104 protein-coding genes and 1 pseudogene (2 of these 105 only partly in view) are annotated in these 111,420 nt (G+C 65.4%); 57 read left to right on the plus strand and 48 right to left on the minus strand.

Annotation, left to right across the window (positions count from 1 at the left end; all coding sequences use genetic code 11):
* Positions 1–183, plus strand: the end of a protein-coding gene (locus PVV74_RS15355; RefSeq protein ID WP_274593814.1) for a c-type cytochrome. Its footprint begins 216 nt before the window's first position; only the last 183 of its 399 coding nucleotides appear in the window; its start codon lies beyond the left edge, outside the window; it ends in the stop codon at positions 181–183.
* Here the strand turns inward: PVV74_RS15355 and PVV74_RS15360 are convergent.
* The 5 genes from PVV74_RS15360 to PVV74_RS15380 all read right to left on the minus strand — a co-directional run bounded on the left by PVV74_RS15360 (position 180) and on the right by PVV74_RS15380 (position 5,881).
* A complete protein-coding gene (locus tag PVV74_RS15360; RefSeq protein ID WP_274593815.1) occupies positions 180–863 on the minus strand; it encodes a hypothetical protein in 684 nt (227 codons plus the stop codon). The genes PVV74_RS15355 and PVV74_RS15360 overlap by 4 nt on opposite strands.
* Before the next feature lie 463 nt (positions 864–1,326).
* Positions 1,327–2,172: a hypothetical protein gene (locus tag PVV74_RS15365; protein WP_274593816.1), complete on the minus strand. Its 846-nt coding sequence runs from the start codon at positions 2,170–2,172 to the stop codon at positions 1,327–1,329.
* A complete protein-coding gene (gene parE, locus PVV74_RS15370) occupies positions 2,169–4,127 on the minus strand; it encodes a DNA topoisomerase IV subunit B (RefSeq protein ID WP_274593817.1) in 1,959 nt (652 codons plus the stop codon). The genes PVV74_RS15365 and parE overlap by 4 nt, the downstream gene beginning before the upstream one ends.
* A 75-nt stretch (positions 4,128–4,202) precedes the next feature.
* Positions 4,203–5,114, minus strand: coding sequence for a glucokinase (locus PVV74_RS15375; protein WP_274593818.1), 912 nt, complete (start codon positions 5,112–5,114; stop codon positions 4,203–4,205).
* Positions 5,114–5,881 (minus strand): HpcH/HpaI aldolase family protein, encoded by a 768-nt coding sequence (locus PVV74_RS15380; protein ID WP_274593819.1) that lies wholly within the window; start codon positions 5,879–5,881, stop codon positions 5,114–5,116. The genes PVV74_RS15375 and PVV74_RS15380 overlap by 1 nt, the downstream gene beginning before the upstream one ends.
* Before the next feature lie 136 nt (positions 5,882–6,017).
* Between PVV74_RS15380 and PVV74_RS15385 the strand changes: the two genes are divergently transcribed.
* Together PVV74_RS15385 and PVV74_RS15390 are read left to right on the plus strand one after the other, a co-directional pair.
* The gene (locus PVV74_RS15385) at positions 6,018–6,617 is read left to right on the plus strand and encodes an HdeD family acid-resistance protein (protein ID WP_274593820.1); all 600 of its coding nucleotides are present in this window, start codon (positions 6,018–6,020) and stop codon (positions 6,615–6,617) included.
* Between the two features lie 139 nt (positions 6,618–6,756).
* Complete coding sequence (locus PVV74_RS15390; RefSeq protein ID WP_274593821.1) at positions 6,757–7,314, plus strand: DUF2585 family protein; 558 nt, start codon at positions 6,757–6,759, stop codon at positions 7,312–7,314.
* Positions 7,315–7,664: 350 nt separating this feature from the next.
* Here the strand turns inward: PVV74_RS15390 and PVV74_RS15395 are convergent, their stop codons facing one another.
* Entirely contained in the window at positions 7,665–8,585 is a 921-nt protein-coding gene (locus PVV74_RS15395) for a manganese-dependent inorganic pyrophosphatase (protein ID WP_274593822.1), read from the minus strand.
* A gap of 25 nt (positions 8,586–8,610) precedes the next feature.
* Here PVV74_RS15395 and PVV74_RS15400 point away from each other — a divergent pair, with 25 nt between their 5' ends.
* From PVV74_RS15400 to PVV74_RS15410, 3 genes are read left to right on the plus strand one after another with little or no spacing between them, the layout of a single operon-like run.
* Positions 8,611–9,351, plus strand: coding sequence for a DUF2161 domain-containing phosphodiesterase (locus tag PVV74_RS15400; protein WP_338020429.1), 741 nt, complete (start codon positions 8,611–8,613; stop codon positions 9,349–9,351).
* Positions 9,344–10,042: an SGNH/GDSL hydrolase family protein gene (locus tag PVV74_RS15405; RefSeq protein ID WP_274593823.1), complete on the plus strand. Its 699-nt coding sequence runs from the start codon at positions 9,344–9,346 to the stop codon at positions 10,040–10,042. Before PVV74_RS15400 ends, PVV74_RS15405 begins: the two co-directional genes overlap by 8 nt.
* 5 nt (positions 10,043–10,047) lie before the next feature.
* Positions 10,048–10,899: an MBL fold metallo-hydrolase gene (locus PVV74_RS15410; RefSeq protein WP_274593824.1), complete on the plus strand. Its 852-nt coding sequence runs from the start codon at positions 10,048–10,050 to the stop codon at positions 10,897–10,899.
* A gap of 187 nt (positions 10,900–11,086) precedes the next feature.
* On the opposite strand, the gene deoD is transcribed toward PVV74_RS15410, so the two are convergent.
* The gene (deoD, locus tag PVV74_RS15415) at positions 11,087–11,791 is read right to left on the minus strand and encodes a purine-nucleoside phosphorylase (RefSeq protein ID WP_274593825.1); all 705 of its coding nucleotides are present in this window, start codon (positions 11,789–11,791) and stop codon (positions 11,087–11,089) included.
* Between the two features lie 73 nt (positions 11,792–11,864).
* On the opposite strand from deoD, the gene PVV74_RS15420 reads away from it, so the two are divergent.
* Entirely contained in the window at positions 11,865–12,392 is a 528-nt protein-coding gene (locus PVV74_RS15420) for a DUF4329 domain-containing protein (RefSeq protein ID WP_274593826.1), read from the plus strand.
* 15 nt (positions 12,393–12,407) lie between these two features.
* Here the strand turns inward: PVV74_RS15420 and PVV74_RS15425 are convergent, their stop codons facing one another.
* On the minus strand, positions 12,408–12,848 hold the full coding sequence (locus PVV74_RS15425) for a GNAT family N-acetyltransferase (protein WP_274593827.1): 441 nt from the start codon (positions 12,846–12,848) through the stop codon (positions 12,408–12,410).
* A gap of 148 nt (positions 12,849–12,996) precedes the next feature.
* On the opposite strand from PVV74_RS15425, the gene PVV74_RS15430 reads away from it, so the two are divergent.
* Complete coding sequence (locus tag PVV74_RS15430; RefSeq protein WP_274593828.1) at positions 12,997–13,533, plus strand: DUF4168 domain-containing protein; 537 nt, start codon at positions 12,997–12,999, stop codon at positions 13,531–13,533.
* Between the two features lie 75 nt (positions 13,534–13,608).
* Here PVV74_RS15430 and PVV74_RS15435 read toward each other — a convergent pair whose 3' ends face one another.
* Positions 13,609–13,995 carry a nuclear transport factor 2 family protein gene (locus PVV74_RS15435; RefSeq protein ID WP_274593829.1) on the minus strand — a complete coding sequence of 129 codons (387 nt, stop codon included), beginning with the start codon at positions 13,993–13,995 and terminating at the stop codon, positions 13,609–13,611.
* Positions 13,992–15,971 (minus strand): protein meaA, encoded by a 1,980-nt coding sequence (locus tag PVV74_RS15440; protein WP_274593830.1) that lies wholly within the window; start codon positions 15,969–15,971, stop codon positions 13,992–13,994. The genes PVV74_RS15435 and PVV74_RS15440 overlap by 4 nt, the downstream gene beginning before the upstream one ends.
* Before the next feature lie 425 nt (positions 15,972–16,396).
* Between PVV74_RS15440 and PVV74_RS15445 the strand changes: the two genes are divergently transcribed.
* From PVV74_RS15445 to PVV74_RS15480, 8 genes are all read left to right on the plus strand, one after another.
* Positions 16,397–17,773: a 1-acyl-sn-glycerol-3-phosphate acyltransferase gene (locus PVV74_RS15445; protein ID WP_274593831.1), complete on the plus strand. Its 1,377-nt coding sequence runs from the start codon at positions 16,397–16,399 to the stop codon at positions 17,771–17,773.
* Between the two features lie 133 nt (positions 17,774–17,906).
* On the plus strand, positions 17,907–19,199 hold the full coding sequence (ccrA, locus tag PVV74_RS15450) for a crotonyl-CoA carboxylase/reductase (RefSeq protein WP_103763881.1): 1,293 nt from the start codon (positions 17,907–17,909) through the stop codon (positions 19,197–19,199).
* Positions 19,200–19,581: 382 nt separating this feature from the next.
* Complete coding sequence (locus PVV74_RS15455; protein WP_103763785.1) at positions 19,582–20,307, plus strand: helix-turn-helix transcriptional regulator; 726 nt, start codon at positions 19,582–19,584, stop codon at positions 20,305–20,307.
* 95 nt (positions 20,308–20,402) lie between these two features.
* Positions 20,403–21,038 carry an acyl-homoserine-lactone synthase gene (locus PVV74_RS15460; protein ID WP_103763784.1) on the plus strand — a complete coding sequence of 212 codons (636 nt, stop codon included), beginning with the start codon at positions 20,403–20,405 and terminating at the stop codon, positions 21,036–21,038.
* A gap of 122 nt (positions 21,039–21,160) precedes the next feature.
* On the plus strand, positions 21,161–22,696 hold the full coding sequence (locus PVV74_RS15465; protein ID WP_274593832.1) for an AAA family ATPase: 1,536 nt from the start codon (positions 21,161–21,163) through the stop codon (positions 22,694–22,696).
* Positions 22,693–23,403 carry an SDR family oxidoreductase gene (locus tag PVV74_RS15470; protein WP_274593833.1) on the plus strand — a complete coding sequence of 237 codons (711 nt, stop codon included), beginning with the start codon at positions 22,693–22,695 and terminating at the stop codon, positions 23,401–23,403. Before PVV74_RS15465 ends, PVV74_RS15470 begins: the two co-directional genes overlap by 4 nt.
* A 254-nt stretch (positions 23,404–23,657) precedes the next feature.
* Positions 23,658–24,002, plus strand: a complete 345-nt coding sequence (locus PVV74_RS15475) for a DUF2794 domain-containing protein (RefSeq protein WP_103763781.1) — start codon at positions 23,658–23,660, stop codon at positions 24,000–24,002.
* A gap of 16 nt (positions 24,003–24,018) precedes the next feature.
* Entirely contained in the window at positions 24,019–25,152 is a 1,134-nt protein-coding gene (locus PVV74_RS15480; RefSeq protein ID WP_274593834.1) for a pyridoxal phosphate-dependent aminotransferase, read from the plus strand.
* 37 nt (positions 25,153–25,189) lie between these two features.
* Here PVV74_RS15480 and PVV74_RS15485 read toward each other — a convergent pair whose 3' ends face one another.
* The 8 genes from PVV74_RS15485 to PVV74_RS15520 all read right to left on the minus strand — a co-directional run bounded on the left by PVV74_RS15485 (position 25,190) and on the right by PVV74_RS15520 (position 33,048).
* Complete coding sequence (locus tag PVV74_RS15485) at positions 25,190–25,645, minus strand: GNAT family N-acetyltransferase (protein WP_274593835.1); 456 nt, start codon at positions 25,643–25,645, stop codon at positions 25,190–25,192.
* Positions 25,646–25,712: 67 nt separating this feature from the next.
* Positions 25,713–27,059, minus strand: coding sequence for a S41 family peptidase (locus tag PVV74_RS15490; protein WP_274593836.1), 1,347 nt, complete (start codon positions 27,057–27,059; stop codon positions 25,713–25,715).
* A gap of 8 nt (positions 27,060–27,067) precedes the next feature.
* A complete protein-coding gene (locus tag PVV74_RS15495) occupies positions 27,068–28,195 on the minus strand; it encodes a murein hydrolase activator EnvC family protein (protein ID WP_274593837.1) in 1,128 nt (375 codons plus the stop codon).
* Positions 28,192–29,709: a 2,3-bisphosphoglycerate-independent phosphoglycerate mutase gene (gene gpmI, locus PVV74_RS15500; RefSeq protein ID WP_274593838.1), complete on the minus strand. Its 1,518-nt coding sequence runs from the start codon at positions 29,707–29,709 to the stop codon at positions 28,192–28,194. The genes PVV74_RS15495 and gpmI overlap by 4 nt, the downstream gene beginning before the upstream one ends.
* 155 nt (positions 29,710–29,864) lie before the next feature.
* Entirely contained in the window at positions 29,865–30,335 is a 471-nt protein-coding gene (gene rlmH, locus PVV74_RS15505; RefSeq protein ID WP_274593839.1) for a 23S rRNA (pseudouridine(1915)-N(3))-methyltransferase RlmH, read from the minus strand.
* Complete coding sequence (gene rsfS / locus PVV74_RS15510) at positions 30,336–30,707, minus strand: ribosome silencing factor (protein WP_338020430.1); 372 nt, start codon at positions 30,705–30,707, stop codon at positions 30,336–30,338.
* A gap of 229 nt (positions 30,708–30,936) precedes the next feature.
* Positions 30,937–31,605, minus strand: a complete 669-nt coding sequence (locus PVV74_RS15515) for an FAD-binding oxidoreductase (RefSeq protein ID WP_274593840.1) — start codon at positions 31,603–31,605, stop codon at positions 30,937–30,939.
* 33 nt (positions 31,606–31,638) lie between these two features.
* Positions 31,639–33,048 carry a mechanosensitive ion channel family protein gene (locus PVV74_RS15520; RefSeq protein WP_274593841.1) on the minus strand — a complete coding sequence of 470 codons (1,410 nt, stop codon included), beginning with the start codon at positions 33,046–33,048 and terminating at the stop codon, positions 31,639–31,641.
* 181 nt (positions 33,049–33,229) lie between these two features.
* On the opposite strand from PVV74_RS15520, the gene PVV74_RS15525 reads away from it, so the two are divergent.
* Both PVV74_RS15525 and PVV74_RS15530 read left to right on the plus strand, forming a co-directional pair.
* Positions 33,230–34,156 (plus strand): histone deacetylase family protein, encoded by a 927-nt coding sequence (locus PVV74_RS15525; RefSeq protein WP_103763773.1) that lies wholly within the window; start codon positions 33,230–33,232, stop codon positions 34,154–34,156.
* Between the two features lie 135 nt (positions 34,157–34,291).
* Positions 34,292–34,864: a GNAT family N-acetyltransferase gene (locus PVV74_RS15530; RefSeq protein ID WP_170067218.1), complete on the plus strand. Its 573-nt coding sequence runs from the start codon at positions 34,292–34,294 to the stop codon at positions 34,862–34,864.
* Positions 34,865–34,948: 84 nt separating this feature from the next.
* On the opposite strand, the gene PVV74_RS15535 is transcribed toward PVV74_RS15530, so the two are convergent.
* On the minus strand, positions 34,949–35,878 hold the full coding sequence (locus PVV74_RS15535; protein ID WP_103763771.1) for a LysR substrate-binding domain-containing protein: 930 nt from the start codon (positions 35,876–35,878) through the stop codon (positions 34,949–34,951).
* Positions 35,879–36,081: 203 nt separating this feature from the next.
* Between PVV74_RS15535 and PVV74_RS15540 the strand changes: the two genes are divergently transcribed.
* The 4 genes from PVV74_RS15540 (at position 36,082) to PVV74_RS15555 (ending at position 42,557) form a co-directional block, all read left to right on the plus strand.
* Positions 36,082–37,023: an ABC transporter substrate-binding protein gene (locus PVV74_RS15540; RefSeq protein WP_425061941.1), complete on the plus strand. Its 942-nt coding sequence runs from the start codon at positions 36,082–36,084 to the stop codon at positions 37,021–37,023.
* A gap of 91 nt (positions 37,024–37,114) precedes the next feature.
* Positions 37,115–38,152, plus strand: coding sequence for a quaternary amine ABC transporter ATP-binding protein (locus PVV74_RS15545; RefSeq protein ID WP_103763769.1), 1,038 nt, complete (start codon positions 37,115–37,117; stop codon positions 38,150–38,152).
* A complete protein-coding gene (locus PVV74_RS15550; RefSeq protein WP_274593843.1) occupies positions 38,145–40,151 on the plus strand; it encodes an ABC transporter permease in 2,007 nt (668 codons plus the stop codon). Before PVV74_RS15545 ends, PVV74_RS15550 begins: the two co-directional genes overlap by 8 nt.
* Before the next feature lie 33 nt (positions 40,152–40,184).
* Entirely contained in the window at positions 40,185–42,557 is a 2,373-nt protein-coding gene (locus PVV74_RS15555) for a DUF1989 domain-containing protein (RefSeq protein WP_274593844.1), read from the plus strand.
* Positions 42,558–43,027: 470 nt separating this feature from the next.
* Here the strand turns inward: PVV74_RS15555 and PVV74_RS15560 are convergent, their stop codons facing one another.
* On the minus strand, positions 43,028–44,689 hold the full coding sequence (locus tag PVV74_RS15560; protein ID WP_274593845.1) for a Y-family DNA polymerase: 1,662 nt from the start codon (positions 44,687–44,689) through the stop codon (positions 43,028–43,030).
* A 145-nt stretch (positions 44,690–44,834) separates the two neighbouring features.
* Here PVV74_RS15560 and PVV74_RS15565 point away from each other — a divergent pair, with 145 nt between their 5' ends.
* From PVV74_RS15565 to PVV74_RS15575, 3 genes are read left to right on the plus strand one after another with little or no spacing between them, the layout of a single operon-like run.
* On the plus strand, positions 44,835–45,164 hold the full coding sequence (locus tag PVV74_RS15565) for an ArsR/SmtB family transcription factor (RefSeq protein ID WP_057793175.1): 330 nt from the start codon (positions 44,835–44,837) through the stop codon (positions 45,162–45,164).
* Positions 45,154–46,146 (plus strand): glycosyltransferase family 61 protein, encoded by a 993-nt coding sequence (locus PVV74_RS15570; protein WP_274593846.1) that lies wholly within the window; start codon positions 45,154–45,156, stop codon positions 46,144–46,146. The genes PVV74_RS15565 and PVV74_RS15570 overlap by 11 nt, the downstream gene beginning before the upstream one ends.
* 20 nt (positions 46,147–46,166) lie before the next feature.
* The gene (locus PVV74_RS15575) at positions 46,167–46,802 is read left to right on the plus strand and encodes a hypothetical protein (protein ID WP_274593847.1); all 636 of its coding nucleotides are present in this window, start codon (positions 46,167–46,169) and stop codon (positions 46,800–46,802) included.
* On the opposite strand, the gene PVV74_RS15580 is transcribed toward PVV74_RS15575, so the two are convergent.
* The 3 genes from PVV74_RS15580 to PVV74_RS15590 form a co-directional block, all read right to left on the minus strand.
* Positions 46,803–47,681, minus strand: coding sequence for a DMT family transporter (locus tag PVV74_RS15580; RefSeq protein WP_274593848.1), 879 nt, complete (start codon positions 47,679–47,681; stop codon positions 46,803–46,805).
* A complete protein-coding gene (locus PVV74_RS15585) occupies positions 47,678–48,559 on the minus strand; it encodes a LysR family transcriptional regulator (RefSeq protein WP_274593849.1) in 882 nt (293 codons plus the stop codon). Before PVV74_RS15585 ends, PVV74_RS15580 begins: the two co-directional genes overlap by 4 nt.
* 132 nt (positions 48,560–48,691) lie before the next feature.
* The gene (locus PVV74_RS15590) at positions 48,692–48,982 is read right to left on the minus strand and encodes an I78 family peptidase inhibitor (RefSeq protein ID WP_103763761.1); all 291 of its coding nucleotides are present in this window, start codon (positions 48,980–48,982) and stop codon (positions 48,692–48,694) included.
* 199 nt (positions 48,983–49,181) lie between these two features.
* Here PVV74_RS15590 and yghU point away from each other — a divergent pair, with 199 nt between their 5' ends.
* Both yghU and PVV74_RS15600 read left to right on the plus strand, forming a co-directional pair.
* Positions 49,182–50,051 carry a glutathione-dependent disulfide-bond oxidoreductase gene (gene yghU, locus PVV74_RS15595; protein ID WP_274593850.1) on the plus strand — a complete coding sequence of 290 codons (870 nt, stop codon included), beginning with the start codon at positions 49,182–49,184 and terminating at the stop codon, positions 50,049–50,051.
* A gap of 65 nt (positions 50,052–50,116) precedes the next feature.
* Positions 50,117–50,833 (plus strand): NYN domain-containing protein, encoded by a 717-nt coding sequence (locus tag PVV74_RS15600; RefSeq protein ID WP_103763759.1) that lies wholly within the window; start codon positions 50,117–50,119, stop codon positions 50,831–50,833.
* Between the two features lies 1 nt (position 50,834).
* On the opposite strand, the gene PVV74_RS15605 is transcribed toward PVV74_RS15600, so the two are convergent.
* Together PVV74_RS15605 and dapA are read right to left on the minus strand one after the other, a co-directional pair.
* Positions 50,835–51,320, minus strand: coding sequence for a flavodoxin family protein (locus PVV74_RS15605; protein WP_103763758.1), 486 nt, complete (start codon positions 51,318–51,320; stop codon positions 50,835–50,837).
* 10 nt (positions 51,321–51,330) lie between these two features.
* A complete protein-coding gene (gene dapA, locus PVV74_RS15610; protein ID WP_103763757.1) occupies positions 51,331–52,206 on the minus strand; it encodes a 4-hydroxy-tetrahydrodipicolinate synthase in 876 nt (291 codons plus the stop codon).
* 192 nt (positions 52,207–52,398) lie between these two features.
* Here dapA and PVV74_RS15615 point away from each other — a divergent pair, with 192 nt between their 5' ends.
* Positions 52,399–54,423: a lytic transglycosylase domain-containing protein gene (locus PVV74_RS15615; protein ID WP_274593851.1), complete on the plus strand. Its 2,025-nt coding sequence runs from the start codon at positions 52,399–52,401 to the stop codon at positions 54,421–54,423.
* 62 nt (positions 54,424–54,485) lie between these two features.
* Here the strand turns inward: PVV74_RS15615 and PVV74_RS15620 are convergent, their stop codons facing one another.
* From PVV74_RS15620 to mnmD, 4 genes are all read right to left on the minus strand, one after another.
* The gene (locus PVV74_RS15620) at positions 54,486–54,956 is read right to left on the minus strand and encodes a copper chaperone PCu(A)C (protein ID WP_274593852.1); all 471 of its coding nucleotides are present in this window, start codon (positions 54,954–54,956) and stop codon (positions 54,486–54,488) included.
* 132 nt (positions 54,957–55,088) lie between these two features.
* Positions 55,089–55,472, minus strand: a complete 384-nt coding sequence (locus tag PVV74_RS15625; RefSeq protein WP_274593853.1) for a hypothetical protein — start codon at positions 55,470–55,472, stop codon at positions 55,089–55,091.
* 164 nt (positions 55,473–55,636) lie between these two features.
* Positions 55,637–56,503: a DMT family transporter gene (locus PVV74_RS15630; RefSeq protein WP_274593854.1), complete on the minus strand. Its 867-nt coding sequence runs from the start codon at positions 56,501–56,503 to the stop codon at positions 55,637–55,639.
* Between the two features lie 2 nt (positions 56,504–56,505).
* The gene (gene mnmD / locus PVV74_RS15635) at positions 56,506–57,174 is read right to left on the minus strand and encodes a tRNA (5-methylaminomethyl-2-thiouridine)(34)-methyltransferase MnmD (protein ID WP_274593855.1); all 669 of its coding nucleotides are present in this window, start codon (positions 57,172–57,174) and stop codon (positions 56,506–56,508) included.
* Between the two features lie 61 nt (positions 57,175–57,235).
* Between mnmD and PVV74_RS15640 the strand changes: the two genes are divergently transcribed.
* On the plus strand, positions 57,236–58,279 hold the full coding sequence (locus PVV74_RS15640) for an NAD(P)/FAD-dependent oxidoreductase (RefSeq protein WP_274593856.1): 1,044 nt from the start codon (positions 57,236–57,238) through the stop codon (positions 58,277–58,279).
* Here PVV74_RS15640 and PVV74_RS15645 read toward each other — a convergent pair whose 3' ends face one another.
* Complete coding sequence (locus PVV74_RS15645) at positions 58,280–59,068, minus strand: FAS1-like dehydratase domain-containing protein (protein ID WP_274593857.1); 789 nt, start codon at positions 59,066–59,068, stop codon at positions 58,280–58,282.
* An 80-nt stretch (positions 59,069–59,148) separates the two neighbouring features.
* On the opposite strand from PVV74_RS15645, the gene PVV74_RS15650 reads away from it, so the two are divergent.
* Positions 59,149–59,547 (plus strand): VOC family protein, encoded by a 399-nt coding sequence (locus tag PVV74_RS15650; RefSeq protein ID WP_274593858.1) that lies wholly within the window; start codon positions 59,149–59,151, stop codon positions 59,545–59,547.
* Between the two features lie 4 nt (positions 59,548–59,551).
* Here PVV74_RS15650 and amrB read toward each other — a convergent pair whose 3' ends face one another.
* Entirely contained in the window at positions 59,552–60,934 is a 1,383-nt protein-coding gene (gene amrB, locus PVV74_RS15655; RefSeq protein ID WP_274593859.1) for an AmmeMemoRadiSam system protein B, read from the minus strand.
* Positions 60,935–60,988: 54 nt separating this feature from the next.
* On the opposite strand from amrB, the gene amrS reads away from it, so the two are divergent.
* Entirely contained in the window at positions 60,989–62,050 is a 1,062-nt protein-coding gene (gene amrS / locus PVV74_RS15660; protein WP_103763749.1) for an AmmeMemoRadiSam system radical SAM enzyme, read from the plus strand.
* Positions 62,051–62,116: 66 nt separating this feature from the next.
* Here the strand turns inward: amrS and PVV74_RS15665 are convergent, their stop codons facing one another.
* Positions 62,117–63,022 carry a LysR family transcriptional regulator gene (locus PVV74_RS15665; protein WP_103763748.1) on the minus strand — a complete coding sequence of 302 codons (906 nt, stop codon included), beginning with the start codon at positions 63,020–63,022 and terminating at the stop codon, positions 62,117–62,119.
* A gap of 242 nt (positions 63,023–63,264) precedes the next feature.
* Here PVV74_RS15665 and PVV74_RS15670 point away from each other — a divergent pair, with 242 nt between their 5' ends.
* Positions 63,265–63,705 (plus strand): DUF4399 domain-containing protein, encoded by a 441-nt coding sequence (locus PVV74_RS15670; RefSeq protein WP_274593860.1) that lies wholly within the window; start codon positions 63,265–63,267, stop codon positions 63,703–63,705.
* A 6-nt stretch (positions 63,706–63,711) separates the two neighbouring features.
* Here the strand turns inward: PVV74_RS15670 and PVV74_RS15675 are convergent, their stop codons facing one another.
* Complete coding sequence (locus PVV74_RS15675) at positions 63,712–64,647, minus strand: zinc transporter ZntB (protein ID WP_274593861.1); 936 nt, start codon at positions 64,645–64,647, stop codon at positions 63,712–63,714.
* A 38-nt stretch (positions 64,648–64,685) separates the two neighbouring features.
* Positions 64,686–66,713, minus strand: a complete 2,028-nt coding sequence (locus PVV74_RS15680) for an NADPH-dependent 2,4-dienoyl-CoA reductase (protein WP_274593862.1) — start codon at positions 66,711–66,713, stop codon at positions 64,686–64,688.
* Between the two features lie 204 nt (positions 66,714–66,917).
* On the opposite strand from PVV74_RS15680, the gene PVV74_RS15685 reads away from it, so the two are divergent.
* Entirely contained in the window at positions 66,918–67,385 is a 468-nt protein-coding gene (locus tag PVV74_RS15685; RefSeq protein WP_274593863.1) for a DUF411 domain-containing protein, read from the plus strand.
* Positions 67,386–67,391: 6 nt separating this feature from the next.
* Here the strand turns inward: PVV74_RS15685 and PVV74_RS15690 are convergent, their stop codons facing one another.
* The 3 genes from PVV74_RS15690 to trpS all read right to left on the minus strand — a co-directional run bounded on the left by PVV74_RS15690 (position 67,392) and on the right by trpS (position 69,999).
* Positions 67,392–68,255 carry a branched-chain amino acid aminotransferase gene (locus PVV74_RS15690; RefSeq protein WP_103763743.1) on the minus strand — a complete coding sequence of 288 codons (864 nt, stop codon included), beginning with the start codon at positions 68,253–68,255 and terminating at the stop codon, positions 67,392–67,394.
* Between the two features lie 56 nt (positions 68,256–68,311).
* On the minus strand, positions 68,312–68,797 hold the full coding sequence (locus PVV74_RS15695; protein ID WP_103763876.1) for a VOC family protein: 486 nt from the start codon (positions 68,795–68,797) through the stop codon (positions 68,312–68,314).
* A 182-nt stretch (positions 68,798–68,979) separates the two neighbouring features.
* Positions 68,980–69,999 carry a tryptophan--tRNA ligase gene (gene trpS / locus PVV74_RS15700; protein WP_274593864.1) on the minus strand — a complete coding sequence of 340 codons (1,020 nt, stop codon included), beginning with the start codon at positions 69,997–69,999 and terminating at the stop codon, positions 68,980–68,982.
* Positions 70,000–70,073: 74 nt separating this feature from the next.
* Between trpS and PVV74_RS15705 the strand changes: the two genes are divergently transcribed.
* Positions 70,074–70,772: a rhomboid family intramembrane serine protease gene (locus tag PVV74_RS15705; RefSeq protein ID WP_274593865.1), complete on the plus strand. Its 699-nt coding sequence runs from the start codon at positions 70,074–70,076 to the stop codon at positions 70,770–70,772.
* On the opposite strand, the gene murJ is transcribed toward PVV74_RS15705, so the two are convergent.
* Positions 70,769–72,307: a murein biosynthesis integral membrane protein MurJ gene (gene murJ / locus PVV74_RS15710; RefSeq protein ID WP_274593866.1), complete on the minus strand. Its 1,539-nt coding sequence runs from the start codon at positions 72,305–72,307 to the stop codon at positions 70,769–70,771. The two genes, PVV74_RS15705 and murJ, sit on opposite strands and share 4 nt — an antisense overlap.
* Positions 72,308–72,605: 298 nt before the next feature.
* Between murJ and PVV74_RS15715 the strand changes: the two genes are divergently transcribed.
* Complete coding sequence (locus tag PVV74_RS15715; protein ID WP_274593867.1) at positions 72,606–74,684, plus strand: oxidoreductase; 2,079 nt, start codon at positions 72,606–72,608, stop codon at positions 74,682–74,684.
* A gap of 163 nt (positions 74,685–74,847) precedes the next feature.
* Here PVV74_RS15715 and PVV74_RS15720 read toward each other — a convergent pair whose 3' ends face one another.
* From PVV74_RS15720 to PVV74_RS15735, 4 genes are all read right to left on the minus strand, one after another.
* Positions 74,848–75,012 (minus strand): hypothetical protein, encoded by a 165-nt coding sequence (locus PVV74_RS15720; protein WP_274593868.1) that lies wholly within the window; start codon positions 75,010–75,012, stop codon positions 74,848–74,850.
* 87 nt (positions 75,013–75,099) lie between these two features.
* Positions 75,100–75,603: a phage tail protein gene (locus tag PVV74_RS15725; RefSeq protein ID WP_274593869.1), complete on the minus strand. Its 504-nt coding sequence runs from the start codon at positions 75,601–75,603 to the stop codon at positions 75,100–75,102.
* Positions 75,604–75,831: 228 nt separating this feature from the next.
* Entirely contained in the window at positions 75,832–78,597 is a 2,766-nt protein-coding gene (locus PVV74_RS15730) for a [protein-PII] uridylyltransferase (protein WP_274593870.1), read from the minus strand.
* Positions 78,598–78,619: 22 nt separating this feature from the next.
* On the minus strand, positions 78,620–79,804 hold the full coding sequence (locus PVV74_RS15735; RefSeq protein ID WP_103763736.1) for a penicillin-binding protein activator: 1,185 nt from the start codon (positions 79,802–79,804) through the stop codon (positions 78,620–78,622).
* A gap of 86 nt (positions 79,805–79,890) precedes the next feature.
* Here PVV74_RS15735 and rsmI point away from each other — a divergent pair, with 86 nt between their 5' ends.
* Genes rsmI through PVV74_RS15755 form a run of 4 tightly spaced genes read left to right on the plus strand, consistent with a single transcriptional unit; the run spans position 79,891 to position 83,080 of the window.
* Entirely contained in the window at positions 79,891–80,745 is an 855-nt protein-coding gene (gene rsmI / locus PVV74_RS15740) for a 16S rRNA (cytidine(1402)-2'-O)-methyltransferase (protein WP_274593871.1), read from the plus strand.
* Positions 80,746–80,804: 59 nt separating this feature from the next.
* The gene (locus PVV74_RS15745; protein WP_103763735.1) at positions 80,805–81,194 is read left to right on the plus strand and encodes a YraN family protein; all 390 of its coding nucleotides are present in this window, start codon (positions 80,805–80,807) and stop codon (positions 81,192–81,194) included.
* A 57-nt stretch (positions 81,195–81,251) separates the two neighbouring features.
* Positions 81,252–82,187, plus strand: a complete 936-nt coding sequence (gshB, locus tag PVV74_RS15750) for a glutathione synthase (RefSeq protein ID WP_103763734.1) — start codon at positions 81,252–81,254, stop codon at positions 82,185–82,187.
* Positions 82,184–83,080: an alpha/beta hydrolase gene (locus tag PVV74_RS15755; RefSeq protein WP_274593872.1), complete on the plus strand. Its 897-nt coding sequence runs from the start codon at positions 82,184–82,186 to the stop codon at positions 83,078–83,080. Before gshB ends, PVV74_RS15755 begins: the two co-directional genes overlap by 4 nt.
* Here PVV74_RS15755 and PVV74_RS15760 read toward each other — a convergent pair.
* From PVV74_RS15760 to PVV74_RS15775, 4 genes are all read right to left on the minus strand, one after another.
* Positions 83,058–84,572: a YifB family Mg chelatase-like AAA ATPase gene (locus PVV74_RS15760; RefSeq protein WP_274593873.1), complete on the minus strand. Its 1,515-nt coding sequence runs from the start codon at positions 84,570–84,572 to the stop codon at positions 83,058–83,060. The genes PVV74_RS15755 and PVV74_RS15760 overlap by 23 nt on opposite strands.
* A gap of 132 nt (positions 84,573–84,704) precedes the next feature.
* Entirely contained in the window at positions 84,705–85,583 is an 879-nt protein-coding gene (locus tag PVV74_RS15765; RefSeq protein WP_274593874.1) for a glutathione S-transferase, read from the minus strand.
* Between the two features lie 58 nt (positions 85,584–85,641).
* The gene (locus PVV74_RS15770; RefSeq protein WP_274593875.1) at positions 85,642–86,217 is read right to left on the minus strand and encodes a histidine phosphatase family protein; all 576 of its coding nucleotides are present in this window, start codon (positions 86,215–86,217) and stop codon (positions 85,642–85,644) included.
* On the minus strand, positions 86,214–86,705 hold the full coding sequence (locus tag PVV74_RS15775) for a bifunctional adenosylcobinamide kinase/adenosylcobinamide-phosphate guanylyltransferase (protein WP_274593876.1): 492 nt from the start codon (positions 86,703–86,705) through the stop codon (positions 86,214–86,216). Before PVV74_RS15775 ends, PVV74_RS15770 begins: the two co-directional genes overlap by 4 nt.
* 102 nt (positions 86,706–86,807) lie before the next feature.
* Between PVV74_RS15775 and PVV74_RS15780 the strand changes: the two genes are divergently transcribed.
* From PVV74_RS15780 to PVV74_RS15815, 8 genes are all read left to right on the plus strand, one after another.
* Positions 86,808–87,686, plus strand: a complete 879-nt coding sequence (locus PVV74_RS15780) for an RNA polymerase factor sigma-32 (protein ID WP_103763728.1) — start codon at positions 86,808–86,810, stop codon at positions 87,684–87,686.
* 133 nt (positions 87,687–87,819) lie between these two features.
* Positions 87,820–89,013: a bifunctional phosphopantothenoylcysteine decarboxylase/phosphopantothenate--cysteine ligase CoaBC gene (coaBC, locus tag PVV74_RS15785; RefSeq protein WP_274593877.1), complete on the plus strand. Its 1,194-nt coding sequence runs from the start codon at positions 87,820–87,822 to the stop codon at positions 89,011–89,013.
* 82 nt (positions 89,014–89,095) lie between these two features.
* Positions 89,096–89,551 carry a dUTP diphosphatase gene (gene dut / locus PVV74_RS15790; RefSeq protein WP_274593878.1) on the plus strand — a complete coding sequence of 152 codons (456 nt, stop codon included), beginning with the start codon at positions 89,096–89,098 and terminating at the stop codon, positions 89,549–89,551.
* A complete protein-coding gene (locus PVV74_RS15795) occupies positions 89,551–90,615 on the plus strand; it encodes a HesA/MoeB/ThiF family protein (RefSeq protein WP_274593879.1) in 1,065 nt (354 codons plus the stop codon). Before dut ends, PVV74_RS15795 begins: the two co-directional genes overlap by 1 nt.
* Positions 90,593–92,605 carry a M3 family metallopeptidase gene (locus PVV74_RS15800; RefSeq protein WP_274593880.1) on the plus strand — a complete coding sequence of 671 codons (2,013 nt, stop codon included), beginning with the start codon at positions 90,593–90,595 and terminating at the stop codon, positions 92,603–92,605. The genes PVV74_RS15795 and PVV74_RS15800 overlap by 23 nt, the downstream gene beginning before the upstream one ends.
* A complete protein-coding gene (locus PVV74_RS15805) occupies positions 92,602–93,084 on the plus strand; it encodes an RNA pyrophosphohydrolase (RefSeq protein WP_103763724.1) in 483 nt (160 codons plus the stop codon). The genes PVV74_RS15800 and PVV74_RS15805 overlap by 4 nt, the downstream gene beginning before the upstream one ends.
* On the plus strand, positions 93,081–93,560 hold the full coding sequence (locus PVV74_RS15810; protein WP_103763723.1) for a hypothetical protein: 480 nt from the start codon (positions 93,081–93,083) through the stop codon (positions 93,558–93,560). The genes PVV74_RS15805 and PVV74_RS15810 overlap by 4 nt, the downstream gene beginning before the upstream one ends.
* A gap of 143 nt (positions 93,561–93,703) precedes the next feature.
* On the plus strand, positions 93,704–96,625 hold the full coding sequence (locus PVV74_RS15815; RefSeq protein WP_274593881.1) for an error-prone DNA polymerase: 2,922 nt from the start codon (positions 93,704–93,706) through the stop codon (positions 96,623–96,625).
* A gap of 361 nt (positions 96,626–96,986) precedes the next feature.
* Here PVV74_RS15815 and PVV74_RS15820 read toward each other — a convergent pair whose 3' ends face one another.
* Entirely contained in the window at positions 96,987–98,441 is a 1,455-nt protein-coding gene (locus tag PVV74_RS15820; RefSeq protein ID WP_103763721.1) for an aldehyde dehydrogenase family protein, read from the minus strand.
* 173 nt (positions 98,442–98,614) lie between these two features.
* Here PVV74_RS15820 and PVV74_RS15825 point away from each other — a divergent pair, with 173 nt between their 5' ends.
* The 7 genes from PVV74_RS15825 (at position 98,615) to PVV74_RS15855 (ending at position 106,826) form a co-directional block, all read left to right on the plus strand.
* Entirely contained in the window at positions 98,615–99,685 is a 1,071-nt protein-coding gene (locus PVV74_RS15825) for a substrate-binding domain-containing protein (RefSeq protein ID WP_274593882.1), read from the plus strand.
* Between the two features lie 137 nt (positions 99,686–99,822).
* Entirely contained in the window at positions 99,823–100,761 is a 939-nt protein-coding gene (locus PVV74_RS15830; RefSeq protein WP_274593883.1) for an iron-siderophore ABC transporter substrate-binding protein, read from the plus strand.
* Positions 100,758–101,750, plus strand: coding sequence for a FecCD family ABC transporter permease (locus PVV74_RS15835; protein ID WP_274593884.1), 993 nt, complete (start codon positions 100,758–100,760; stop codon positions 101,748–101,750). The genes PVV74_RS15830 and PVV74_RS15835 overlap by 4 nt, the downstream gene beginning before the upstream one ends.
* Positions 101,747–102,721, plus strand: a complete 975-nt coding sequence (locus PVV74_RS15840) for a FecCD family ABC transporter permease (RefSeq protein ID WP_274593885.1) — start codon at positions 101,747–101,749, stop codon at positions 102,719–102,721. The genes PVV74_RS15835 and PVV74_RS15840 overlap by 4 nt, the downstream gene beginning before the upstream one ends.
* Positions 102,711–103,523, plus strand: a complete 813-nt coding sequence (locus PVV74_RS15845) for an ABC transporter ATP-binding protein (protein ID WP_274593886.1) — start codon at positions 102,711–102,713, stop codon at positions 103,521–103,523. The genes PVV74_RS15840 and PVV74_RS15845 overlap by 11 nt, the downstream gene beginning before the upstream one ends.
* 137 nt (positions 103,524–103,660) lie before the next feature.
* A complete protein-coding gene (locus tag PVV74_RS15850) occupies positions 103,661–105,814 on the plus strand; it encodes a TonB-dependent receptor (RefSeq protein WP_274593887.1) in 2,154 nt (717 codons plus the stop codon).
* Between the two features lie 7 nt (positions 105,815–105,821).
* On the plus strand, positions 105,822–106,826 hold the full coding sequence (locus PVV74_RS15855) for a siderophore-interacting protein (RefSeq protein WP_274593888.1): 1,005 nt from the start codon (positions 105,822–105,824) through the stop codon (positions 106,824–106,826).
* 86 nt (positions 106,827–106,912) lie between these two features.
* Here the strand turns inward: PVV74_RS15855 and PVV74_RS15860 are convergent.
* Positions 106,913–107,619 (minus strand): annotated as a pseudogene (locus PVV74_RS15860) (IS6 family transposase).
* 347 nt (positions 107,620–107,966) lie between these two features.
* Here PVV74_RS15860 and PVV74_RS15865 point away from each other — a divergent pair.
* The 3 genes in view from PVV74_RS15865 to PVV74_RS15875 are tightly spaced (at most 60 nt apart) and all read left to right on the plus strand, a layout consistent with a single transcriptional unit that may run on beyond the window.
* Positions 107,967–110,093: an acetate--CoA ligase family protein gene (locus tag PVV74_RS15865; RefSeq protein ID WP_274593889.1), complete on the plus strand. Its 2,127-nt coding sequence runs from the start codon at positions 107,967–107,969 to the stop codon at positions 110,091–110,093.
* 16 nt (positions 110,094–110,109) lie between these two features.
* Complete coding sequence (locus PVV74_RS15870; RefSeq protein ID WP_274593890.1) at positions 110,110–110,847, plus strand: enoyl-CoA hydratase/isomerase family protein; 738 nt, start codon at positions 110,110–110,112, stop codon at positions 110,845–110,847.
* A gap of 60 nt (positions 110,848–110,907) precedes the next feature.
* Positions 110,908–111,420 carry the 5' portion of a Bug family tripartite tricarboxylate transporter substrate binding protein gene (locus tag PVV74_RS15875; protein WP_103763711.1) on the plus strand. The gene runs 468 nt beyond the window's last position, so 513 of the gene's 981 nt are visible here — the first part of the coding sequence; the start codon lies at positions 110,908–110,910; its stop codon lies beyond the right edge, outside the window.

The raw sequence follows: 111,420 nt of genomic DNA on the forward strand, positions 1-111,420 counted from the left end.
ACACGGGTCCTGTCGGTGATCGACGGCTATGACCGCACCGGCCTGCCGGGGCACGAGATGCCGGAGTTCGGCCTGTTGCTGCAGGGCGACACGGTGCCGGTGGACGTGGGCGACGGGGTGATGACGCCGACGCCGCGCCCGCTGGCGGCGCTCTTGATCTATATCGAGAGCATTCAGGACTAGACCCGGCAGATCCCGTTCAGCTCGACCCCGTCCCACGGCAGCACGACCTTGTCGGGGATGGTCAGCTTGCCCAGCGGGAACGCGCCTTCGAGCAATGATTTCAACCGCTTGGTGCGCGGCGCCCTGGGGTCCAGCGTGGCGCAGCAGACATATTCCTCGACGATGGACGCCTGCTGTTCATAGCCGAAGTCGAGGAACCGCGTCTGCGTGTCGATGTCGAAAAGGTAGGGATCGTCGCTGACCTGATGCTCGCGCACGGCCTTGAGCGGGCTATAGCCCGTCTGGCGGCGGTTCTGCCATTGCCAGACATGGGTCATCTCGTGGGCAAAGAGCATCGCCTCGACCAGGTAGAACCGTTCGTCATAGTCGGGCAGGTAATCCTTCAGGTACCAGTCTTTCGAATAGAAAACCTTGCTGAACAGCACGAAGGCGGCGGGGCTGACGGTGACCTCCTTGGTCTCCTCGGCCTGGGGCGGAAAGATCCGCTCGCGACAGGCAAGGCGGGGGCGTTTCTTGCGGGTATAGGTGGTCTTGCCGATCAGGGCGCCCTCGACCAGCCGGATACGGCCCGTGTCGATGGAGGACCCGTGGATCTGCTTGGTGAAGGCTTTCTCGGTGTCCGTCAGGGGACGGCCACAGGAGATCAGGACGGCGAGAGAGAGCAGGAAAAGCCAGCGCATGTCCGGCAGGTTAACGGGGGATGAATGGACCGGATAGAGGGAATGTTAACCACGGCCCGAATCGCGCCCGTTCGTCTTGGTTAACAAGGGGATTGGGGGCAATTTGGAACGTCGGTATCGCGTCGGTATCCGAGTGGTATTGCGACGGTGCGGGTTTCGGGATTTGCCGGGGTTAACGGGGCGTGCGGTGGTTTTGGTGGCGGGGAGGTCCCGGATCAAGTCCGGGACGGGCGGTTTGGGGTGGAGAGGCCGCGCGATGGCCAGACCGCGGGGTGGCGATCCGAGGGGTGTTCAGGGCACTTTATGGTTGCGGTGTCCGCAGAACCTCTGATCGGAGTGCCTGCGTCAGCCAATCGCCAGCCCGGGGGGCGGTCTGGCGATCGCGCGGCGGCGCAGCAGGCTGCGCCTTGATTCCGCGCGCCTTGGTGGGCTCTGTTAGTGACCCGAGTGCATCATAGCTTCGCTATGCGTCATTATTGGCGTCATTTTGAATCCGCTCACTGGGCGAATGAGTTTCTTCCTCTTTGAGCCAATAAGAAGATTGAGGATGTCTCGTTTCGAAATGCTTCATTCTTAGCCTGTGCAAAAAAACCCATCTGATAAGGCCTATTTGCTTTGTCGTTTTGAATGGAATGAACGCTGACAAAAGGTACATCGTTGAAGTCGCAGTGAGCACGATTGAAGCTATCGCGAGGCTCTTATGCAGGGGTACGCTATCAACTGCTCGGACGATCGAAAGAGAATAAGTGCTAGCGTAATACTGGCCTGCCGCTACCGGCAACAGCCCCGCGCAGATGAGCACGAGATATATCAACGAACGAATTGAAAAAGCAGTTCCAGAAGGCTTCAGAAAGCTGTCGTGATACGGGGGCGCCATAAAGTCTTCTATCTCAACGTCTTCGAGAAAAACGAGCATCTCATAGTCTTTTTTGTATCGACCAAAATAGGATTTAAAGGCATCAGAAAACGCAATGAATTGAAAAACGGTTATCAGCGAAAATGTAAAGCCTACCCAAATTAAAGCAGACACAAACAACAAATAAACCGACGGGATAGAGAAAGAGAAAAACGACGTAGTTACAGTAAGCTGACCGGTTTCGATAGAAAAAATCAAAGCCACTGCTGCAACTACAAACCAACCAGCAGTCTTCGCACACTTCATATTGGAAACCGCTGACTGCTTTTTAAGTTTTGCGTACGCTTCAACAGGATCTTGATCACGTTCGCCAAATAACTGCAGCGCTTTCTTGAAGCGATGTTTGTAGAAGGTAATCGAAGAAATTCGTGGTGCCGTCTTACCTTTCCTCAAACATCCAACTCCTCCACGAACCGCGCGTTCTCCTGGATGTACTGGAACCGCAGTTCGGGCTTCTTGCCCATCAGGCGCTCCACCAGGTCTCCGGTCTCGCCCGGTTCGTCCTCGTCGATGGTCACGCGGATCAGCTTGCGCGTCGCGGGGTCCATCGTGGTTTCTTTCAGGTCCTTGGCGTCCATCTCGCCCAGGCCCTTGAAGCGGCTGACGTCGATCTTGCCCTTGCCGCCAAGGCCCTTTTCCAGCCACAGGTCGCGCTCGGCCTCGTCGAGGCAGTAGGTCCGCTTGGTGCCCTGGGTCAGGCGATAGAGCGGCGGGCAGGCGAGGTAGAGGTGGCCCGCGTCGATCATGGGCCGCATCTGGGTGAAGAAGAACGTCATCAGGAGCGAGGCGATATGGGCGCCGTCCACGTCCGCGTCCGTCATGATGATGATCTTGTCATAGCGCAGGTCGTCGATGTTGAACCGCGATCCCAGCCCCACGCCAAGTGCCTGCGTCAGGTCGTTGATCTCGGCGTTCGAGCCCAGTTTCGAGCTGGCCGCGCCCAGCACGTTCAGGATCTTGCCGCGCAGGGGCAGCAGGGCCTGGGTCTTGCGGTCCCGGCCCATTTTCGCCGACCCGCCGGCGGAATCGCCCTCGACAATGAACAATTCGGTGCCGTCGCGGGTTGACGACGAGCAATCCACCAATTTGCCGGGGAGGCGAAGTTTTTTCGTGGCGGATTTGCGTTGTGTCTCCTTCTCGGCGCGCCTGCGCAGGCGTTCCTCGGCCCGCAGGACGAGGAAGTCGAGGATGGCCCCCGCCGACTTGGTGTCGGCCGCCAGCCAGTTGTCGAAATGGTCGCGGACGGCGTTTTCCACCAGACGCTGCGCCTCGGTCGTGGCGAGGCGGTCCTTGGTCTGGCCGACGAATTCCGGCTCGCGGATGAAGCACGAGACCAGCGCGCAGCCGCCGGTCATCAGGTCGTCGCGGGTGATGTTGGCGGCCTTCTTGTTGTTGACCAGCTCGCCATAGGCCTTGATGCCCTTGACGATCGCGGCCCAGAAGCCGGCGACGTGCGTGCCGCCCTCGGGCGTGGGGACGGTGTTACAGTAGCTTTGCAGGAAGCCGTCGCGGCTGGGCGTCCAGTTGATCGCCCACTCCACCTTGCCCGGCGTGCCGAAGCGTTCCTGGAAATCGACGGTGCCGGCAAAGGGATTCTCGGCATAGGTCGAGGCTGTGCCCATCGTCTCGCGCAAGTAATCGGCCAGACCGCCGGGGAAGTGGAACGTGGCCTCCTGCGGGGTGTCGCCGTCGGCAATGGCGGATTTCCAGCGGATCTCGACCCCCGAAAAGAGGTAGGCCTTGGAGCGGATCGAGCTGAAGAGCCGGGCGGGCTTGAAGCGATGCGAGCCGAAGATCTCCTCGTCGGCGTGGAAGGTGACGGTGGTGCCGCGGCGGTTGGGGGCGGCGCCGACCTCCTGCACCGGGCCGAGCGGCTTGCCGCGGGAGAAGCGCTGTTCGTGGAGTTTGCGGTCGCGGGCCACCTGGACGACCATCGAATCCGACAGTGCGTTCACGACCGAGGCGCCCACGCCGTGCAGGCCGCCCGATGTCTGGTAGGCCTTGCCCGAGAACTTGCCGCCCGCGTGCAGGGTGCAGAGGATCACCTCGAGCGCGGATTTGCCGGGGAACTTTGGATGTTCGTCCACCGGCATGCCGCGGCCGTTGTCGCGGATGGTGATGGAATAATCCTCGTGCAGCTCGACCTCGATCCGGTTGGCATGGCCGGCCACGGCCTCGTCCATGGAGTTGTCGAGGATCTCGGCCACCAGGTGATGCAGCGCCCGTTCATCCGTGCCGCCGATATACATGCCGGGGCGTTTGCGGACAGGCTCCAGCCCCTCCAGCACCTCGATCGAGGAGGCGTCGTAATCGCCGGAGTCAGTCGGTGAGAGAAGGTCGTCGGCCATGTGCGCTGCTCTTTGTTTTATGAGTTGGGGCGCAGTATGGCAGAGGGCAGGCGGTGGGGGAAGTGGGATCGGGCCTTATTCCGAGGGGTATTTTGCGAGGTATCGGGCGCAGCCGCGCAGGGCGGCGTTGTCGTCGGCGATGAGGGTCACGCGAATGGCGCGCAGGATATCTGTGTAGGGTCCGCGCGGATGGAACGTGTCGGTGAATCCCAGCGGCACAAGATACGGCGCGACGGCCCGGGCGGTGCCGCCAATGAGGTAAAGCCCCCCGGTGGCCATGTGCGACAGGCACAGGTTCGAGGCGGCGAGCCCCAGCAGTGAGACGAAGGCTTGCAGGGTCTTGCGGGGCTCCTGCGCGATGATCTCGGTCGGGGTCAGTGTCTCGCCCGTATAGAAGGCGTGCAGGCGGCTGAGGCCGGGGCCGGAGAGGGCGGTCTCGATGGGTAGGTGTGATGCCTCGCCGCGCAGGTGATCGTAGAGCGCGCGAAAGCCCGGCGCGTCGGGCAGGGTGGTGTGGCCGGATTCGGACGGCGGCACGAAGAGGTCGTCGCCCACGCGGTGCGCGACCGCGATGTTGCAGCCGGTTCCCAGCCCAAGCACCATGCGCGGACCTTCGGGATCGGGCGTGCCGGGGATCAGCGGCGTGAGGCTGTCCGCGTCCAGATCGTCGAGCGCATAGGCCTGCGCCTGAAGGTCGTTCATCAGGTGCACTTGGTCGGCGCCGGTGGCGCGGGCCAGCGCGTCGGCCTCGATGTGCCAGGCGTGATTGGTGAGCTGCGCCGCGCCGCGCCGCACCGGCCCGGCGACCCCCGCGCAAATCGCACTGACCGCGCCGGGGCGCATCGCATGCAGATAGGCGGCCAGCAGGTCGGCGAGGCTGGTATGATCGGCATTGGCAAAGCTGTGGGCGGTGTCGGGCAACAGGCCCGCCCCAGTCGCCAGCCCGACGCGGCAGGAGGTGCCGCCCAGATCGACCAGAAGGCGCATCACGCCTGCCAATTGCGCGCCAGCGCGCGGGCGGCATTGGCAAAGAGCAGGACGTCGATGCCGACGCCCAGCATCTGCGCACCCCAGTCGCGGTAGGTGCGCGTCGTCTGCGCGTCGATCCCAAGGATGCCGGGCGCCTTGCCCGCCGCGCGAATGCGGGCCAGCGCGTCCTGCATGGCGGCGCGCACCTCGGGGTGGTTCGCGTCGCCGCGATATCCCATGTCGTTGGCCAGGTCCGACGGCCCGATAAAGGCCGCGTCGACGCCGTCGACCGCGCAGATCGCATCGAGATTGTCCAGCGCGGCCACGCTTTCGATCTGGACCACGAGGCACATCTGGTCATTGGCCGTGGCAATATAGTCGGGCACCGCGCCAAAGCCCGAGGCCCGCCCCAGCGCCGCGCCGGAGCCGCGCACGCCCTCGGGCGGGTAGCGCATGGCGCGCACGATCCGCTCGGCGTCGGCCGCGGTGTCGACCATCGGCGCCAGCAGCGTCTGTGCGCCCGCGTCCAGCACCTGCTTGATGATCCAGTCCTCGGCCACGGGCACGCGCACGATGGCCTCGCTGCTGGAGGCTTGCAGGATGCCGATCTGGGCCGACAGGGTCTGGAGCGTGTTGGGCGCATGTTCGCCGTCGAGGATCAGCCAGTCGAACCCGGCCGTGCCAAGAATCTCGGTGGCATAGGCGTCGGCGAACCCGGCCCAGCAGCCGACAAGGGGCTGGCCGGCGGCAAGGGCGGTCTTGAAACGGTTGACGGGGGCGGACATGGGCGGGCCTCGTGTGTCTTGGTGTCGAGGGCCAGTTAAACGCGGCGATGGGGAGACGTCCAGCGACGCAGGGCGGGAACCGTCGGTGCGGGTTGCGCGTTGTCCGCGTGAAACCACCCCGAAGGTGACACACGCAATGACATTCACCGAAGCCGTAGACCGCACCGCGCGGCACAGATCGACCGGGCGGACCAAACGCGAACCGGGCCGCATCGGGCTGACGGTTCTCGGGATTGTCATGCTGGTGGGCGGGATGCTGGCGTTTTTCAACCCGTTTGCCGCATCGCTGACCGTCACCGCCGTCGCGGGTGCCGCGTTCCTGCTGGCCGGTCTGACGCAGCTTTGGCTGGCCTTCAGTGATCACGGCGACGCGCTGGGCGGCCGGGTGATCGGAGGGCTGATCGGGCTGGCCTTCGTGCTTTTCGCGGTATCGCTTTTGCTGAACCCGGTTGCCGGGCTGATTACGCTGACGCTGGCGGTCGCGGGGCTGTTTGCCGTGCTGGGACTGTTGCGTCTGGTCTATGCCGTCCGGATGCGCCCGCGGCACGGCTGGGGCTGGATCGCCGGGGCCGGGCTGATGTCGCTGGCGCTGGCCGGGATGATCGTGCTGGGCCTGCCGGGCGCCGCCGCCGACGTGCTTGGATTGTTCCTCGGCGTCGACCTGACGCTGTCGGGGATCGCGACGCTGGCGCTGGCGTGGCACAAGCCCAAGGCATCCGGCCAGGACGCTTCATAAACGGTAGACTTTCCCAACGTGCAGAGGGGCGCGTTCCATCCGAGGCGCGCCCGATTTCTGCGCGAATGGTCGATGCGCGCACTGATTTCCGGAACGCTTTGCGATGGACAGGATCGTGGCGCTGTGATTCCGTGGCCAGATGACGGACAGGCGCATTCCCATTCGCATTGCGGCCATGCTGGGCCTTGCCACGCTGGTGGTGCTGCTTCTGATGGGGCGCAATCCGACATGCCCCTGTGGCTGGGTGGACCTGTGGGGCACCGTGGGCACCAGCGAGGGCAGCCAGCAGGTGTTCGACTGGTACTGGCCCAGCCACCTGTTGCACGGGTTCCTGTTCTACGCGCTTTTGTGGCTGGTGGCGCGCCGGGTCGATCTGGGCTGGCGGCTGGTGATCGCGACGGCGGTGGAATGCGCGTGGGAGATCGTGGAGAACACCAACGCGGTGATCGAGCGCTACCGCGAGGTGACGATCTCGCTGGATTATTACGGCGACAGCGTGCTGAACTCGGCCTCGGATATCGTGGCGATGTGGCTTGGCTTCTGGCTGGCGCGGCGGTTGCCGGTCTGGGCCAGCGTGGCCGTGGTGGTGGGGTTCGAGCTGCTGACGCTGTGGGTCATCCAGGATAACCTGACGCTGAACGTGGTGATGCTGCTATACCCCGTCGAGGCGATTGCCGACTGGCAGGCGGGCGGCTGAGGCCGCTTAGTCGTCGTCGCGCCGGTCCTTGCCGCGCCGCGTGCCGCGGCCGATGCCGATGAAGGATATCACGACAATGGCGACAAGAAGGAGGACGACAAGGCCCATGCGGTGCGACTCCGGCGAATGTTTCCATTGTCAGGCCTACAATTTGCGGCGCGGGGTCACAAGGCGCACCCCGTCCCGGGCTTGACCCGGGACCTCCTGCGGCGGGAGATCCCGGGTCAAGTCCGGGATGGGAGCGAGAAAATACCGGCGAGCGGCGTCATCGTCACGGGGCGGGCGGGGTACGAAAAACGCCCCCGCAAATCTTGCGGAGGCGTTCGGAATGCAAGAGATAGCGAAGGGCGTCAGATCGCCAGGTTGGGAATGATCTGCTTCTTGCGGCTCACCACGCCGGGCAGGACCACGGTATCGCCCGACACGGACGCGCCAAAGCTTTTCTCGGCCACGCCTTTCACCAGGTCGTTGGGCACCAGCAGGGTCGCTTCCTCGTTCAGGATGTCCACGACGAAGAGCAGTACCTGGTCGACGTCGTCTTCCTTGGCTACATCGGCCATGGAGGCCATCAGGCTGTCCTTGCGCTCCAGCACCGAGGCGGGCGCGGTGGTTTCCAGAACCGAGACGCGGAACTTGGTGCCGCCGACCTCGTATTCCTTGCTGTCCATGCGGAGGAGTTCGGCGTCAGAGAATGCCGAGACGTCGGACTTGGCCGCGAACATCTCGGCGGCGTAATCCGAAATGCTGACGCCGAGGCCGCTGGCCAGTTTCTCGGCCGTGGCGCGATCATGGTCGGTGGTGGTGGGGCTGCGGAATTCCAGCGTGTCAGACAAGATGCAGGTCAGGGCCGCGCCCTTGGCCCAGTCGGGCATCTTTTCGGCGTCCTCGCCCATCAGGTCGATCATGATCGTGGCGGTGCAGGCCAGCGGGCGCACGGTGATGTCGATCGGACCGGCGGTTTCCAGCCCGCCCACCAGCTTGTGGTGGTCGATGATGCCCTGCACGTCGGCGCCGTTGATGTTGGTCGGCAGCTCGGCGGGGTTGTTGGTGTCCACCACGATGCAGGGCTGGCCGTCATCCACGTTGGAGATGATGCGCGGCTTGGGCAGGTCCCACTTTTCCAGCATGAAGGCGGCCTCGGTGTTGGGCTCGCCCAGAAGGACGGCCTCGGCGTCGCCGCCTTTCACTTCGTTCAGGTACCACGCCCAGAGGATGGGCGAGCCGGTGCTGTCGGTGTCGGGGGATTTATGGCCAAATACGAGCGTGGTCATCGGATATGTCGTCCTCGGGGCTGAAATGAGTTTGTTCGCGCGCCTTATAGGGCTGTGCGAAGGGCTTGTCACCCATGCAACCTGCGGCCAAATTGCCGGGATGCATGATGCCCGCGAAACCCTGTTATACGCCCCGGTCAAGACCTGGCTGGAGGCGCTGGGCTATGCCGTGAAATCCGAGGTCGGGCCGGCGGACGTGGTGGGCCTGCGCGCGGATGCCGAGCCGGTGGTGGTGGAGCTGAAGACCGGGTTTTCGTTGACCCTTCTGCAACAGGCGGTGGCGCGGCAGGCGGTGACCGAGCAGGTCTACGTGGCCGTGCCGCGCTGGAAGGGCAAGGCGGGGTGGCGCGCGTTCAAGGGCAACATCGGCCTTTGCAAGCGGCTGGGGCTGGGCGTGTTGAGCGTCGCGCTGGACGAGGGCACGGTGCAGGTGCACTGCGATCCCGCGCCGTTCCAGCCGCGCCGGTCCAAGGTCAAGCGCGCGCGGCTGTTGAAGGAGTTCAACGCCCGGCGGGGCGATCCGAACGAGGGCGGCACACGCGGTCAGATCGAAACGTCCTACAAGCAGGATGTGCGGGCCTGCGTGGCCTACCTGTCCGAGCATGGGCCGTCCTCTGGCGCGGTGATCGCCAGGGCCACCGGCGTGGCGCGGGCGACGCGGATCATGGCGGATAATCATTCCGGCTGGTTCTACCGGGTCGAGCGCGGGGTCTATGCCCTGAGCGACACCGGCATGGCGTTCGGTGAAAGCGAGACCGATGCGTGATGCGCTCCGCGCGGCGCTGATGGCGCCGGTGCTGGTGCCACAGGTGGCCTGGGTCGTGCTGCGGACGGCACACCTGCCCGAGGCGGCGGGCCCGCGCGACGGCGTGGCGGGCGCAGGCCCGGACCTGCGGTTGCTGATCGTCGGCGACAGTTCCGGCGCGGGCGTGGGCGTCGAGACGCAGGAGGACGCGCTGGCCGGGCGACTTGTGGCGCATCTTGCGCCGCATTTCCGCGTGCACTGGCGGCTGGAGGCGCGGGGCGGCGCGACCACGGCAACCGCCTTGGCCGATCTGGCGCAGATGCCGGAGCAGCCCTTCGACGTGGCGGTGATCGCGCTGGGCGTGAATGACGCCAAGAACGGGATGCGCCGGGTGCGGTGGCGGCGCAACTACCGCGACCTCGCGGCCCGTCTGCAAGAGCGGTTCGGCGTGACCCGGATCGTCGCCTCGGGCGTGCCGCCGCTGGGGGTGTTCCCGCTGCTGCCGCGCCCCTTGCGCGGGGTTCTCGGGCGGCGCGCGGCGGCCTTGGATGGCGAGCTACGCAACCTTGTGGCGCAAAACCCCGCGCTGCGCTACGTTTCGATGGATTTCCCGATGGACCGGGGCCTGATGGCCGCAGACGGGTTTCATCCTGCCGCCCCGCTTTATGACATGTGGGCGGGCCGGGTGGCGGAGCGGATCAGGGAGGGCTGAGCGCCATGTTGTGTCGGATCGGTGAGGTGGAGGTGTGGCGCATCCTGGAGATCGACGCGCCGTTTCTTGTACCCGAAGAGATGTTCCCGGGCGCCGGCCCGGATGTGGGCCGCATCATCGCCGAAAAAGTGCCGGGCGGGCTGTGCCCCCGGACGGGCCGCGTGATGCTGCCGATCCAGGGCTTTCTGCTGAAGACGCCCGATCACGTGATCCTCGTCGATACTTGTGTCGGCAACCACAAGACCGCGCCGAGCTTTCCGGACTGGCACCAGCGCGACACGCCGCGTTTTCTCGATGCGCTTAGCGGGGCAGGCGTGGGCGTGGAGGATATCGACTACGTGCTGTGCACCCATCTGCACGTGGATCACATCGGCTGGAACACGCGGCTGCTGGACGGGCGCTGGGTGCCGACGTTCCCCAACGCGCGCTACCTGCTGCCGAAGGCGGACGAGGCGTTCTATGCCGAGAAGGCGAAGGGCATGTATGACGAGAGCCTCCTGCCGGTGATCGAGGCCGGGCAGGCGGAACTGGTCGAGGGCGCGCACGGGATCGGTGATCATGTGACGCTGATGCCGACGCCGGGGCATACCGGGGGGCATGTGTCGGTCGTGGTGCGCTGTGGCGAAGCCGAGGCGATGATTACGGGGGATGCCATCCACAGCGCGGCGCAATGCTGGCACCCCGAGTGGCACTTTACCTTCGATCAGGACGCCGAGCGGGCCGTGCTGTCGCGCCGGGCGTTGTTGGAGCATGCGGTGGATCGGGATGCGCGGGTGCTGGGCACGCATTTCCGGCTGCCGTCGCTGGGCCGGGCGCGTGTCGAGGGGGATGCGTTCGCGTTTCTGGAGGACATGTAGGGTGCGCCATCGCCGCCCCCCTCGGTGGGGGTCGTCGATGGCGCGGCGGCCTACGGCCTTGATTCCGCGCGCAAATGTGTCACGGGTGAGACGTATGCGTTTCCGGAGATTGCGTAGGGTGCGTTTTCAACGCACCACGCGCCCATGCCAGGTGTCCAGCCCGGGAAAGGTGCGTTGAAAACGCACCTTACGCAAACGCCGCCTCTAGCGCGATGTCCACCATGTCGCCGAAGCTGGCCTCGCGGTCTTCGCTGGGCAGGGCCTCGCCGGTTTGCAGATGGTCGGACACGGTCAGCACCGACAGCGTCCGCGCGCCGTGCCGTGCGGCCAGCGTGTACATCTCGGCGGTCTCCATTTCGACGGCGAGGATGCCGTGGCGGGTCATCTGCTCGTTGAGGTCGGGCCGCTCGTCATAGAACGTGTCGGACGAATAGATCCCCCCCACATGATGCGGCACGCCCCGCGCCTCGGTCGCGGCAACGGCGGCCCGCAACAGGCCCCAATCGGCGCAGGGGGCATAATTCAGTTCGCGGAAGATGGTCGAGGAGGGCGTGCCGACGCTGCTGGCGGTCATGGCGATTATCACGTCGCGCAGGCCCACATGCGGCTGCATCGCGCCGGTGGAGCCGATGCGGATCAGCGTCCTTGCCCCAAAGTCGCGCAAAAGCTCGTTGGCATAGATCGACAGGCTCGCCATGCCCATCCCGCTGCCGTGGATCGTCACCGGATGCCCGCGCCACGTGCCGGTAAAGCCCAGCATCCCGCGCACCGCGTTGACCTGGCGCGGCGCATCGAGGAACCGCTCGGCGGCCCACTTGGCGCGCATCGGGTCGCCGGGCATCAGGACGGTTTCGGCAATGTCGCCGGGTGCGGCGCCGATATGGATTGTCATGGGGCTCCCCTCTGTTGCTCGATCGCGTTACGGTAACGTCTGGACCCGCTGCTGCAAGAGAGGACACACGCCGATGCGGATCATTGCGCTACTGGCCCTGCTGGGGACGGCGCCCGCCGCCGCGCCCGCGCAGAGCGCGGACGAGATCGGCGTCGCAAGGCATGTTCTGTCGCAGGCGCAGGCCCGGTCGGTGGCCGAGAACCGGGAATATTGCGGCTATATCGGCTATACCGCCTCGGGCCAGCTGGCCACGACGCGGCCCCGGCGCGGGTACCTGAACTATTGCCAGCCCAGTTGGCCCGAGAGGTTGCGCGTTGTGGCGTCCTGGCACACGCACGGGGCGTATGACGAGGACGCCTGGTCCGAGGTGCCCACCGTCAACGACCTCCGCGCTGACAAGGGCGAAGGCATCAACGGCTATGTCGGCACGCCCGCCGGGCGGCTGTGGTTTCTCGACACGCGCCGCATGGAGGTGCGTCAGGTCTGTGGTCCGGGCTGCATCCCGGCCGATCCGCGCCACGTGATGGGAGCGGAAGGGCCGATCGCGCGATCCTATACCCTGCGCGCGTTGATGCGGCGCGAGGCGGCGCAGTTTCCCTGAACGGAACGCCTCCTATCAGCGGGTATACTTGATGAACGGCGTCAGCTGGCCGATCCGGTCGTAAAGCTGCCGTGCCCGGCTGTTGAAATCCTGCGTCATCCAGTAGACCGAAGGTGTGCCGTTGGCATCGGCGGCGGCATAGACCGCCTCGATCAGCTTTCGGCCCACGCCGGTGCCGCGCACCGATGGATCGGCGTAGAGGTCCTGTAGATAGCAGGTCTTCTCGACCCGCCAGTTATGCGGGTGAAAGATGTAGTGCACCAACCCCACCGGCGTCTCGCCGTCGAGCGCCAGCAGGCCGTTCTGGTCGGTCACCTCGGGGGCGCAGATCCGGGCGAAGGTGGTCTGGTAGACCTCCTCGCTGACGCTGCTTTCGTAGAACTCCAGGTAGGCGGTCCAGAGTCTGCGCCAGTCGGCTTCGTCCTGGGGGGCGATGGGGCGGATGGAAAGGGTCATGCGGCGTGTCCTTCTGGCGCATTCGGCAGTCTGTCGCGTCTGTCCTGCCGATTCCAGCGTTTTTTCGCCGAACGGATTGCAAGACGGCAGGGGACTGGCCATGTGTCACTCAACCGCAAACCAAGACAATCCCGTCGAGGAGACCATAATGATTTCACGTATCGCAATCGCCACCGCATCCGCACTGGCGCTGGGCACTGCCGGCTTCGCACAGGAAGCCACGCAAGACACCCAGACCGAAGGCGCGGCCACCGAGACGACCAAGCAGGAGCCGACCAAGTCGCTGGCAAAGATCGAGCCGGCCGAAGGCATCAGCAACGATACGCTGAGCGACGAGAAAGTCGCGTCCTTCGTGCAGGCGCTGGCGGCGGTCAACACCGTGGCCCAGCACTTCGTGCCCCGGATCGAGGCCGAGTCGGATGGCGAGAAGCGCGCCGAGCTGATGGCCTATGCCAACGACTCGATCGTCAACTCGATCGAAGTGATTGCCGACATCACCCCGGCAGAGTTCAAGGCGATCGACATCGCGGCGCAGGAAGATCAGGAACTCAACGACCGGATCATGGCCCAGCTCAAGACCGCCGCTGCTGAAGGCAAGGCGGCGCAGGAAAACGCGGACGATGCCGGTGCCGTGGCCGAAGGCGCCGAGGGTGCTGCCGATACCGAAGAAGAGACCACCGAGTAAGCGCGCCGGTCATCCGGCACGCCGCATGCGTTCCGGGGTCGCGCTCAATCCCTCCGCGGACGACCCCGGGACGCGTCAGAACAGTCCGTTATCGTTGGCTGACTGGCCGGTGATGACCTGCAGGACATCCCAGTGTTCGACGATCTTGCCGTTCTCGTCGAAGCGGAAAATGTCCATCCCCGCGTAATCGTCGCTGCCCGGCCATGTCTGGTGGCAATGCAGCACCACCAGGTCGGCCTCCGCCACGGCGCGGACAAAGCGCACCTGCTTGCCCGGATAGTCCCGTGCCATGCGTTCGAAATAGTCGACAAAGGCGTCCTTGCCGTCGGCGACATGCGGATTGTGCTGTATATAGACGTCGCCCGCAAAACGCGCGATGGCGTCGCGCGGGCGGCATTGATTGAACATCAGATCGTAAAAGGCCATCGCGTTGGCCTTGTTGCGATCCGTCTGATCGGTCATTCCGCCGCGACGGCCTTGGGATCGGCCAGCGTGACGATATCCATCATGATCGTGTTCAGCTCGAAATCCTTCGGCGTATAGACCCGCGCCACGCCCATCTCCAGCAGGCGCTTGGCGTCCTCTTCGGGGATGATTCCGCCGACGATCAGCGGCACGTGACCCAGCCCCGCCTCGCGCATCCGATTCAGCAGGTCCTCGACCAGCGGCATGTGGCTGCCCGACAGGATCGACAGGCCGATCACGTGCGCCTCGTCGTCCAGCGCGGCGGTGACGATTTCCTCGGGCGTCAGGCGGATCCCCTCATACGCGATATCCATGCCGCAGTCGCGGGCGCGGAAGGCGATCTGCTCGGCGCCGTTGGAATGCCCGTCAAGGCCCGGCTTGCCCATCAGGAATTTCAGGCGGCGGCCCAGCTTGTCGCTGACCGCATCGACCGCGTCGCGGATGTCGTCAAGGCCCTCGGTGCGGTTCGACGGGCTGCCGGACACGCCGGTCGGGCCGCGATACTGGCCATGGATCTGGCGCATCTGTTCGGCCCATTCGCCTGTCGTGACACCCGCCTTGGCCGCAGCGATGGAGGCGGGCATGATGTTCTCGTTCTTCGAGGCGGCCTCTCGCAGGGCCGCCAGCGCGGTTTTCACCGCGTCGTCATCGCGTTCCTCGCGCCAAGCGTTCAGGCGGTCGATCTGTTCGGCCTCGGTCGCCGGGTCGACGCGCATGATGCCGCCATCCTCGGATTGCAGCGGGCTCGGCTCGGAGGTGGTGAACTTGTTGACGCCCACCACGGTCGTCTCGCCCGCCTCGATCCGGCCAAGTCGGTCAGCGTTGCTGTCGACCAGCCGCGCCTTCATGTGTTCGATCGCCCCGATGGCGCCGCCCATGCTGTCCAGCGTCTCAAGCTCTTGCCGGGCGCTTTCCTTCAACTGCTCGACGCGGGCGTCGACGGCGGGGTTGCCTTCGAACAGGTCCTCGTATTCCAGAAGGTCCGTCTCGTAGGCCAGGATCTGCTGCATCCGCATCGACCATTGCTGATCCCATGGGCGGGGCAGACCAAGCGCCTCGTTCCACGCGGGCAGCTGCACCGCGCGGGCGCGGGCCTTTTTCGACAGCGTCACCGCCAGCATTTCGATCAGGATACGGTAGACGTTGTTTTCCGGCTGCTGCTCGGTCAGGCCCAGCGAGTTGACCTGAACGCCATAGCGGAAGCGGCGGAACTTGGGGTTCTCGACGCCATAGCGGGTTTGCAGGATCTCGTCCCACAGGTCGACGAAGGCACGCATCTTGCACATCTCGGTGACGAAGCGGATGCCCGCGTTGACGAAAAAGCTGATGCGCCCCGCCAGCGCCGGGAAATCCTCTTCGGGCACGCGCGGTTTCAACTCGTCCAGCACGGCACAGGCGGTGGCCAGCGCAAAGGCCAGCTCCTGCTGCGGTGTCGCGCCGGCCTCCTGCAGGTGATAGGAACACACGTTCATCGGGTTCCACTTGGGGATATGGGTGTAGCAGTATTCGGCCACGTCCCCGATCATCTTGAGGCTGGGCTTGGGCGGGCAGATATAGGTGCCGCGGCTGAGGTATTCCTTGATCAGGTCGTTCTGCACCGTGCCTTGCAGGGCGCTGACATCCGCGCCCTGTTCCTCGGCCACGGCGATATAGAGCGCCAGAAGCCACGGCGCGGTGGCGTTGATCGTCATCGAAGTGTTCATCTGATCCAGCGGGATCTGGTCGAAAAGCGTGCGCATGTCGCCCAGGTGACAGACCGGCACGCCAACCTTGCCGACCTCGCCCTTGCTGAGGACGTGATCGCTGTCATAGCCCGTCTGGGTGGGCAGGTCGAACGCCACGCTGAGGCCCGTCTGCCCCTTGGCGAGGTTGCCGCGATAGAGCGCGTTCGAGGCCTTGGCGGTGGAGTGGCCGGCATAGGTGCGGATCAACCACGGACGATCCTTGGGGGTGTCATTCTGCATCTGCGACATCAGGCGGCCTCTTGAATCGGTTTGCGCAACTTTCTTTCAACAGGGGCAAACTATTCGGAATTATGTGACGCTGTCAATTCGCTGCGTTGCGGCAATTCGGGGCGGGAAGGGTTTCCATGACCAAATCGCCGTACCTTTTCGAGTATTCAACGGTGTCGGTCATCTTATACCGCGCGGAATCAAGGCCGAAGGCCGCCGCGCGATCGGCCGCTGACCGAAAGGCGATTGCTGCAATCGCCGAAAGGGGGGCCGCCCGGACGGGCTGGCGATTGGGTGACGTTCGCGCTTCGGTCGGAGGTTAGTCGGACGCGGCAACCATAAAGTGCCATGAACCAACGATGGTTCGCCAGCCCGCGGTCTGGCGATCGCGCGGCTTGCGGCGTTTTCCTTTGTACCCCCTCACGCGGGCTGGCATGGTGCGCTGGATGACGCAAACGGTTGAACTTCCCATCTGGCTGCTGGTGCTGATCCTGCTGTTTGCGGCGGTCACCTTTGCCTCGCATTTCCTGTTCCCCTCGGTGCGCTGGTTTTTCCGCCGCCGGATGGAGCGGGTGGTGAACCGCCTGAACCAGCGGCTGGAACGCAAGATCGAGCCGTTCAAGCTGGCGCGCCGCTATGACATGATCCAGCGGCTGATCTACGACCCCGAGGTCAGCAAGGCCATCGCCGAACACGCGCACGAAAACGGCATCCCCGAGAACGTCGCCTTCGAGAAGGCCAAGCGCTACGCGCGGGAGATCGTGCCCAGCTTTTCCGCGACCGCCTATTTCGGCATCGCGATCCGGCTGGCCAAGTTCTTGAGCACGGCGCTTTACCGCGTGCGCATGGGCCGGTTCGACGAAGAGGGGATCGGCAAGATCAACCCCGACGCCACCGTGATCTTCGTGATGAACCATCGGTCGAACATGGATTACGTGCTGGTCACATGGCTGGCCGCCGAGCAGTCGGCGCTCAGCTATGCCGTGGGCGAGTGGGCGCGGGTCTGGCCGCTCAGCCGGCTCATTCGGACGATGGGCGCCTATTTCATCCGGCGCCGGTCGCTCAATGCGCTCTATCGCCGGGTACTGGCGCGCTATGTCGGAATGGCCACCGATGGCGGGGTGACTCAGGCGGTCTTCCCCGAGGGCGGGCTGAGCCTTGACGGGGCGCTGGCCAGGCCCAAGCTTGGCATCCTGAAATACATCATCGAGGAGCGCGAGCCGGACGGGCGCGACGTGGTCTTCGTGCCGGTCGCCGTGAATTATGACCGGGTGTTCGAGGACCGCATCCTGGTGGCCGCGAACAAGGCGGGCAAGCGCCGCTTTGGCGCGCGGATCAGCGTGGTGGGGGGCTTCGTTCTGAAGCAGTTCTGGCTGTGGATCACGCGGCGCTATCACCGTCACGGCTATGCCGCGGTCAGTTTCGGCGCGCCGGTGTCCCTGTCGGCGTTTCAGCGCGAACATCCCGATGCCCCGGTCGAAACCCTGGGCGAGCGCCTGATGGCGCGGATCGGGGAAGAGGTGCCGGTGCTGCCGGTGCCGATGGTCGCCCACGCCCTGCTGGAGGCCGGAACGCCGCTGCCCGAGGCGGAGCTGAAAGAGGTGCTGGCCAAGATGACCGACAGCCTGGGCCAGGCGCATATTCACATCCCGCGCGAGGATCTTGGCTATTCGCTCGAGGCGGGGCTGCGCATCCTGCGCAAGAGGGGGCTCGTCCGCGACACCGCGCAGGGTATCGAGATCGTCCCCGAAGAGTGCGACCTGCTGGTCTATTACGCCAATTCCATCCGACAGTTTTTCGCAGATGCGGCGCAAAAACCCTGATCTTTCTGCACCTGCTGGGTTATAAAATTTCAAAAATACACAAGTCGGCATTGCATTGTTGCGCGATGAAAGTTATTTCAGTGCGGACAGGCGCGATTCTGCATCGCGGCAAACGCATATGAAGGAGGCCCCGATGGCTCTGGACACCGAAACCGGAATTGCGCCCTACGACGCGCCCGAGAAAGACCTCTACGAGATCGGCGAACTGCCGCCCCTGGGGTACGTGCCCAAGCAGATGTACGCCTGGGCCATTCGGCGAGAGCGGCATGGCGAGCCCGACAAGTCCTTCCAGGTCGAGGTGGTGGACACGCCGACGCTGGACAGCAACGAGGTGCTGGTGCTGGTGATGGCCGCGGGCGTGAACTACAACGGCATCTGGGCCGGCCTGGGCGAGCCGATCAGCCCCTTTGACGGGCATGGCGCGGATTACCACATCGCCGGCTCCGACGCCTCGGGTGTCGTGTGGGCCGTGGGCGACAAGGTAAAGAACTGGAAAGTGGGCGACGAGGTCGTAATCCACTGCAACCAGGACGACGGCAACGACATCCACTGCAACGGCGGCGACCCGATGTTCTCGCCCACGCAGCGGATCTGGGGCTACGAGACGCCCGACGGCTCCTTCGCGCAGTTCACCAACGTGCAGGCGCAACAGCTGATGCCGCGCCCCAAGCACCTCAGCTGGGAGGAAAGCGCCTGCTACACGCTGACGCTGGCCACCGCCTACCGGATGCTGTTCGGCCACCACCCGCACGAGCTGAAGCCCGGTCAGAACGTGCTTGTCTGGGGCGCTTCGGGGGGCCTGGGGTCCTTCGCGATCCAGTTGGCCAACACCGTGGGCGCCAACGCGATCGGCGTGATCTCGGATGAGGACAAGCGCGATTTCGTCATGTCGCTGGGGGCCAAGGGCGTCATCAACCGCAAGGATTTCAATTGCTGGGGCGAACTGCCCAAGGTGAACAGCCCCGAATACAAGGAATGGTTTACCGAGGCGCGCAAGTTCGGCAAGGCGATCTGGGACATCACCGGCAAGGGCAACAATGTCGACGTGGTGTTCGAGCACCCCGGCCAGGCGACCTTTCCGGTCTCGACCCTGGTCTGCAAGAAGGGCGGCATGGTCGTGATCTGCGCCGGCACGACCGGGTTCAACTGTACGTTCGACGTGCGGTACATGTGGATGCACCAGAAGCGCCTGCAGGGCAGCCACTTTGCCCACCTGCAACAGGCCTCGTCGGCCAACCAGCTGGTGGTCGAGCGCCGTATCGACCCCTGCATGTCCGAGGTCTTCCCCTGGGACGAGATCCCGGGCGCGCACATGAAGATGCTGCGCAACGAGCACAAGCCGGGCAACATGGCGGTGCTGGTGCAATCCCCGCGGACGGGTCTGCGCACGGTCGAGGACGTGCTGGACGCCGGCAAGAAAGGTTAACGATTTCTCCCTGACGGGCCGGTTCGGCCCGCATCTGGCCTGCGAATCGGTGCCCCGGTTCGCAGGCTTTTTTCTGCCCCGGAAGCGGAGTTAACGATTCCAGGCGCTTGAAGATCGTGACCTCGCTACATTCGGGGAGGGAAAAAGCGCGAATTCGGCGAAAAAGTTCAACATGCTAAGGTTGAGTTAACCTTTCGTTAACTACTCCCGAAGGAGGCTATTATGCAGAACGAGTGGATACTGGATGTCCTGGCGGATCTCAGAACCTTCGCTCGGCAAAATGGCCTTGGGGTTCTTGCCGAACAGATCGACGACACGAGACTCGTCGCGGCGGCGGAACTGACGTCGAAGGGGACGTCGCCGCGGGAGGGAATGACTGGGTATGAACGTGCAACCGCCACGGCGGCTCGAACCGATTCTCGAAGATCTTGAACATGCCCGCGAACCGGCGGACCTTCAGCAAGTCGCCATGCGCCTGCGCGATCACTTCCGGATCGATCATCTTGTCTATCACTGGGTCAGCGCCGCGGGCGACCAGTATGGGTGCGGCACTTATGATCCGGCCTGGGTCGAGCGCTATGTCGAAAAGGATTACCTGCGCGTCGATCCGGTCATAAAGGGCTGTTACCAGCGGTTTCACCCCGTCGAGTGGAAGCGGCTGGACTGGTCCGGCAAGCCCGCGCAGGCTTTCCTCAAGGAAGCGCAGGATCACGGCCTGGGCAACCAGGGCTACTCGATCCCGTTGCGGGGACCGAACGGGCAATTCGCGCTCTTCACCGTGAACCACCGATGTGACGACGACGCCTGGGCGGAATTCACCGAGGCGCATCGTCGGGAGTTGATCCTGTGCGCGCATACCTTCAACCAGAAGGCGCTGGAATTCGAGCCTGACCGCGCGCCCGCGCCCGCCCGCCAGCTTTCCCCGCGCGAGGTCGATGCGCTGACGCTGCTGGCGCTGGGCTATGGCCGGGCGCAGGTGGCCGACACGCTGTCGATTTCCGAACACACGCTGCGGGTCTATATCGAATCCGCGCGGTTCAAGCTGGGGGCGATCAACACGGTTCACGCGGTCGCCCGCGCCATCAGCCAGGGTTTGATCGTGATCTGACCTTGCCGGTGTGCGCAACGCGCGGTGCTCCTACAGGCGTTTAAAGATTTGGCGAGAATTTTCCTCTTGTCGTACTGACAGAGGGGAATTCGACCATGCTACGCTATGTTTACGCCGACCAACTTCACCGTTTCACCAAGCTGGCCGACGGTATGTTCCGCGACCGGGCCGACCAGTTCAAGACCCGGCTCGGCTGGGACGTGGCGGTCGATGACAAGGGGTTGGAGCGGGATCAATATGACGACCTCAACCCGCTCTACGTGATCTGGGAAGGGTCTGACGGGCGCCACAAGGGCTCGATGCGGTTCCTGCCCACCACCGGGCGGACGATGATCAACGAGCATTTCACCGATATCCTTGGCGGCAGTACGATCCAAAGCCCGCATATCTGGGAATGCACGCGGTTCTGCCTGGCGCGCGGCGCCGAAAGCCGGGTCGCCGCTGCGCTGATGCTGGGCGGCGGCGAGTTGATGCGCCACTTCGGGGTGCAGCATTTCGCCGGCGTGTTCGACGCGCGGATGGTGCGGATCTATCGCACGATCGGCTCGTCGCCCGAGGTGCTGGGCAGCATGGGCGCAGGCCGCGACCGGATCAGCGTGGGCCTGTGGGAGTTCACCGACGCCGCCCGCGCCCAAGTGGCCCGCCGCGCCGGTGTCACCCCGCAACTGAGCGAGCAATGGTTCCGCCGCAGCTTCGGTGACGAGCGCCAGCCTTTCGCACAATCGGCCTGAGCGGGGCGCACCGGAATTTTCGAAAATTCCGGGCCGGAAAATTGCAATTTTCCGATCCGATTTCTTGCAAGAAATCGGCTCCCGCGCTGGTGCAGGCCAAGGCGCGGCTGTAGGGTCGCGCCATGTCCCAGACCGCGCTTACATACTCTGACGACCAGGCCGAGGCCCATGACCGCATCGCCGCCGCGCTGCGCGAGGCTGGCGTGGACCTTGACGAGGGGATGCTGACCCCGCCGCGCGAAGGAAAGTCCGGCGTGATGGCCGTTGTCGGCAAGGCCGGGTCGGGCAAGACTCTGCTGCTGGCCGCACTCTACCGCGCTCTGGAAGAGGCCGGCGTCGACGTGGTGTCGGGCGACTGGGAAGGCCGCCGCCGCAAGGATCGGCGCACGCTGGCTATCCTTGCCCCCACCAACAAGGCCGCCAGCGTATTGCGAATACGCGGCGTGCCCGCCACCACCATTCACCGCATCCTTTATACCCCCGTCTACGACCCCGAATACGAGCGCATCGCCGAGTGGCTGGCCGGCAACGGCGAGAAGCCCGAGATCGAGGGCCTGACCGAGGAGGCGCTGGAACGTGCGCGGCTGTTCTATGGCACGCACAAGTCCATCCCCGGCGCGCTGGCCGCCGCGGGGCTGCGCGGCAGTGATTTCATCACCGGCTGGAAGCGCCGCGAGGAGCCTTTGGATATAGGCTTCATCGACGAGGCCTCGATGCTGGATGAAAAGCAGTACGAGGACCTGCAGGAGATCTTTCCGACGCTGCTGCTTTTCGGCGATCCCGCGCAGCTTGCCCCCGTGAACCAGTCCGGCTCGATGGTCTTCGACGGGCTGCCCGCGCCCGCCAAGCTGACGCTGAACCGCATCCACCGGCAGGACGCCGACAACCCGATCCTCGACCTGGCGCACGCCTTGGGCGACCCCAAGGTCGGGTTTCAGGATTTCGAGCGGCTGGTCGAACAGAAGGCGGCGCAGGACGACCGCGTGCAATGGGCGCAAAGGGTCGAGGTGGACCTGATGGCGCGCTCGCCCGTCCTTGTCTGGCGCAACGCCACCCGCATCCGCCTGATCAACGCCTTCCGCGCCGTGCATGGCGCGCCCGAGACCGAGTTGCTGGAAGGGGAACCGCTCATTTGCGACGGGCTGGAACTGCCGCTCAAGCACCGCAAGAAACGGCTGGACCTCGAGGCGCGGGGCCTGATCAAGGGAGCGCAGGTGATCTATCTGGGCGCGGGCCGCAAGCCGGGCTTTTCCCGGCTGCACGTCATGGGCGCCGAGGACCCGCGCGTCAGTGCCGCCAGCATCGTCAAGATCGAGAAGCCGGACGAGGAAGAGCCCTTCATCCCCTTCGCCGCCCGCATGGGCGCCACGTTTCTGCATGGCGCGGCGGTGACGATCCACAAGGCGCAGGGCAGCCAATGGCCCGACGTGCAGGTCTTTGCCCCCGACATCTACGCCGCCGCCCGCATGGGCCGCACCGAGGCGGGGCAGCCCTTGTGGAAACGGCTGGCCTACGTCGCCATCACCCGCGCGGAGGAGCGTCTGCACTGGGTGGTGCGCAACCGGCTGTCGAAACCCACCGGCGCCCTGCGCATCGACGACCTGCGGGCGGCGCCCGCGCCGCTGGAACTGGAAATGGAGGCAGAGACAGAGCTATGAAATCCATCCTGATCACCGGCGCCAGCTCCGGCATTGGCCGTGCGACGGCGGAGGCGTTCCTCGACGCCGGGTGGCGCGTGGGGCTGGTGGCCCGCCGCGCCGACCGGCTGAACGAACTGGCGCAGGGGCGCGAGGCGGTGGTTCTGCCAGCAGACGTGATCGATGCGCAGGCCATGGAACGCGCCTTCGAGGCATTTCTGGGAGAGGCAGGGCGTCTGGATGCGGTGTTCAACAACGCCGGCACGTTCGGCCCCTCGACAACGCCGGACGCGGTGACCGTCGAAGAGTTCGACGAGGTCATCGCCGTCAACCTGCGCGGCATGTTCATCACGGCAAGGCTGGCCTTTGCAGCGATGCGCGCGCAGGACCCGCAGGGCGGGCGGATCATCAACAACGGCTCGCTGTCGGCTTATGTGCCGCGGCCCGGTTCGATCTGCTACACCACGTCCAAGCATGCGATCACCGGCATGACCCGCTCACTGTCGCTGGATGGCCGGCCCTTCGATATCGCCTGCGGGCAGATCGACATCGGTAATGCCGAAAGCGAGCTCGTGGCCGGGCTGAAACAGGCCAACCCCGAAATGCACACGATGGACGTGGACAACGCGGCGCGGTCGGTGTTGCACATGGCCGAGATGCCGCCCGAGGCGAACGTGCAGTTCATGACGGTGATGGCGACGAAGATGCCCTACATCGGCCGGGGTTAGGGGGCCACCTTGTTGATCGAGGGCCTATCGCCCCGCGAGATCCCGGATCGGGTTCGGGATGACATGGTTCTTGCAGTTCGACGCCGCGCGTCCGGCCTTTCCCGTGCGCCGTCATCCTCGGGCCGGACCCGAGGATCTCTCGCCCCCCAAGACCCCGGCTCACCTCCGGGATGACAGCGGCACCGCACAGCCGTCACACCCCGCCCCGTCACAAATTCCTTGCCTCGCCACCCTTTTACCGCAACTCTGGTGGCATGACATTCCAACCCACCTCTCCGTTCCCGCCGCAAGGCAGCGCGCAACAGGTGGCCTTCCACCGCACCGAGCTTGCCGCGATCCTGTCGGTCTATGGCCGCATGGTGGCTGCGGGCGAATGGCGCGACTACGGGATTTCCAGCCTGCGCGACGTGGCGATCTTCTCGGTCTTTCGGCGCACCGCCGAAAACCCGCTCTACCGGATCGAGAAACGCCCCAAGCTGCGCGCACGGCAGGGGCAGTACGCGGTGATCGGCATGGACGGGCAGGTGCTGAAACGCGGCCATGATCTGCGCACGGTCTTGCGCGTGCTGGAACGCAAGCTTATCCGCGCGGTGGATTGAGCTTACAGGACACCCCATGACGACCCTGCCCGATTTCCGGCTGGAAACCCATTTCGCCAAGTGGGAGTTCAAGGCCCGGCACCACATGACCGCCTCGGACGCCGAGAGCATGTCCCTTCCAGAGCTTCTGGCCATGGCCAGCCCCGAAGACCGGGACGGTTTCGAGCAGATGTGGCTGGGCTATACCGAGACCTACGGCGCGCCCGACCTGCGCGCGGCCATCGCGGCGACCTATGCGGGGCGGTCCGCCGACGAAGTGCTCTGTTTTGCGGGGGCCAGCGAAGGCATTTTCGCGGCCAACAATGTGCTGCTGGACAAGGACAGTCACGCCATCGTGGTGACGCCCAACTACCAGTCGCACGAAAGCCTCCCCCTGGCGATCTGCGAAGCGACGGGCGTGCCGCTCGACCCCGACGACAACTGGTCGCTGGATATCGACCGGGTGCGCGACGCGATCCGCCCCAATACCCGCCTGCTGACGATCAACTTTCCGCATAATCCCACGGGCGCAATCCTGCCGCATGACCGGTACGAAGCACTGATTGAGCTTTGCCGCCACCACGGCATCTGGATTTTGCATGACGAGATCTTCAACGGTCTTGGCCCCTCGGATGCCGAACACCTGCCGTTCATCGCAGATGTCTACGAACGCGGGCTGTCGCTGGGCGTGATGTCGAAATCCTATGGCCTGCCGGGGCTGCGGGTGGGGTGGATCGCGTGCCAGGACCGCGACGTGCTGTCCAAGATGGAGCGGATGAAGCACTACCTGTCGATCTGCAATTCCGGCCCCAGCGAGCGGCTGGCGCTGATCGCCTTGAAGAACCGCGCGAAAATCCTGGCGCGCAACTGCGCCATCGTGGACGAGAACCTGCCGAAATGGGATGCCTTCTTTGCCCGTCATCCCGACCTCTTCGAGTGGCAGCGGCCCGATGGTGCCTGCATGGGCTTTCCGCGGTATCTGGGTGCCGACGGGGTCGAGGAATTCGCCCGCAAGCTGGTGGAAGAGGCGGGCGTTCTGCTGTTGCCCAGCACGATCTACCGCTCCGACCTTGGGTCGACGCCCACCGACCGCTTCCGGCTTGGGTTCGGGCGGCGCGGGCTGGACGCCGGGCTGGCGGCGATGGAGGCGCACCTGGCGCGCACCGGCTGATCGGCGCCCCACAAAGTTCGTACGAATTTTGTGGGGCCTACCGCAAATCGTACACCAGGCGTGGCAGCATCCGGTCCGGCATCGCCTCGGACGGGGCGTTGCCTGCCGCGCGGCAGCCCATGGCGGAAAAGAACGGCACCGCGCCGGGATCCGACTCGATGATCATTTCCGTGGCCCCCATGTCGCGGGCCTTTTGGACCGCCCATGTGAACAGCCGCCGCCCCGTGCCCTTACCCATATGCGCGGGGTCGACGAAGAGCTTTTGCAGGTAACAGCCTTCTCGCCTGTTCGAAACCTGTACCATGCCCAGAAGTGTTCCACCCTCGACCTCGGTGATCGTCGAAGTGCCCTGCAAATCCGCCGCGGTCAGCGTCAGGACGGGAACGCAGGCGGCGAGGAACTCCGAGTCATACCCCCAATAGGCCTTGGACCGCAGACAAAGCACCGTCAGGTCGTCGAGGTCTCGCGAGGAAGGGCGGCGCAATTCAAGCATGATGCAGTATATACCAAAAACGGGCGGGAACCATCCCGCCCGTTCATCAAAGTCATGCCCAACCGGCTCACTCGTATTGCGGACCCAGCGCCGTCAGGCCCTTGAGGATGTCGATGGCATAGGCCAGCTGGTAGTCTTCCTCGCGCAGCTTGGCGGCTTCCTCGGCCTTCTCGCGGTCTTCCTCGATCTGGCGGATCTCGTCCTCGCTCAGGCTGTCATTGTCCAGCCGGCCGCGCAAATCGGCCTCGGAGCGGTCGAAGCGGTTGGCCGCGCCATCCTCTTCTTCCTCTTCGGTCTCCTCGGCACGGCGGGGCTGTTCCACCACGATGTCCGGACTGACGCCGAGCGCTTGGATCGAGCGGCCCGACGGCGTGTAGTACCGCGCCGTGGTCAGGCGCATCGCGCCGTCGCCGCGCAGGGGCATCACGGTCTGAACCGAGCCCTTGCCGAAGCTCTTGGTGCCGACGACGATGGCGCGGCGATGGTCCTGCAGCGCGCCGGCAACGATTTCCGACGCCGAGGCCGAACCGCCGTTGATCAGCACCACGATGGGCTTGCCCTCGGCCAGATCGCCCGGTTTGGCATTGAACCGCTCGCCATCCTCGGGCGCGCGGCCACGGGTGCTGACGATCTCGCCCTTCTCCAGGAACGCGTCCGATACCTGGATCGCCTGGTTCAGCAGGCCGCCGGGGTTGTTGCGCAGGTCCAGAACGATGCCGCTGATATTGTCGATGCCGCCGGCTTCCTCGATCTGTTCGGCCAGCCCGCTTTCAAGGTTGCGGAAGGTCTGATCGTTGAAGGTGGTGACCCGCAGAACGACGCTCTGCTGCTCGGTCCGCACCCGCACGGCGGTCAGCTTGATCGTGTCGCGCACGATGGACACGTCGAACGGTTCCGCCTCGCCCTCGCGCACCACGGTAATCACGATCTCGCTGCCCACCGGGCCGCGCATCATTTCCACGGCTTCGTCCAGGGTCAGGCCCAGCACGCTTTCGCTGTCCACATGCGTGATGAAATCGCCGGCCTCGATACCGGCGGTTTCCGCCGGGGTGCCGTCGATGGGTGACACCACCTTCACGAATCCGTCTTCCTGGGTCACCTCGATGCCAAGCCCGCCGAACTCGCCGCGGGTCTGGACGCGCATGTCGGCGGCATCATCGGGGCTGAGGTAGCTGGAATGCGGGTCGAGCGAGGTCAGCATGCCGTTGATGGCCGCCTCGATCAGCTCGCTTTCGTCCACTTCCTCGACATATTGCGAGCGGATGCGCTCGAAAATATCGCCAAAGAGATCAAGCTGTTCGTAGACATTCGTGGTCTTGGCCGCTTCCTGCGCCAGCAGGGGTGCCGCGACTTGCGTCGTCACCACGGCGCCGGTCAGGCTGCCGACGAGGGCGGCGATCAGAAACTTCTTCATCGGGTTGCTCATCCTTCGCTTGTCTGGAACCAGGTCTCCGGATCGACGGGTTCGTTGTCTTCTCGCACTTCTATATAAAGTGTTTGGGTTCGGGACGCACCCGCATCTTTGCCATTCTCGATCAACAGCGCGTTAGTGTCACGCCCGTCGCCGCCCATCATCCCGACAGGGCTGTTTCCCGGTAGAACCTCGCCGATGTCACCGTAGACCACGTCGAGCCCCGCGATGACAAGCAAAAGGCCCGCCTGAGGCTCGAGGATCACCACGTTGCCGTAATCGAGAAGTTCCCCGCGATAGCGCAGCGTGGCGGGCACGGGCGTCGTCACCAGCGCGCGGGGCTGGGTGGCCATGACGATGCCGGGCCGGACGATCCCGGCGGCGTCGGCCTCTCCGGCGCGGCGCAGGATGCGGCCCTCGACCGGCAGGCGCAGGCTGCCCTTGCGCGCGTCGATCCCGGGCAGCGATCCGGCCACTTCGTCCACCGCGATCTGGCTCAGCCCGCTGGCAAACCCCTCCAGCGTTTCGGTCGAGGCCACCAGCAGCGCGGTCCTGACCGGATCCTCGGTAAAGCGGCGGGGCAGGTCGGTGCGGTCGGCAATCGCCTGGCTCAGCGCGGTGCGGGCGTCCTGTGCGCCCTTCAGCCCGTCGCGCAGGGTATCGAGCGCGCTTTCCTGCAAGGTGCGCAGAACGGTGACTTCCTCCAGTTCCGCCCGCAGCGCGGCGGCGCGGGTTTCCAGCGCCGGTGTCACGTCGGATATGATCATGCCGGACCGCGCCGTGCCGATCGGGCCGGAGGGATGCAACAGCAGAACCGGCCCCTCTGACTGCGCCATGCTCTGCAACACGCCCAGCAGGCTGGCGATCTCGTCCTCGCGCGATTGCAGGCGGCGCGTCAGGGTCTCCTCCTGGATGGCGGCGCGGCGCAGGCCCTCGCGCATCGTTTCGAGCCCGTCCTCGTAGGCGCCCACCACCTCGGTCAGCGCCTTCACGCGGTTGGCCGCGCCCTCGGCCGCTTCCATCAAGGCGGCGGCGCGGTTCAGGCGGTCCGACGCGGCCCGCGCCTCGGCGCCGGGGTCCTGTGCCGTGGCGGGCGCGGCGGCGACAAGTGCCAGTGAAAGAAGCGCCGCGCGGATCATTTCAGCAGGCTCTTGCCGGTCATCTCGTCCGGTTGCGACAGCTCCATCAGCTCCAGCACCGTCGGCGCGAGATCGGCCAGCCGCCCGTCGCGCAGGCGCGCGCCCTCGGGCCCACCCTTGAGGATCACCGGCACCGGATTGGTGGTGTGCGCGGTATGCGGCCCGCCGGTCACCGGGTCCACCATGGTTTCGCAGTTGCCGTGATCGGCGGTGACGATGATGGCGCCGCCCGCATCGTCCAGCGCCTCCAGCACACGGCCCAGCCCCGCATCGACCGCCTCGCAGGCGCGGATCGCGGCGCCCAGATCGCCGGTGTGGCCGACCATGTCGGGATTGGCGTAGTTCACCACGATGAAATCATACTCTTCGGCAATGGCATCCACCAGGTGATCGGTCACCTCCTCCGCCGACATCTCGGGTTGCAGGTCATATGTGGCCACCTTGGGCGAGGCGGCCATGTACCGCGCCTCGCCGTCCTCGGGCGTCTCGCGCCCGCCGGCCAGGAAGAAGGTGACGTGCGGGTATTTCTCGGTCTCGGCGGTGTGGAACTGTCGTTTGCCATGCTGTGCCAGCCACGCGCTCAGCGTGTTGACCGGCTGCTCGTCGGGAAAGATGGAATCCATGTAGGCGCTGTGGCGGCGCGAATACTCGGTAAAGCCGCTCACGGCCGAAAAGGCCGGGCGCTGGCCGGTCTCGAAATCGTCGAACTCCGGGTCGGCGAAGGCGGCCAGGATCTCGCGCGCCCGGTCGGCGCGGAAGTTCAGGCACAAAAGGCCGTCGCCGTCCTTCATGCCCTGGTAATCGCCCAGCACGCGCGGCTTGATGAACTCGTCGGTACGGCCCTTGGCATAGGCGTCGTCGATGCCGGTTGCGGCGGTCTCGGCGGTGTAGCCTTCGCCACGTGCCAGCGCCTCGTAGGCCAGTTGCACACGGTCCCAGCGATTGTCGCGGTCCATCGCGTAATACCGGCCCGAAACGGTGGCGATGACCGCGCCCATGGGCAGCGCCGCGCGCAGGGCTTCGAGATACACCTTGGCCGAGGTCGGTGCCACGTCGCGCCCGTCGGTAAAGGCGTGAATGGCGACCGGCACGCCGCGCGCGGTCAGCGCGTTGGCGGCGGCGATCATGTGCCCGATATGGCTGTGCACGCCGCCATCCGACAGCACGCCCAGCAGGTGCGCGGTACCGCCCGCCGCCTCGACCTTGTCGGCAAAACGAACGAAGCCGGGCAGCACACCGAAGGTGCCGGTCTCGATCGCACGGTCGATGCGCCGCAGATCCATCTCGATCACGCGACCGGCCCCGATATTCAGGTGCCCGACCTCGGAATTGCCCATCTGCCCCTCGGGCAGGCCGACATCATGGCCATGCGTGATCAGCGTGGCATTCGGACAGGTTTCCATCAGCCGGTCGAAATGCGGCGTCGCGGCCAGCGCGGGCGCGTTCGCCTCGCGCTCCTCGCTCAGCCCCCAACCGTCGAGAATACACAGAACTACCGGTCTTGGCGCGCTCAATCCTGCCTCCTGAATCCTTGGCCGCTTCTAACCCGTCTGAACCGGGTCGTGAACCGCTTTCTTGCCCGCTTCCTCTGCCCGGAAATATCCCGGGGAGTTTGAGGAGCAGCGCCCCTCATCGAACCAACAGAGCGTGGCGCAGCCACTCCGTCGGATCACGCCCGATGATAGGGCGCGCCCGCCAGGATCGAGGCGGCGCGGTAAAGCTGTTCGGACAGCATCACCCGGGCCAGCATGTGCGGCCAGACCATCTTGCCGAAGGACAGCGTGAAATCCGCCCGGTCCCGCAGCGCGGGCGCGATCCCGTCGGCGCCGCCGATCACGAAAGCCACGTCGCCGCGCCCCGTGTCGCGCCAGCCGGCCAGCTTGTCGGAAAAGTCGGGGGAAGAGAGCAGCTTGCCACGCTCGTCCAGTGCCACGATGACGGCCCCCTTGGGCAAGGCGCGGTCAAGCAATTGCGCCTCGGCGTCCATCCCGCCGCCCTTGCGGTCCTCGACCTCGTGCATCTGCGCCGGGCCAAGCCCAAGGGCGCGCCCGGTCCGGTCGAAGCGGGACATGTAATCATCGAGCAAAGCGCGTTCCGGGCCGGGTTTCATCCGGCCCACCGCGCAGATATGGACACGCATTCAGCTCTTGGCGGCCTGGGTAGCCTCGTGGCCTTGCAGCCACATCTTCTCAAGCTGATAGAACTCGCGCACTTCGGGGCGGAACACATGGACGATCACGTCGCCGGTGTCGATCAGCACCCAGTCGCCCGCGTCCTTGCCCTCGACCTTGGTCAGCACGCCCATCTCGGATTTCAGCCGCTCCGAAAGCTTTTCGGCAATGGCCGTCACCTGGCGCGAGGACCGGCCCGAGCAGATCACCATGTAATCGCCGATCGCGGATTTGCCGCGAAGGTCGATCTGCACGATCTCTTCGGCCTTGTCTTCTTCGAGTGCGGAAAGGATGCGCGCAAGCTGTGCGTCACTGCTTGTCGCCATGTCGGACGCGCTCAAGGCTGCGCCCCGTTCAGCGGCAGGAGCCGCGTCGATTGTAAGAGACAGGACATTGTCCTCCTTCTACTACGCACCGATCCGCCCCGGTGCCGGGCATGGTTCCAAAATAGCAACCCGTCTGTCACAATTCAATGAAGGCTTTCGCCAATCGGCGGCTCTTGTCCGCTGGTGCCTCGAAAAGCGCCGCTATTCCGGCGCGGCCTGTGTCTGACCGCACCGGAAAGACCGCTTACCAGCCGTCCTCGGTATGAATGCGGTCGCCCGGAACGCCCAGTGCCTTCACCGCGTCGCGCATCGCGTCGACATAGCCTTGCGGCCCGCAGATATAGACCTGCCCGGACAGCTTCGCGTGGCGTTCGAGGAACGTCTTGTCGACCTTGCCGTAATGCAGGTCCGGCACGTCTTCCTCGGACAGGACATGATCGACCTTCAGGCCCTGCATCCGCGCCCATTCCTCGCGCAGGATGATGTCGCCCTCGGTCTCGTTGGAAAAGATCAACTGGCAGCCGTCCAGGTCGCCCTCTTTCGCCCGCTTGCGCAGGATCGCGATGAAGGGCGTGACCCCGGCGCCCGCGGCCAGGAACAGGCCCGCACCTTCGTCGGTGATCGCACCAAAGGGACCGTCCAGCGTGACCTCCTCGCCCGGCTTCAGCCCGGGCAACTGCTCGGTCACGCCGTCATGCGACGGATAGCTCTTGATCGTGAACTCCAGGTGTTTGTCCGCGGGCAGCGAGGTGAAGGTGAAAGGACGCCCCTCGTCCTTCCAGCCGTCGCGGCACATCGCCAGTTCGGCGGCCTGCCCGGGCTTGAAATCAAAGCCTTCGGGACGGTCGAACACGTAGCGATGCGTGTCGTGGGTGACGCTCTCCTGTGATTGCAGGGTCAGTGTATGGGCCATGCGAATACTCCTTTTCGCCAGCCAACGCCGCGATCAGGGGCCGTGTTCCTCTGCCGCCCCGCCCTGCGGCGCTTTGCCCGGGTCGCCCCGGTCCAGCGCCCGCGTACCCAGCTCCGAGCCTTCCAGCACGGTGACCTCGCGCTGCGGGAAGGGAATGGAAATGCCGTGTTCCTGGAATGCGTCCCACAGCGCCAGGTAGACATTGCCGCGGATGTTCGTCAGGCCCGCGGTCGGGTCGCTGATCCAGAAGCGCAGGATGTAATCCACGCTGCTGTCGCCGAAGCCCACGATGTGGCAGACCGGCGCCTTGAAGGCCAGCACGCGCTCCACCGCCTTGGCGGCGTCGATGGCCACCTTGCGCACCAGGTGCGGGTCATCGCCATAGGCGGTGCCGAAATAGATATCCAGCCGCACGAATTCGTTGGAATGCGACCAGTTCACCACCTGGCCGGTGATCAGGTCCTCGTTCGGGATGAGGTACTCCTTGCCGTCCCGGGTGGTGATCGAGATATAGCGGGCGCCCAGCGAATTGATCCAGCCGAAGGTCTCGCCCAGGCTGATCACGTCACCCGGCTTGATCGACTTGTCCAGCAGGATGATCACCCCCGACACAAGGTTCGACACCACCTTCTGCAGACCAAAACCAAGACCGACACCGATCGCGCCCGACAGCACCGCGAGGCCGGTCAGGTCCACCCCGACGGCCCGCAGCCCGATGAAGAACGCCGCACCGTAGAGCAGGATCTGGATGACCTTCACCGCCAGCACCTGCATCGACGGTGAGATGTCCTTGTTCGACCGGATGCGCGAAGCCGAGGTGGTCGACACGAACCGCGCCAGGAACATCAGGAGCGCGATCATCGCGATGGCCTGAAGCACCAGCCAGACCGACAGGCGCATCTCGCCCACGTTGACCGCCGCACTGTCCAGAACCTGGATCGTCTCGTCGGTCAGCCCGATGATCGACAGGGTGACCCATGTCCAGGCGGCATAGCGCACCATGCCGCGCAGAAAGGCGTTGCCGATCAGGCGCGTGATGATCGCAATGAACAGCCACGCCGTGGCAAGGCTCGCCATCACGCCGATCAGGTAGGACCGACTGGGCCAGGTCACCTCCTGCATGATCCAGTAGACCGGCCAGATCAGCAGAACCATGAAGATAAGCCGCAGCCGCCTGTGCATCATCACCAGAAAGCGCATGCGCCACTTGGGCCAGCCTTCGCGCGTGCGCATCCAGTTGTGCAAATGCGGGCTGAATATCCGCGCCAGGATCGTCGCGGCAACCCACAGCCCGATGATGATGCCGACCTGGTAAAGGCTCCATGGCCTCAGCAGACCCGTCACGAACAACTGCGCCTGTTCCCACAGCCCGATGGCGATGGTCTGCGCCTGTTCGATGGCGTCGTTCGTCGGATCCGGCGTCGCCTCGGCGGGCGAGCTCATCCCGGCCTCCTCGCCGGTCGGGGCGCTTGTGGCATCCTCTTCCATAAGCTCAAGTTTACACGCCCGCTGCTTGTGGACAAGTCGCGCTGGACAGTCGGCGCATGGTCTTTAAGTTGTGGCACCTGCGCGGTGGCGACCCTTCGCCGCCGTGACAAGGCATTGCACAGGAGGAGCCGCGCCCATGTCCACCCTACTAGTCACCCACGAGGATGGCCTGAACCACGTTACGCCCGACGGTCATCCTGAACGCGTGGCACGGCTGGAACACCTGTGGCCCGCGCTCGAGGGCAAGGACGTTGTGCGCGCCGAGGCGCCGCTGGCCGAGGACGCCGACCTGACGCTGTGTCATCCGCAGGATTACGTGACGATGATCCGCGAGGCGATCCCGGCGCAGGGGTTCAACCAGCTGGATGGCGACACCTGGCTGTCCCCCGGGTCGTATAACTGCGCGTCGCGGGCCGTGGGCGGCGCGATGCTGGCCGTGGACAAGGTGATGGCGGGCGAGGTCGGCAATGCCTTCGTCGCCATGCGCCCGCCGGGCCACCACGCCGAGACGGCGACGCCAATGGGCTTTTGCCTCTTTGGCACGGTGGCGATTGCCGCCAAACACGCGCTGGAACGGCACGGATTGTCCCGCGTCGCGGTGGTGGATTTCGACGTGCATCACGGCAACGGCTCGCAGGACCTTCTGCGCGGTGAGGCGCGCGCGCTTTTCATCTCATCCCACCAGATGCCGCTCTGGCCCGGCTCGGGCGGGGCGCACGAAACCGGCGATCACAACAACGTGCTGAACGTGCCGCTGGCACCGGGCACGGCCGGGCAGGGGTTCCGGCAGGAATACGAAGGCCAGGTCTTTCCCCGGCTGGAAGAGTTCAAGCCGGAACTGATCCTGATCTCGGCGGGGTTCGATGCCCATGCCGACGACCCGCTGGCCAACCTGAACCTGCGCGAGGACGATTTCGCCTGGGTCACCCGCCGCCTGTGCGAAATAGCGGCGGAGCAGTGCGACGGGCGCGTGGTCTCAAGCCTCGAAGGCGGCTATGACCTGCGCGCGCTGGCCGCCAGCGGGGCGGTGCATCTGGATGAGCTGATCCGCGCCGGTGGCTGAGCGGGACGGCGCCCTGCCGTAACGTAAGTTAACCGTTTCATCGAAAACTCATGGAAAATGCCGCGCTGCGGCATTATCTTGGCGTCAGGGAGGGCACCTCTGCGCGGAATGGCCCGCGCCAAGGAGTCCATGACCATGAATGCCGATATCAATCGTGACAAGATCCTGATAAGACCGGACATTCGCCGCCTCTGGCCGGCGGACAAGGCTGCTTTGCTGGCCCATTTTGCCCGGCTCGACCCGGAAATGCGGCGCCTGCGCTTCGGCGCCAGTGTGACCGAAGACTACGTCACCGACTACGCCGACTCCATCCTGAGCCTCGACAGTGTCGTTCACGGCGCCTTCGTCGATGGGGATCTGCACGGCGTGGGCGAGCTGCGGATGTTGCTGAACAGTTGGCCGGTGCGGGCCGAGATCGCGCTCAGCGTCGACCCCGACTGGCAGCACGAGGGCATTGGCGATGCGCTTTTCGTGCGAATGCTGGCCGCGGCGCAAAACCGGGGCGTGCGCTCACTTTACATGATGTGCCTGCCCGAGAACGAGCGGATGCAGCGCCTGGCCCGCCGGCACGAGGCCACGCTGACCTTCGATATCGGCGAGGTCGAGGCCACGCTCGACCCGCCCTGGCCCACGGCCCTGTCGCTGGCCGAAGAGATGATGGGCGAAACCCGCACCTACCTGCACGCGGTCCTGCGCCCGCCTTTCTGAGAAATGGGTACAGCCCCAGAAAATTCGTACGAATTTTCTGGGGCGCAGATTATTCGCAGAATAATCTGCAAGACGCCCCGTGTTTCACTCCGCCGCGTATCTCTGGCGTGCGGCACTTTCCTGCAGCAGCCAATGCGCCACGATGGCGCTTTCGTTGCGCGGCTCGACCCCCTGCCGTCGCAACAGGTAATAGCCCGAGCGCGTGCGCACATGCTCGCCCCCCATGGGCCGGATCAGGTCGCCTGATTGCAGGTGGTGATCCACCAGATGCCCCCAGCCCAGCGCGACGCCCAGGCCATCCCGCGCCGCCTGGATCGCCAGCGGATAGGTATTGACCGACGCCGACGGGCGCACCGAGTCCGGGTCCGCGCCTTTCCGGTCCAGCCAGGTGCGCCAGTTCAGCCATTCGGTGTGGTTGTTGCTGACCTCGATCAGGTCGTGCTGGCGCAGCGCCTCGATACTGTCGATCCGCGCCTGCCCCTGCAGGTAGCCCGGCGCACAGACCGGAAACACCGTCTCGCCGAAAAGCTGTGTCGCCTCGAACCCGGGCCAGTCGCCCTCGCCGCGCAGGATCGCAAGGTCCATGCCCTCGGCCAGGCACTCTTCGTCCACGTCCGATGACGTGAGTGCGATGGTGATGTTGCAATTCGCCTCGTGAAAGGCCCGCAGCCGCGGCATCAGCCACAGCGACGAGACCGAGTTGGTCGCCGCCAGCCGCACCGTGCTTTTCTCGAGGTCCGCGCACATGTCCTCGGACACCCGCACCAGCGTCTTCAGCGCCGGCGTGATCCCCGAAAGCAGCTTGCGCCCCATATCCGTCAGCTGCACCGAGCGGTGCCCCCGCACGAAGAGCGCGCATTGGTAATGCTGCTCCAGCAGCCGGATCTTGCGGCTGATGGCGGTTTCCGAGACGTTCAGTTCCTTGCCCGCCGCGGCAAAGCTTTCCAGGTCCGCCGCCACCTCGAAGGCCAGCAGGTACTCAAGGCGCGGCAACACGGCGCGATTGCGCAGCATCCTTCTCACTCCTCAAACTCGGGACAATGACCCGAGCCTAGCCACGCCCACCTCTCATTGCCAAACATTTTTAGAGGCATGGCACAAAAAGTTTATAATCAGAATTTTGTCGCACCTGCGCGATACTTCCCACTCCAACAAAGGGCCGGCACTCAGAATCAGGCCCATGCAACCGACTGGGAGTTAACATGAAAATCCATTCAATGATGTCCGTGGCAGCCGTCGCGCTGGCCTCCGCATCGGCCGGTTTCGCCGCCGAGGACAGTTCCGAACCGATCGTCATCCCGATTCACAACTGGTCCAGCCAGATCGTGATGAGCCACGTCGTGGGCCAGATCTACGAGGAAATGGGCAACAACGTCGAATTCGTCACCACCGACAGCCAAGCCGTGTACGAATCGGTCCGCCTGGGCGACGTGACGCTGGAACTGGAAGTCTGGGAAGGTGCCTTCGGCGCGTCCTTCCGCGAGGCGCTGGAAAAGGGCGGCCTGCATGACGCGGGCGATCACGACGCCGTCACGCGCGAGGATTGGTGGTACCCGATGTGGACCAAGGACGCCTGCCCGGGCCTGCCCGACTGGAAGGCGCTGAACGACTGTGCCGAGCTGTTCGCCACGCCCGAAACCGGCGACAAGGGCCTGTTCCTCGACGGTCCGGTCGACTGGCTCAAGCACGGCAAGGAACGGGCCGAGGCGCTGGACCTGAACTATGTCGTGAAAAACGCGGGCTCCGCCGCGGCGCTCTGGGCGCATATCGCCTCCGCCGAGGAAGACAAGACACCGATCCTGGTCTTCAACTGGACCCCCAACTTTGCCGAGGCCGTCTGGCCCGGTGAATTCGTCGAGTTCCCGGCCTGGGAAGACGGCTGCGACACCGATCCTGCGGTCGGCCCGAACCCCGACGCGCTCTACGATTGCGGCAACCCCGCCGACGGCTACCTGAAAAAGGCCGCTTGGGACGGCATGGAGGAAAAATGGCCAAATGCCTACGAGGTGCTCACCAAGATCTCCTTCACCAACGCGCAGATCGCCGAAATGGCCAAGCTGGTGGATGTCGAGGATTACGAGCCCGAGGAAGCCGCCGAGATCTGGCTGGAAGACAACGAGGACGTCTGGAAGGGCTGGCTGCCCGGCGGCGACACCTGATCTCTTCGCCTTTCCCTGTCCGGTGACGCACCGGGCAGGGCCTTGCCGGCGGCTCGTACCGCCGGCGTTTCATCAAGGACCTGCGCCCCTCATGACCTCGGACAGCCCCGTCATTTCCTGCCGCAACGCGTGGAAGCTTTTCGGCCCCAACCCGCGCCAATACCTCAAATCCATGCCCGCCGGGCACAGTTACGAGGATATCCGCGCCGATGGTTATATCGCCGGGGTCAAGGATGTGTCGGTCGAGGTCGCCAAGGGCGAGATGCTGGTCATCATGGGGCTTTCCGGCTCCGGCAAGTCCACGCTGGTGCGCTGTTTTTCGCGCCTGCACGACATCACCGGCGGCACGATCGAGGTCGAGGGCCAGGACATCATGGCCCTGCCCGAGAAAGAGCTGATCGAGTTGCGCCGCTCCAAGATGGGGATGGTGTTTCAGTCCTTCGGCCTGTTGCCGCACCGCACGGTTCTGGAAAACGTGGCGTTCCCGCTGGAAATGCGCGGGCAGGACCGGCACGCGCGCCGCGAACGCGCTTTGGAGGTTATCAAGCTGGTGGGGCTTGAAGGCCGCGAGGAATATTTCCCGCGCGAATTGTCCGGCGGCCAGCAACAGCGCGTCGGCATCGCCCGCAGCCTCGCCATCGAGCCCGATATCTGGTTTCTCGACGAGCCGTTCTCGGCCCTCGACCCGCTGATCCGGCGCGAGATGCAGGACGAGTTCCTGCGCCTTCAGGCGATGCTGGGCAAGACCATCGTTTTCATTACCCACGATTTCGACGAGGCGCTGCGCCTGGCCGACCGTATCGCCATCATGAAGGACGGCGCGATCGAGCAATGCGACACGCCCGACCAGATCGTGCTGGACCCGCAGACCGAATATGTCCGCAAGTTCACCGAGGATATCGACAAGGCGCATGTCGTTCATGCCAGCGTTCTGGCCAAACCCGTCAACGGACACGCCGTCGAAGGTGACGCAATCGACGGCGACCGCACCATTCACCAGATCGCGCGCCAGCTTGTCAGCGACCCGCGCGAGCATCTGCCGGTGGCGGGCAAGGACGGCAAGGTGATGGGCGTGATGGCCCGGCAAGAGGCGCTGGAGGTGCTTCTGGGGGACAGCGCCAATGGCTGATGTCGCCACGAACGCCACCCGCACCTCCCTGTCGATGCGCCAGCCCGGGGCCACCCGCGACCCCGTGCTGGTGGCGCTTTTACTGGCCGCGATCTTGCTGTGCGCGGCCAAGCCCATCCTGCCGGATTTCCTCGTCCGCCTGCCCGAGGCGTGGATCCCGCCACTGGCGCAGTGGCTCGATGCGTTCTTCGACTTCATCACCGGCGACATGCAGGAAGGGCGCTTTGGCCTGATCTACATCACCCGCTGGTTCGCCGAAGGCCCGCTGGATTTCCTGCTGGGCGTCACCGCAAACCTGCTGGAAGGCAAGTACCGCTGGCCCTACATGGCCGACCCCATCCCCTGGGCCGCCGTGGCGGGGCTGGCCGCCGTGATCGGCTATTACCTCGGCGGCTGGAAACTGTCGCTCCTGGCCGGTGGCACCTTTGTCTGGACCGCCTTCATGGGTCAGTGGGAACTGACGATGCAGACGCTTTCCGTGCTGCTGGTCGCGGCCCCCCTGGGCTTTTTCGTGGGCCTCGTCATCGGTATCGCGGCTTGGAAATACAAGTGGTTCGACAACGCGATCAAGCCCCTGCTGGCCGTCATGCAGACGCTGCCCTTCTACACCTACCTTCTGCCTGCCGTGATCTTCTTCAAGGTCGGCCCCACCGCGGGGGCCATTGCCACCACGATCTATGCCACCCCACCGATGATCCTGATGACGACCGTGGGTCTGAAAAAGGTCTCGCCCGAAATCGTCGAGGCCGGCAAGATGTCGGGCGCCTCGCGCTGGCAGATGCTGACCAAGGTGTTCATCCCCTCGGCCCGTACCGAAATCCTCGTCGGCGTGAACCAGGTCATCATGCTCTGCCTCGCCATGGTCGTTCTGACGGCCTTCATCGGGATGCCGGGGCTTGGCGGCAAGCTGCTGGCGATGATGAACAGCCTGAAACTGGGCCGCTCCTTCGAGATCGGGATCACCATCGTGCTCGTCGCGATCACCCTCGACCGCCTGTCAAAGGCGTGGGTGCGCAAGCTGCCCGAGCATCACCCCAAGGACACGCCGTTCTACATTCGCTACAAGTACACCGTCCTGTCCGTGGTGGTCTTCGCCGGGCTGTACCTTCTGGCGCAACCGATCGAGATCCTGAACGAGGTCGGCCGCCGCCAATCGCTGTCCATGGGGCGCGAGATCGACGGCGTGTTCGAGACCTTCCTCAACCTCGATTCCGTCGAGGCGATCACCGGCACCATCCGCTATGTGCTGAACGTCTGGGTCCTGATCCCCTTCCGCGACGCGCTTCTGTGGATTCCAACCTCGGCCTTCATCCTGCTGGTGGTGGCCTTCGCCTACGGCGTGGGCGGCAAGAAACCGGCGATCTACGCCGCGATCTTCTTCTCCATCGTCGCCTTCTCCGGCTGGTGGGACCGGTCGGTCATCACGCTCTACTCGGTGCTGTCGGCCATGGCGATCTCGATGATGATCGGCATTCCCATCGGCATCCTCGCCGCGCGGTCCGAAAAATGGTCAGAACGGATGCTGCTGGCCTGCGACACCGCGCAGACATTCCCAAGCTTCATCTACCTTTTGCCGGCGATCATGCTCTTCGGGATCACCGACACCACCGTGGTGCTGTCCATCGTGATCTTCACCATGGTCCCGCTCACCCGCTACACCATCGAGGGGCTGCGCAGCGTGCCCCCCGAACTGACCGAGGCCGCCGACATGGCCGGCTGCTCGCGCTGGCAGAAACTGACCTCGGTGCAATTGCCGCTGGCCATGCCCACCATGGCCGTCGGCTTCAACCAGGGCATCATGTTCGCCTTCTTCATGGTCATCATCGCGGCCTTCATCGGCACGCAGGACCTGGGCCAGGAGCTTCAGCGCACGCTGGCGGGCACGGACCTGGGGAAAAACTTCGTCCTCGGGATCAATGTCTCGCTCATGGCGTTGACCTTCGACATGGCGATCCTCAGCTGGGCCAACCGGCGCAAGAAGGCGCTAGGCCTCGATTGATGCCACAATTCGCGAGTGATAAAAGGCACATCCATGACCGTTAAGCCTGTCTTCGAGACCCCGTATGAACGCGCCGGCGTCATCACGCCCGGCCTGCCCATCCTGCCCCACGGAACGGAACGACACCCCATCCCCGGCGGCGGATCGCGCGCCGTGCCGATCTTTCGCGGAGACGAGGTGTCGGTGCTGGATTTCCAGGGGCTGCAACCGGGCGAGATGGTCTTCTTTACCCCCGACGGCAAGTCCGACCCCGGCCGCCTCGGCGCCTCCAGCCACGGCCGCCCGGATGGAGTGCTTTCAGTTCTCGACAACGGCTCGGTTTCGGGCCGCCGCGTGGCCTCGGCGCTCGACCGCGCCGGGTTCAAGCTGGGCGACGCGCAGTGCATCAAGGTGTTCTCCGAAGGCTCCCGCGCCGGTGAGATGGCGACATTCCAGGCCGACAGCGACGGGTTGCTGATCGTCGCCGCCCCCGGCGGCCCGATGGACCCGGGCACGCAGGCCCCGCCCACCGACCTTATCCTCTATATCCGCCGCGCCGATCCCGGCGTCGCCAAGGGCGGACACATGCCGCCCGACCCGCTGGCCGACCCGATCCACGACATCAACATCCAGCCGGGCGAGGCGAAATCCTATCACGTGCAGAAAGGCCAGTTCATCCAGGTCCTCGACGTGCAGGGCCGCGAATGCTCGGACTTCCAGGCGTTTTCTCTGCGCTCGCTCGACAAGGGCCTCGACCGCGAGATCGACCCGACCACGACCCGGACCCTGATGGGCTCGCTCTACCCCCAGCCGGGCATCTTCGCCAAGTACTGGAACGTCGACCAGGAACCGCTGGTCGAGATCGTGCAGGACACCTGCGGGCGGCACGATACGTTCGGCCTGGCCTGCACCGCGCGTTATTACGAGGAACTGGGTTATCCCGGTCACGTCAACTGTTCCGAGAACATGAACAAGGATCTCGAACAATACGGCGTGCGCCCCCGCGCCGGCTGGCCCGCGATCAACTTCTTCTTCAACACCATGCTGGACGAGACCAACGCGCTGGGCATGGATGACCCGTGGTCGCGCCCGGGCGATTACGTGCTTTTGCGCGCGCTGACCGATCTGGTCTGCATTTCCACCGCCTGTCCCTGCGACGTGGACGAGGCGAACGGCTGGAACCCCACCGATATCCAGGTCCGCACCTATGGTGAGACCAACAGCTTCAGCCGCTCAATCGGCTACAGAAAATCAGCGGAGGCGCCTTTGGAACACACCAAGGAAACCGGGTTCCACAACTGCTTTGCCAAGCACACGCGGGACTTTGTCGAGTATAACGGGTACTGGCTGCCGAACAGCTTCCCGTCGGTTGGCACGATCGGCGAATACTGGGCCTGCCGCGAGAAGGCGGCGATCATGGACCTGTCGCCCCTGCGCAAGTACGAGGTCACAGGCCCCGACGCCGAGGAACTGATGCAGTATTGCGTCACCCGCAACGTCAAGAAACTGGCCGTGGGGCAACTGGTCTATACCGCCATCTGCTATGAACACGGCGGCATGATCGACGACGGCACGCTGTTTCGCATGGGCGAGAATGCCTTCCGCTGGATCGGCGGCAACGACACGTCGGGTCTGTGGATCCGTGAACAGGCCGAGAAACTGCGCCTGAACGCCTGGGTCCGCAATTCCACCGATCAGCTGCATAACGTGGCCGTGCAGGGGCCTCTGTCGCGGGATATCCTGAAACAGATCATCTGGACCGCGCCCGCGAATCCGACGCTGGAGGAATTGGGCATGTTCCGCTTCACCCCCGCGCGCCTGAATGATTTCGACGGCACGGCGATCGTGGTGGGCCGGGCGGGGTATTCCGGCGAGTTGGGCTACGAGATCTTCTGCCATCCCAAGGACGCCGAAGAGGTGTTCGACACGATCTGGACCGTGGGCGAGCCGATGGGACTGAAGCCGCTTGGCCTCGCCGCGCTCGACATGATCCGGATCGAGGCGGGGCTGATCTTTGCGGGCAGTGAGTTCGACGACCAGACCGACCCGTTCGAGGCCGGCATCGGTTTCGCGGTGCCGCTCAAGTCCAAGAACGACGATTTCATCGGGCGCGCCGCACTGGAAGAACGCAAGGCCCACCCGCATCGCAAGATGGTCGGGCTGGAACTGGAAGGCGGCCGTGTCGCCAGCCCCGGCGATTGCGTTCGCATCGGCAAGGCGCAGGTGGGCGAGGTGACCTCCGCCGTCAAATCCCCCATCCTCGGGAAGAACATCGCGCTGGCTCGCGTGGACGTCACCCATGCCGAGCCGGGCACCGATATCGAGGTGGGCCAGCTCGATGGCTTGCAGAAACGCCTGAAGGCCAAGGTGGTGCCCTACCCGCATTTCGACCCCACCAAGGAACGGGTGAAGGGCAACTACGGCTGAACCCGTTTCCGTCATCCTTGGGCCTGACCCGAGAGATCCCGGATCAAGTCCGGGATGACGGCTTGTCTCTCGTCTCGCGCGGAACAAAGGCGCGGCGCTGCCGCGCCGCCGCGCGATCGTCAGACCGCCCCCCGGTCTGGCGGTTGGCTGACGTCGGCTCTTCGATTTGAACACCAACGGACTTGGCTGCCATAAAGCGCCCTGAACATCCGTCAGTCCGCCAGCCCGCGGTCTGACGGTCGCCCGGCCATGCCAGGAAATATCCCGGCCTGCGCCCACCCCGTCCCGGGCTCGACCCGGTCCCTCCTCCCCATCCGCGATCCCGCGTAGGGTGGGTGAAAACCCACGCGCCCCGAACGCCCGGTTAATTCCGGCCCCCGGGGCACCGCACCGTCGCGATACCACCCGGATACCGACGCGATACCGACATCGGATTTCCCACGATCCACCCCGTTAACCTTTTGATTCGCCTACGCAAACCGCCCCTGGCAGAACCATCCCGATGACATCGTCCCACCATGGGCATAATACAGCCACAACCGCTCCCCCCGGCCGGTGACCACCTGCCAGTAATCCCGCACGCCAGACCGCCAGTTCGGATCGTCCAGCCACCATTCGGGCGCGATCCGCTCCGGGCCCTTCGCCTCGGCCAGGTCATGCGCCCGCCCGCGCCATCGGAAGGTGGCGGGCAGGTGTGGCACGTCCGGGGCGTTCACCGGCTCGGGGCCCCAGATCAGCAAGGGACGCGGCGTGGCGGGGCGAGGCCACTCCGCTGCCGGCTCGGACCATGCGGCGGCCAGGATTTGTGACGTCTTTTCAGGGATATGGCTGCTTGCCGGATGCAGGCGGGTGATCGCCTCCAGCCCGATCCGCCCGCCGATCCGACCGATCAGATCCTCCACGCCCGTATCCCGCGCCAGCCGGTCTCGGGCGGCGGCGGTGGCATCCAGGTGACCCGCGGCGGTGCGGTGCTGTATGGGCTCGCTGACGGCCGCGATCAGGCGCAACGTGTCGATGCCAAAGCCTGCGTCGATCTCATCCAGCCGCATGGCCAGCAGGGGGCGGATGCGGTCGGGCTCGTCCGTCGCCCGCGCCAGCCCCGCCTCGATCCAGCCCATGGTGCCGTCGGCCCGCCACGCCTCCAGCCGGACCTTGCGCACGCCTTCTCCCTGGTCCGCCAGAAGCTGGCACAGCCGCGGCACCAGCCGGTCCAGCCCGGCCTGCAAATCGTCAATCAAACCAATGGGTTCTGGCAGGGTCAGCCGTGTCGCCAGCCGCGGCTTCACCCGCGCGGGCGACACCGGCTCGGGCGCCGCGCCGATCGCCTGATCCATCCGCAAGAGCAGCCCCCGGCCAAAGCGCCGCGCCAGCGGCCCGCGCGGCTGATTCAGCAGGTCACCGATCTTGCGCAGGCCCAGCCGGTTCAGGGCGGCGACTTGCTCTTCTTCCAGCCGCAGGGCGGCGATGGGCAGGGGGGAGAGGAAGGTGCGCGCTTTTCCCGGTGGCGCGATGGAAAACGGCCTTTGATTCGAACGGCTTACGCCCGCCACCGGCGCTGCGCCGCCCTTTTCCCAATGCCGCCGCTTTGCCGCGCGGGAGCGGGTCGCGCGGGCCTCCTGGTCGATGGCGTCGCCGCTGCGATGCGCGCCCGGCACGGCCCCGGCATAGCGCGCCAGCGCCCAGGCCGCGCCCACGGTTCCGGCCAGCCCGCAGCGCGTGGTCAGCCCGAAAATCGCCGCCTCCTCAATGACCTGCCGCGCCATCGCCTCTTCCCCGCCAAAGAGGTGGGCACAGCCCGTGATGTCCAGCAGCAACGCGTCGGGTGGCTGCGTCGCCACCCACGGGCTCAGCCGTTCGGCCCACCGCCCGAGGCTGGCCAGGAACGCCGCCTCCTGATGCGGGTTTTGCAGTTTCGTGACCAGCGTGGCGCACATCGCATGGGCATCGCGCAAGGGCTGGCCCCCCCGCAGCCCCGCCGCCTCGGCCGCCTCGGACAGCGAGCACAGCACCTGCATCTGCCCGGTGTCGCGCACCACGGCAAAAGGCACGTCCGCATCCAGCCCGGTCCGCCGCAGCAGCCGTTCGGCCCCCAGCCGGGGGAACCAGACAGAAAGGATACGCCGTTCGGGCATGGCAGCGGGACCGGGGCAGCAGCGGGCAGATGTTCTTGATATGTTCCAAATTAGGGCGTGCCGCGACCGGAGTCGAGTCCGCAATGCCCGGGAAAGGGCCAAGAGAGTTGACGCGGCCAGCCCGGCAAGGCTTAAACGGTGCACCATGGCCCAATCGCTCGACACCGTATTTGCCGCACTGGCCGACCCGACCCGCCGCAGGATCCTGTCGATGCTGCTGGAGGATGACATGGCCGTCACGGACGTGGCCGAGCCGTTCGAGATGTCGCTGGCGGCCGTGTCGAAGCACCTTGGCATCCTGACGCGCGCGGGCCTGATCAGCCAGGAACGGCGGGGCCGGGTCGTGTGGTGCAAGCTGGAGCCCGATGCCCTGCGCGATGCCAGCATCTGGATGCAGAGTTTCGGCCAGTTCGAGGCGGTGCACCTGGATGCGTTCGAGCAGTTCCTGGCGAAAGAGTTTCGCGATGATGGATGACGCGGCGTCGGGTGCGGGGCTGGATCCGCGCATTTTGCCGGAGCCGCGTATCGAGACGGTGGAGCAGGCGCTGGTGGCGCCGATGCCGGAGGGACGGGAGTTGGCCTGCGGGGTGTTTCGCGCTGACCGGAGCTTCGTGGAGCAGTCGCGGACGCTTTATTCCTCCAATCGTTTTACCGCGCAGCCGGATTTTCCGGAGGCGGCGGAGAGCCTGTCGGGGCGGCACCTGTTCATCGGCATCGGGCGGCATCATTTCGGGCATTTCCTGTTGGAATGCATCTCGCGGCTGTGGCCGCTGTCGGATGGCGGCCATGACGGGCTGGTCCTGATCCCGATGCATGGCATTGATTTCGGGGCAGTGTTCCAGCGGCGACTGAAAGCGTTCGTGGACCTTCTGAGCGATGGCCTGCCGGTGCATTTCGTGCAGTCACCTGTGCGGATCGAGGAACTGGACGTGCCGACGCAGGGCATGGGACACCGCGACTGGATTTCCGGCACACCGGAGTTTCGCCGGTTCATTCGCGGACGGCTTCAGGCCGTGGTGACACCGGAGGGGGATGAGAAGATCTACCTGTCGCGGTCGCTGCTGAAACGCGCGGGCCAGATGGTGGACCAGGAAGAGCGGATCGAGCGGCTGATGCTCAAGGCTGGTTACACGATCCTGCATCCGCAGCGCCACAGCCTGCCGGAGCAATGCGCCCGCTATGCCGCCGCGCGGCAGATTGTGGGGCCCGATGGTTCGGCGTTTCACCTGGCGCCTTTCGTGATGCGGCCCGGCACAAAGGTGGGCCTGATCCAGCGGCGTTGGAGGCAGGGGGCGTTCGATGCGCTGGTCAACCAGATCGACGCGTTCTGCGACGTGGACCTTGTGAAAATGAACCCGCTGTTGCGCCCGGACGACGGACAGGTGTCAGAGGACGTTCCGCCGCCCTTGGATTATCGGCGCCTTGTGCGGAAACTGGAGGCGGGCGGGTTTCTCTGACCAACCGGAGGAGTAGCGCCATGAAGACATCTGCCCTGACCTTGATACTGGCCATTTGGGCCGCGCCTGGCCTGGCCCAGAACGCTTGTGTCGCGCCGCCGCCTGTAGGCGACCCCTGCATGGTCGGACATTGGGTTGGTGAGAACACGGCGCCTGCGCACATCCGGGACGCGTTGCAGGGGATGGTGCCTGACCGCGTGATCCGTGAAATCGCGGCGGGCGCGTCGCCCGCGTTGGGGATCTCGATCTACGAGGACGGGTTCTATCACAAGCTGCCTTTTCACCATGCCACGGAATTCACCGATACCTTTGTCGAGACCGGCGATGTCGTGGATGTGCGGCTTGACCTTGCCGCGCCGACACAGGTGGGGTTCATCAATGGCGAGGCCGGACGGATCACCTTCTGCGACGCAGGTTCCGGCCCCGCGCTGTTTTCGATGACGGCCAATGGGGATGGCATGACCGCACCGGTGATGGGCGGGGCGGGGTACGAGCCGACGATCACCTATGCTTGCGCCGGCAACACGATGACGATGGATGTGCAACTGCCGGCGCCGATCGGCACGGTGGAGTATTCTCTGCGCCGTGTTCCCGAGGATTCGCTCGGCGAAGAATTCCGGCGGCTCTACGAGGCGGCGCGAGACCTGGCGGAGTAGCTATTCGTCCTTCAACAGCAGCACCAGCGCCACGATGGTCAGCCCGACGCCCACAAGGATCAGGGGCGGGGGCAGGGCGTGGCCAAGTGCGGCCTGCCAGCAGATCACCCATGTGGGCGTGAGGTAGGTGTAGGCCATGACCTTGGCGCTGGGCAGGCGCAGCGAGGCGTATTGCAGCAGGACAAAGGTGATCGCCGTCGCCGCGACGGCGGTATAGATGATGGTGATCCATACGATGGCGGGCAGGCCGGGCCAGTCGGTGCTGCGCATGTCGGACCAGCCCGCCAGCGCGATCAGACCGGCGGCGGCGACCATGGCGCCGAAGGAAAAGACGATGGGCCGCTCTCCCCGGTTCAGCTTGCGCACCAGCGGGGTATAAAACGCGTGCGCGATGCAGCCGAAGAAGAAGATCACCTCGCCCCGGCCCATTTCGAACCGCAAGAGCGCCTGCAGGTCAGCGTCGAAGATCACCCAGAGCGCGCCCGCCGCGCCGATGACCAGCGCCACGCCCATGCGCGGGGTCATCACCTGCCGCAGAAGGATATAGCCGAAAAGCCCGGACATGATGGGTGTCAGGGTAAAGACCGCCGCCGCGCTGACCGGGGCGGCGGTTTTCAGCGCCTCGAACATCATCACGAAGTAAAGACCCATCGATCCGCCCAGCAGCAGGTAGCGCCAGGGCGCCTGCCACGTGGTGCGCGGAATGCCGACGGTGGCCCAGGCCGCGCTGCCCAGAAGGACCGAGGCGAGGATGAACCGCACGGCATTGAGCGCGGTGGGCGCGATATGCGGGGCCGCCATGGAGCCAAGGGCGAAGGACCCGGCGATCAGCCCGGAGAAGGCCAGCATCGCGGCATGGCCGCGCAGCCGGTCGGTCATTCGATCTCCCACGCCTTGGCGCGATCCTTGAGGAACCGCAGGAAGGCCTGAACCTTGGTCGTGCGGTGCAAGTCCATGTGGGTCACCAGCCAGATCGGCGCGGACCATTCGTCGCGCGCGGGCATGACCTCGGTCAGGTTGCCGAGCTGGTTGGCGAGGACCTTGCTGAGAAACCCGATACCCGCGCCCTCGGTGATCGCGCGGCGTTGGGCGTGCACGTCCTGGCTGCGGAAGATGATGCGCTCGTCGGGCGCTGTCTGTCGCAGCCACTGGTTGAAGGGCGCGCGGTTCTTTGGGTCGTCTGCGCTGACGAACCAGTGCTGGTCGAACTCGTCTTCGGAGGCGGGCAGGCCGTACTTGTCGACATAGGATTGCGCCGCGTAAAGCGTGTGCGCTTGCTTGTAGAATGGCTGCACCACGTTGTCCGGCTGATCGGGGGCGCGGCCGGCGCGGATGGCGACGTGCGCTTCGCCGTATTCAAGGCGAAACAGGCGGTCGCCAGTCAGGTAGCGCAGGATGATGTCGGGGTATTCCTTCCGGAATTCCGTCAGCACCGGTACCAAAAGGTGGCTGAACCCGCCCAGCGAGGTGATGACGAGCTCGCCGGACACATCGTTGCCGCGGCCCTTGATCCGGCCTGCAAGCTGGCTGAACTGGTCGTCGGTGGCCTGGGCCACGCGCAGCAGGTCCTCGCCGGCCTCGGTGGTGGAATAGCCGCGGGCGTGGCGCTGGAAGAGCTTGACGCCCAGCCGCTCCTCGAGCGCGTCGATATGGCGGATGACGGTGGCGTGGTGAACACCCAGCGCTTCGGCGGCGCCGCTGACCGTTCCCACGCGCGCCACGTGAAAGGCTGTGCGGACTTCATCCCAGCTGTCCATGAGGGGCCTCGCTTATCTGTGCGAAATCAAACATTACTAACAACGCAGTATCAACTGCGTTGAAATAAGCGCAAGACAAGAATTGCCCTCGGGCCGGGACGCCTGGGTGGGATCAGGCGTCAGGACGCGGTCTTAGCCGCACCAGAAGCGCACGATGTTGTCGCTGCTGTCCAAGTCGACGTTCAGGCGCTTGGGATTGTATTCCATCGTGACGATGCCGCCGGGCGGTATGATGCGCACGGGCTGGTCCAGCGCGGACTGGTCGAAAGCCGCGATCGGCTGGCCCACAAGGTCGGCGTGGTTGGCGGCCTTGCAGATGTCGGGGCCTTCCTCTTCGGCGCGCGAGGGCACGCCGTTATCCGTCACGGCCGGCCCGCAGGCCGCCACAGTTGCCAGTGTCGCTATTGCCCACCACCGCATCATCAAGTCTCCTTCGCGCGTTCCAAGGCAGCATTGGCCAAAGCATGCCGGCTGTGCAACCCTTAACGCCGACAGATTTGAAAACCGTTGTGTTCTCTTGGGTTGACCGCATCGCACAGAAATCTGTGCAGGGCTGCACCTTGCATTGCCGGCGCTGTCGGTTAGCTGTTCTCATGAACAAAGGACAAAGCGAGAGCCGTACATGACCGACGATACCTACACCCCGCCCGAAGTCTGGACCTGGGACGCCGAAAGCGGCGGCACCTTCGCCTCGACCAACCGGCCGATCGCCGGGGCAACCCATGACAAGGAGCTGCCTGTGGGCGAGCATCCGTTCCAGCTTTACTCCATGGGCACGCCCAACGGGGTGAAGGTGACGGTGCTGTTCGAGGAGCTTCTGGCGGCGGGCCATGACGCGGAATATGACGCCTGGCTGATCCGCATCGGCGATGGCGACCAGTTCGGGTCGGGTTTTGTCGAGGTGAACCCCAATTCCAAGATCCCCGCGATGGTGGACCGGTCGGGGCCCGAGCCGATCGACGTGTTCGAATCCGGGTCGATCCTGATCCACCTAGCGGAAAAGTTCGGGGCGTTTTTGCCCACGTCCGGCCCGCAGCGGACCGAGGTGATGAACTGGCTGATGTGGCAAATGGGCAGTGCGCCGTATCTTGGCGGCGGCTTTGGGCATTTCTATGCCTATGCGCCCGAGAAATACGAGTACCCGATCAATCGCTTCGCCATGGAGACCAAGCGGCAGCTGGACGTGCTGGACAGGCGGCTGGCAGACCGGCCCTTTATCGCAGGGCAGGAGTACAGCATCGCGGATATGGCGATCTGGCCCTGGTACGGCAACCTGGCGCTGGGGCGGCAGTACAATGCCGGCAAGTTCCTGAGCGTGCACGAATACAAGAACGTGGTGGCCTGGGCCGAAAAGATTCTCGATCGGGATGCGGTGCAGCGCGGGCGCATGGTGAACCGCACCTTTGGCGAGCCGCACGAGCAGTTGCTTGAGCGGCACGACGCTTCGGATTTCGAGACCAAGACGCAGGACAAAATCGGCGACAAGGGCTGAGCGCCAAGTATCGGCTTTCGCCGCGTTGACGGATAGGGCAGGGTGCGTCCTGAGAAGGAGTTTCCATGCCCGACCGTTCCCACCTGCTTGCCGTGCTGATCGACGCCGACAACGTGCCCTCCAAATACGCCGAGGCCATCCTGAAGGAGGTCACCAGCTATGGCGAGCCGGGCCTGCGGCGGGTCTATGGCGACTGGTCCAGCCAGCAGCTGAGCGGGTGGACCAAGACGGCGCAGAACCTCGGGCTGGTCCAGCATCAGCAGACGGCGAATACCAAGGGCAAGAACGCGTCGGATATCGGGCTGGTGATCGACGCGATGGACATCCTGCACGCGGGTCATTTCGACGGGTTCGTGCTCGTCTCGTCGGACAGCGATTTTACCCGGCTGGCCAGCCGCATCCGCGAACAGGGCCTGACGGTGATCGGCATCGGCGAAGCCAAGGCGCCCGACGCGCTGAAGAATGCGTGCAACCGGTTCGTGGCGATCGAGAACATCTACCAGGAGGCCGGATCATCCGCGCGCACCAAGGCCAAGGCGGGGCTCGATTCGAAATCCGCCTCCAATGCTCGTAACCTGATTTTCGACGCGATGGAGAAGATCGATCAGGAGGGCGAGTGGTACCCGTTGGGGCGGATCGGGCAGCAGATCCAGGCGGACAAGCCGGATTTCGACACGCGGACCTATGGTGAGAAGAAGCTGAGCGACCTTGTGGGCAAGCTGAAGGTGTTCGAAACCAAGTCGGGCCCGGGCAACCAGATGCTGGTGCGCCGGGTCGACTAGACTAGAAGGCGCCCATTTCCAGCCCCGCCCCGAGCGCCTGACCCAGCTCGCGGCAGGGGGTAAGGTCCTCTTCCGACAGATGTTTATCGGCCAGGATCTGATCTTGCGTCTGGGCGTGGGTGCAGATGATGAACGGCTCCTGCACCGCTTTCAGCCGCCAGCCCTGGGCGATACGGGCGATCTGTTTCTGGGCATTGGTGCCGTCCGACCCGGCGCAGACCATCTGGGCATAGGGGCGCCCCTCGATCCGGCCCAGCACGGGGTAATAGCAGCGATCGAAGAAGTCCTTCATCACGCCGGCGATGGCGGCCAGGTTTTCGGGCGCGCAGAAGATATAGCCATCGGCGCGCAGAAGGTCATCGGGGCCGGTGTCTTCGGCGGTCTGGAGCGTCGTGGTCGTCTCATCCCGCGCGGCCTCGGCGGCGGCCTGTGCCATCTGGCGGCTGCCGCCGGTCTTGGAATGATAGACGATCAGAAGCTCGGCCATGGGCCGTGCCCTAGTTCATCAGCCCGGCATGGCGCAAGCCGTCATCGACCATCGCCTTGGTCTCGTCGCTGAGGTCGGTCAGGGGGGAACGCACCTCGTCGCTGCACAGACCCAGGCGCGACAGGGCGTATTTCGCGCCCACGAGGCCCGGTTCGGTGAAAATCGCCTTGTGCAGCGGCATCAGCCGGTCCTGGATTTCCAGCGCCTTGGCATAATCCCCCGCCAGAGTGGCGTTCTGTACTTCGGCCACCATGCGCGGCGCGACGTTGCCGGTGACCGTGATCACGCCAACGCCGCCCTGGGCGTTGAAGCCGTGCGCGGTCGCGTCCTCGCCGGAGATCTGGCAGAAGTCCTTGCCGCAGGTCATGCGTTGGTGGCTGACGCGGGCCAGGTCACCGGTGGCGTCCTTGACGCCGACGATACGCGGCAACTTGGCCAGTTCGCCCATCGTGTCGGGCATCATGTCCACCATGGAGCGGCCCGGAATGTTGTAGATGATGATCGGCAGGTTGCAGCAGTCGTGCAGCGCGGTGAAATGGGCGATCAGTCCGCGCTGGGTGGGCTTGTTGTAATAGGGCGTCACCACCAGAGCCGCATCGGCGCCGACCTCTTCGGCGTGCTGGATGAAGCGGATCGATTCGAGCGTGTTGTTGCTGCCCGCGCCCGCGATCACCGGAATGCGGCCGTTGACGGCGCGCACCACTTCGGACACCACGGTTTCATGCTCGGTATGGCTGAGCGTAGGGCTTTCGCCGGTGGTGCCAACGGGCACGAGGCCGTGGCTGCCTTCGGCGATATGCCACTCGACAAGTTTCTTGAGCGTGTCGAGATCCAGCTCGCCGTCCTTGAACGGCGTGACCAGGGCAGGAAATGATCCTTTGAACATGATACGCTCCTCTCTATGTCGTAGCCCGTGGGGCTGGTGGATGACCGCGGTGGAACACGCAATCGTGCCGCGGCGTTGCCCAGCTTGTGAATGGACGATCCGTCCCCTTGAAACTAGGCTGGCTGTGTCTATCGTCGCTGGCCCGGGAAAATGCAAGAGATGTTCAGCGTTCAAAGAGTTGTCGTGGCCTTAATGGCCCTGCTGTGGCCGCTGCTCGCGGTGGCCCAGTCCGAGGATGGGGGGCAGGCGGAGCCCGCTGCCGTCTCCGAGGCCGAGGCCGAGGCGAGTGCGGAGGAAACCGTCATGGTCGCCCCCGCGCCGCGCATACCGCCGCGCCCGATGTCGAGCGCGTTCGATGCAATGCTGGCCGGGCGCTGGACTACGGCGGTGCAGATTGCTGAACGGGCTGGGCCTGCGGGCGTGACGCTGATCGAATGGCACCGGCTTCGGGCGGGCGAGGGCACGCCGGAGGAAATCCTGACCTTTCTCGAGGACCATGCCGATTGGCCAGGGCTGGATTATCTGCATACGCAGGCCGAGGTGGCGATGATCGACGCCTCCCCCGAGGAGATCATTACTTTCTACGAAGACCGGGTGCCGCAATCGGGCCTTGGCGCGCTGTCCTATGCGCGGGCGCTGCAGGAGGCCGGCCGGCCCGGCGATGCCGATGTCGCGATCGTGCTGGCGTGGCGGACGCTGGACTTGTCGACGGCGGAGCATGACGCCTTTATCCGGGCGCGACCGAACCTTTTGAAGCCGCATCATGCGGCGCGGCTGGACATGGCCTTGTGGCGGGGGTTGCGGGACGTGCAGCAGATGCTGCCGCTTGTGGACGAGGAGACGCGCGATATCGCCCAGACCCGGCTGGCGATCGAGGCCGATGCGGACGGTGCGGACAAGCGGCTGGAGCTGCTGCCTGATGCGGCAAAAAGCAACCCGCATATCGCCTATGCCCTGTACAACCGCCATATTCAAAAAAACCGGCCGGACGACGCGATCAAACTGATCCTTCGGCAAAGCCGGCTGGAGGGCAACGGGCTGGGCGATGCCGAACGGTGGGCCGGCTGGCGGCGGGAATTGGCACGCGACCGGATGCGCGACGGTGCGGCCCGCACGGCCTATGACCTGGCATCGGTGCACGGGCTTGTGGAAGGCTCGCATTTCGCCGACCTGGAATGGCTGGCGGGGTTCATCGCGCTCACGGACCTGAACGACCCCGAACTGGCGATTTTCCATTTCCAGCGGTTCATGGACGGGGTCGAGACGCCGATCTCGCTGGGTCGGGCCGGGTACTGGCTGGGCCGGGCGCAGGAGGCGGCGGGCAACGAGAGTGCCGCCGAGATAGCCTACGAGTTGGGGGCGCTGCACCAGACCAGCTTTTACGGGTTGCTGGCGGCCGAGCAGGGCGGGTTCCCGTTCGACCGCAAGCTGAGCGGGCGACAGAGCTTTGCGGACTGGCGCGAGGCGGACTTTGCGCAGGGCGAGGTGTTCCAGGCCGGTGTGCTGGCGCTGGCTAACGGGCGAGTGTCACTGGCTGAGCGGTTCTTCAAGCACCTCGCAGCCACGCTGGAGCCGCCCGAACTGGGCCAGTTGGGGCAAGCGATGCACGACCTTGGGTCGCCGCACCTGCAGGTGATGGTGGGCAAGGCGGCGGCGCAGCGCGGGATCACGCTGCCGGCGCCATACTATCCGCTGCACCCGATGCACGAGTTGGAGCTTCCGGTGCCGATGGAGCTGGCGCTGGCGATCGCGCGGCGCGAAAGCGAGTTCGACCAGGGCGTGGCCAGCGGCGCGGGCGCGATGGGCCTGATGCAGCTTATGCCCGGCACCGCCGCCGAGGTCGCCCGGCGGCTGGGCGAGCCCGGGCACACCCGGTCGCGCGTTTTCGACGATTGGGCCTATAACGCACGGCTTGGCTCGGCCTATCTGGCGCAGATGGCGTCGCAGTTCGACGGTAATGTGATCATGATGGCCGCGGCCTATAACGCGGGTCCCGCACGACCGCCGCGCTGGATGACGCGGTTCGGCGATCCGCGGCAGGAGGGCGGGGACATCATCGACTGGATCGAACATATCCCGTTCAATGAGACGCGAAACTACGTGATGCGCGTGGCCGAAAGCCTGCCGGTCTACCGGGCGCGGCTGGGAAAAGAGCCGCACCCGGTGCCGTTTTCGCAGGAGCTGGTCGGCAATACGCTTTCACCGACGGTGGATTGACCCGGTGACTCGGTGACGCGGTGCCGGGGGCGGCATCCGCCCCGTCCCGCGTTCCGCGCGGATCAGTGGTTGGAGTGGTCCATGCTGTCGCCGCCCTCGGGGCGCGCCTCGACGTTGAACGTGATCTCGACTTCGCCCGCCTTTTCGAAGACCAGCGTGGCCGGGATTTCCTGACCGTCCTCGAACGGTGCCTCCAGCCCCATGAACATTACGTGATAGGCGCCGGGCGAAAGCTCGACCGCTTCGCCGGCCGGGATGGGCAGGTTTTCAACATGCATCATCTTGGCGACGCCATCGGTTTCCTCGGTGGTGTGGACCTCGACCTTGGGAAAGTCGGCGCGCACCTCGAGCAGGACGTCGTCGGTGTCGCCATTGTTGGTAATGGTAAGAAAACCGGCGCCGGCCTTGGCCATTTTCGGCGTCTCGAATGCCATCGGGTGCATGATTTCAAGGTCGCCCACGGTGTAATCATGCGCGGTGGCGATGCCTGTCGAAAGGATGAGGGCAGATGCAAGTGTAGGAAGGGTTTTCATGTCAGTTTCCTGTGGTGTGGTGGCGCGGGCCATGTGCCGCGTGCTGGATGTGGTATGACAACGCTCCGGGCCGAAGCCCGCCTGCGTCTATTGTCTGGGGGAGTGTTGTGCGGGCGCTGTGCGCGCACCAGGTCAAGCCCGCAGCGGCGGGGCGCGTGCGGCGTTCTGAACCGGGGCGGTGGTCACCGGCTGTGACGTGCCCGTCTGGAATAGGGCGAGCGCGGCGGGCACCTGCAACGGCGTCGGCAGAGTCCGGTCCGCGCCGAGGTTGAAGGCCGTTACCCCGAAGAAGGGGCAGGAGTCGGCCAGCAGGCCGGTTTCGTCGTCGTTTTCCACCGGCAAGCCGGTCTCCATCGAGACGTAGACGATCTGGCCGCCCGAGCAGAGCGCCATCAGCCCTGGGTCAGGCGCGGTTAGGATCGTGGGCTGGGCCACAACGCGGATCGCGATGAACAGCGCGACGAGTACCGTCAGTGCTGCCTTGCAGATCGCTGTCACGTTTCGCGCCTTGCGCATGGGGTGTTCCCTTGCCGTCCACGCGTTTTGATACATCGTCTGCCGTGCGCGGGAAAGCCCGGTAAAATGCCGCACTGAAGCGTTTCCGGGTCAGTCTCAAACATGCATCGCTTTTTGCGTCTCAAGAGGCAGTGAAAAGCGATTCACTGTGTCCTGCAAATGCTTTAGCCGCGCAGCCGCTGGCGCCAGAGGGTAAACAACCCGGCAGCCACGATGAGCCCCGCACCGAGCGCCACGTTGAGGCGGATCGTTTCGGAAAAGAACAGGATGCCGATGGTGCTGGCGAAGACCAGTTGCAGATAGGCGAAGGGCTGGACCGCGCTGGCCTCGGCGACCTCGTAGCACTTGATAAGCGTATAGTGTCCCGCCGCGCCGGTAACGCAGAGGGCGGCCATCCAGAGCCAGTTATAGGCCGACATCGGCTCCCAGAACCAGATGCCGACGGCGGTCATGGCGACCGAGCCGACCGTGCCGGTCCAGAAAAAGCTGGTTGCGGCGCTGTCGCGGCGGCCGACATAGCGCGTCAGTAGGCCATAAAGTGCGAACATCAGGGCGGCGATCAGGGGCACGAAAGCCTCGGGCTGGAAGACGCCGAAGCCAGGTTCGAGGATGATCGTGACGCCGACGAAACCCACGCCAATGGCCGCCCAGCGGCGCCAGCCGACGCTTTCGCCGAGGACCGGGCCGGAGAGCGCGGCGATGAGCAGGGGATAGCAGGCAAAGACGGCGTGGCTTTCGACGAGGCCCAGCAGGGTGAAGCCGAAGATCATCACGCAGATCTCGGCTACCAGCAGCACGGCGCGGAAGCCCTGTACCAGTGGCTGATCCGTGCGGGCGGCAGCGCGCAGGCCCCCGGCGGTGCGGCTGGCCACGGTCATCACGAAGGCCGCAAAGAACCAATAGCGGATCATCACGATCATCAGCACGTTGTATTCCCGCGCGAGGTATTGCGAGATGCCGTCCTGCACCGCGAAGATGAAGGTGGTTGTCACCATCATCAGGATGCCGAGACGAGTGTTCTGCTCTGCCATGGTCAGATCTTTCTTGCGGGGGTCATGTGTCGCTTGCGCCCGTATCCCGGAACGCGCGTGACTTCAAATCCCGCCGCCTGTAATCCGCGCCGGACGAAGCCCGCGGCGGTGTAGGTGGCCGCGGTGCCGCCCGGCGCGGTGTGCCGGCCCACTTCGCGCATGAGGTCTTCTTGCCAAAGCTCGGGGTTCTTTGCCGGGGAAAAGCCGTCGAGAAACCAGGCGTCTGCCATCCCGTCCCAGCCCGGGAGGGTGGCACGTGCGTCGCCCTGGATGACGCGCAGGGTGAAATCGGGGCCGGTCAGAAGGTCGCCGAAGGGGCCACCGCGTTCCAGTTCGAGCGCTTCGACCGGCAGATCGGGAAAGACCGACAGGGCGCGCGCAATCTGGTCGGGGTCCATCGGGAATGCCTCGAAGCTGATGAAATGCAGGGTGCCCGGCGCGCCCGCCGTGCGCCACGCTTGAAGTGCGGTCAGGAAGTTGAGGCCCGTGCCGAAGCCCAGCTCGGCGATGCGAAAGCCGTCGCGAAACCGGGCGGGAAGGTCGTTTCCGTCCAGAAAGACGTGGCGCGTTTCGGCCAGGCCGTTTTCGAGGCTGAAATACGGGTCGTCGAACTGGGTGGAGACCGGCACATCGCCGTCACGCCATTCCAGTTCTGCCTGCTGGTCCTGCATCGCGCCTTCCGGTAGTCAGGGAAAATCCCGGCGACCATGCCGCCGGGCAGGGGAAATGACAATGGCAGACGTCACCATATTCGGCGCCGGGATCTTCGGCTTGTCCATCGCCTTTGCGTGCCAGTCGCGGGGGGCGTCGGTGCGGGTGATCGACCCCGGCGGCGTGGGTGCGGGGGCGTCGGGCGGCGTGGTGGGCGCGTTGGCGCCGCACGTGCCCGAGAACTGGAACGAGAAGAAGGCGTTCCAGTTGGAGAGCCTGCTGTTGGCCGAGGCGTTCTGGGCCGAGGTGGCCGAGGTATCGGGCCTGCCCTCGGGGTATGCGCGAACGGGCCGGGTGCAGCCGGTGGCGGACGAGGCCGCGCTGGCGCTGGCGCGGCAGCGGGAGGTCACGGCGCGCGAACTGTGGGGCGAGGCTGCGACGTGGCAGGTGGTGGCGGTGGATACGGTGGCCCATGCGCCGGTCACGCCCACGGGGTTGCTGATCCTCGACACGTTGTCGGCACGGCTGCATCCGCGCGAAGGCGGCAAGGCGCTGGCGGCGGCGATCCTGCAACGTGGCGGAGAGATCCTGGCGGAAGGCCATGCGACGGGGCGCGTGGTACATGCCACGGGTGTCGCGGGGCTGGCGGAGCTGTCCGACAAGCTGGGCGCGCCGGTGGGCAATGGCGTGAAGGGGCAGGGGGCGGTGCTGGATTTCGCCGCGCCGGACGCTCCGCAGGTGTTTGCCGACGCGCTGCACGTGATTTTTCATCGAAACGGGACGACCGCCGTTGGGTCGACCTCGGAGCGCGAGTATGCAAGCGCGACGGACACGGATACGCAATTGGACGCGGTGCTGGAGCGCGCCCGCGCGGCGGTGCCGGCGTTGCGCGACGCGAAGGTGATCGAGCGTTGGGCCGGGGTGCGGCCCCGGGCGCGGTCACGGGCGCCGATGTTGGGGGTGCATCCGCTTTACCCGGACCAGTTCATTGCCAATGGCGGCTTCAAGATCGGGTTCGGCATGGCGCCGAAGGTGGCGCAGGTGATGGCGGATCTTGTGCTGGACGGGCGGGACGAGATCCCGGCGCCGTTCAGGCCCGAGGCGTCACTGCCGAAGTCGGGATGATCAACTCGCCTGCGCAGACATGCATTGCCGACCGTCGGGGCCGCGCACCCAGCATTTTCCGTCCTCGCCCCAGCAGAGTTCTGCTGTTTCAAAGTGCATCAGGGGGCTGGTCGCGCGGAAGCTGAAGCGTTTCAACCCGCCCAGTTCGGCATTGGCCATCTGCATCAGGTGATGCGCCAGCAACGGACCGTGCACGACAAGGCCGTCATAGCCTTCGACCTTCCGGGCATAGTCTTCGTCGTAATGGATGCGGTGGCCGTTGAAAGTGAGCGCGGAATAGCGAAAGAGAAGCGTGCTGTCGAAGCTGACCTTGCGGGTTTTCATCGCGCCGTCGGGGGTGCGGGGCGGTTCGGGTTTCCGGCCCGTCTCGTCCTCGCGATAGACGAGGTCCTGATGCTCGGTGATGCAACAGGTGTCGTCTTGCCAGATTTCATGGCGCAGGGTGACGAAGGCAAGCGGGCCGCTGCGGCCCTGCTTGTGTTCGGCCCTTTCGCGGGTCGTGCGACGGGTGGCGGGCTGTCCGGCGCGAAAGGGGGCGTGAAACTGTAACTGCCCGCCGGCCCACATGCGCCGGGGCAGGCCCATGTCGGGGATGACGCCGCCAAGTTCGGGGTGCCCGTCGCGGCCAAGGTCGGCGGGCACCTGCGGGTCCCAGAAATAGATCTGGTGAAAGAAGGGCGGAAGGGCGTCTCCTTCTTGTATGGCTGGCGTGTCACCCAGCGTCGCCTGAAGCGCGCGAGCGCGGGCCGGGTCGATCGGATCGTTAAGGGTTTGCGTGGCGTCTGTCATCGTGGCCTGCAGTCTGGTTTTGGCGTATGTCTATGCCCGGGTTTGCAAGGATGACAATCCCCCTGGCAAAGGAGACGCTAATGCCCCCCGCACTGACTTCGCTGGATCATCTTGTGCTGACCGTGGCGGATATCGACGCGACACTGGCCTTTTATACCGATGCCCTGGGGATGAATGCGGAGGCGTTCACCCCTGCCGACGGCTCGCGGCGGTGGGCTCTGAAGTTCGGAGTGCAGAAGATCAACCTGCACAAGGCCGGGGCGGAGTTTGAGCCGAAGGCAGCGCATCCCGCGCCCGGCACGGCGGACCTGTGTTTCCTGAGCGACCTGCCCTTGGCCGACTGGCAGGCGCATCTGCATGCGCAGGGCGTGACGGTCGAGGAAGGGTCGGTACCGCGCACCGGGGCGACGGGGCCGCTGACCTCGATCTATGTGCGCGACCCGGATGGCAACCTGATCGAGATTTCCAACGCTGGTTGAGCGCCTAGTCCGGTTCGGCGAAGCTTTCGGCGCAGAAGCGGTGGATTTCAAGCGTGTCGCTCCAGTGATCCTTGGGCAGGCCTGCCTTGACCTTCAGGGCAGTCAGGAATTCGACGGGGTCGGGCAGGTTGTCCCAGACCATCGGCAGGAACACACCGCGCTTGGCCCCGTCGCGCAGGATCAGCCCGTCGCGGTACGGCGTCAGTTGTGGCAGCAGGTCGGACTCGCCTGAAAACGTCATTGGCGCGGAGGGCGACAGGACTGCGATCTTGAGGCGCAAGTCGAGGACCTCTTCGGCGGTCACAGGCTTGAAACGCGGATCGGCGGATGCGGCCTTGACCGTGTTGTCCGACACGTCGCGCACCAGCGGTTGATGCGCGGAGAGCGAGCCGATGCAACCGCGCAGGCGTCCGTCCTGTTGCAGCGTGATGAAACTGGTACCGTGGCCGCGCAGCGTCTGCGGAAAGCTGGTTTCATCGAGCTTGGGCGGCTTGCCGCGCTTGGTGAAAGAGTCGAGCGTCTGCCGCGCGGCCCTGAGCAACATCTGGCGGTGGCGCGGGATGATGATCTCGTCGGTGGTGTCGAAAAGCGCCCAGGCGCCGTAACCAACGGTACGCGACGTGTCGCCGGTGACATCGGCGCTAGAGGCCATGGCGAGACGGGCGACGCGCAGGCCCGCGCCCGTGGTCGAAGCGAGGAACCCGGTGATAGCGGTGGCGCCGCAGGCATGACGGGATGTGAGCATCTTGCCCTTGGAGGTTTCCAGCAGCTTGGCGGTCTCGGTGTCCTTGGCGTCCGCCGCCTCGCGGGGCAGGAAGTGGCTGAGATCGCTGGACAGGACGAAAAGCGGCTGGTCCAGCGCACTGAGGTGGTCGATGGCGGCGGACACCTGGTCTTGGGGGGCGTTGCCGATGACGAGCGGCACCACCTTGGCGCGGGGATGCAGGCGGTGCAGGAAAGCAAGCTGCGTCTCGATGCCGTGCTCGCGGTCATGGGCAGCGTCCTCGACATGGGCCAGCTCTGCCTGCACGAGGCTGTTGGCGGCTGCGCGGTCGATCATCACGTCGAAGCCGGGCATGGCGTAGCCCTTTTGCGAGGGCAGGGCGATGCCCTCGAAGGCGTGCGCATGCGACGGCGACAGGATGACGATGGTCGAGGGGCGCCCGCGTGCGGTAGCCCGCCACGCCGCGCCGGCCAGCCAGCCGGAAAAGCGATAGCCGGCATGGGGCGAGATGATCGCGCGGGGCACCGAGCCTTCGGGCCGCCAGCCGCTGGTGCCACGGGTGATGCAGCTTTCGGCCTCGGACCAGAGCGCGTCGGGCTCGGCCGGGTAGAAGGTTCCGGCGACGGCTGGTTGGCGCATCATGGGGTCGGGTTCACTGTTCATTTCGGGATCGCATGCCTATCTGGTAGGCAGGATCATGGAGGAAAACGACCGGCGATGCACCCCGCGCGATTCTGGGAGACTGAAAGCGATGGCAGGCTGCGCTGCACCCTATGCCCGCGCTTTTGCACCTTGCGGGACGGGCAGCGCGGCATGTGTTTCGTGCGGATGCGGCAGGGCGACCGGATGGTGCTGGACACATACGGGCGCTCAACCGGGTTCTGCATCGACCCGATCGAGAAGAAGCCGCTGAATCACTTCCTGCCGGGTACGCCGGTGCTGAGTTTCGGCACGGCGGGGTGCAACCTGGCGTGCAAGTTCTGCCAGAACCACGAGATATCTAAGAGCCGCGAGGTCGACAGCCTGGCGCATCAGGCGGCGCCGGAGAAGATTGCCCAAGTGGCGCGGACAGAGGGCTGTGCGTCTGTGGCGTTCACGTACAATGACCCGGTGATCTTTCACGAATACGCGTTGGACACCGCCACAGCCTGCCGTGAAGCTGGCGTGAAAAGTGTGGCGGTGACGGCGGGGTATATCTGTGATGCGCCACGGTCGGAATTCTTTGCCGCGATGGATGCGGCGAATATCGACCTGAAGGGGTTCACGGAAGGGTTCTATCGCAAGCTGACCGGTTCGGAGATCGCGCCGGTACTGGAGACAATCGATTATGCGGTGAACGAGACCGAATGCTGGGTCGAACTGACGACGCTGCTGATCCCCGGCGAGAATGACAGCGCGGCGGAGCTGGAGGCGCTGTCGGCCTGGGTGATGGAGATATGCGGTCCCGACGTGCCGCTGCATTTCACCGCCTTTCATCCCGATCACCGGATGCTGTCGCACGCGCGCACGCCGCTGGAGACGCTGCTGCGGGCGCGTAACGTGGCGCATCAGGCGGGGCTGCGGCATGTCTATATCGGTAACGCGCATCACCCCGACGCGCAGTCGAGCTATTGCGCCGGGTGCGGAGATCGCGTGATCGGGCGGGACTGGCACGCGCTGTCGGACTGGAAGCTGGACGATTTCGGCGGGTGCGTCAGCTGCGGCACGCGCTTTCCCGGCGTGATCGACGGCCCGCCGGGGGGCTGGGGGCGCAAGCGGCGGCCTGTGCGCATGGCCTGAGGATGCGAAAAAGCCCCGGGTGGCGCGCCGCCCGGGGTCAGGTTGCCTGGCAGGCGGAGGAAAATCTTACCAGTCCGTCGGGCCCTTCTCGGCGAAGGCGTGGACGAGGAAGTCGATAAAGGCGCGGACCTTGGGCTGTGTGAAGCGGCCCGGGGGATACACCGCGTAGATGCCTTGGGTTTCCATCGGCAGGTCGGGGATGACGTCGACCACGTGCCCCTCTTTCAGCGCGTTGGCGTAAAGAAAGCTGGGCAGGTAGGCGATGCCAAGACCAGAGATCGCGGCGTTCAGCAGCGACTGGCCGTCATTGACCGACAGGCCACCCGCGGTGCGCACCTGGCGTTTTTCGCCCGAGGGCGCGGTCAGTTTCCAGACCGAGCCGTTGGACTGGCTGGAATAATGCAGGAGCTTGTGCTCGTTCAGATCGTCGATCTTGCCGGGCCGGCCGTGTTTCTCCAGGTAGCTCGGGCTGGCGATCATACGCTTCGTGGTCTCGGTCAGCTTGCGGGCGCGCAGGGTGCTGTCTTCCAGTTCGCCGATTCGGATCGCCATGTCGAAGCCCTCGGAGATCAGCTCGACGTAGCGGTTGTTGAGCACCATGTTCACGGTGATGTCGGGGAAATCGTCGAGGAACTGTCCAAGTATCGGACTGAGGTGATTCACACCGAAATCGGTGGCCACCGAGATGCGCAAGAGGCCCGAAGGGTCGGACTGCATGGAACTGACCAGCGCATCCGCCTCGCCCGCATCGTTGAGCACGCGCAGGGCACGGTCGTAATAGGCCAAACCGATTTCCGTCGGGCTGACCCGGCGGGTGGTCCGGTTCAGCAGGCGCGCACCCAGTCGGGCCTCGAGCGACGAGACGTGCTTGGATACGGCGGATTTGGAGATGCCCATCTTGCGCGCGGCGTCGGTGAACCCACCCTGGTCCACGACGGTCGCAAAGGCCTCCATTTCGGTAAGGCGATCCATTCTCGATACCCTCGTCGTTTATTGTTGAATTGAAGGTATCGCGGGAAATTCAGGCACAACTGCGGCGCGGGCCAGACAATATCTTGGTTTTGTGGTGCATCGTTCGTGGCCCGGAAACATGTTTGCGCCTTGATCCGGAGCCTGCCACCTTGCCGTGTTGCCCGCGCGCCCCATGTCTAGCAATGTCGCAGGTTCGTTCAGGCAACGCGGCACCTGCTGGATTCGAACAAGGGAGAGCTCGCATGAAACTTCTTGCCAAGACTGCCGCCGCTTTGGTGCTGACCGCCTCGATGGCCTTTGCCCAAGGCACACCAGCCCCCGACGGCGCAGAGGTGTATTTCGTCGATCTTGAAGACGGCGCGACCGTCTCGGCCCCTGTGAAAGTCGTGTTCGGCCTGAGCGGCATGGGCGTGGCGCCTGCCGGCACCGAAAAAGAGAATACCGGGCACCACCATATCCTGGTGGACCGCGCGCCTCTGGGCGAAGGCCCCGATGGCGAGGAGGAACTGCAATCCGCAATCCCGTCGGATGAGAACCACGTGCATTTCGGCGGTGGTCAGACGCAGGTGGAACTGGACCTGGAGCCGGGCGAGCACACGCTGCAACTGGTGCTGGGTGACATGAACCATGTGCCACACGACCCGCCGGTGACGTCGGACCAGATTACGATCACGGTCGAGTAGGCGCGGTCAGATCCACTTCAGCTTTCGCAAGATCCAGACTGCGCCGACGGTCAGGACCACCAGCCCAAGACACAGGGCGGCGAAGGCCCAGGGGGTGTCCACACCGGGCATCCCCGCCACGTTCACGCCGAAAAGGCCGGTGATGAACCCGAGCGGCAGGAAGACCGCCGCGACGATCGACAGGATATAGCCGTTGCGGTTCTGCCGCTGGTCGGCCTGAGTGGCGTGATGGTCCTGCACGGCCTCCATCCGCCCGATCATCGATTCCAGTTCCTCGACCCCCAGCTTTGCCAGGTTGCCCAACTCGCGCAGCCGCGCGCGGGCGTCGGACGTGACAAGCTCGCTGTCGGTGCCGACGAGCGCGATCAGCGCGTCGCGCTGAGGGGCGAGGTAGCGGCGCAGGCGGATCGCCATGCGCTGATCCTCGGCCAGATCCTCGGGCGGATCTTCATCGTCGTCCTCGACGCTGTCTTCCATGTCGTCCACGCGGCGGCTGAGGTCGAAGACCGTGTCCTGCACCCGCGTCATGAGCCGCTGCGCGAGGTCATGCACGAAGGCGACCGGGCTGGCGGGCGCGTCGCCGTTGGCCGCGTCTTCCCGGATGGCGTCGATGGCGAAGACCCGGCGCTTGCGCACTGTCACGACCAGGCGCTCGGTCACCCACATGCGCACCGCCACCATCTGGTCGGCGGGGCCGTCTGCGTTGAGGTTCACGCCGCGCAGGTTCAGCATCAACCCGTCGCCGTAGCGGTCACAGCGCGGCCGGGTTTCCGGGGCCAAAAGCGCGGTGGCCGGGATGGACGGAACGCGCGCCTCGAGCCACGCCGGTAGCTCCGGATCGGCAAGGTCGAAATGCCACCAGGCATAACCTTTGTCCGGACCGTTTTCCGAGGCCGGGCGGGCGGTGCCATCGGGGGCGATATCGAAGGCGCAGACGGGCATGGCGCGACCCTAGGGCCGGGCGTTGGCGGCGACAAGACCTAGAGCGTCGCCGCCAGCCGCGTGCCCTGGTCGATGGCGCGCTTGGCGTCGAGTTCCGCCGCAACATCGGCGCCGCCGATCACGTGACAGGCGATGCCCTTGGCCCCCAGCGCGTCGGCAAGGCTGCGTTCGCTGACCTGACCGGCGCACAGCACGATAGTGTCGACTTCCAGCGTGCGCGGGTCTTCGTGCCCCTCGCCATTGGACACCACGAGGCCAGTGGGTTCGATGCGCTCATAATTGATGCCGCCGACCATCTCGACATCTTTCATCCTGAGCGATGCGCGGTGAATCCAGCCGGTGGTCTTGCCCAGCCGCTTGCCCACGCGTTCGGATTTGCGCTGCAAGAGCGTGACGGCGCGGGCGGGCGCATCCGGCTGCGGGCCTTCGGGGGCAAGGCCGCCGGGGGTTTGGGCGGGGTCGCCGACGCCCCATTCCTCTTTCCATTCCGCGAGGTTCTCGGTCGGGCTTTCGCCCTCGTGGACAAGGAACTCGGCCACGTCGAATCCGATTCCGCCCGCACCGATGATGGCGACGCGCTTGCCCGCCGGCTTCTTGTGCTTCAGCACGTCGATGTAGGAGAGCGTGTTGTCGCCCTCCTGGCCTTCGATCTCGGGGTCGCGGGGCAGGACGCCGGTGGCGATGACCACCTCGTCAAACCCGGCCAGGTCGTCGGCCTGCACGTCATGGCCCAGCTTTACGATCACGCCGGTCTCTTTCAGCATGGTATCGTACCAGTCGACGAGGCCGAAGAATTCCTCCTTGCCGGGGATCTGCTTGGCCATGTTGAGCTGTCCGCCGATCTTGTCGTCGCGGTCGAAAAGCGTCACGTCATGGCCGCGCTGCGCCGCCGTGATCGCGGTGGAAAGGCCCGCGGGACCGGCGCCGACGACGGCGACGGTCTTGGGGGTGTCCGTGGGCGTGATCGGCAGCTCGGTTTCATAGCAGGCGCGCGGGTTCACGAGGCAGGTCGAGATTTTGCCCGAGAAGGTATGGTCAAGGCAGGCCTGGTTGCAGGCGATGCAGGGCGCAATGGTGTCGGCGCGGCCCTCGATGGCCTTTTTCACGAACTCCGCATCGGCCAGGAACGGACGGGCCATCGAAACCATGTCGGCGCAGCCGTCGGCCAGCACGTCCTCGGCCACCTGCGGCGTGTTGATCCGGTTCGAGGTGATGACCGGGATGCCCACGTGCCCCATCAGCTTCTTCGTGACCCAGGTAAAGGCCGCGCGGGGGACGGAGGTGACGATGGTGGGCACACGCGCCTCGTGCCAGCCGATGCCGGTGTTGATGATGCTGGCCCCGGCCTTTTCGACCGCTTTGGCCAGTTGCACCACCTCGTCGAAGGTCGAACCTTCGGGGACGAGATCGATCATCGACAGGCGGTAGATCAGGATGAAATCGGGGCCAACGGCCTCGCGCACCCGGCGTACGATCTCCAGTGGCAGACGCATCCGGTTCTCGTAGGATCCGCCCCAGCGGTCCTCGCGCTTGTTGGTGTGGCGCACGAGGAACTGGTTGATGAAGTACCCCTCGGAGCCCATGATCTCGACCCCGTCATAGCCCGCCTCCCGCGCGCGGGCCGCGGCGGTGACGATATCGGCGATCTGCTTCTCGATGCCGTCCTCGTCCAGTTCCTTGGGCGGGAAGGGCGAGATGGGCGACTTGATCGGCGAGGGGGCCACGCATTCGGGGCCATAGGCGTAGCGGCCCGCATGCAGGATCTGCATGGCGATCAGGCCGCCGGCGTCATGCACCCGGTCGGTCACGACCTTGTGGTTGGCGATGTCCTGATCGTTGAAGAGGCCCGCCGCTCCGGGAAAAACGCCGCCTTCGCGGTTGGGGGCCATGCCGCCGGTGACCATCAGGGACACACCGCCGCGGGCGCGGGCGGCATAGAATTCGGCGACGCGGTTCCAGTCCTTGGTCTCTTCCAGCCCGGTGTGCATCGAGCCCATCACCACGCGGTTCTTCAACGTCACGTGGCCCAGGTCGAGCGGGGCGAGCAGGTGGGGATATTGGGTCATGTGCGGCCTCCCGGGGGACGTTCGGATCAAAACGTAGGTTGACGCGCACCATGGTCACGTCAGCCGCGATTGTCACGCCCGACGCTGCGTTAGGCGGCGAAACGGGTCACCCGGATGTGATGCCAGGTGCGAGGGCGAGTGGTTGACGACAGTGTGTGATCCTGTCCAAACTTTGCGCCAACCAAATATGCAAGGAGACCGCCTATGCTGACCCGACGCAACCTTCTCGCCGGTGCCGCCGGTCTGGTGGCCACGGCCCCGCTCGCTGGTCTGGCGCAATCCGGCCCGGCCATTCACGTGATGAAAGATCCCAACTGTGGCTGCTGCAGCGCGTGGATGGACATTCTGCAAGGCGACGGCTTTGCCGTGACCAGCGAGGATGCGTTCGGCACGATCCTGTCGCGCTACAAGATCGACAACGGCATTCCGCAGCAGATGATCTCGTGCCACACGGCCAAGGTCGACGGGTACATGATCGAAGGTCACGTGCCGCCCGCCGATATCCGCCGCCTGCTGGATGAGCGCCCCGACGCGGTGGGCCTTGCGGTGCCGGGGATGCCCTACGGCTCGCCGGGGATGGGACCGGAGGACCGGCGCGAGGCCTATGACGTGCACCTGATCCTTCGGGACGGCAGCACCGAGGTCTTTTCCAGCTACGACGCGGCGGCCTGAGCGAGCTCAGGCGCTGGCCGCCCAGTCCCAGTACATCTCGCGCACCCGGCGCGTGACCGGTCCGATCTGGTAGTTGGTGTCGTCAAACGCCGTGACCGGAATGACCTTCATCATGTTGCCGGACAGAAAGACCTCGTCGGCATCGTGGAAATCGTCAAAGGACATGACGCATTCATGCACGGTCACGCCGTCGGTGCGCAGGTTCTCGATATGCCGCGCGCGGGTGATCCCGGCCAGGAAGGTTCCGTTGGGCACGGGCGTGAAGACCTCGCCATCCTTGACGGCAAAGGCGTTGGCGGTGGCGGCTTCGGCCACGTTGCCAAGCGCGTCGGCCACCAGCGCGTTGGTGAAGCCCTTGGATTTCGCCTCGGCCAGCATCCGGGCGTTGTTGGGGTAAAGGCAGGCGGCCTTGGCGTTGACGACCGCGTCCTCAAGCACCGGGCGGCGGAACCGCGTGCGGGTGATGGTGGCCGAATGCTCGGGCGGGGCCATGGGGATTTCCTCAAGGCTGATGGCAAAGCCGGTGGCGCCGCCGTCCTTGGGCACGATGGCCGACATGCCGCCCTCGATCGCCCAGTACATCGGGCGGATATAGACGGCCGCATCAGGGGCGTAGGCTTTCAGCCCGTCCTGCACGATCTCGACCATGTCCTGCACCGACACGGTCGGCGTGACCATCAGCGCCTCGGCCGAAGCGTTCACGCGGGCGCAGTGCCGGTCGAGGTCCGGAGTCAGCCCGTGGGCGAACCGGGCCCCGTCGAAGACGTTCGAGCCCAGCCACATGCCGTGATCGGCGGCGCGCATCACCGGGATATCCCCGTCATGCCAGGTGCCGTTGAAATAGGTCCGGATGTTGCTGCCTGTGGCCATGGTCGCCTCCCTTTGGCGCGGACCCTAAGCCCGGTCGCCCAAAGGGTCCAGAGGTGTCAGCCGGCTTCGGCCAGCAAAGCCTCGATATCCAGCCGGCTGTTGGCCATCTTGAGATTGCCCTGCGCGTCGCGCGGCCAGTCTTCGGGCGCGCGGTCACGGTAAAGCTCGACGCCGTTGCCATCGGGGTCGGACAGGTAGACCGCCTCGCTGACGCCATGATCGGCGGCGCCTTCCAGCGCGATGCCCGCCTCCAGCACGCGTTTCAAAGCTTGCGCCAACGCGGTGCGATCGGGGTAGAGGAATGCCGTATGGTAAAGGCCCGTATGCCCGGACGGGGGCGGCGTGCCACCCTTGCTCTCCCAGGTGTTCAGGCCGATGTGATGGTGGTAGCCGCCCGCGGATAGAAATGCGGCCTCGGTGCCATAGCGCTGCTGAAGCTCGAAGCCCAGAACGCCGGAATAGAAGGCGATGGCCCGTTCCAGATCCGACACGCGCAGGTGCACGTGGCCGATACGGGTTTCAGGATGCGTTGTGAATGTCATGATATGACCCTTTCTTGCTTGCGCCATAGATGGGCCAGTTGAACGCACCGCGCAATTCCGCGCACTGACGCAGGGATCGTGCGAAAATGCAGAGGCTTTTCTTGCCGCAAATACTCCGGGGTGTTTGAGGGGCAGCGCCCCTCATGCCCTTCAATCGAGCGTGGCGAAGCCACTCAATCGGGTCAGGCGCCGACCATGCCGACGATGTCCTTGGTGCGTTTGAGGATCGGCGCGGCGATCTCGCGGGCCTTTCCGGCGCCGTCCGACAGGATGCGGTCGATCTCGGCGGTGTCCTGCATCAGGCGGGCCATCTCTTGGGAAATCGGCGCCAGCTTTTCCACCGCCAGCTCGGCCAGCGCGGGCTTGAACGTGCCGAACTGCTGCCCGCCCACGTCGCGCATCACGCCATCGACGCTCTGGTCGTTGAGCGCCGCGTAGATGTTCACCAGGTTGCGGGCCTCGGGGCGGTCCTCCAGCCCTTCGGCGTCCGAGGGCAGCGGCTCGGGATCGGTCTTGGCCTTGCGGATCTTCTTGGAAATCGTGTCGGCATCGTCCGTGAGGTTGATCCGGGACATATCGGACGGATCGGACTTCGACATCTTCTTGGACCCGTCCCGAAGGCTCATGACGCGGGTGGCTGCCCCCTCGATCACCGGCTCGGTGATGGGGAAGAAATCGACCTCGAAATCGTTGTTGAACTTGATCGCGATGTCGCGCGTCAGTTCCAGGTGCTGCTTCTGATCCTCGCCCACAGGCACATGCGTAGCGTGGTAGGCCAGGATGTCGGCGGCCATCAGCGCGGGGTAGGCGAAAAGGCCAAGCGAGGCGTTTTCCTGGTTCTTGCCGGCCTTGTCCTTCCACTGGGTCATCCGCTTCATCCAGCCCATGCGGGCGACGCAGTTGAAGATCCAGGCCAGTTCGGCATGGGCCGAGACCTGGCTTTGGTTGAAGAGGACCGACCGCGCCGGATCGACGCCAGAGGCGATGAAGCCCGCGGTCAGTTCGCGGGTGGCGCGGCGCAGGGCCTCGGGGTCCTGCCAGACGGTGATGGCGTGCATGTCGACCATGCAGAAGATCGACTCGACCCCGCTGTTCTGGCTGTCGGCAAAGCGTTTCAGCGCACCGAGGTAATTGCCCAGATGCAGGTTGCCGGACGGCTGGATGCCCGAGAAGACGCGGGGGGTGAAGCTGGCCTCGGCCATGGCGGACTCCGTCTGGAAATTCGTGTCCGCCTCGCTTACTGCTGCGGCCAACAGCCGTCAAGGAGGCCACACCGATGTCCGATCCCCGAGCCACAGGTCCCGGCGACAGCCCGGTCAACCCGATCCCGCCGCTGGTGCTGGTCATCGTGGCCGCCATGGCCGCCGCCGAGGCGGTGTTCCAGTTGGGCGCACGTGGCCTCGCCGGCGGGCCTGAGGCGATCGGGTGGCGAATCTCCACGATCCAGCAGTTCGGGTTTTCCAACCGTGCGATGACCTGGATGCTGGAGACCGGTCAGTTAAGGATTGATTATCTTATCCGCTTCGTCACCTTTCCGTTCGTCCATGCCAGCGTGTTGCAGGCGGTTTTCGCCATCGTCATGACGCTGGCCATCGGAAAATTCGTGGCCGAGCGCATGGCCGGGTGGGCTGTGGCGATTTTATTTTTCGCCTCAAGCATCTTCGGCGCGCTGGTCTTTGGCCTGATCTATCCTGACGGGCCGGGGTTAATAGGGGGTTTCCCCGGCGTCTACGGCCTGATCGGGGGCTTCACCTGCCTTGTCTGGCTGCAACTGGGCGCGATCGGCGAGAACCAGATGCGCGCCTTCGTGATGATCGGCGTTCTGCTGGGCCTGCAGCTGGTCTTCGGACTGCTGTACGGCAACAACTTCACGTGGGTGGCGGATATCGGCGGGTTCGTCGGCGGATTTCTTCTGTCCTTCGTGCTGGTGCCGGGTGGTATGGCGCGGCTGCGCCAGAAATTGCAGCGGCGTTAACGGCGAACCGTCTTGCGGAAATCAGACAGGCGGAACGCGCCCAAAAGCTGGCCCAGACCGAAGTAGCTGACACTGCCGAGACCGATCAGCACCAGGAGCGCCAGCCAGCGCCAGCCGCCCAGGCCGAAGAACGGCGTCATCAGCACTTGCAGGCCCCACAGGATGACGCCCAGGAGGACCGAGGCCAGCAGGATGCGCCAGATGCGGCGGCGGAAGCGGTCGTCGAAGCGTGCCACCTCGCCATAGCCGCGTGCGCCGCGCACCAGAAGCCAGACCATGGCCCAGCCCGCCGCCGTGGCGGCGATGGCCGCGGCCCACCAGCCCACGACCTGCGCCAGCCCCACGGCCAGGGCGGCGTTCACCACCATCGCGACGACGGCGTAGTGAAACGGTTTCTTCGTGTCCGAGCGGGCGAAGAACAGCGGTTGCAGCACCTTTTGCAGCACGAAGGCGGGCAGGCCGAGGCCGTAGATCATCACCGCGAGCGCGGTGGCGGCGGTATCGTCGGCGTCGAATTTGCCACGCTCGAACAGCACCGACACCAGCGGCAGGGGGATCACCATCAGCGCCACGGCGCAGGGTACGGTCAACGCCAGCGAGATCTCGGCGGCGCGGGAATAGGCGTGGCGGGCGCCCTCGTGATCCTCGGCCTTGAGCCGGCGCGAGAGGTCAGGCAGCAGCACGATGCCGACGGCGATACCCACGACGCCCAGGGGCAGCTGGTACAGGCGGTCGGCGGCGTAGAGCCAGCTAACGGCGCTTTCAGTGTTGGAGGCGACAAGCTGTCCCACGACGAGGTTTATCTGCACCACACCCCCCGCCAAGGCCGCGGGTACGGCGACGCGCACTAGCTTGGACATCTCGGGTGTCCAGCGGGGGCGGGTGGGGCGGATGCGCATCCCGGCCCGGTCTGCGGCGATCCAGACCAGCACCAGTTGCGCCACCCCGGCGAAGGGGATCGTCCAGATCAGCGCGTCCGCCACGGGGCCGCGCGTGTAATGCGCGATCATCATCGCGCCGACCAACAGCACGTTCAGGATGACCGGCGCAGCGGCGGCGGCGGCAAAGCGTCCGGCGGCGTTGAGAACACCGGAAAACAGGGCTGCGAGCGAGATGAAGAAGATGTAGGGAAAGGTGATGCGCGCGTAGTCGACGGTGATGTCGAAGCGCGGATCGCCGTAGTAGCCCTCGGCCGTGGCATAGACCAGCGCGGGCATGAAGATCATCGCCAGCGCGGTCAGGATCAGCAGGACGAAGCTGAGGCCGGAAAGAGCCAGCCGGGCAAAGCCGATGGGGTCTTCGTCGGCCTCGAGCCGCTTGGAAAACATCGGCACGAACGCGGCGTTGAACGCGCCCTCGGCAAAGAAGCGGCGGAACATGTTGGGCAGGCGGAAAGCGGCGACATAGGCATCCATCAGCACGCCGGGGCCGATGAGGTTGGCGATGATGACGTCGCGCACGAAGCCCAGGATCCGGCTGGCCAGGGTCCAGACGCCTACGGTCAGGACGCCGGAGAGAAGGCGGATGGGTTTCATGTGTGGTGCCTGCGTCTGCCTTGTTTTCAAGAGCATTAGCCGATTGCCGGGGGCGGGGGAAGTGCGGGAATGCGTGCCTGTTGGCCGAATCGGATATTAACGGTCCTGTTTCCGCCGATTTCGGACGTCGGTATCGCGTCGGTATTCGGGTGGTTTTGCGACGGTGGAATTTTCGCGCGTCGTGCCACGCGACTTCCTGAGGCCGCCGCGCGGTGCGTTTGCCGCATATTGAGGTCTGGCGCCCCGCGACGAGGGTGGTAGCGTCGGGCAACCCCACCCGGATCGGAAGGTGCCCCCGATGACGACCTCGCCCTATGACATCCTGTTCGAGCCCGTGCGGATCGGGCCCAAGACCACGCGCAACCGGTTCTACCAGGTGCCGCATTGCACCGGCATGGGCTTTCGCTATCCGCAGGCCGAGGCGGCGCATCGCGGCGTGAAGGCGGAAGGGGGCTGGGGCGTGGTCTCGACCCAGGAAACAGAGATCCATCCCAGTTCCGACCTGACGCCGGCCAACGAGGGGCGGCTGTGGGATGACGGGGACATTCCGGCGCTGCAGCTGATGGCCGAAGCCGTGCAGGCGCATGGCAGCCTTGCGGCGATCCAGCTGGCGCATAACGGGTTTCATGCCACCGGGCGCTATGCGCGGCAGCCGATTCTGGCGCCTTCGCCCACGCCCAGTGACTGGGGCGATCCATGGCAGGCGCGCGCGATGGACAAGGCCGACATCAAGGCGTTTCGGGGCTGGCATGTGGACGCGGCCAAACGGGCCAGGCGGGCGGGGTTCGACATCATCTATGTCTATGCCGGGCATGACATGACCCTGCTGCAGCATTTCCTGCTGGCGCGGCATAATCACCGGACGGATGAATACGGCGGCAGTTTCGAGAACCGGCTGCGGCTGTTCCGCGAGGTGCTTGCCGATACCAAGGAGGCCGTGGGCGACAGTTGCGCCATCGCGGTGCGGCTGGCGGTGGACGAGTTGATGGGCGCGGACGGGCTGCGCCACGAGGTCGAGGGGCGCGACATCATCGAGGCGCTGGCTGAGGAACCTGACCTGTGGGACGTGAACATCTCGGACTGGTCGAATGACAGCCAGACGTCGCGGTTTGCAAAGGAGGGGTACCAGGAGCCTTACACGGCGTTTGTGAAATCCGTGACGACGAAGCCGGTGGTGGGGGTGGGGCGGTATACCTCGCCCGACACGATGGTGCGGCTGGTCAAGTCGGGGCATCTGGACCTGATTGGCGCGGCGCGACCGTCGATTGCCGACCCGTTCCTGCCGAACAAGATCAAGGATGGGCGGCTGGAGGAAATCCGCGAGTGTATCGGGTGCAATATCTGCGTGTCGGGGGATCAGTTGCTGATGCCGATGCGCTGCACCCAGAACCCGACGGTGGGCGAGGAGTGGCGGCGCGGCTGGCATCCGGAGGTGATGACCGGGGACAAGACTGCGTCGGAGCGGTTCCTGATCGTCGGTGGTGGGCCTGCGGGGATGGAGGCGGCGCGCGGGCTGGTCGCGGCGGGGCACGAGGTTGTGCTGGCGGAAGCCAGTGACGCCTGGGGCGGGCGCGTGGCCATCGAAAGCGCCTTGCCGGGGCTGGCGGAATGGGGCCGGGTGCGCGACTGGCGGCTGTGGCAGTTGCAGCAGAAGGATGCAGCGGACCTCTACCTGCAAAGCCGGCTGAGCGCGTCGGATATCCTGGACTACGGGATCGGGCAGGTGGTGCTGGCCACCGGGGCCAGTTGGCGGCTGGACGGGGTGGGGCGCACGCACCGCCTGCCGGTCGCGGCATTCGGGGCATTGCCGGTGCTGTCGCCCGAAAGCGCGATGCAGGGCGGGCTGGAGCAGGATGATGGATCGGGGCCGATCGTGATCTATGACGATGACGGGTATTACCTTGGCAACGTGCTGGCCGAGCTGGCCGTGCAGACCGGGCGCGAGGTGGTGTTCGTGACGCCCGAAGCGGTGGTAGCGCCGTGGACGACGAACACTCTGGAGCAAGAGCGCATCCAGGCGCGGTTGATCGGGCTGGGAGTCACGATCATTCCGCTGCACAAGGTGGCGGAGGGAGATGGCAGCACGCTGGAACTGGCTTGTGTCTATTCCGACGCCCGGCGGCAGATCCCCTGCGAGACGCTGGTGCCGGTGACGTCGCGGGTGCCGAATGATGCGCTTTGGACCAATCTGAAGGAGCACGAGGCCGACTGGGATGCGGCGGGGATCAGGGCGGTGACGCAGATCGGGGATTGTTATTGCCCGGGCACCATCGCGGCGGCGGTGCATGCGGGGCACGAGTTTGCCCGGACGGTCACCGGCGCGCAGATCGCCCCGCCGCGGCGGGGCGAGCGGGTGGATTTGTCGCCGGAGAGGTGAGGTGGCGCGGACCGGAATTTTCGAAAATTCCGGGCGTTAAAATGAGTATTTTAACGGTCATTTCCTGCGCAGGAAATGGGGCCTGCAGGAACCTGCGGTGGAGTTGAAGCGCAATGACCGCCGCGAGCCCTTTGCGAGACATTAGTATCGAGTCACCAGCCGGTTAACAGCCGCGAAGCGGCCCGGCCATCGTCAGCCCCTCCCTTGGGCTGGCGATTTGGCTGAGGCTGGGCGCAACGATCATTCCGAGGATGTATCTGGCAGGCATAAAGGGCTTCAGAATTGCCGTCGGATCGCCACCCCAGGGGCTGACGCTCGCCTCCGTCATGAACGGCAGCTCCGTCCGCATTGGCGACCTTCAAGCAGCTTGCGACGAAGGACCGGACCGAGCCCTCGCCGCTCAGTCGTCGCGGCCTCAGGTCTCGGTCGGTTCAGTGACGTTCCTATCACGCTCCCACCCTTCATGTTGCAGGGTTATGCGTTCGATCGCGGCCATGGCCTCGCCTTGGCTGTCCAACTCGGGGAGTGCCTCGTAGTCCGATACCCAAGCGCGGAAAACGTTGTAGCGAATGACGAGCTGTCCGGAGAGATTGTAGAGCTCGACCTGGATATCCTTGCGCATGTCCTTGAGCGAGACTGCCGCATCACCTTGCAGGCTGAAGACCTGATTGGCCCAATCCTCGAACGCGGTGTCGTGCGTGATGCCGCGTTCCATGGTGATGGGTTCATAAGCGGTTTTGCCGGGAGAGCGGAGGGGGCGGCTGAGGGTGCCGCCTTCGCGGAGACTGAGAACCTCGGTCGAGCGTTTGAGCGCACTGACCTTGCTGACGCCCGCAACGAAACGGCCGTCCCATTTCACACGAAACTTGAAGTTCTTGTAGGGGTCGAGGCGATGGGTGTTGACGGAAAACTGGGCCATGAAATGTCTCCTGAGAATAGGCGCAGGATATGAATAAAAACGCCGAATTGCCAGAAATGAAGTCGAGGGCTCAACAAGTCGGCCGGCGCTCACCGTTCAGGCGCTTTCGGGAAGATGGCAACCCGAAGCGAACGTTGGCGCCGTCGCAACGAAAGCCCGCTTCGTCCCGCACAACCGCCATTCGTCGCAACCTATTCAATGCCGTGGGCTACACTTTCACGCCCGTTTTCAGCGGATCGCCTGTTCGACGCCGTCCGAGATCGCCTCGCGCAGCTTGCGTTCCAGTGCCCGCTGCTTGGCGGGGGAATAGAATTTCAGGCCGAACATGTCCTTGACGTAGAACGTGTCGACCACCTGTTCGCCATAGGTCGCGATCACCGCCGAGTTGATGTAGACGTTGCCATTGGACAGCGTGCGCGTCAGGTCGAACAGCAGGCCGGGGCGGTCGCGGGTGTCGACCTCGATGATCGTGTAGATTTCCGAGCCTTCGTTGTCGAAGGTGATGTGGGTGGGCACGCGGAAGGCGCGTTCGCGTTTCTTGATCTTGTCGCGCGATTGCATCGCGTCGCCGGTGATGACCTCGCCCCCGAGGGTTTTGCGGATCATCTGGGTCAGGCGCGGCAGGCGGTCGGCCTCGTAGGGGCTGCCGTCGGCGTCCTGGATCCAGAAGGCGGCGGTGGCATAGCCGTCCTTGGTGGTATAGGTGCGCGCGTCCACCACGTTGGCGCCCACCAGCGCCAGCGCGCCGCACATGCGGCTGAAGATGCCGGGGTGATCGGCCAGGGCAAAGCAGACGCGCGTGGCGTCGCGGTCCTCGTCGGGGGTGAGCTGAATGCGCATCTCGTTCTCGGAAATGTCGCGCAGCAGGAGGGCGAAATCTTCGTGTGCGGTGACGTGCAGGCCCTGCCAGTAGGGCGGGTAGTGGCGCTCCAGCTCGGTCTTGAGGTCCTTCGCGTCCCAGTCGGTGAGGGCCTCGCGCAGGTTGCGCTTGGCGTCGGTGCCGCGCTGTTCGCGGTTGAGCGCCTCGAGCCCGCCTTCCATGGCGCGGCGCGTCTGGCGGTAGAGCGCGCGGATGAGCGAGGCCTTCCAGTTGTTCCACGTGTTCGGCCCGACGCCGCGGATGTCGCAGACGGTCAGCACACAGAGAAGATCGAGCCGTTCGCGGGTCTGCACCGCCTTGGCGAAGTCGCGCACGGTGCGCGGATCGGCGATGTCGCGTTTCTGGGCCATGTCGGACATCAGCAGGTGATAGCGCACCAGCCATTCGACCGTGTCGACCTCCTTGGGTTTCAACCCCAGCCGGGGGGCGACGCGGCGGGCGATGCGGGCGCCGAGGATCGAGTGATCCTCGTCCCGGCCCTTGCCGATGTCGTGCAAGAGCATGGCGACGTAAAGCACCTTGCGGTTCACGCCGGCATCGAGGATCGAGGACGCGATCGGCAGGTCCTCGGTCAACTCCTTGCGCTCGATCTTGGAGAGCTGGCTGACGCACTGGATGGTGTGCTCGTCCACCGTGTAGCTGTGATACATGTTGAACTGCATCATGGCCCTGATCGGCTCGAATTCGGGGATGATGGCCGACAGCACGCCAAGCTCGTTCATCCGGCGCAGCGCCCGTTCGGGGTTGCCGTGCTTCAGCAGCAGCCCGAGGAACAGTTTGCGGGCCTCGGGGCTTTCGCGGAAGCTTTCGGTGATGAGGTCGAGATTGGCGGTGACAAGCCGCATCGCGTCGGGGTGGATCAGCAGCCCGGTGCGCAGGCCTTCCTCGAACACGCGCAAGAGGTTGAGCGGGTCCGACAGGAAGTCTTTCTCGTCTACAATGGCCAGCCTCCCGTGGACTTCCTTGTAGCCGTCCTTGAGCTTGCGCTTGCGGGTGAAAAGGCGTTGCAGCAGAGGCTCGGATTTCACATGCGCCGCTTCCAGCTTGGTCAGGAAGATGCGGGTGAGGTCGCCAACGGCGGTGGCGTGGCGGAAATACTCCTGCATGAACACCTCGACCGCGCGGCGCCCGGCGCGGTCCTTGTAGCCCATGCGCTCGGCCACTTCGACCTGAAGGTCGAAGGTCAGTTGTTCGGTCGCGCGGTTGGTGACGAGGTGAAGGTGGCATCGGGTGGCCCAGAGAAAGGTCTCGGCCTTCAGAAAGGTTTCGAACTCGTCTTCCATGAAAAGGCCGTGGTCCACGAGGTCGGACACCTTGTCGACGTGGTAGAGGTACTTGGAAATCCAGAACAGCGATTGCAGGTCGCGCAGACCGCCCTTGCCCTCCTTGACGTTGGGCTCGACCATGTAGCGTTCGCCCTGCTTTTCGTGACGGGCGTCGCGTTCTTCCAGTTTGGCTTCGACGAATTCGCGTTCGGTGCCCTTGAAGAGATCGTTGCGCAGGCGGTGGTCGAGATCGCCCGCCAGCCTGTCGTCGCCGTAAAGCAGGCGCTTTTCCAGCAGCGTGGTGCGGATCGTGAAATCATCCGTCCCGAGGCGGATGCATTCGCGGATCGTGCGGCTGGCGTGCCCGACTTTCAGCTTGAGGTCCCACAGCATGTAGAGCGTGCTTTCGATCACGCTCTCGGCCCAGGCGGTCATCTTGTAGGGCGTGAGAAACAGCAGGTCGACATCCGAGAAAGGCGCCATTTCCCCCCGGCCATAGCCGCCCACGGCGAAGACCGTCAGGCGCTCGGATTCGGTGGGGTTGGGCAGGGGGTGCAGGTGGCGGCTGGCCACTTGCAGGGCGGTCATCACGGCGCAGTCGGTGAGCCAGGTGTACGCGCGCGTCGCCTCGCGTGCGGCGAAGGGCGTCTGCAGAAGTGCCTCGGCAATGGCGGCGTAGCCCGCCGTCATGGCCTCGCGCGTTGCGGTCATCGCCTCGCGGCGCAGGGCGACGGTATCCGACGGGTCGGCCTCGCGCACGGCGTCGATGCGCGCCTGCACGGCGTCCTGGTCGAAAATGACCTCGGCCGGACAGATCAGCGCGTCCGGCGGCGTCAGCGTGTCCTTCATGGCATGGGTCGGCGGCGCGGGATCAGAGACCCGCGCGACCGAAGCTGGCGGGGGCGGGCGACAGCACCACGACCTGCTGGTTGCGGATGGTGGCCACTGCAAGGCCGCGCTGGGTCGTGCCGTTGGGCAGGAAGCGGAAGATGCCGTTTACGCCCTGGAAGCCGGACGATTGCGTCAGGCGGGAGCGCGACAGGGCATCGGCCCGGCCGGAGCTGGTCAGCGCCCCGATGGCGGCGATGGCGTCGTAGCTGAGACCGGCAAGATCATGCGGCGGGTTGCCGTTGGCCGCCTGGAAGCGCGATTTGAACTGGTTGGCGCGCTGCGGGTCGGGAATGGCGAACCAGCCGCCCTGAACGCCCGGCAGCGTGCGGGTCTGCGCCGGTTCGTCCCAGCGGGCAAGGCCGATATACTGCATCTCGGCCGGGGACAGGCCCGCCTCGGGCAGCATTTGAGAAAAGAGTGGCAGCGCGCCGGCGGAATTGGCCGTCAGGAAGATCGCGTCGGCGCTGTTGGTCTGGGCGTTATCCTTGATCGCCGGGATGGCGCCGACGACACCGCCTTGCGAGAATTCGTAGTTCACCACGCCGGCCGATGTCGCGCCGTTGGCGCGAATGGCCTGGGCGATGGCGTCGCGGCCCAGTTCCCCGGCGAGGTTGCGCGAATGCACAGTCAAGATGCGGCGCTTGCCCTGGCTGACGGCATAGCCGGTCAGGCGATTGGCGGTATCCTGGAAAGTCTGGCCGAGGACCAGCAGATTGCCGCCCGCGATGGTGGGGTTGTTGGAGAAGGCCAGCACGTTGATGTTCTTGGGCGCCATTGCGACGGCGACGGCGTTGGCGGATTCGGCGTGCAGGGGGCCCACGATGATCTTGGCACCGTCGGCGGCGGCATTGAGCGCCGCCTGCTGGGCCTTGCCCGCATTGCCGGCAGTGCCGTAGACGCGCAGGTCGATATTGACGCCGGAAAGGTCCGCCACGGCCATGCGGGCGGCGTTTTCCAGGTCGCGCGCAAGGCGCTGTTCGTTCGGGTTTGCCGCGCCGTGCGGCACCAGCAGGGCGACCGGCACGGCGGCGCCCGGGTCGATCCGCTGGCCGCTATTGCCACCGACCACCGGTATGCCGGCGTCGCAGGCGGCGAGCAGCAGGAACGTGGCCAAGAGGGCAAGTCGGTGGAACGGCTTGCGGACGGCATCGAAAACGGCAAACATCAGGGTACGAACTCCTTCTTTCGCGCGGTCCGGGTGGACGGCGCAGTTGGTCACGATAATAGACGTCCAGAGAGGCGGGTCCAGTGATGAATCCCGACAAGCAGAGCCTTGCGCCCGGGCTGTACCTGGTGGCGACCCCGATCGGGGCGGCGCGGGACATCACGCTGCGCACGCTCGACATCCTTGCAGATGCCGATGTGCTGGCGGCGGAGGACACGCGCAGCCTGCGGCGACTGATGGAAATTCACGGGGTGAAACTGGGTGACAGACCGCTCGTGTCCTATCACGACCACAATGGCGACCGCGCCCGCCCGCGCCTGATGGCGGCGCTGGAGAGCGGCAAATCAGTGGTTTACGCGTCCGAGGCGGGCACGCCGATGGTGGCCGATCCGGGCTATGACCTGGCCCGCGCGGCGGTGGCGCAGGGGCATGCGCTGATCTCGGCGCCGGGGCCGTCGGCGGTCGTGACGGCGCTGACCGTGGCGGGATTGCCGACCGACAGGTTCTTTTTCGCGGGCTTTCTGCCGTCGGGCGGATCCAAGCGGAAATCCGCACTTCGGGAGGTGGCGGGCGTGCCCGGCACGCTGGTGTTTTACGAATCGCCCAAGCGGGTGGCGGCGATGCTGCGCGACGCGGCCGAGGTGCTGGGCGAGGAACGGCAGGCGGCGGTGTGCCGGGAACTGACGAAGAAATTCGAAGAGGTGCTGCGTGGCACGCTGAAGGAGCTGGCCGAACGCCTGCAAGCACAACCGGTCAAGGGCGAGATCGTCGTGGTGATCGAACGCGGCACGGCAGAGGTAGGCAGTGCCGAGGATCTGGATGTGGCCCTGAGCGCGGCGCTGGAAACGCTGAGCGTGCGGGATGCGGCCGATACGGTGGCGACGCGGCTGGGGCTGAAACGGCGGGTCGTGTATCAGCGGGCGCTGGAATTGAGCGGTTAGGAAAAAATTAGATGTTTTGGTGTGAGATGCCGGGGTGAGATGAAGTAAGGAAGACCGGAATGACATGCGACACCATCCTGCGCAGGCGCAGGGAACGCGGGCAACGCGCCTATCAGAAGGGGGCGTCCGCCGAGAAATCGGTCGCGCTGGACTATGACCGTCGTGGCGCCGACCTGTTGGAAACCCGTTGGCGCGGACAGGGGGGTGAGATCGACCTGATCTTTCTCGAAAACGGCGTTTACGTGTTCTGCGAGGTGAAGGCGTCGGATACGGTTGAAGGCGCGATGGCGCTGCTGCGCCCGGCCCAGATGCAGCGTATTCACGTGGCGGCGTCCGAATATCTTGGGCAGACGCCTGATGGGCAGCTTAGCGAGGTGCGCTTTGACCTCGCGGTCATGGACGGGCAAGGTATCGTGACGGTTATGGAAAACGCGTTCGGGCATTTCTGAATTGATCCCTGTCGGTGCTTGGCCCATGTAGAGGGCAGCACAAGACGGGGATGGCCCATGAAAATCGCCTTTCAGATGGATCCGATCGACGGGATCGACATTGACGGGGACAGCAGCTTTCGCCTGGCCGAAGAAGCGCAGGCGCGGGGCCACGAGCTGTTCTATTACACGCCCGACAAGCTGGCCTATGACCGCGGGCGGATCACCGCGCGGGGCTGGCCGCTGACGGTGCAGCGGGTGAAGGGCGATCATTTCAGCCTGGGCGAGGAGCGGGTTGCGGACCTGTCGGAGTTCGACGTTGTCTGGCTGCGCCAGGATCCGCCGTTCGACATGTTCTACATCACGACCACGCATCTGTTGGAGCGGGTGAAGGACACGACGCTGGTGGTGAACGACCCGTTCTGGGTGCGGAACTTTCCCGAGAAGCTGTTGATCCTAGACTTCCCGGAGTTGATGCCGCCCACGGCGATTGCCCGCGACCTGGGCACGATCCGCGCCTTCAAGGCCGAGCATGGCGACGTGATCCTGAAGCCGCTTTACGGCAATGGCGGCGCGGGGGTGTTTCACCTGCCCGAGAGCGACCGGAACCTTTCAAGCCTGCACGAGATGTTCACCGGGTTCAGCCGCGAGCCGCTTATCGTTCAGAAATACCTGCCCGAGATCAAGGACGGCGACAAGCGCGTGATCCTGGTGGATGGAGAGCCCGTGGGCGCGATCAACCGTCTGCCCGGCAAGGGCGAGGTGCGGTCGAACATGCATGTGGGCGGGCGACCCGAGAAGGTCAGCTTGAGCGATCGCGACCGGGAGATTTGTTCGATCATAGGCCCGCGGCTGCGCGAAGCGGGGCAGATTTTCGTGGGCATCGACGTGATCGGGCAGTACCTGACCGAGATCAACGTGACCTCGCCCACCGGTATCCAGGAGTTGGAGCGGTTCGACGGGACCAACGTGGCCGGGACGATCTGGGACGCGATCGAGGCGAAACGCGCATGAGCGTGATGCGGCCACTGCTGAACCAGTGGCTGCGGCTGACCGAAAAGCCGCACCTGCGCAAGGCCACGGTCGCCAAGGCGCGCAGTTCCTTCGAGACCAAGGCGAAGGTCCTGTTCCATGCGCCGCGCGGCACCTCGGTGGCCGAGGACGAGTTGGGCGAGGTGCCGGTGCTGTGGACATGGGCGCTGGGCACGGGGCGCGAGGACGGGCCGTTGATCCTCTACTTTCATGGGGGTGGCTTCGTGTTCGGCAGTCCTTGGGTCTATCGCAAGATGCTGGCGGTGTTGTCGCGCGAGGCGCGGGCGCCGGCAGCTTTGGTGCAGTACAGGCTGGCGCCGGAGACGCCCTTTCCCGGTGCGTTCGACGATTGCATGGCGGCGTACCGCGCGGTGATGGACCGGCCCGGCGGCGTGGTGCTGGCGGGCGACAGCGCGGGGGGATGCCTGGCGCTGGCGGTGCTGGCGGAGATCACGCGGGAGGGCCTGACGCAGCCCAGGGGCTGCATCGCCCTGTCGCCGGTGACGGATTTGACGTTTTCGGGTGACAGCATCCGTGAGAATGCCGAAAGCGAAGCGGTGCTGCCGATCGAGCGGGCCGAGGAAATGTGCGAATGGTATCTTGGGGACACGGACCCGAAAGACGTGCGCGTCTCGCCGCTTTTCGCCGATTTCGAGGGCGCGGCGCCGGTCTGGATCGGGGTGGGGGATACCGAGGTGCTGCGCGACGACACGCTTCGAATGGCGGCGCATTTGCGGGCGGCAGGCGTGGACGTGACGGAGGTGGTGGAGCACGACCTGCCGCATGTCTGGCCGCTGTTTCACAACCTGCTGCCCGAGGGGCGCGAGACCCTGGCGGATCTGGGAGACTGGATCAGGTCTCTTTCATCGACATAAGGCGGTAGCTGACGGCCTCGGCCACGTGGGGGCGAAGGACGTCGGTTGAGCCGTCGAGATCGGCGATGGTGCGGGCGACGCGCAGGACGCGGTGATAGCCGCGCGCCGAGAGCCCCATGCGTTCTGCCACGGTGTTCAGTAGGTCGCGGCCTTCGGTGTCGGGGGTCGCGATCTCTTCCAGGGCCTCGCCTTCGGCATCGGCATTGAGGCGCATGTCGGCGTGGTCGGCAAAGCGGGATTGTTGTACCGCCCGCGCCGTGGCGACCCGCTCGGCCATCTGGGCTGAACTGTCGCCGGAGGGGGGCAGGTCAAGGTCGGTGAAGCTGACCGGGGGAACCTCGATGCGCAGGTCGAAGCGGTCCATCAGGGGGCCGGAAATGCGGGACATGTAATCCTCGCCGCATTGGGGCACGCGGGCGCAGGCGCGGGCCGGGTCGGGGAGGTAGCCGCATTTGCAGGGGTTGGCGGCAGCCACCAGCAGGAAGCGGCAGGGGTAGCGGACATGGGCGTTGGCGCGGGCGACGACGACCTCGCCCGTCTCGATGGGCTGGCGCAGGGTCTCAAGGACCGCGCGGGGGTATTCCGGAAACTCGTCCATGAAGAGCACGCCGTTATGGGCAAGGCTGATCTCGCCCGGACCCGCCCGCCGACCGCCGCCGACGATGGCGGCCATGGAGGCTGTGTGGTGCGGCTCGCGGAAAGGCCTTGTGCGGTTGATGCCGCCCTCGGTCAGCAGCCCGGCGAGGGAATGGATCATGGAGGTTTCCAGCGCCTCGGGCGCGGTGAGGGGCGGCAGGATGCCGGGCAGGCGGGCCGCCAGCATGGATTTGCCGGAGCCGGGCGTGCCGACCATCATCAGGTGATGTCGCCCGGCGGCGGCGATTTCGAGTGCGCGCTTGGCGCGTTCCTGCCCCTTGACGTCGCGCAGGTCGCGGCCGGAGGCGTCTGCCGTGACCTCGCCCGGTTCCGCCGGGGGCAGGGGAGACTGGCCAGTGTAATGGCGGACCACGTCGGCGAGGGTGGCGGCACCGATGACCTGCGTGGCGCCGACCCAAGCGGCCTCGGCCCCCGAACCCTTTGGGCAGAGAAGCGTGCGCTCTTCCTCGGCCGCGGCCATGGCTGCGGGGAGAGCGCCGATGACGGGGATGAGGGAGCCGTCGAGAGAGAGTTCCCCGAGGCTGCAGGTGCCCTCGACGGCGTCGGGGGGGATGATTTCCAGCGCGGCGAGCAGGGCGAGGGCGATGGGCAGGTCGAAATGGCTGCCTTCCTTGGGCATGTCGGCGGGCGACAGGTTGATGGTGATGCGCTTGGACGGAAGTGCGATGGCCATCGACGACAACGCGGTTCGCACGCGGTCGCGCGCCTCGGACACGGCCTTGTCTGGTAGGCCCACGAGCGAGAAGGCCGGGACACCGGGGGTGACGGCGCATTGCACCTCGACCTGGCGGGCCTCGACGCCCTCGAAGGCGACGGTGTAGGCGCGGGCGACCATGGGGGACTCCGTTCCGTGAGAATGGTTAACGGATAGCCCGCGATTGGTTTAGGAATGGTTAACGCAGCCCCGACAGCGTGCGTGAGGCACGGTCGGGATTTGAGTATTTTTGGCAAGAAAAAGGGGGTGCTTTCAGGCGGTTCCGTCGCGCATTGCGGTGAAGGCGGGCCAGGCGTCGGGGTCGGCGACGGTTTTATCGCGGCAGGTTGCGTTGCAGAAGCCGAAAATGCGGCCGCCGGTTTCCATCAGGTGCGTGGGGGCCTTGCCGGAATAGGGGCAGGCGGTGTTTTCGGGCGTGCCATCGGCGACGGGACGGGCCGGGGCGGTACGGGGGCCGGGCCATGTGGTGTGGTCGAGCGGCTGGTCATAGGGGACAGGGTCGTAGGACTTGGTGAGCCCGAGCGCGCGCCATTGGCGGAAGGATGTGTCGGCGAGGGTGGTGTCGACATAGGCTTGCGCGGTTTTGCCCACGGGCAGGGCGTAGCCCGCGATGCGGGCGGCGACAGGGGCGTAGAAGGCATCGGCGAGGCTGAAGCGCCCGAAGAGCCAAGGGCCGTCTGCGCCGTGGCGGCTGTGGGCGAGGGACCACAGGGTTTCGATGCGGGCGAGGTCGGCATTGACGGCGTCGGACGGCGTGAAGCCTTGCCATTGATGCCGAAGCTGCATCGAGCAGTCGGCGCGCAGGGCGGAAAAGCCGGAATGCATTTCCGCGGTGATCGAGCGGGCGAGGGCGCGGGCGGCGGGGTCGGCGGGCCAGAGACCGGCGTCGGGGTGACGTTCGGCCAGGGTTTCGGCCATGGCGAGGCTGTCGAAGATGACGATGCCGCCCTCGTCGCGCATCACCGGGACGAGGCGGGCCGGGACGAGATCCTTGAGGTCGTCGGCCATGGTGCCGTCGTAGAGCCCGACCATATGGGTGCGGTGGGGCAGGTCGAACTTTTCGAGCATGAGCCAGCCGCGCAGGGACCAGCTTGAAAAGGTGCGATCGCCGATGAAGAGATCGTATGTCATGGCGCGACGTTAGGCCGGGCCGGGAATGTGGCAAAGCGATCATTTGTGCGCATGTGCATCACGGGGCGTGATCGATGCCTTCGACGTGCCAGCCGGAGGGGACGTGGTGCAATTCGGTCACCGAAAGGGGGGCGATGTTGTGGGAGAACGCCTCGGTCGCGGTTAGGTCGAGGGCGCGCTGAAGCTGGGTGAGAATGACGCCGAGATGGGCGACGATCACCAGGTCGGCACCAGGATGCGCGGAGATGAGCGCGTCGGTGGCGGCGTCCACGCGGGCGACAAGCTCGGGCCAGGTTTCGCCGGAGGGTGGACGCACCTCGCCGGGTTGATCCCAGAACGCCCGGTAGCGGGCCTGGTCCTCGATGTCGTCGGGGGATTGCAGGTCCCAGTCGCCGAAGTGAAGTTCCCGTAGGGCGGGGTCGTGCGGCAGGCGCGTGCGGTGCCCGGCCAGCATGTCGGCGGTGGCGGCGGCGCGGCTGAGGTCGGAGGAGACGAGCATGGCCGGTCGCGGCAGGTGGACGTCAAGGCGGGCGATGCGCGCGGTGTCGGAGAGGTCGGCGGGCAGATCGGCCCAGCCGACGAGGCCTTTCGCGTGGGTGGGGCCATGCCGGACCCAGAAAAGGCGGGTTTTCACGGCAGGTCGCCTTTCAGCACCTGGGGCAGGCCGGCGATGACGTTGACCACGAGGCCGGCCTTGGCGGCCAGCTTGAGGTTCAGGCGGGAGAGCGCGGCGCAAGAGCCGGGCGGGTCGGACGGGGCTGGCTCGTGGCTCAGCACGATCACGGGCGCGGCGCAGAGGGCGAGGCCGGCCATCAGTTCCGCCTCGGCCTCGGCCGGGTCCTTGCCGTCGGCGATGAGGGTGTCGAGCCACGGCGGCAGCGCGTCCAGCAGGACGGCGGAGTCGCCGCTGATCCCGGCGAGCGTGCGGCCGATATCGCGCGGTGCGCGCAGGATGGTCCAGTCGGTTTCGCGGCCTGCAAGGCTGGATTGAGCTGCGGGATCGTCGGCGGGTGCGGTGAGGATGCAGACGGGACCGCGGCCCGTGCCCGTAACGAGGGTTTTCGCGAACCCGGCCTTGCCCGAGCCGGCGGTACCTAAAACAAAAGTGAGTCCCGGCAACATTTTTTTTGCATCCTTTTCGTGATCCGCGCGTTGAGATGATGCGTACCACCACCAAAGACGGCGAAAAAGCTGCTTTCAAATCGCGACCGGGAGTACTTCACCATGGCCTTGGATGGCAATTTCAGCACCAACATGTCACGCGCGGCGATGAAGGCCGAACTGCTTGACGCCGAAACCGAACTGACGCTGGCCTATGCCTGGCGCGACCAGCGGGACGAGGCGGCGCTGCACCGCCTGATCACCGCGTATATGCGCCTGGCGATTTCGATGGCGTCGAAATATCGCCGCTATGGTGCGCCGATGAACGATCTGATCCAGGAAGCGGGTCTTGGGCTGATGAAGGCTGCGGACAAGTTCGATCCGGACCGCGGCGTGCGGTTCTCGACATACGCAGTGTGGTGGATCAAGGCCAGTATCCAGGATTACGTGATGCGCAACTGGTCGATGGTGCGGACCGGCTCGACCAGCAGTCAGAAATCGCTGTTTTTCAACATGCGCCGGGTGCAGGCGCGGCTGGAGCGGGAATCCATGGCCAAGGGCGAGACGTTGGACCGGCACCAGATGCGCGAGATGATCGCCATCGAGGTCGGTGTCCCGCTGCGCGACGTGGAGATGATGGAAGGCCGGCTGTCCGGCTCGGATTTTTCGCTGAACGCGACGCAATCGACCGAGGATGAGGGCCGCGAGTGGATCGACACCATCGAGGATGACGGCAAGCGCGGTGATGAGCTGGTCGAGGAAGACCATGACCGGGGCGCGCTGCGTAATTGGCTGGGCGGTGCGATGTCCAAGCTGAACGAGCGCGAGCGGTTCATCGTGGTGCAGCGCAAGTTGCAGGACGAGGCGCGGACGCTGGAGAGCCTTGGCGAAGAGCTGAGCCTGTCGAAGGAGCGCGTGCGCCAGATCGAGGCGGCGGCGTTCCAGAAGATGCGCCGCTACCTGGAAAAACAGGGTGGCGAAGTGCAGAGCCTGCTGGTCTGATACCCGTCCGTTCCTGACGTATGAAATAACGCTGTCGCGGCCTGCGGCGGCGTTTTTTCATGTCGTGGGACCGGGCCTTGTACCGTGTCGGGTCCGGGCATAGTGTTTGGCCGAAGATTCAGGGAGCCGTCGCATGCTGGCCGGAAAACGTGTTTTGCTGATCATCGGCGGCGGGATCGCGGCCTACAAGGCGCTGGACCTGATCCGGCGGCTGCGCGAACGGGGCGCGGCGGTGACGCCTGTTCTGACGCGGGCGGGCGCGGAGTTCGTGACGCCGCTGTCGGTGTCGGCCCTGGCGGGGACGAAGGTGTTTCAGGACCTCTTTGACCTCACGGACGAGGCCGAGATGGGGCATATCGAGTTGAGCCGCAGCGCGGACCTGATCGTGGTGGCGCCTGCGACGGCGGATCTGATGGCGAAGATGGCAGGAGGCCAGGCGGATGATCTTGCCTCGACGCTATTGCTCGCGACGGACACAGCCGTGCTGCTGGCGCCGGCAATGAACGTGCGGATGTGGCAACATGCGGCGACGCAGCGCAATATCGCGACGCTGAAGGACGACGGGATCGGGTTTGTCGGGCCGAACGCGGGCGACATGGCGTGCGGCGAGCATGGGCCGGGCCGCATGTCCGAGCCGCTGGAGATCGTGGCGGCGGTGGAGGCGCGGCTGGCGCAGGGGCCGCTGGTGGGCAGGCGCGTGATCGTCACCTCGGGGCCGACGCATGAGCCGATCGACCCGGTGCGGTACATCGCCAACCGCTCGTCCGGCGCGCAGGGCACGGCGATTGCCAGGGCGCTGGCGGGCGCGGGGGCGGAGGTGGTTTTCGTCACGGGGCCGGCGGATGTGCCGCCGCCCGACGGTGTGGAGGTCGTGGCCGTCGAGACCGCGCAGGAGATGCTGGAGGCGGTGGAGGCCGCGCTGCCCGCCGATGTGGGCGTCTTTGCCGCCGCCGTTGCGGATTGGCGCGTGGCGAGCGCGGGGGCGCGCAAGATCAAGAAGGAAGGTGGCAAGCTGCCGGTGCTGGAGTTTGCCGAGAACCCGGACATCCTGGCCACTGTCAGCCGGATGGAGGCCGGGCGACCGCCGCTGGTGGTGGGCTTTGCGGCCGAAACCGATGACGTGGTGGATCATGCCACGGCCAAGCGGGCGCGCAAGGGGTGCGACTGGATCGTGGCCAATGACGTGAGCCCGGCGACGGGCATCATGGGCGGTGCCGAGAATGCCGTGACGCTGATCACGGCCGACGGGGCCGAGGCTTGGCCGCGCATGTCGAAGGCGGACGTGGCGCAACGGCTGGTGGCGCGGATCGCGGAGGCGTTGGGCTGAGGCGACGGTGGTTGCGCCCGAAGAGTATCTTGCCTTCGGCGAGGATATTTATGGCCAGAGGAAAAGCAGGAAGAACCGGCGCATGGTGAGCATTTCGGTGATGTGGGATGATGGCGCGGACCGTGAGTTGGGTCTGCCGCGCTATGAGACGGCGGGGGCGGCGGGGGCGGACCTGCGCGCGAACTTGGCCGATCGGGGCGCTGTGGTGATCGCGCCGGGAGCGCGGGCGCTGGTGCCGACGGGGCTGCGGCTGGCGATACCCGAGGGGTACGAGGTGCAGGTGCGGCCGCGCTCGGGGCTGGCGTTGAAGCACGGGATCACGCTGCCCAACAGCCCTGGGACGATCGACAGCGATTATCGCGGACCGTTGGGGGTGATCGTGATGAATGCCGGGGCCGAGCCGTTCACGGTGGAGCACGGGATGCGGATCGCGCAGATGGTGGTGGCGCCGGTGGTTCAGGCGGAATTCGACGTGGTGGAGCGCCTTGAGGACACCGCGCGCGGGACGGGCGGTTTCGGGTCGACGGGGGCAGGCTGATGCTGTTGGTGCTTGTGCTGGCCGGTGCGATCTGGGGGCTTGGGGCGTGGATGGGCGCGCCGCGGCGGCAACGCTGGATGATGATCGCGATCCTTTGGGCGTTCGTGGTGCTGACGCAACTGGTGCTGCCCGATGGGAACGGGTTGCGCGAGGCGACGGGCGGCACGGCGGCGCCTTGGCTGTTGCTGGCCGGAGCGGTGGCGCTGGTCCTGGCCTATCGCCAGGTGTTGCGGCGATTGCGGGGCCGTGTGGCGGCGCCGGAGCCGGAGAAACCGAAGGGGCTGTTCGCGCCGACGGAGCTGGAACGCTATGCGCGGCATATCGTGCTGCGCGAGATCGGCGGGCCGGGGCAGAAAGCCTTGAAACAGGCGAAGGTGCTGGTGATCGGGGCCGGGGGGCTGGGCTCGCCCGCGATCCTCTACCTGGCGGCTGCGGGCGTGGGGCGGATCGGGGTGATCGACGACGACGTGGTGGATGCGACCAACCTGCAACGACAGGTGATACACACCGATGCGCGGATCGACATGCCCAAGGTGCATTCGGCGGCGCAGGCGGCGGAGGCGGTGAATCCATACGTGGAGATGCGCCCCTATCAGCGGCGGTTGAGCGAGGCGTTCGCGGCGGACTTGTTTGCCGAGTATGATCTGGTGTTGGACGGGACGGACAATTTCGACACGCGCTACCTGGCCAACCGGGTGGCGGTGGCGCAGGGCAAGCCCTTGATTTCAGGGGCGTTGTCGCAATGGGAAGGGCAGGTGAGCGTGTTTGATCCGGCGAAGGGCGCGCCCTGCTACCAGTGCATTTTCCCCGAGGCCCCTGCGGCGGGGCTGGCGCCGAGCTGTGCCGAGGCGGGGGTGCTGGGGCCGTTGCCGGGCGTGGTGGGATCGATGATGGCGGTGGAGGCCGTGAAGGTGATCACGCAGGCGGGTGCGGCGCTGCGGGGTGAAATGCTGATCTATGACGCCCTATATGGGGAAAGCCGGAAGATATCACTGAGCCGCCGGGCGGACTGCCCCGTGTGCGGCCAAAGAGGAGAGCAAGATGACCAATCCGCTGTTGAGTGAGTGGGAGACGCCGTTCGAGATGGCGCCGTTCGACACCGTGTCGGACGAAGATTTCGCACCTGCGTTCGAGGCCGCCCTGGAAGAGGCGCGGGGCGAGATCGCGGCGATTGCGGACAATCCCGCGCCGCCGACATTTGCCAACACGGTGGAGGCGCTGGAAGTGGCGGGCGACAGGCTGGACAAGGTGCTGTCGGTGTTCTTTACCGTGGCAGGGGCCGACAGCAATGACAGGCGGCAGGAATTGCAGCGGGAGTTCAGCCCGAAGCTGGCCGCGTATTCGTCGGAGATCTACGGCAACAAGGCGCTGTTTCAGCGGATCGCGACGTTGTGGGACGCGCGCGAGAGCCTGCGGCTGACCGAGGAGCAGGAGCGGGTGCTGATGCTGACGCATCGCGGGTTTCGCCGCGCCGGGGCCGGGCTGGAAGGCGCGGCGGACAAGCGGATGCGCGAGATTCGCGCGCGGCTTGCGGAACTGGGCACGGCCTTCACGCAGAACCTGCTGAAAGACGAGGCGGGGTGGTTCATGGAATTGAACGAGGCGGACCTGGACGGGCTGCCGGAGTTCGTGGTGCGCTCGGCCCGGGCGGCGGGCGAGGAGAAAGGCGCGGAGGGGCCGGTGATCACGCTGTCGCGGTCGTTGATCGTGCCGTTCCTGCAGTTCTCGCCGCGGAGGGATTTGCGGGAGAAAGCCTATGAGGCGTGGACCTCGCGCGGGGCCAATGGGGGCGAGACGGACAACCGCGAGATTGCCGCAGAGGTGCTGAAGCTGCGCGAGGAGCGGGCGAAGCTGTTGGGCTACGAGAGTTTCGCGGCGTTCAAGCTGGAGACCGAGATGGCCAAGACGCCAGAGGCGGTGCGGGGGCTGTTGATGGATGTCTGGGGCCCGGCCCGCGCGCAGGCGGAGGCGGATGCGGACGTGCTGACCGAGATGATGCGGGAAGATGGTGTGAACGGGCCTTTGGAGCCTTGGGACTGGCGGTACTATTCCGAGAAGCGGCGCAAGATCGAGCATAATCTGGATGAGACGGCGTTGAAGCCGTATTTGCAGCTGGATCGGATGATCGAGGCGGCGTTCGCCTGTGCGCATCGGCTGTTCGGGCTGGAGTTCGAGCGGCTGGATGTGCCGCTTTACCACTCCGATTGCCGGGCGTGGGAGGTGACGCGGGAGGGGCGCCATGTGGCTGTCTTTATCGGGGATTACTTTGCGCGCGGATCGAAGCGGTCGGGCGCGTGGTGTTCGGCCATGCGGGGCCAGCGGAAGTTTCCCGATGTGAAGGGGCCGGTGGTGATCAACGTGTGCAATTTCGCCAAGGGCGATCCGGCGCTGTTGAGCTATGACGATGCGCGGACGCTCTTTCACGAGTTCGGGCACGCGCTGCACCAGATGCTGTCGGACGTGACCTATGAGAGCATTTCGGGCACGTCCGTGGCGCGGGATTTCGTGGAATTGCCGAGCCAACTCTATGAGCACTGGCTGGAGGTGCCGGAGGTGCTGTCGGAGTTCGCGACGCACGCCGAGACGGGCGAGCCGATGCCGCAGGAGATGCTGGACAAGGTGCTGGGCGCCGCCACCTATGACATGGGGTTCCAGACGGTGGAATACGTGGCCTCGGCCATGGTCGATCTGGCCTTCCACGAGGGGGAGGCTCCCGACGATCCGATGGCGAAACAGGCCGCGGTGTTGGCGGAGATGGGGATGCCCCGCGCGATAAGGATGCGCCACGCGACGCCGCATTTCGCGCATGTGTTCAGTGGCGACGGGTATTCGAGCGGCTATTACAGCTACATGTGGTCGGAGGTGATGGATGCCGATGCCTTTGCCGCGTTCGAGGAAGCGGGCGGGGCGTTTGACGCCGAGAAGGCGAAGGCGCTGGAGGAGAATATCCTGTCGACCGGCGGATCGCGCGAGGCGGAGGAGTTGTACCTGGCCTTCCGCGGGCGGATGCCCGGCGTTGAGGCGCTCTTGAAAGGACGGGGATTGGCGGCATGACACCGGAAGAGATCGAAAAGCTGCCGTATCGGCCCTGCGCGGGGGTGATGCTGGTGAACGAGGATGGCAAGGTCTTTGTCGGCCAGCGGATCGACAGCGAGTATGACGCCTGGCAGATGCCGCAAGGCGGGATCGACGAGGGCGAGGCTCCGCGGGACGCGGCCCTGCGCGAGCTGTGGGAAGAAACCGGGGTGAAGGCCGACCTCGTGACGGTGGAGGCGGAGACGCCGGAGTGGATACCTTACGACCTGCCGCATGAGCTGGTGCCGAAGCTGTGGAAGGCGCAATACCGGGGGCAGATGCAGAAGTGGTTTCTGCTGCGGTTTCATGGGGTCGATGCGGATGTGGACATCACCCTGCCGCCGGCGGAGTTTTCCAGATGGAAGTGGATATCGCCGGACGAGGTGGTGGACGCCATCGTGCCGTTCAAGCGCGGGGTTTATGCCAATGTGATGAACGCGTTTGGAGACAGGCTATGAAGACGTTTTTGACGAGTATGGCCTTGGTACTGGCGGCTGGACCGGCGCTGGCACTGTCGTGCCTGCGGCCGGACGTGGCGCGGACCTACAGCCAGGCGTCGGAGGCGGAGCAGGCCTATGTGGTGGTGGCGGGCGCGTTGCGGTTCGACGAGGGCCGGCTGCCCGAGAATGACGGCACCAACCAGGACCGGCGGACCGTGGCGATCCCGGCGCGGCTGGAGGGGAAATCGCTGTCGCGGGCCGGGTTCACGACGCCGTTTGCGCGGGACATCACGCTGGAAGTCAGCTGTTTCGGGCCGTGGTGTGGCGGGGCGCAGTCGGGGGCGGAGTACCTCGTTTTTTTGGAAAAGCACGGGCGGAAGCTGGTGATGGTGGCCGACCCTTGCGGCAGCTGGGCCTTTCCCGAGCCGTCGGCGGAGCAGGTCAAGCAGGTGGAGACCTGCATGGGCGGGTTGGAGTGTGTGCCGCTGAAGTGAGGGGGGGACGCGTGGGTTTTCACCCGCCCTACGAGGTCCCGGATCGGGTCCGGGACGGGGTGAGTGGGCCCCGCGCGGCTTTCACCAACCCCACGATTCGGACTCGAAATGAGAACAAAAGGTGAATATGATGCGGGTCTGCCATGTTCACCGAATTGTCGATCACCTCCAATTTCACCTTCCTGACCGGGGCGTCCCATGCCGAGGAATACGTGGCGCGGGCGGCAGAGCTGGGTCTGGCGGGGCTGGCCATTGCCGACGAGAACTCGGTCGCGGGCGTGGTGCGCGCCCATGCGGCGGTGCGCGAGATCGCCCGCGTGGTGGCCGAGCGGGAGCGCATCGAGGCGCGTGACGGCGCCATAGGCCCGCCCGCGCCGCAGCCGCGCGCGCCCGAGTGGGCCCATGTGCCGCGCTTCTACCCCGCCGCGCGGCTGGTGCTGCGCGAGGGACTGGTGCTGACCGCCCTGCCCGAGACGCGGCAAGGGTGGGGGCGGCTGAGCCGGTTGATCAGTGCCGGGCGGCTGCGGGCCGAGAAGGGGGAATGCGACCTGCGGCTGGACGACCTGCTGGAGAGGATAGAGGAGATCGTGCTGTTGCTGCATCCGCCGGAGGGGGCGTTGCGGGACTGGAAGCGTCACGCGGGGCGGCTGGTGAAGGGTGTTGGTGGGCAGTGTTACCTGCTGATGGCGCCGCGCTATGACGGGCAGGATGCGAAGCGGCTCAAACGGCTGGCGGCGCTGGCGGGGGAGCTGGGGCTGGAAACGGTCGCCTCGGCCCTGCCCGCGATGCACCACGCGCGGCGGCGGCGGCTGGCGGATGTGCTGACCGCGATCCGGCAGGGGCGGCGGGTGGACGAGTTGGGCCGGGATGCGTTGGCCAACGGCGAGCAGCGGTTGCGGTCCGAGGCGGAGATGTTGCGGCTGTTCGCGGGGCACGAGGACGCGGTGCGGCGCACGGGGGAGGTGGCGGCGCGGCTGCGGTTCTCGCTGGACGAGTTGCGGTACGAGTATCCCAGCGAGGTGTCGCAGGGGGAAACGGCGGCGCAAAGACTGCGGCGGCTGGCGATGGAGGGGTTGCGCTGGCGCTATCCCGACGGCGCGCCGGAGCGGGTGCGCGGCATGATCGAGCACGAGTTGAGCCTGATCGCCAAGCTGAATTACGAGCCGTATTTCCTGACGGTGCGTGACGTGGTCGCCTTTGCCCGATCACGCGGGATCCTGTGCCAGGGGCGCGGATCGGCGGCCAATTCGGTGGTGTGCTATTGCCTGGGCGTGACCTCGGTCAGCCCGGAAACCGGCACGATGGTGTTCGAACGCTTCGTCAGCGAGGCGCGCAACGAGCCGCCTGACATTGACGTGGATTTCGAGCATGAGCGGCGCGAGGAGGTGATCCAGCATATCTATGAGCGCTACGGCCGGCACCGCGCGGGGCTGTGCGCGACGGTCATTCATTACCGGGGCAAGCGGGCCATTCGCGAGGTCGGTGCGGCGATGGGGCTGAGCCAGGACACGGTGGGGGCGCTGTCGTCGCAGCTATGGGGGTTCTTTGCGACCTCGGGCGCGGTGGAGCGGGAGCGGATGCGCGAGATCGGGCTTGACCCCGACGACCGGCGGCTGCGCCAGACGATGGAGCTGGTGCGCGAGATCGAGGGGTTTCCGCGGCACCTGAGCCAGCATGTGGGCGGGTTCGTCATCACCGAGGGGCGGCTGGACGAGCTGGTGCCCATTGAGAACGCCACGATGGAAGGCCGCACGGTCATCTGCTGGGACAAGGACGATATCGACGCGCTGGGCATCCTGAAGGTGGATGTGCTGGCGCTGGGGATGCTGAGCTGTCTGCGCAAGGCGTTCGACCTGATCGATCAGCATCACGGGCAGACGCATACGCTGGCCTCGCTGCCGCCGGAAGACCCGCGCGTCTATGACATGCTGTGCAAGGCGGACACGATCGGGGTGTTCCAGGTGGAGTCGCGCGCGCAGATGAATTTCCTGCCCCGGATGCGGCCGCGGACGTTTTATGACCTGGTGATCGAGGTGGCGATCATCCGGCCCGGGCCGATCCAGGGCGACATGGTGCACCCCTATATCCGGCGGCGGAATGGCGAGGAAAAGGTCGAGTTTCCGTCCGACGAGCTGGGCCGGGTGCTGGGCAAGACGCTGGGGGTGCCGCTGTTCCAGGAACAGGCCATGCAGATCGCCATCATCGGGGCCGGGTTCACGCCGGACGAGGCGGACCGGCTGCGCCGGTCGCTGGCGACGTTCAAGAAGCACGGGAATATCAGCGAATTCCGCACGCGGTTCCTGCGCGGTATGCGGGCCAATGGCTATGACATGGAGTTCGCCGAACGGTGTTTCAGCCAGATCGAGGGGTTCGGCAGCTACGGCTTTCCCGAAAGCCATGCGGCGAGCTTTGCGCTGCTGGTCTATGCGAGTGCATGGGTCAAGCGGCACCATCCGGGGATCTTTGCCTGTGCACTGCTGAACGCGCAGCCTATGGGGTTCTACGCGCCGGCGCAGATCGTGCGGGACGCGCGGGAGCACGGCGTGGAGGTGCGCCCGGTCTGCATCAACGCCAGTTTCTGGGACAACGTGATGGAGCCCGACGAAGCCGGCGGGCTGGCCCTGCGGCTGGGGTTCCGGCAGGTCAAGGGGATGGTGGAGGAAGACGCCCACTGGATCACCGCGGCGCGGGGCAACGGGTACCGCGAGGTGAGCGACGTGTGGCGTCGCGCGGGCGTGGCGCCCGAGGTGATGACGCGGCTGGCGGAGGCGGATGCCTTTGCCAGCATCGACGTGGCGCGGCGCGGGGCGCTGTGGGAAACGCATGCGATGGTGGGCAAGAGCGCGCTGCCGCTGTTCGCCGGGGACATGGAGGGCGAGGCGGTGTTCGAGCCCGACGTGGACCTGCCCGCCATGACCACGGGCGAGGAGGTGGTGGAGGATTACGTTTCGATGCGGTTGTCGCTGAAGGCGCACCCGCTTGCGCTGCTGCGCGATGTGTTGACGCCTGCCGCTTCGACACGGCGCCCGCCCGCCCACCCCGCCGTGTCGAAGCGGCAGGGGTAAGAAACGCAGACCTCATCGCGCGCGGCAGGTGGTGGAGCCTCCGGCGGGAGTATTGTCAGGCGATGAGATGATTTTCTGTCAGCTGGTTAATGCAGGTGACCGTGGAAAAACCATCCATTGCGCAAGTTGGCCCAAGCTCGGGACCAGGCGCGGGGTCGGAGGGTAATGTCGTGGCCATCCAGACAGGGCTGTTTGCGACACCGCAGTTTCAGCTACGGCAAGGTGTTCACGCCCTGGCACACCCGCATGACGGTTCGGCAGCAGAACGGCCCGCCGGGAGGCGGCGGGCCGTTGCGCTTGCGGGGTCTTGCCGACCGGGAGGATGGGAGGAAGACACGGCCCCGCGATGACGGATCAGGTGTCACGCGCCATGCGCGATCCAGATCGATTTCGGTTCGGTGAAGTTTTCCAGCGCGATCTCGCCGTGCTCGCGGCCAAAGCCGGAGTCCCGAGTGCCGCCCCATGGCAACCGCACGTCGGTCGGCCCAAAAGTGTTGGCCCAGACGGTGCCTGCCTTCAGGTCGCGAAGGAAACGGTGCATCCGGCGCATGTCATTGGTCCAGATACCCGCCGCGAGACTGAAGCTGGTACCGTTGGCGATGGCGAGCGCCTCGTCCTCGTCATCGAAGCCGATCACCGAGGCGACAGGGCCGAAAATCTCCTCCTGCGAGATGCGCATCTCGGGGCGGACATCGTCGAACACGGTCGGGGCGACAAAATATCCGCGCTCCATTGCGCGGGCGCCGCCTGTCACGAGCCGTGCGCCCTCTTCCTCGCCGATACGGATATAGTCGAGAATCCGGCCCATCTGTTTCTCGGAAACGACCGGCCCCATCTGCGTGTCGCCATCGGACGGATCGCCGGTTCGGATCTTCTCGGCCCGCGCCACGAGCCGTTCCACGACTTGCTCGCGGATCGAGTTGTGGACGACGATCCGAGAGCCGGCCGAGCAGACCTGTCCGCTGTTGAAGAAAATACCGGACGCGGCGGCCTTGGCCGCGGTTTCAATGTCGGCATCGGGAAAGATGACGTTGGCCGATTTGCCGCCAAGTTCCAGAGTGACGCGCTTGAGGTTGCCCGCGGAGCCTTGCAGGATCTGCCGGCCGACCCCCGGAGAGCCGGTGAAGGTCACCTTGTCCACGTCCGGGTGATCGACCAGTGCCTGCCCCGCGACGGCGCCGAAGCCCGGCACGACGTTCAGCACGCCGGCGGGAATGCCGGCCTCGAGCGCAAGTTCGCCCAGTTTCAGCGCGGTCAGCGGTGTGAGTTCCGCCGGTTTCAGGACCACGGTGCAGCCGCAGGCCAGGGCCGGGGCAATCTTCCACATGCCGATCATCATCGGGAAGTTCCAGGGTACGATGGCCCCGACCACGCCGACCGGCTCTCGTACGGTGTAGGTCAGTGCGTCCTGCCGGGCGGGAATGACCTGTCCGTTGATCTTGTCGGCGAAGCCTGCGTAGTAGGTCAGCGTGTCCAGCACCGCCGGCATGTCCTGCCGCCGGATGGTCGAGACCGGTTTGCCGGAATCGAGGCTTTCCAGTTCGATCAGTTCGTCCTGATCGCGGCGGATGAGGTCGGCGAAGCGCAGCAGGATCTGGCCGCGATCGGCTGCGCGCATCCGGCCCCAGTCACCGGTCAGCGCCTCCCGGGCGGAGGCGACCGCGTCGTTCACATCCTCCACGCCCGCCTCGGCGACCTGTGCGAGCGGTTGCTCGGTGGCCGGGTTGAGCGTTTCAAAGCTGCGACCGGAACGCGCCGGCATCCGTTCACCATGAATGATCAGATCCGCGCGGGTGGTCGAGATATCGTAGGGCATGGCGTCCTCACTATATGCATTTAAGTTCATATTTAGCCTTCGGCTCCGTGCTTTGGAAGCCGCATGCCCTCAACTTAGGAATGGTTTTCATTTGATAAAATATGATATTTACTGCATATAAGCCGAAATGACTGCTTAAAGTTATGCACTGATGTGCATATTAAGGAGACCACATGCAGATCGAGATTGTCCCCGTCTGGCGCTTTCGTAAGTCCGAAGACGAGCCGCCGATGATGGTCATGCTGGATTTTCTCAACGAGATCCGCGCCACCGGCAAGATCACGCGCGCTGCCGAGCAGGCGCAGATTTCCTACCGGCACGCGTGGAACCTGATCGAGAAATGGTCGGACTTCTTCGAGACACCGCTGGTGGAGCGCAAACGCGGCAAGGGCACCAGCCTGACGCCGTTCGGCGAACGGCTGGTCTGGGCGGGACAGCGGCTGCAAGCCCGGCTGATGCCGCAGCTCGCCAACCTGGTGCACGAGCTGGAGGCGGAACTGGTGGAATTTCTTCCGCAGGCCACCACGGAGATTCGTGCTCATGCCAGCCACGGGTTCGCCGTGGAACAGTTGCAGCACATCCTGGACAGTCAGGGCGACATGGTCTTTGACCTGCGGTACGTCAGCAACGAAACCTCACTGATGGCATTGAAGCGAGGCGAATGCGATCTTGCCGGGCTGCATCTGCCACAGGGGCCGTTGCGTCAGCAGGCGATCGAGGCGAACCAGGAATTCCTGACCGGAGAGCGCTACAGCGTGATCAGCTTCGTCACCCGCGAAATGGGCTTGATGCTCGGGGCCAACAATCCGTTGGGCATTCGGGGCGTCGAGGATCTGAAGACCCCCGATATCCGTTTCGTCGCGCGTGACCCGGTCTCGGGGACGGCGCATCTCTTCAAGCAGATCCTTGCGCAACTTGGCATGACGCCGGATGACATTGGCGGCGGGCATCCGCCCTTCGAGTTCACCCATGCCGCCGTCGCCGCTTATGTCGCGAGCGGAATGGCCGATGCGAGCTTTGGCGTGGAGGCCGCCGCGCGTCGGTTCAACCTGGAGTTTCTGCCCCTGGTGACAGAGGACTACGTGTTCGTCTGTCGCGACGCGCTGCTGGCGTCGGAAGCCATGAAGCGGGTCATCGCCGCCATGCAGAGCCGGGAGTTCGCGAGCGCAATCAAGATCCTTCCGGGATATCGTGCAGCCAATCCCGGCGCAGTGCGGCCAGTGGCCGAGATTTTCGGAGAATGAATGCCGTTTATCGCAAGCTGCGCCAGAACGGCATACCGCGATCAGATTGACATTGCCTGGTTATGCTCGCAGCATATGTTCAGCCACGCGTGCAGACCTTGCCCGAAGCCAGACACCCACCTGATCCCGGAGTCTGCATGCGTTTTCCATCTTTGGTTATTGCCGCCCTTTTCCTGTCTGTCGGCGGCGCCGTGGCCTGTGACGGTGTCGCGGTCGAAGACCCGGCGATCTATGGCGGGAACCTGTGCCTCGACGCGGCACCGGAGCGGGTCGTGGTGCTGGACCCGAGTTTCGGACTGGGCGTGGCGATGGATACAGGGTTGCAGGTCGTCGGCGCGCCGCTGGACCTGATGAGTGACGAGACATTGAAGGCGCGGGCCGAGAGGGCGGGTGTGACCAGCATAGGCGCCGTGACCGAGCCGAGCATGGAGGCGATCGTGGCTTTGCAGCCGGATCTGATCCTGGGCTTTGCAGGGTCCGAGAGCATGGCGTCCGGTATCTACCCGATGGCGAGTCAGCTTGCGCCAACTTTGCTTTATACAGACCTCGACTGGCGGGCTTTCTATCGCCTGCTTGCGCCGTTGGGGAACGAGGTTTCAAAGGCCGCCGTCGAGGCCGGGCTTGCCGCGTTCGAGGCGCGAATGGCGGACCTGCGGGCGCGGGTGCCCCACGACCGGACCCTGTCGGTGGTGCGGATCACGTCCTGGGATTTCCAAGTCTACATGGATGCGCCGGTGACCTACGCGCCCTTTGCGCTTTTGCGCGAACTCGGTGTGCAGCGTAGTGCGTACGAGAGCACCGATGACCCCAGCCTGTCGATGAAGCGTCCCGACCTCGAGGAACTGGCTGCGCTGGACGGCGACGTGCTGTTCTACATTGTCGGTGGCACCAATGATTCCGACACCGATGGCCGGTTCGAGGAAGTGACGGGCAACCCGCTGTGGCGGATGCTGCCGGCGGTGGACACGGAGCGTGCCTATCGCGTGGATCACGCCCACTGGATGGAGTTCAGCGGGCTCGATGCCGCCAACGCGGTTCTGGATGATGTCGAGCGATACCTGATCGGCACGCCTTGAAGTTTCCTCTTTGGTCGATACTGCTGCCCGGCGCGCTGGCGTTGTTGGCTTTGTCGCTCTGGGCGTTGACCGTGGGCGCATCGGATATGGGGTGGTCGGAGGCGTTGAAGGCCTTGACTGCCGACGGGTCCGACCGGGCGGGCCTGGTGATGCAGGAAGTGCGCCTGCCGCGTTTGCTGGCCGGGCTGCTGACCGGCGGGGCGCTGGCCGTTGCCGGTGCGATTATCCAGGCGATGACGGGCAATCCGCTGGCCGATCCGGGACTCCTGGGCGTGAATGCGGGGGCGGCTTTTGCCGTGGTCTGCGGCATCGCCTTTCTGGGTGTCGATGCGATGGGGGTGCTGGTCTGGCTGGCCTTTCTCGGCGCGGCGCTGGCGGCGGCGCTGGTGCTGGCGCTGGGGTCGGCGGGCCGGTCGGGGGCGAGCCCGGTGCGCCTGATCCTCGCCGGCGTGATCGTGGCCAGTTTCATCGGCGCGCTCACCGCCGCGATCCTCGTGCTGGACGCGCAGACACAGGAAGTGGTGCGGCAGTGGACGATTGGCAGTCTGCGTGGCCGGACGCTCGATGTGGTTCTGCCTCTGGTGCCCTACGTGGCCTTTCCGATGGGGCTGGCGCTGGTGCTGTCGGGGCAGGTGACGGCGCTGAGCCTCGGGGCCGAGGTGGCGCGGAGCATCGGGCAGGCGCAGACCGTTTGGCGTCTGGTATCCGCGGCACTGGTGGTAGCCTTGGCAGGGGTGGCCGTGGCGCTGGCGGGGCCGCTGGGATTCGTCGGACTGGTGGTGCCGCACATGGTGCGTCTTTCGGTGGGAGCGGATTACCGGCGGATCCTGCCGGTCGCGGCGGTGGCGGGTGCCGCGCTGGTCGTGGTGGCGGACGCGTTGCCGCGCGCGATCTGGGCGCGGGACGTGCCGGTGGGCGTCTCGATGGCGCTGGTCGGCGCACCGGTCTTCATCTGGCTGGCGCGGCGTCGCACGGGTGGCTTGGCATGACCGGCGCGGTGCTCTGTGCCCTACTGCTGCTGGCTATGCTGCTGGCGCTGGCCGCAGGCGACCAGCCGGTGTCGCCGGTGGACGTGCTGCGCGCGCTGGCCGGGGTGGAGGTGTCGCAAGTCTCGGAGACGATCGTGATGACCCTGCGCCTGCCGCGCGTGGCGCTGGCGGCCGCGGTGGGGGCGGCGCTGGCGGTGGCGGGCACGGCGACACAGGCGGTTCTGCGCAACCCGCTGGCCGAGCCCGGCCTGCTTGGGATCAATGCGGGTGCGGCCCTGGCCGCGATGATCGTGATCGTCGAGGTTGCCAGCCTGCCCGAAAGCGTTCTGCCCGCCGTCAGTTTCGCCGGTGCGCTGATCACCGCGCTGGCGATCCAGATGTTTGCCTGGCGGGCGGGAACGTCGTCCCTGCGGTTGATCCTCGTGGGAGTGGGGGTCGGCGCACTGGCCGGGGCCGGGGCGAGTTTCATCGCCGCATTCGGTCCGGCCGCTGAGGTGCAGCGTGCGATCACCTGGTCGGCAGGATCGTTGCAGGATGCGCGCTGGGTCAAGCTGGAATGGCTCGTGCTGTGGGGCCTGCCGGGTGCGCTGGCGCTGTGGCTGGCGGCCCGTGAGCTGGACCTGATCGCGCTGGGTGACAGGGTGGCGGGCGGTGTCGGACAACGGGTGCAGCTGGTGCGGGGGCTGGTGATCGTGGCCGTCGCCTTGCTGGCGGGCGCGGCCGTGGCCGCTTCGGGGCCGATCGCCTTTGTCGGACTGGCCGCGCCGCATGTGGCGCGGGCGTTGACCGGGCGCAATCACGCACGGCTGATCCCGGTCGCCGCGGTCTGCGGTGCGATCCTGCTGGTGGTGGCCGACCTGGCCGCTCGCCGACTGCTTGCGCCGGTGCAGGTGCCTGTCGGGCTGGCCACCGCGCTGATCGGGGCGCCATTCTTTGGATACCTTCTCTGGAGCCGCCGCAATGAGCTTTGATCCCTCCGAAGCGCAGGCCGGTCTTGTCGCCGAAGCCCTGACCCTTGGCTATGGTGCGTTACCGATCGTGGACAGCTTGTCGGTCACGCTGCCCAAGGGCCGGTTCATTGCGATCCTGGGACCGAATGGCTGTGGGAAATCGACCCTTCTGAAAGCGCTGTCGCGGCAATTGGCGCCGCTTCAGGGGCAGGTCCTGCTGGACGGGCGTGCGATTGCCGATCTCGGGTCCAAGCAGGCCGCGCGGGCGCTGGGCCTGCTGGCGCAGGGGGCGGAGCCGCCCGAGGGCCTGAGCGTCGAGGCGCTTGTGCGGCAGGGCCGCTATCCGCATCGCGGCCCGTTCAGCCCGTGGCAGGCCCGTGATCAGCGGGCGGTGGACCGGGCCTTGCATCAGACCGGCCTGACGGAGCTGCGTGACCGGCCGGTCGAGGTGCTTTCGGGCGGGCAGCGACAGCGGGCCTGGATCGCCATGGTGCTGGCACAGGACGCGCCTGTCCTGTTGCTGGACGAGCCGACGACGTGGTTGGACCTGCGCCACCAGCTGGAAGTGCTGGGCCTGATGCGGCGACTGGTGAATGAAGGCGGCCTGACCGTGATCGCGGTGCTGCACGACCTGGACCAGGCGGCGCGGCACGCTGATCACGTGGTCATGATGAAGGCCGGCCGAATCGTTGCCGAAGGCGCGGTGCGCGCAGCCCTGACCAAGGACCGCCTGGCCGAAGTCTTCGGTGTGGATGTCGACGTGCTGGAGGACCCCGCGACCGGGCGGCCAATGTGTGTTCCCCGCTCCATACTGCCGGAATAAGTTGCTAATTTGATACAAGAACGTCGTCGAGCGATGATATCGCCTTGCTTGCGCGGCCTACCTGAGTAATTTGGTCAACAAAGCGAGCGTTACGCCAGCCATTTCCTTTTCAAATGCTTCCGGAAGGACATCTGGCCGTGCTTATTTTCCCGCTCAAGAAGCTGGTTTTCACCAGCAGTATTTCGATCCTTGCCGTCACGGCTGCACAGGCGCAGGACGGCCAGATTCCGTTCGACCTCGGCACACTGGAAATCTACGGCGACAGGACTTCGACAGATGCCGAGGACAGTACCGCGCCTCTGAGCGTCGTGCGGGGCGAGCAGTTGGACGATGCCACAATCGCGTCGATCGAGGACACGTTCGGCCTGATCCCCAACGTTCAGGGCGGGGACAGCGCGCTGACCGGCTTTGTCATCCGCGGCGTCAATTCCGAAGGCCAGACGCCGGGGCTGGGTGCGCCGTTGGCATCCTTCTATATCGACGGTGTCCAGCAAACGGTCGAGGGCACGCGCCGTGGCGCACGCTCGACCTTCGATGTCGAGCAGGTGGAGGTCTATCGCGGGCCGCAATCCATGCTCAGCGGCCGCGCCGCGCTGGCCGGTGCCGTCTATGTCAAGACCAAGGACCCGGAGTTCGAACCCGGCGGCGCCATGCGTCTGACCTATGGCAGCGATAACCGCAGGACCGTGGGCATTGCGGGAACCGGCCCGGTTTCGGATACCGTGGCGATCCGGCTGAGCGGTGAGTGGTACCATAAGGACAGTTCGATCGACTATCCCTCCTACCAGGGGTTCAGCGGGTATGACGACATCAGCGAGGACAAGTACCACACGCTGCGCGGCAAACTCCTGTGGACGCCGACCGACCGTACGCGCGTGCTGCTCAGCTATTCCCACTCCTATGACAATACCAGCCCCAACATCGTGGCCAGCGGGACCAACCGCGGTGATGTCAACGGGGCGCTGAGTCCGAACTTTCCGGTCCTGCAGGCGAACTCAGCGGCCTTGAGCCTGTTCTTCGGCATTCCGCCGGAAAACCAGCTGGGCCTGCTGACGGTACTGGAAGAGGTGCGCAATACCACCACGAACAATTTCGGGCTGGAGATCACGCACGAGATCAATGCCAACCTCAAGTTTACCTCGATGACGAGCGTGTCGATGTCGGAAACCGACGTGCGGTCCCTGAACTTCGGCAACCCGGGTGAGCTTACATCGGCCGATGCGGGGCAGCAGCAGGACCTCTTCACGCAGGAATTCCGCCTGAACTACGAGAGCGAGGGTCTGCGCTGGGTGCTGGGCGCCTATGCCGGCCGCGAGGTGCGGGATACCTATCGCCGCGGCACCTACTTCAACACCGGAATCCTGGCCGATCCGACGCAGCCGCTGACCATCGGCATCAACCAGATGACCGATATCGAAACCAACAACACCGCGATTTTCGGCGAGGGGACCTATGAATTCGCGCCCGGCTGGTCGGTGATCGCGGGCGGACGGCTGGATCATATCGACCAGGAAACGACGCAGGTGGTTTCCGGCGCCACGACCAGCTTTTCCTATGACGACGTGGTCGCCCTGGGCAAGCTGGGCCTGACGCGCGAACTGGCCAACGAGGACAGGATATCGCTTGTGGTGCAGCAGGGCTACCGCCCCGGCGGCGCCGGGAGCAACCTGGCTGGCGCGTACCGTTTCGATCCGGAAACCTCCACGGTCGTCGAACTGGGTTACCAGGGGCGGTTCGTGCAGGACCAGCTGGGTTTCTCTGCGACGGCGTTCTGGCAGACATGGGATGACCAGCAGGTCGAGATCGGCCTGTTTCCGAACAACAGCATCGTCAATGCGGGAGAGTCCGAATCTTACGGCGCCGAGTTCGAGCTGGACTACGCGGCGACCGGCAAGCTGGATCTTTTCGCCTCGGTCGGTCTGCTGCATACCGAGTTCAAGGATTTCAACACCGGCGGCGTGAACTACACAGGTCTCGGCTTTCCCAATGCGCCGGAATTCACGGCCGCGGTCGGGTATCGCTGGGGCGCTCCGACCGGATGGTTCTCTTCCGGGGTGGTCAAGCATACCGGGCGGCAGAAATCGCGCTTTGACAACGCGACGCCGGACACGCTCAGCGCCTTCACCACGGTCGATCTGAACGTGGGCTATGCGTGGGATCAGGCCAGGATCACGGCCTATGCGACGAACCTCTTCGACGAGGATTACCTGGTCTACGAGAACAGCAGCGCGAGCCTTCAGGGGCTGGGCAACCGGCAAGAGATCGGCCTGCAGCTCGACTACACGTTTTGAGGCGAGGTTGACGTTTGCGAAAGCGATACTGGCGGTTGACGGCACACGCGCCGTCGCCGCCTTTCGGGTCTTTGCCGAGGACGCCGAGCGACCGGTCGAGCCGCACGGCGACGGGATTCGCATCGGCCTGATGACGGGCTGTCTTGTCGTCGAGCCGCGGGGAAAGGACACTGCGATCACCATCGATGCCACCGATGCGGTCGGCTTGCAGTTGATCCGCGACACACTTGTCGAGCGGCTGGCCGGTATGGGGCTTGTCCCCGACTGGCAGGAAGATCTGGCCGGAAAAAAGCCCGGCAACCAGGCGCTTGCGCGGGTCGCCGGGGTGACGCGGATATCGCCCTCCTACAGCAGGGTGGTGATCGAGGGCGATGAGCTTGGGCGTTTCGCCGCCGAGCCGCTGCATTTTCGTCTGTTGATGGGACCGGCGGGCGCGCCCTGGCCGGTGACGGACGAAACGGGTGCCACGGATTGGCCCGGCGGGATCGGCCAGTGGCATCGGCCGGTCTACACCACGCGGGAGGCCGAACCCACGCGGCAAGGCACGCGCCTGAGCTTTGACGTGTTTCGACATGATGGCGGGCGTGTGACCACGTGGTGCGACCGGGTGGGCCCGGGAGACGAGATCGCCCTGACCGGCCCGGGCGGGAGTGGCTATCCTGCGCCGGTTGGCTGGCTTGGGCTTGTCGGAGATGAAACCGGGATGCCGGTCATGGCGCGGATCCTGTCCGTCTTGCCGCGCGACGCGCGGGGTGCGGCCGCGATCGTCGTGCCGCATTCGGAAGACATTCAGAAGATACCGCATCCCGACGGTGTCACCCTGCGCTGGTGCATCCGGAGCAAGGGGGAAACGCCGATGTCGGCCCTGGCCGGTCTGCCGTTCCCCGAAAGCGACCGGTACATCTTTTTCGCCGCTGAAAGATCCGAGGCAGAGCAGGCGCGCAAGTGGTTGGCCGAAAGAGGATTCCGGAAAGGTGAGTCGCGGACGGCAGCCTACTGGGCGGCAGCGTAATGCTCTTTTAAACGGTGGATCAAGAACATGGGCGGTGCTGTCAGACCAATTCGAACTCGCCTCCACTTGGACAGTGAAGGTGTCTTTTATGCTGCGCCGAGACTGTGGCACTCGGCGAGAGCGGCGGTTCTGTTCAGCTTGAAGATATCGCGGCTGGAGAGTGTTCGGCCCTGATTGAAGTGGTTGAAAATGGAAGAATGAACGGCAGCGAATTTCTGAAGACTTCGCATTCGGCGGAGGCGCTGCATGGCTCGGTCCCTTCGTCGGAATGGCAGGTGTGAATTCTCAATACGGTTGTTGAGCCAGCGCCCACATGCCTGGAGATCATCACATCCGAGGTCGCGCAGGGCGGCTTTATACGAAGGGAGCCGGTCGGTAACCAGCACCTCTGGACGACCGTAGCGCCGCATCATTTTCCTCAGCATTTTCAATGCGGCTTGCTTGTTTCGTCGCTTTGCAACAACGCTTTCCGGTACGTCGCCTTCGTGATCTACGGCCCGCCAGAGATAGTGGCGCTCGCCTTCAATCTTCACGAAAACTTCGTCCACGTGCCGCTGCCATTTCGAGACGGCACGCAGCTTTTGAACCCGTTTTCTTCTTAGCTCTGAGGCAAACATTGAGCCGAACCTGTTCCACCAATACCGTACCGTCTCGTCGCTGACGTCGATGCCGCGCTCGTGGAGAAGGTTTTGGCATTTCGCAGCGAGAGCGGGAGCCGGACGTAGAGCATCGCCGTCAGACGCATGATCTCGGGACCGGATTTGAAGTACTTGAAAGGGGCGCGTTCTGCCATTCGGGCTGGGTAGGCGGAGGTTCAACCCGCCTCAAGCCAAGTTCCTCTGACATGGCCCCGGCACCACCCAGCCAACAATTCAGCGTCTAAGATATTAGAGCAAAATTACACCTGTGGCACGGATACGCCCTCGGGATGGCTGCCTGACGATTAGGCTTCAGGTTGATCGCGGCCGCCATCAGAAAACTTGGCACTGTTCCCACAACGTCTTCCCACTCCCGTTTACATGAAACTCGCTCAGACGAAATATTTCTGTATTATGAAATTAATTTCTGTGTTACGGAACAGAAGTGACAGGCGAGATCGCCTTTTTCAACTGTTCGTATCGCGCCTGAGGAGGAGATGGGGTGAACGACTACACGATACCGCGCAAATCGCTGGCGACCCTATTCCAGCCGGATTCCGTGGCCGTCATCGGCGCGTCCGAGGATCAGGCGAAATTCGGCGGTCGGCTGTTCCACCTGTTGGTACGCCATGGGTTTGATGGCCGGATCATCCCGATCAATCCCAAACGCGAAATGATCCTGGGTCTGCCGGCATTCGCGACGGTGACGGATGCGCCGGGCCCGGTGGATATGGCCGCGATCGTGGTTCCGCGCGAGATGGTGCCGGCGGCACTTCGCGACTGTGCGGCAGCCGGTGTCCAAAGCGCCGTCATCATCACCAACGGGTTTTCCGAGGCGGACGAGGCAGGTGCCGCTCTGGAGGCCGAGGTGCTGGCAATCGCCCGCCAGAACGGCATCCGACTGATCGGCCCCAACTGCCTCGGCTTCGTGAGTCCCGGCGCAAGGCTCTGTGTCTCGTCCTCTCCCGCCTTCTTCATCGACGACCTGAAGTCGGGAAGCATCGCCTTCACGAGCCAGTCGGGCGCGATGATGGCAACCCTGTTCGACAAGGCGAATGAAATGGGTATCGGGTTCTCGCACCTGTTCTCGATTGGGAACCAGGCTGACCTAGAGCTTTGCGATTTCGTCGATTTCGCCATCGACGATCCGGCGACGCGGGTCATCACCAGCTACATCGAGGGACTGAAGGCTCCCCCCCGCTTCGTCGAGACGGCGCGCCGGGCCCGGGCCGCGGGCAAGCCGTGGTTGGTGGTCCGGGCCGGACGCACCGCCTCCGGCGCGGCGGCCGCCTTTTCCCATACCGCGTCGCTGTCCGGCAATTACAAGGTGTTCGACACGATCTGTCGCGAGAACGGCGTGTTGCCGATGGATGACCTCGACGCCATGATCACGTTGGCGGCGGTTCTAGGCGCTTCCGGTGCGCCGAAGCCTGGCGCGGTTGGCGGGCTCAGCTTCTCGGGCGGCGGCACCACGGTGCTGGCCGACCGGCTGACCGAAGCGGGCTTGCCGTTGGCGGAATGGTCCGACGGCACGCGGGCCACGCTTGCCGAGTACCTGCCCGAGGCCGCGCGTCTCAACCCCATCGACGCCACCGCCGGCGGCGCCCGCAATGCCGACACGGTCCGCGCCAGCGCCACTGCCCTGTGCCGCGACCCCGGTGTCGCTTTCGGCATGACGGCGGTGACGACCGTGCCCGCGCTCGCAGATGTCTGCGAGGCCTATGCCGACGGAATCGATGCCGCCCGGAAGGAAGGGCAGGAGATGCCGAACATCATGCTCATGTTCCCCGGCGCTGCTGCCGACGAGGCGCGCGACCGCCTGAAGGCGCGTGGGCAGGTCATCGTCGATACGCTGGACACCGGTATCCGCGCCCTGCAGGGCTGGATGGCGCTACGCGAAATGCGCGTGCGTCCCTTGCCGAGCCAGCCAGAGGGCATGGAACTGCCGAAAAACCTCTTCGGCGCGTTGAGTGAAGACCGCTCCAAGGAGGTGCTGAAAGGGATCGGGGTGCCGGTGAACGCCGGGGGTATCGCCCTCGACGCGGAGGAGGCACGGCGCATTGCCGGAGGGTTCGACGGCCCGGCGGTGGTCAAGATCGTCTCGCCGCAGATCGTGCACAAGTCCGACGCGGGCGGTGTGAGGCTGAACCTGAATGGTCCCGACGCGGTCGCGGCAGCGGTGACGGAGATGGGCGCACGGATAAGCCGCGAGCGGCCCGACGCCCGGATCGAGGGCTATTCGGTCCAGGCCATGCAGGAGGGCGAGTTGGAATTGCTCGTCGGGGCCCGCAACGATGACGACTTCGGGCCGGTCGTGATGATCGGTGCCGGGGGCATCCTCGTGGAACTGTTGGCCGACGTCTCGCTCGCCTCGGCGCCGGTGGATGCCGGAACGGCGGAGGCGATGATCGACCGCCTGGCCATCGCGCCGATGGTGGCTGGCTTCCGCGGAAGTGGCCCGCTGGACCGTGCGGCCCTGGTCGATGCGATCGTCCGAGTCTCGCATTTTGCGGCGCTGGCGGGGCCGGGGTTCCGCGAACTGGATATCAACCCGCTACTGCTGCGCAAGGCGGGGGAAGGATGCATAGCGGTCGATGCGCGCATCCTCATGGCAGACAACAACGACTGAAAGGAAAGAGGATAAGATGAGTGTCGTAACGGTACGCAAAGAAGGCAAGGTTTCGATCATCGCGATCAACCGGCCGGAGAAGATGAACGCGATCAACACGCCGGTCGCCCTTGCGCTGCAGGAAGCCTTCGAGGAGTTCGATGCCTCGGATCAGCGTGTCGCCATCCTGACCAGCGAAGGCGACCGGGCCTTCTGCGCCGGGGCTGATCTCCATGATATTCCCGATTTCTGGCGCTGCGCACCGGGGCTGGGCATCCGCACGAAGAAACCGATCATTGCGGCCGTCACCGGTTGGTGTGTCGGCGGCGGGCTGGTCATGGCCGCGATGAGCGACCTTTGCGTCGCGACCGAGAGTACGCGGTTCTCATATCCCGAGGCGAAGCTGGGCTTTACTGGCGGGATCGTGGCCACGCTGGCCTCGCGCATTCCCACCAAGCTCGCGATGGAGATCATGCTGATGGCCGAACCGGTGCCCGGTCGTCGCGCCTATGAGATGGGGCTGGTTAACCGCATCGTCGAGGACGGCCAGCATATCGAGGTGGCGCTGGAAATGGCTCAATCCATGGCAGCCATGGCGCCCATGGTGCTGGCCACGCTGAAGACCCACGTCCTCGACGGGACGATCACGACCTGCCCCGCGGAGCGGATGTGGCAGGCCAGGGTGGAATTCGACCGGATCAACGCGAGCGACGACAAGAACGAAGGTCTGGCCGCTTCGCGGGAGAAGAGAATGCCCGAGTTCAGCGGGCAGTAGGGAAGGTCGCGGCAGGGCGGAGGACCCAGTCGCGGGCATTCATTCAAAGGGAGGAAGACAATGTTGAGATTTGTAGGGAGATTGGTGGCCGCCGCCACGGCCGGGCTGCTGGTTGCGGGAACGCTCGCCGTAGGTGAGGCGCGGGCGGAATGGCCGACGGGAGACCTGCGGGTGATGGTTCCGTACAATCCCGGTGGCACCACCGACAACGCTGCCCGGGCGATCGTGCCTGCACTGGAGGAAATTCTTGGCGTGTCGATCACGGTCGAGAACATCGGCGGCGCCGGCGGCACCATCGGGATGACGCGCCTGGCCGCGGCCCCGGCGGACGGCAGCGTCTTCGGTATTACGCCCAATGCTACCTTGACCATCGCGCCGAACATGCGCCCGGTCTCCTACGACCCGCTCGAGGACATCCAGGCCGTCGCCAAGATGAATGTTGCCATCGGCTCGCTTGCGCTGCGACCCAACTTCCCGGTCGACACGATGGAGGAATTCGTCGCTTACATGAACGAACATCCCGGCGAGGTGACTTTCGGATCCGCCGGTGTCGGCTCCACCACGCATCTCTAC

The sequence above is a fragment of the Roseovarius sp. SK2 genome (assembly GCF_028807495.1).
Classification (GTDB): domain Bacteria; phylum Pseudomonadota; class Alphaproteobacteria; order Rhodobacterales; family Rhodobacteraceae; genus Roseovarius; species Roseovarius confluentis.

What these genes read in the sequence shown, in the direction of transcription:
- PVV74_RS15360 (WP_274593815.1), bottom strand. Translation starts at nt 863, where the DNA reads ATGCGCTGGCTTTTCCTGCTCTCTCTCGCCGTCCTGATCTCCTGTGGC.
- parE (WP_274593817.1), bottom strand. Translation starts at nt 4,127, where the DNA reads ATGGCCGACGACCTTCTCTCACCGACTGACTCCGGCGATTACGACGCC.
- PVV74_RS15375 (WP_274593818.1), bottom strand. Translation starts at nt 5,114, where the DNA reads ATGCGCCTTCTGGTCGATCTGGGCGGCACCTCCTGCCGCGTCGGGCTG.
- PVV74_RS15380 (WP_274593819.1), bottom strand. Translation starts at nt 5,881, where the DNA reads ATGTCCGCCCCCGTCAACCGTTTCAAGACCGCCCTTGCCGCCGGCCAG.
- PVV74_RS15385 (WP_274593820.1), top strand. Translation starts at nt 6,018, where the DNA reads ATGACATTCACCGAAGCCGTAGACCGCACCGCGCGGCACAGATCGACC.
- PVV74_RS15390 (WP_274593821.1), top strand. Translation starts at nt 6,757, where the DNA reads ATGACGGACAGGCGCATTCCCATTCGCATTGCGGCCATGCTGGGCCTT.
- PVV74_RS15395 (WP_274593822.1), bottom strand. Translation starts at nt 8,585, where the DNA reads ATGACCACGCTCGTATTTGGCCATAAATCCCCCGACACCGACAGCACC.
- PVV74_RS15400 (WP_338020429.1), top strand. Translation starts at nt 8,611, where the DNA reads ATGAGTTTGTTCGCGCGCCTTATAGGGCTGTGCGAAGGGCTTGTCACC.
- PVV74_RS15405 (WP_274593823.1), top strand. Translation starts at nt 9,344, where the DNA reads ATGCGTGATGCGCTCCGCGCGGCGCTGATGGCGCCGGTGCTGGTGCCA.
- PVV74_RS15410 (WP_274593824.1), top strand. Translation starts at nt 10,048, where the DNA reads ATGTTGTGTCGGATCGGTGAGGTGGAGGTGTGGCGCATCCTGGAGATC.
- deoD (WP_274593825.1), bottom strand. Translation starts at nt 11,791, where the DNA reads ATGACAATCCATATCGGCGCCGCACCCGGCGACATTGCCGAAACCGTC.
- PVV74_RS15420 (WP_274593826.1), top strand. Translation starts at nt 11,865, where the DNA reads ATGCGGATCATTGCGCTACTGGCCCTGCTGGGGACGGCGCCCGCCGCC.
- PVV74_RS15425 (WP_274593827.1), bottom strand. Translation starts at nt 12,848, where the DNA reads ATGACCCTTTCCATCCGCCCCATCGCCCCCCAGGACGAAGCCGACTGG.
- PVV74_RS15430 (WP_274593828.1), top strand. Translation starts at nt 12,997, where the DNA reads ATGATTTCACGTATCGCAATCGCCACCGCATCCGCACTGGCGCTGGGC.
- PVV74_RS15435 (WP_274593829.1), bottom strand. Translation starts at nt 13,995, where the DNA reads ATGACCGATCAGACGGATCGCAACAAGGCCAACGCGATGGCCTTTTAC.
- PVV74_RS15440 (WP_274593830.1), bottom strand. Translation starts at nt 15,971, where the DNA reads ATGTCGCAGATGCAGAATGACACCCCCAAGGATCGTCCGTGGTTGATC.
- PVV74_RS15445 (WP_274593831.1), top strand. Translation starts at nt 16,397, where the DNA reads ATGACGCAAACGGTTGAACTTCCCATCTGGCTGCTGGTGCTGATCCTG.
- ccrA (WP_103763881.1), top strand. Translation starts at nt 17,907, where the DNA reads ATGGCTCTGGACACCGAAACCGGAATTGCGCCCTACGACGCGCCCGAG.
- PVV74_RS15455 (WP_103763785.1), top strand. Translation starts at nt 19,582, where the DNA reads ATGAACGTGCAACCGCCACGGCGGCTCGAACCGATTCTCGAAGATCTT.
- PVV74_RS15460 (WP_103763784.1), top strand. Translation starts at nt 20,403, where the DNA reads ATGCTACGCTATGTTTACGCCGACCAACTTCACCGTTTCACCAAGCTG.
- PVV74_RS15465 (WP_274593832.1), top strand. Translation starts at nt 21,161, where the DNA reads ATGTCCCAGACCGCGCTTACATACTCTGACGACCAGGCCGAGGCCCAT.
- PVV74_RS15470 (WP_274593833.1), top strand. Translation starts at nt 22,693, where the DNA reads ATGAAATCCATCCTGATCACCGGCGCCAGCTCCGGCATTGGCCGTGCG.
- PVV74_RS15475 (WP_103763781.1), top strand. Translation starts at nt 23,658, where the DNA reads ATGACATTCCAACCCACCTCTCCGTTCCCGCCGCAAGGCAGCGCGCAA.
- PVV74_RS15480 (WP_274593834.1), top strand. Translation starts at nt 24,019, where the DNA reads ATGACGACCCTGCCCGATTTCCGGCTGGAAACCCATTTCGCCAAGTGG.
- PVV74_RS15485 (WP_274593835.1), bottom strand. Translation starts at nt 25,645, where the DNA reads ATGCTTGAATTGCGCCGCCCTTCCTCGCGAGACCTCGACGACCTGACG.
- PVV74_RS15490 (WP_274593836.1), bottom strand. Translation starts at nt 27,059, where the DNA reads ATGAAGAAGTTTCTGATCGCCGCCCTCGTCGGCAGCCTGACCGGCGCC.
- PVV74_RS15495 (WP_274593837.1), bottom strand. Translation starts at nt 28,195, where the DNA reads ATGATCCGCGCGGCGCTTCTTTCACTGGCACTTGTCGCCGCCGCGCCC.
- rlmH (WP_274593839.1), bottom strand. Translation starts at nt 30,335, where the DNA reads ATGCGTGTCCATATCTGCGCGGTGGGCCGGATGAAACCCGGCCCGGAA.
- PVV74_RS15515 (WP_274593840.1), bottom strand. Translation starts at nt 31,605, where the DNA reads ATGGCCCATACACTGACCCTGCAATCACAGGAGAGCGTCACCCACGAC.
- PVV74_RS15520 (WP_274593841.1), bottom strand. Translation starts at nt 33,048, where the DNA reads ATGAGCTCGCCCGCCGAGGCGACGCCGGATCCGACGAACGACGCCATC.
- PVV74_RS15525 (WP_103763773.1), top strand. Translation starts at nt 33,230, where the DNA reads ATGTCCACCCTACTAGTCACCCACGAGGATGGCCTGAACCACGTTACG.
- PVV74_RS15530 (WP_170067218.1), top strand. Translation starts at nt 34,292, where the DNA reads ATGAATGCCGATATCAATCGTGACAAGATCCTGATAAGACCGGACATT.
- PVV74_RS15535 (WP_103763771.1), bottom strand. Translation starts at nt 35,878, where the DNA reads ATGCTGCGCAATCGCGCCGTGTTGCCGCGCCTTGAGTACCTGCTGGCC.
- PVV74_RS15540 (WP_425061941.1), top strand. Translation starts at nt 36,082, where the DNA reads ATGATGTCCGTGGCAGCCGTCGCGCTGGCCTCCGCATCGGCCGGTTTC.
- PVV74_RS15545 (WP_103763769.1), top strand. Translation starts at nt 37,115, where the DNA reads ATGACCTCGGACAGCCCCGTCATTTCCTGCCGCAACGCGTGGAAGCTT.
- PVV74_RS15550 (WP_274593843.1), top strand. Translation starts at nt 38,145, where the DNA reads ATGGCTGATGTCGCCACGAACGCCACCCGCACCTCCCTGTCGATGCGC.
- PVV74_RS15555 (WP_274593844.1), top strand. Translation starts at nt 40,185, where the DNA reads ATGACCGTTAAGCCTGTCTTCGAGACCCCGTATGAACGCGCCGGCGTC.
- PVV74_RS15560 (WP_274593845.1), bottom strand. Translation starts at nt 44,689, where the DNA reads ATGCCCGAACGGCGTATCCTTTCTGTCTGGTTCCCCCGGCTGGGGGCC.
- PVV74_RS15565 (WP_057793175.1), top strand. Translation starts at nt 44,835, where the DNA reads ATGGCCCAATCGCTCGACACCGTATTTGCCGCACTGGCCGACCCGACC.
- PVV74_RS15570 (WP_274593846.1), top strand. Translation starts at nt 45,154, where the DNA reads ATGATGGATGACGCGGCGTCGGGTGCGGGGCTGGATCCGCGCATTTTG.
- PVV74_RS15575 (WP_274593847.1), top strand. Translation starts at nt 46,167, where the DNA reads ATGAAGACATCTGCCCTGACCTTGATACTGGCCATTTGGGCCGCGCCT.
- PVV74_RS15580 (WP_274593848.1), bottom strand. Translation starts at nt 47,681, where the DNA reads ATGACCGACCGGCTGCGCGGCCATGCCGCGATGCTGGCCTTCTCCGGG.
- PVV74_RS15585 (WP_274593849.1), bottom strand. Translation starts at nt 48,559, where the DNA reads ATGGACAGCTGGGATGAAGTCCGCACAGCCTTTCACGTGGCGCGCGTG.
- PVV74_RS15590 (WP_103763761.1), bottom strand. Translation starts at nt 48,982, where the DNA reads ATGATGCGGTGGTGGGCAATAGCGACACTGGCAACTGTGGCGGCCTGC.
- yghU (WP_274593850.1), top strand. Translation starts at nt 49,182, where the DNA reads ATGACCGACGATACCTACACCCCGCCCGAAGTCTGGACCTGGGACGCC.
- PVV74_RS15600 (WP_103763759.1), top strand. Translation starts at nt 50,117, where the DNA reads ATGCCCGACCGTTCCCACCTGCTTGCCGTGCTGATCGACGCCGACAAC.
- PVV74_RS15605 (WP_103763758.1), bottom strand. Translation starts at nt 51,320, where the DNA reads ATGGCCGAGCTTCTGATCGTCTATCATTCCAAGACCGGCGGCAGCCGC.
- dapA (WP_103763757.1), bottom strand. Translation starts at nt 52,206, where the DNA reads ATGTTCAAAGGATCATTTCCTGCCCTGGTCACGCCGTTCAAGGACGGC.
- PVV74_RS15615 (WP_274593851.1), top strand. Translation starts at nt 52,399, where the DNA reads ATGGCCCTGCTGTGGCCGCTGCTCGCGGTGGCCCAGTCCGAGGATGGG.
- PVV74_RS15620 (WP_274593852.1), bottom strand. Translation starts at nt 54,956, where the DNA reads ATGAAAACCCTTCCTACACTTGCATCTGCCCTCATCCTTTCGACAGGC.
- PVV74_RS15625 (WP_274593853.1), bottom strand. Translation starts at nt 55,472, where the DNA reads ATGCGCAAGGCGCGAAACGTGACAGCGATCTGCAAGGCAGCACTGACG.
- PVV74_RS15630 (WP_274593854.1), bottom strand. Translation starts at nt 56,503, where the DNA reads ATGGCAGAGCAGAACACTCGTCTCGGCATCCTGATGATGGTGACAACC.
- mnmD (WP_274593855.1), bottom strand. Translation starts at nt 57,174, where the DNA reads ATGCAGGACCAGCAGGCAGAACTGGAATGGCGTGACGGCGATGTGCCG.
- PVV74_RS15640 (WP_274593856.1), top strand. Translation starts at nt 57,236, where the DNA reads ATGGCAGACGTCACCATATTCGGCGCCGGGATCTTCGGCTTGTCCATC.
- PVV74_RS15645 (WP_274593857.1), bottom strand. Translation starts at nt 59,068, where the DNA reads ATGACAGACGCCACGCAAACCCTTAACGATCCGATCGACCCGGCCCGC.
- PVV74_RS15650 (WP_274593858.1), top strand. Translation starts at nt 59,149, where the DNA reads ATGCCCCCCGCACTGACTTCGCTGGATCATCTTGTGCTGACCGTGGCG.
- amrB (WP_274593859.1), bottom strand. Translation starts at nt 60,934, where the DNA reads ATGAACAGTGAACCCGACCCCATGATGCGCCAACCAGCCGTCGCCGGA.
- amrS (WP_103763749.1), top strand. Translation starts at nt 60,989, where the DNA reads ATGCACCCCGCGCGATTCTGGGAGACTGAAAGCGATGGCAGGCTGCGC.
- PVV74_RS15665 (WP_103763748.1), bottom strand. Translation starts at nt 63,022, where the DNA reads ATGGATCGCCTTACCGAAATGGAGGCCTTTGCGACCGTCGTGGACCAG.
- PVV74_RS15670 (WP_274593860.1), top strand. Translation starts at nt 63,265, where the DNA reads ATGAAACTTCTTGCCAAGACTGCCGCCGCTTTGGTGCTGACCGCCTCG.
- PVV74_RS15675 (WP_274593861.1), bottom strand. Translation starts at nt 64,647, where the DNA reads ATGCCCGTCTGCGCCTTCGATATCGCCCCCGATGGCACCGCCCGCCCG.
- PVV74_RS15680 (WP_274593862.1), bottom strand. Translation starts at nt 66,713, where the DNA reads ATGACCCAATATCCCCACCTGCTCGCCCCGCTCGACCTGGGCCACGTG.
- PVV74_RS15685 (WP_274593863.1), top strand. Translation starts at nt 66,918, where the DNA reads ATGCTGACCCGACGCAACCTTCTCGCCGGTGCCGCCGGTCTGGTGGCC.
- PVV74_RS15690 (WP_103763743.1), bottom strand. Translation starts at nt 68,255, where the DNA reads ATGGCCACAGGCAGCAACATCCGGACCTATTTCAACGGCACCTGGCAT.
- PVV74_RS15695 (WP_103763876.1), bottom strand. Translation starts at nt 68,797, where the DNA reads ATGACATTCACAACGCATCCTGAAACCCGTATCGGCCACGTGCACCTG.
- trpS (WP_274593864.1), bottom strand. Translation starts at nt 69,999, where the DNA reads ATGGCCGAGGCCAGCTTCACCCCCCGCGTCTTCTCGGGCATCCAGCCG.
- PVV74_RS15705 (WP_274593865.1), top strand. Translation starts at nt 70,074, where the DNA reads ATGTCCGATCCCCGAGCCACAGGTCCCGGCGACAGCCCGGTCAACCCG.
- murJ (WP_274593866.1), bottom strand. Translation starts at nt 72,307, where the DNA reads ATGAAACCCATCCGCCTTCTCTCCGGCGTCCTGACCGTAGGCGTCTGG.
- PVV74_RS15715 (WP_274593867.1), top strand. Translation starts at nt 72,606, where the DNA reads ATGACGACCTCGCCCTATGACATCCTGTTCGAGCCCGTGCGGATCGGG.
- PVV74_RS15720 (WP_274593868.1), bottom strand. Translation starts at nt 75,012, where the DNA reads ATGACGGAGGCGAGCGTCAGCCCCTGGGGTGGCGATCCGACGGCAATT.
- PVV74_RS15725 (WP_274593869.1), bottom strand. Translation starts at nt 75,603, where the DNA reads ATGGCCCAGTTTTCCGTCAACACCCATCGCCTCGACCCCTACAAGAAC.
- PVV74_RS15730 (WP_274593870.1), bottom strand. Translation starts at nt 78,597, where the DNA reads ATGAAGGACACGCTGACGCCGCCGGACGCGCTGATCTGTCCGGCCGAG.
- PVV74_RS15735 (WP_103763736.1), bottom strand. Translation starts at nt 79,804, where the DNA reads ATGTTTGCCGTTTTCGATGCCGTCCGCAAGCCGTTCCACCGACTTGCC.
- rsmI (WP_274593871.1), top strand. Translation starts at nt 79,891, where the DNA reads ATGAATCCCGACAAGCAGAGCCTTGCGCCCGGGCTGTACCTGGTGGCG.
- PVV74_RS15745 (WP_103763735.1), top strand. Translation starts at nt 80,805, where the DNA reads ATGACATGCGACACCATCCTGCGCAGGCGCAGGGAACGCGGGCAACGC.
- gshB (WP_103763734.1), top strand. Translation starts at nt 81,252, where the DNA reads ATGAAAATCGCCTTTCAGATGGATCCGATCGACGGGATCGACATTGAC.
- PVV74_RS15755 (WP_274593872.1), top strand. Translation starts at nt 82,184, where the DNA reads ATGAGCGTGATGCGGCCACTGCTGAACCAGTGGCTGCGGCTGACCGAA.
- PVV74_RS15760 (WP_274593873.1), bottom strand. Translation starts at nt 84,572, where the DNA reads ATGGTCGCCCGCGCCTACACCGTCGCCTTCGAGGGCGTCGAGGCCCGC.
- PVV74_RS15765 (WP_274593874.1), bottom strand. Translation starts at nt 85,583, where the DNA reads ATGACATACGATCTCTTCATCGGCGATCGCACCTTTTCAAGCTGGTCC.
- PVV74_RS15775 (WP_274593876.1), bottom strand. Translation starts at nt 86,705, where the DNA reads ATGTTGCCGGGACTCACTTTTGTTTTAGGTACCGCCGGCTCGGGCAAG.
- PVV74_RS15780 (WP_103763728.1), top strand. Translation starts at nt 86,808, where the DNA reads ATGGCCTTGGATGGCAATTTCAGCACCAACATGTCACGCGCGGCGATG.
- coaBC (WP_274593877.1), top strand. Translation starts at nt 87,820, where the DNA reads ATGCTGGCCGGAAAACGTGTTTTGCTGATCATCGGCGGCGGGATCGCG.
- dut (WP_274593878.1), top strand. Translation starts at nt 89,096, where the DNA reads ATGGTGAGCATTTCGGTGATGTGGGATGATGGCGCGGACCGTGAGTTG.
- PVV74_RS15795 (WP_274593879.1), top strand. Translation starts at nt 89,551, where the DNA reads ATGCTGTTGGTGCTTGTGCTGGCCGGTGCGATCTGGGGGCTTGGGGCG.
- PVV74_RS15800 (WP_274593880.1), top strand. Translation starts at nt 90,593, where the DNA reads ATGACCAATCCGCTGTTGAGTGAGTGGGAGACGCCGTTCGAGATGGCG.
- PVV74_RS15805 (WP_103763724.1), top strand. Translation starts at nt 92,602, where the DNA reads ATGACACCGGAAGAGATCGAAAAGCTGCCGTATCGGCCCTGCGCGGGG.
- PVV74_RS15810 (WP_103763723.1), top strand. Translation starts at nt 93,081, where the DNA reads ATGAAGACGTTTTTGACGAGTATGGCCTTGGTACTGGCGGCTGGACCG.
- PVV74_RS15815 (WP_274593881.1), top strand. Translation starts at nt 93,704, where the DNA reads ATGTTCACCGAATTGTCGATCACCTCCAATTTCACCTTCCTGACCGGG.
- PVV74_RS15820 (WP_103763721.1), bottom strand. Translation starts at nt 98,441, where the DNA reads ATGCCCTACGATATCTCGACCACCCGCGCGGATCTGATCATTCATGGT.
- PVV74_RS15825 (WP_274593882.1), top strand. Translation starts at nt 98,615, where the DNA reads ATGCAGATCGAGATTGTCCCCGTCTGGCGCTTTCGTAAGTCCGAAGAC.
- PVV74_RS15830 (WP_274593883.1), top strand. Translation starts at nt 99,823, where the DNA reads ATGCGTTTTCCATCTTTGGTTATTGCCGCCCTTTTCCTGTCTGTCGGC.
- PVV74_RS15840 (WP_274593885.1), top strand. Translation starts at nt 101,747, where the DNA reads ATGACCGGCGCGGTGCTCTGTGCCCTACTGCTGCTGGCTATGCTGCTG.
- PVV74_RS15845 (WP_274593886.1), top strand. Translation starts at nt 102,711, where the DNA reads ATGAGCTTTGATCCCTCCGAAGCGCAGGCCGGTCTTGTCGCCGAAGCC.
- PVV74_RS15870 (WP_274593890.1), top strand. Translation starts at nt 110,110, where the DNA reads ATGAGTGTCGTAACGGTACGCAAAGAAGGCAAGGTTTCGATCATCGCG.